General features: G+C 72.8%; 101 protein-coding genes, 5 tRNA genes, 1 pseudogene and 1 riboswitch (2 of these 108 only partly in view). Of the genes and pseudogenes, 54 read left to right on the top strand and 53 right to left on the bottom strand.

Annotated elements, in window-relative coordinates:
- On the top strand, positions 1–1266 hold the 3' portion of the coding sequence (locus AB4K12_RS14525; RefSeq protein ID WP_368434618.1) for an MFS transporter. It extends 6 nt beyond the left edge of the window; only the last 1266 of its 1272 coding nucleotides appear in the window; its start codon lies beyond the left edge, outside the window; the stop codon is at positions 1264–1266.
- Between the two features lie 34 nt (positions 1267–1300).
- Here the strand turns inward: AB4K12_RS14525 and AB4K12_RS14530 are convergent, their stop codons facing one another.
- Both AB4K12_RS14530 and AB4K12_RS14535 read right to left on the bottom strand, forming a co-directional pair.
- On the bottom strand, positions 1301–2020 hold the full coding sequence (locus tag AB4K12_RS14530) for a LuxR C-terminal-related transcriptional regulator (RefSeq protein ID WP_368434619.1): 720 nt from the start codon (positions 2018–2020) through the stop codon (positions 1301–1303).
- Between the two features lie 15 nt (positions 2021–2035).
- Positions 2036–2773, bottom strand: a complete 738-nt coding sequence (locus tag AB4K12_RS14535) for an L-threonylcarbamoyladenylate synthase (protein ID WP_368434620.1) — start codon at positions 2771–2773, stop codon at positions 2036–2038.
- A gap of 122 nt (positions 2774–2895) precedes the next feature.
- On the opposite strand from AB4K12_RS14535, the gene AB4K12_RS14540 reads away from it, so the two are divergent.
- Entirely contained in the window at positions 2896–3576 is a 681-nt protein-coding gene (locus AB4K12_RS14540; RefSeq protein WP_368434621.1) for an IclR family transcriptional regulator, read from the top strand.
- Positions 3577–3663: 87 nt separating this feature from the next.
- On the opposite strand, the gene AB4K12_RS14545 is transcribed toward AB4K12_RS14540, so the two are convergent.
- From AB4K12_RS14545 to AB4K12_RS14555, 3 genes are all read right to left on the bottom strand, one after another.
- Positions 3664–4824, bottom strand: coding sequence for a LeuA family protein (locus AB4K12_RS14545; protein ID WP_368434622.1), 1161 nt, complete (start codon positions 4822–4824; stop codon positions 3664–3666).
- Between the two features lie 265 nt (positions 4825–5089).
- The gene (locus tag AB4K12_RS14550) at positions 5090–6271 is read right to left on the bottom strand and encodes a pyridoxal phosphate-dependent aminotransferase (protein WP_368434623.1); all 1182 of its coding nucleotides are present in this window, start codon (positions 6269–6271) and stop codon (positions 5090–5092) included.
- Positions 6268–6858 (bottom strand): cysteine hydrolase family protein, encoded by a 591-nt coding sequence (locus AB4K12_RS14555; RefSeq protein WP_368434624.1) that lies wholly within the window; start codon positions 6856–6858, stop codon positions 6268–6270. Before AB4K12_RS14555 ends, AB4K12_RS14550 begins: the two co-directional genes overlap by 4 nt.
- Positions 6859–7253: 395 nt before the next feature.
- Between AB4K12_RS14555 and AB4K12_RS14560 the strand changes: the two genes are divergently transcribed.
- The 4 genes from AB4K12_RS14560 to AB4K12_RS14575 all read left to right on the top strand — a co-directional run bounded on the left by AB4K12_RS14560 (position 7254) and on the right by AB4K12_RS14575 (position 12495).
- Complete coding sequence (locus tag AB4K12_RS14560; protein WP_368434625.1) at positions 7254–9242, top strand: FAD/NAD(P)-binding protein; 1989 nt, start codon at positions 7254–7256, stop codon at positions 9240–9242.
- Between the two features lie 73 nt (positions 9243–9315).
- Entirely contained in the window at positions 9316–10716 is a 1401-nt protein-coding gene (gene leuC, locus AB4K12_RS14565) for a 3-isopropylmalate dehydratase large subunit (RefSeq protein WP_368434626.1), read from the top strand.
- Positions 10717–10727: 11 nt separating this feature from the next.
- Positions 10728–11342 (top strand): 3-isopropylmalate dehydratase small subunit, encoded by a 615-nt coding sequence (gene leuD, locus AB4K12_RS14570; protein ID WP_368434627.1) that lies wholly within the window; start codon positions 10728–10730, stop codon positions 11340–11342.
- Positions 11343–11520: 178 nt separating this feature from the next.
- Entirely contained in the window at positions 11521–12495 is a 975-nt protein-coding gene (locus AB4K12_RS14575; RefSeq protein ID WP_368434628.1) for a LysR family transcriptional regulator, read from the top strand.
- Between the two features lie 66 nt (positions 12496–12561).
- Here the strand turns inward: AB4K12_RS14575 and AB4K12_RS14580 are convergent, their stop codons facing one another.
- Together AB4K12_RS14580 and pdhA are read right to left on the bottom strand one after the other, a co-directional pair.
- Positions 12562–13542 (bottom strand): alpha-ketoacid dehydrogenase subunit beta, encoded by a 981-nt coding sequence (locus tag AB4K12_RS14580; RefSeq protein WP_086572713.1) that lies wholly within the window; start codon positions 13540–13542, stop codon positions 12562–12564.
- 1 nt (position 13543) lies between these two features.
- Positions 13544–14632, bottom strand: a complete 1089-nt coding sequence (gene pdhA / locus AB4K12_RS14585; RefSeq protein ID WP_368434629.1) for a pyruvate dehydrogenase (acetyl-transferring) E1 component subunit alpha — start codon at positions 14630–14632, stop codon at positions 13544–13546.
- A 699-nt stretch (positions 14633–15331) separates the two neighbouring features.
- On the opposite strand from pdhA, the gene AB4K12_RS14590 reads away from it, so the two are divergent.
- The 3 genes from AB4K12_RS14590 (at position 15332) to AB4K12_RS14600 (ending at position 21211) form a co-directional block, all read left to right on the top strand.
- Positions 15332–16714 (top strand): family 2B encapsulin nanocompartment shell protein, encoded by a 1383-nt coding sequence (locus tag AB4K12_RS14590; protein ID WP_368434630.1) that lies wholly within the window; start codon positions 15332–15334, stop codon positions 16712–16714.
- The gene (locus AB4K12_RS14595; RefSeq protein WP_368434631.1) at positions 16701–18050 is read left to right on the top strand and encodes a SufS family cysteine desulfurase; all 1350 of its coding nucleotides are present in this window, start codon (positions 16701–16703) and stop codon (positions 18048–18050) included. Before AB4K12_RS14590 ends, AB4K12_RS14595 begins: the two co-directional genes overlap by 14 nt.
- A gap of 161 nt (positions 18051–18211) precedes the next feature.
- Entirely contained in the window at positions 18212–21211 is a 3000-nt protein-coding gene (locus tag AB4K12_RS14600; protein WP_368434632.1) for a BTAD domain-containing putative transcriptional regulator, read from the top strand.
- 43 nt (positions 21212–21254) lie between these two features.
- On the opposite strand, the gene AB4K12_RS14605 is transcribed toward AB4K12_RS14600, so the two are convergent.
- Positions 21255–21629 (bottom strand): STAS domain-containing protein, encoded by a 375-nt coding sequence (locus AB4K12_RS14605; protein WP_362254995.1) that lies wholly within the window; start codon positions 21627–21629, stop codon positions 21255–21257.
- Positions 21630–22145: 516 nt separating this feature from the next.
- Between AB4K12_RS14605 and AB4K12_RS14610 the strand changes: the two genes are divergently transcribed.
- The 7 genes from AB4K12_RS14610 to AB4K12_RS14640 all read left to right on the top strand — a co-directional run bounded on the left by AB4K12_RS14610 (position 22146) and on the right by AB4K12_RS14640 (position 27876).
- Positions 22146–22310 (top strand): hypothetical protein, encoded by a 165-nt coding sequence (locus AB4K12_RS14610; RefSeq protein WP_368434633.1) that lies wholly within the window; start codon positions 22146–22148, stop codon positions 22308–22310.
- A gap of 57 nt (positions 22311–22367) precedes the next feature.
- Positions 22368–22661, top strand: a complete 294-nt coding sequence (locus AB4K12_RS14615; protein WP_368434634.1) for a Dabb family protein — start codon at positions 22368–22370, stop codon at positions 22659–22661.
- Between the two features lie 157 nt (positions 22662–22818).
- The gene (locus AB4K12_RS14620; protein WP_086567539.1) at positions 22819–23712 is read left to right on the top strand and encodes an RNA polymerase sigma factor SigF; all 894 of its coding nucleotides are present in this window, start codon (positions 22819–22821) and stop codon (positions 23710–23712) included.
- 190 nt (positions 23713–23902) lie between these two features.
- Positions 23903–24736 carry an RNA polymerase sigma factor SigF gene (locus AB4K12_RS14625; RefSeq protein WP_071964858.1) on the top strand — a complete coding sequence of 278 codons (834 nt, stop codon included), beginning with the start codon at positions 23903–23905 and terminating at the stop codon, positions 24734–24736.
- A gap of 65 nt (positions 24737–24801) precedes the next feature.
- Positions 24802–25578, top strand: coding sequence for a hypothetical protein (locus AB4K12_RS14630; RefSeq protein WP_368434635.1), 777 nt, complete (start codon positions 24802–24804; stop codon positions 25576–25578).
- Between the two features lie 170 nt (positions 25579–25748).
- Positions 25749–26198 (top strand): MarR family winged helix-turn-helix transcriptional regulator, encoded by a 450-nt coding sequence (locus AB4K12_RS14635; RefSeq protein ID WP_368434636.1) that lies wholly within the window; start codon positions 25749–25751, stop codon positions 26196–26198.
- 25 nt (positions 26199–26223) lie between these two features.
- The gene (locus AB4K12_RS14640; protein WP_368434637.1) at positions 26224–27876 is read left to right on the top strand and encodes an MDR family MFS transporter; all 1653 of its coding nucleotides are present in this window, start codon (positions 26224–26226) and stop codon (positions 27874–27876) included.
- A gap of 437 nt (positions 27877–28313) precedes the next feature.
- On the opposite strand, the gene AB4K12_RS14645 is transcribed toward AB4K12_RS14640, so the two are convergent.
- The 3 genes from AB4K12_RS14645 to AB4K12_RS14655 all read right to left on the bottom strand — a co-directional run bounded on the left by AB4K12_RS14645 (position 28314) and on the right by AB4K12_RS14655 (position 31780).
- The gene (locus AB4K12_RS14645; RefSeq protein WP_368434638.1) at positions 28314–29069 is read right to left on the bottom strand and encodes a TetR/AcrR family transcriptional regulator; all 756 of its coding nucleotides are present in this window, start codon (positions 29067–29069) and stop codon (positions 28314–28316) included.
- A 348-nt stretch (positions 29070–29417) separates the two neighbouring features.
- A complete protein-coding gene (locus tag AB4K12_RS14650) occupies positions 29418–30923 on the bottom strand; it encodes an MFS transporter (protein ID WP_368434639.1) in 1506 nt (501 codons plus the stop codon).
- Between the two features lie 83 nt (positions 30924–31006).
- Positions 31007–31780, bottom strand: coding sequence for a response regulator transcription factor (locus AB4K12_RS14655; protein ID WP_368434640.1), 774 nt, complete (start codon positions 31778–31780; stop codon positions 31007–31009).
- A gap of 174 nt (positions 31781–31954) precedes the next feature.
- Here AB4K12_RS14655 and AB4K12_RS14660 point away from each other — a divergent pair, with 174 nt between their 5' ends.
- The gene (locus AB4K12_RS14660) at positions 31955–32833 is read left to right on the top strand and encodes a TIGR03620 family F420-dependent LLM class oxidoreductase (protein WP_368434641.1); all 879 of its coding nucleotides are present in this window, start codon (positions 31955–31957) and stop codon (positions 32831–32833) included.
- A 46-nt stretch (positions 32834–32879) separates the two neighbouring features.
- On the opposite strand, the gene AB4K12_RS14665 is transcribed toward AB4K12_RS14660, so the two are convergent.
- The 4 genes from AB4K12_RS14665 to AB4K12_RS14680 all read right to left on the bottom strand — a co-directional run bounded on the left by AB4K12_RS14665 (position 32880) and on the right by AB4K12_RS14680 (position 34288).
- Positions 32880–33755, bottom strand: a complete 876-nt coding sequence (locus AB4K12_RS14665) for an amidohydrolase family protein (protein WP_368434642.1) — start codon at positions 33753–33755, stop codon at positions 32880–32882.
- 61 nt (positions 33756–33816) lie between these two features.
- A tRNA-Met gene (locus AB4K12_RS14670) sits at positions 33817–33890 on the bottom strand.
- 29 nt (positions 33891–33919) lie between these two features.
- Positions 33920–33992 (bottom strand) — tRNA-Arg (locus AB4K12_RS14675).
- Positions 33993–34197: 205 nt separating this feature from the next.
- Positions 34198–34288: transfer RNA gene (locus tag AB4K12_RS14680), tRNA-Ser, on the bottom strand.
- Between the two features lie 219 nt (positions 34289–34507).
- Between AB4K12_RS14680 and AB4K12_RS14685 the strand changes: the two genes are divergently transcribed.
- Both AB4K12_RS14685 and AB4K12_RS14690 read left to right on the top strand, forming a co-directional pair.
- Positions 34508–34981 (top strand): SSI family serine proteinase inhibitor, encoded by a 474-nt coding sequence (locus AB4K12_RS14685; protein ID WP_368434643.1) that lies wholly within the window; start codon positions 34508–34510, stop codon positions 34979–34981.
- Between the two features lie 213 nt (positions 34982–35194).
- Positions 35195–39598, top strand: a complete 4404-nt coding sequence (locus AB4K12_RS14690) for a PAS domain-containing protein (RefSeq protein ID WP_368434644.1) — start codon at positions 35195–35197, stop codon at positions 39596–39598.
- 153 nt (positions 39599–39751) lie between these two features.
- Here the strand turns inward: AB4K12_RS14690 and AB4K12_RS14695 are convergent, their stop codons facing one another.
- The gene (locus tag AB4K12_RS14695) at positions 39752–40348 is read right to left on the bottom strand and encodes a TetR family transcriptional regulator (RefSeq protein ID WP_368434645.1); all 597 of its coding nucleotides are present in this window, start codon (positions 40346–40348) and stop codon (positions 39752–39754) included.
- Between the two features lie 108 nt (positions 40349–40456).
- On the opposite strand from AB4K12_RS14695, the gene AB4K12_RS14700 reads away from it, so the two are divergent.
- The gene (locus tag AB4K12_RS14700; RefSeq protein ID WP_368434646.1) at positions 40457–41707 is read left to right on the top strand and encodes an MFS transporter; all 1251 of its coding nucleotides are present in this window, start codon (positions 40457–40459) and stop codon (positions 41705–41707) included.
- 58 nt (positions 41708–41765) lie between these two features.
- Here the strand turns inward: AB4K12_RS14700 and AB4K12_RS14705 are convergent, their stop codons facing one another.
- Positions 41766–42113, bottom strand: a complete 348-nt coding sequence (locus AB4K12_RS14705; protein ID WP_368434647.1) for a DoxX family protein — start codon at positions 42111–42113, stop codon at positions 41766–41768.
- A 159-nt stretch (positions 42114–42272) separates the two neighbouring features.
- The gene (locus AB4K12_RS14710) at positions 42273–42707 is read right to left on the bottom strand and encodes an ester cyclase (RefSeq protein ID WP_368434648.1); all 435 of its coding nucleotides are present in this window, start codon (positions 42705–42707) and stop codon (positions 42273–42275) included.
- Between the two features lie 89 nt (positions 42708–42796).
- Here AB4K12_RS14710 and AB4K12_RS14715 point away from each other — a divergent pair, with 89 nt between their 5' ends.
- A complete protein-coding gene (locus AB4K12_RS14715; RefSeq protein ID WP_368434649.1) occupies positions 42797–43423 on the top strand; it encodes a TetR/AcrR family transcriptional regulator C-terminal domain-containing protein in 627 nt (208 codons plus the stop codon).
- A gap of 31 nt (positions 43424–43454) precedes the next feature.
- Here AB4K12_RS14715 and AB4K12_RS14720 read toward each other — a convergent pair whose 3' ends face one another.
- Entirely contained in the window at positions 43455–44348 is an 894-nt protein-coding gene (locus tag AB4K12_RS14720; protein WP_368434650.1) for a sigma-70 family RNA polymerase sigma factor, read from the bottom strand.
- A gap of 98 nt (positions 44349–44446) precedes the next feature.
- Here AB4K12_RS14720 and AB4K12_RS14725 point away from each other — a divergent pair, with 98 nt between their 5' ends.
- Complete coding sequence (locus AB4K12_RS14725) at positions 44447–44908, top strand: carboxymuconolactone decarboxylase family protein (RefSeq protein WP_368434651.1); 462 nt, start codon at positions 44447–44449, stop codon at positions 44906–44908.
- A 27-nt stretch (positions 44909–44935) separates the two neighbouring features.
- On the opposite strand, the gene AB4K12_RS14730 is transcribed toward AB4K12_RS14725, so the two are convergent.
- The 5 genes from AB4K12_RS14730 to AB4K12_RS14750 form a co-directional block, all read right to left on the bottom strand.
- The gene (locus tag AB4K12_RS14730; RefSeq protein WP_368434652.1) at positions 44936–45667 is read right to left on the bottom strand and encodes an SDR family NAD(P)-dependent oxidoreductase; all 732 of its coding nucleotides are present in this window, start codon (positions 45665–45667) and stop codon (positions 44936–44938) included.
- A 184-nt stretch (positions 45668–45851) separates the two neighbouring features.
- The gene (locus tag AB4K12_RS14735) at positions 45852–46268 is read right to left on the bottom strand and encodes a lasso peptide biosynthesis B2 protein (RefSeq protein ID WP_368434653.1); all 417 of its coding nucleotides are present in this window, start codon (positions 46266–46268) and stop codon (positions 45852–45854) included.
- Entirely contained in the window at positions 46265–46525 is a 261-nt protein-coding gene (locus AB4K12_RS14740; protein ID WP_368434654.1) for a lasso peptide biosynthesis PqqD family chaperone, read from the bottom strand. The genes AB4K12_RS14735 and AB4K12_RS14740 overlap by 4 nt, the downstream gene beginning before the upstream one ends.
- Entirely contained in the window at positions 46522–48378 is a 1857-nt protein-coding gene (locus AB4K12_RS14745; protein WP_368434881.1) for an asparagine synthase-related protein, read from the bottom strand. Before AB4K12_RS14745 ends, AB4K12_RS14740 begins: the two co-directional genes overlap by 4 nt.
- 22 nt (positions 48379–48400) lie before the next feature.
- Complete coding sequence (locus AB4K12_RS14750) at positions 48401–48550, bottom strand: lasso RiPP family leader peptide-containing protein (protein ID WP_368434655.1); 150 nt, start codon at positions 48548–48550, stop codon at positions 48401–48403.
- A 262-nt stretch (positions 48551–48812) separates the two neighbouring features.
- On the opposite strand from AB4K12_RS14750, the gene AB4K12_RS14755 reads away from it, so the two are divergent.
- The gene (locus AB4K12_RS14755; protein ID WP_368434656.1) at positions 48813–50465 is read left to right on the top strand and encodes a long-chain fatty acid--CoA ligase; all 1653 of its coding nucleotides are present in this window, start codon (positions 48813–48815) and stop codon (positions 50463–50465) included.
- A gap of 60 nt (positions 50466–50525) precedes the next feature.
- Here the strand turns inward: AB4K12_RS14755 and AB4K12_RS14760 are convergent, their stop codons facing one another.
- The 6 genes from AB4K12_RS14760 to AB4K12_RS14785 form a co-directional block, all read right to left on the bottom strand.
- A complete protein-coding gene (locus AB4K12_RS14760) occupies positions 50526–51068 on the bottom strand; it encodes a SigE family RNA polymerase sigma factor (protein WP_368434657.1) in 543 nt (180 codons plus the stop codon).
- A gap of 116 nt (positions 51069–51184) precedes the next feature.
- The gene (locus AB4K12_RS14765) at positions 51185–52021 is read right to left on the bottom strand and encodes a glycoside hydrolase domain-containing protein (protein ID WP_242645456.1); all 837 of its coding nucleotides are present in this window, start codon (positions 52019–52021) and stop codon (positions 51185–51187) included.
- 54 nt (positions 52022–52075) lie between these two features.
- On the bottom strand, positions 52076–53233 hold the full coding sequence (locus AB4K12_RS14770; protein WP_368434658.1) for a lipid-transfer protein: 1158 nt from the start codon (positions 53231–53233) through the stop codon (positions 52076–52078).
- A complete protein-coding gene (locus AB4K12_RS14775; RefSeq protein ID WP_368434659.1) occupies positions 53230–53703 on the bottom strand; it encodes an acyl dehydratase in 474 nt (157 codons plus the stop codon). Before AB4K12_RS14775 ends, AB4K12_RS14770 begins: the two co-directional genes overlap by 4 nt.
- Entirely contained in the window at positions 53700–54611 is a 912-nt protein-coding gene (locus AB4K12_RS14780) for a bifunctional MaoC family dehydratase N-terminal/OB-fold nucleic acid binding domain-containing protein (protein WP_368434660.1), read from the bottom strand. The genes AB4K12_RS14775 and AB4K12_RS14780 overlap by 4 nt, the downstream gene beginning before the upstream one ends.
- A gap of 201 nt (positions 54612–54812) precedes the next feature.
- Entirely contained in the window at positions 54813–55124 is a 312-nt protein-coding gene (locus AB4K12_RS14785) for a hypothetical protein (protein WP_368434661.1), read from the bottom strand.
- 561 nt (positions 55125–55685) lie between these two features.
- Here AB4K12_RS14785 and AB4K12_RS14790 point away from each other — a divergent pair.
- A complete protein-coding gene (locus AB4K12_RS14790) occupies positions 55686–56345 on the top strand; it encodes a GGDEF domain-containing protein (RefSeq protein WP_368434662.1) in 660 nt (219 codons plus the stop codon).
- Positions 56346–56451: 106 nt separating this feature from the next.
- Here AB4K12_RS14790 and AB4K12_RS14795 read toward each other — a convergent pair whose 3' ends face one another.
- Positions 56452–56865, bottom strand: coding sequence for a peptidoglycan-binding protein (locus AB4K12_RS14795; protein WP_368434663.1), 414 nt, complete (start codon positions 56863–56865; stop codon positions 56452–56454).
- A gap of 302 nt (positions 56866–57167) precedes the next feature.
- Here AB4K12_RS14795 and AB4K12_RS14800 point away from each other — a divergent pair, with 302 nt between their 5' ends.
- The 3 genes from AB4K12_RS14800 to AB4K12_RS14810 all read left to right on the top strand — a co-directional run bounded on the left by AB4K12_RS14800 (position 57168) and on the right by AB4K12_RS14810 (position 59199).
- A complete protein-coding gene (locus AB4K12_RS14800; RefSeq protein WP_368434664.1) occupies positions 57168–58097 on the top strand; it encodes an SGNH/GDSL hydrolase family protein in 930 nt (309 codons plus the stop codon).
- A 281-nt stretch (positions 58098–58378) separates the two neighbouring features.
- Entirely contained in the window at positions 58379–58930 is a 552-nt protein-coding gene (locus AB4K12_RS14805; RefSeq protein WP_368434882.1) for an HNH endonuclease family protein, read from the top strand.
- Positions 58927–59199 (top strand): hypothetical protein, encoded by a 273-nt coding sequence (locus AB4K12_RS14810; RefSeq protein WP_368434665.1) that lies wholly within the window; start codon positions 58927–58929, stop codon positions 59197–59199. Before AB4K12_RS14805 ends, AB4K12_RS14810 begins: the two co-directional genes overlap by 4 nt.
- A 48-nt stretch (positions 59200–59247) precedes the next feature.
- Here AB4K12_RS14810 and AB4K12_RS14815 read toward each other — a convergent pair.
- Positions 59248–59321 (bottom strand) — tRNA-Lys (locus AB4K12_RS14815).
- 255 nt (positions 59322–59576) lie between these two features.
- On the opposite strand from AB4K12_RS14815, the gene AB4K12_RS14820 reads away from it, so the two are divergent.
- Positions 59577–60479, top strand: a complete 903-nt coding sequence (locus AB4K12_RS14820) for an FG-GAP repeat domain-containing protein (protein ID WP_368434666.1) — start codon at positions 59577–59579, stop codon at positions 60477–60479.
- Between the two features lie 64 nt (positions 60480–60543).
- Here the strand turns inward: AB4K12_RS14820 and AB4K12_RS14825 are convergent.
- The 3 genes from AB4K12_RS14825 to AB4K12_RS14835 form a co-directional block, all read right to left on the bottom strand.
- Positions 60544–60630: transfer RNA gene (locus AB4K12_RS14825), tRNA-Ser, on the bottom strand.
- A 186-nt stretch (positions 60631–60816) separates the two neighbouring features.
- Positions 60817–61041: a hypothetical protein gene (locus AB4K12_RS14830; RefSeq protein WP_207246793.1), complete on the bottom strand. Its 225-nt coding sequence runs from the start codon at positions 61039–61041 to the stop codon at positions 60817–60819.
- A gap of 164 nt (positions 61042–61205) precedes the next feature.
- A complete protein-coding gene (locus AB4K12_RS14835) occupies positions 61206–62822 on the bottom strand; it encodes a trypsin-like peptidase domain-containing protein (protein WP_368434667.1) in 1617 nt (538 codons plus the stop codon).
- A 195-nt stretch (positions 62823–63017) separates the two neighbouring features.
- Here AB4K12_RS14835 and AB4K12_RS14840 point away from each other — a divergent pair, with 195 nt between their 5' ends.
- The 3 genes and pseudogenes from AB4K12_RS14840 (at position 63018) to AB4K12_RS14850 (ending at position 65744) form a co-directional block, all read left to right on the top strand.
- Complete coding sequence (locus AB4K12_RS14840) at positions 63018–63863, top strand: glycerophosphodiester phosphodiesterase (protein ID WP_368434668.1); 846 nt, start codon at positions 63018–63020, stop codon at positions 63861–63863.
- Positions 63864–63963: 100 nt separating this feature from the next.
- A pseudogene (locus AB4K12_RS14845) lies at positions 63964–64566 on the top strand (ATP-binding protein).
- A gap of 206 nt (positions 64567–64772) precedes the next feature.
- Positions 64773–65744, top strand: a complete 972-nt coding sequence (locus tag AB4K12_RS14850; protein ID WP_368434669.1) for a DUF5926 family protein — start codon at positions 64773–64775, stop codon at positions 65742–65744.
- A 743-nt stretch (positions 65745–66487) separates the two neighbouring features.
- Here AB4K12_RS14850 and AB4K12_RS14855 read toward each other — a convergent pair.
- Both AB4K12_RS14855 and AB4K12_RS14860 read right to left on the bottom strand, forming a co-directional pair.
- Positions 66488–67087, bottom strand: coding sequence for a hypothetical protein (locus AB4K12_RS14855; protein WP_368434670.1), 600 nt, complete (start codon positions 67085–67087; stop codon positions 66488–66490).
- A gap of 426 nt (positions 67088–67513) precedes the next feature.
- A complete protein-coding gene (locus AB4K12_RS14860) occupies positions 67514–68251 on the bottom strand; it encodes a bifunctional DNA primase/polymerase (protein ID WP_086572194.1) in 738 nt (245 codons plus the stop codon).
- 620 nt (positions 68252–68871) lie between these two features.
- On the opposite strand from AB4K12_RS14860, the gene AB4K12_RS14865 reads away from it, so the two are divergent.
- From AB4K12_RS14865 to AB4K12_RS14875, 3 genes are all read left to right on the top strand, one after another.
- The gene (locus tag AB4K12_RS14865) at positions 68872–70497 is read left to right on the top strand and encodes a PP2C family protein-serine/threonine phosphatase (RefSeq protein ID WP_368434671.1); all 1626 of its coding nucleotides are present in this window, start codon (positions 68872–68874) and stop codon (positions 70495–70497) included.
- Between the two features lie 108 nt (positions 70498–70605).
- Positions 70606–72075, top strand: a complete 1470-nt coding sequence (locus AB4K12_RS14870) for an aminopeptidase P family protein (RefSeq protein WP_368434672.1) — start codon at positions 70606–70608, stop codon at positions 72073–72075.
- A gap of 139 nt (positions 72076–72214) precedes the next feature.
- On the top strand, positions 72215–72466 hold the full coding sequence (locus AB4K12_RS14875; protein ID WP_368434673.1) for an SCO4226 family nickel-binding protein: 252 nt from the start codon (positions 72215–72217) through the stop codon (positions 72464–72466).
- Positions 72467–72526: 60 nt separating this feature from the next.
- Here the strand turns inward: AB4K12_RS14875 and AB4K12_RS14880 are convergent, their stop codons facing one another.
- Positions 72527–73006: an ATP-binding protein gene (locus AB4K12_RS14880; RefSeq protein ID WP_368434674.1), complete on the bottom strand. Its 480-nt coding sequence runs from the start codon at positions 73004–73006 to the stop codon at positions 72527–72529.
- Positions 73007–73244: 238 nt separating this feature from the next.
- Here AB4K12_RS14880 and AB4K12_RS14885 point away from each other — a divergent pair, with 238 nt between their 5' ends.
- The 9 genes from AB4K12_RS14885 to AB4K12_RS14925 all read left to right on the top strand — a co-directional run bounded on the left by AB4K12_RS14885 (position 73245) and on the right by AB4K12_RS14925 (position 83112).
- Positions 73245–74030: a hypothetical protein gene (locus AB4K12_RS14885; protein ID WP_368434675.1), complete on the top strand. Its 786-nt coding sequence runs from the start codon at positions 73245–73247 to the stop codon at positions 74028–74030.
- 104 nt (positions 74031–74134) lie between these two features.
- Positions 74135–74875 carry a YcnI family protein gene (locus AB4K12_RS14890; protein WP_368434676.1) on the top strand — a complete coding sequence of 247 codons (741 nt, stop codon included), beginning with the start codon at positions 74135–74137 and terminating at the stop codon, positions 74873–74875.
- 138 nt (positions 74876–75013) lie between these two features.
- Positions 75014–75667: an SCO family protein gene (locus tag AB4K12_RS14895; protein WP_368434677.1), complete on the top strand. Its 654-nt coding sequence runs from the start codon at positions 75014–75016 to the stop codon at positions 75665–75667.
- Positions 75667–76143: a copper chaperone PCu(A)C gene (locus AB4K12_RS14900; RefSeq protein WP_368434678.1), complete on the top strand. Its 477-nt coding sequence runs from the start codon at positions 75667–75669 to the stop codon at positions 76141–76143. Before AB4K12_RS14895 ends, AB4K12_RS14900 begins: the two co-directional genes overlap by 1 nt.
- Before the next feature lie 7 nt (positions 76144–76150).
- The gene (locus AB4K12_RS14905) at positions 76151–78025 is read left to right on the top strand and encodes a copper resistance protein CopC (RefSeq protein WP_368434679.1); all 1875 of its coding nucleotides are present in this window, start codon (positions 76151–76153) and stop codon (positions 78023–78025) included.
- On the top strand, positions 78025–79323 hold the full coding sequence (efeB, locus tag AB4K12_RS14910; RefSeq protein WP_368434680.1) for an iron uptake transporter deferrochelatase/peroxidase subunit: 1299 nt from the start codon (positions 78025–78027) through the stop codon (positions 79321–79323). The genes AB4K12_RS14905 and efeB overlap by 1 nt, the downstream gene beginning before the upstream one ends.
- Before the next feature lie 81 nt (positions 79324–79404).
- Positions 79405–80355 (top strand): prephenate dehydratase, encoded by a 951-nt coding sequence (pheA, locus tag AB4K12_RS14915; RefSeq protein ID WP_368434681.1) that lies wholly within the window; start codon positions 79405–79407, stop codon positions 80353–80355.
- A gap of 670 nt (positions 80356–81025) precedes the next feature.
- Positions 81026–82303 carry a serine--tRNA ligase gene (gene serS, locus AB4K12_RS14920; protein ID WP_368434682.1) on the top strand — a complete coding sequence of 426 codons (1278 nt, stop codon included), beginning with the start codon at positions 81026–81028 and terminating at the stop codon, positions 82301–82303.
- Positions 82300–83112, top strand: coding sequence for an HAD family hydrolase (locus AB4K12_RS14925; RefSeq protein ID WP_368434683.1), 813 nt, complete (start codon positions 82300–82302; stop codon positions 83110–83112). Before serS ends, AB4K12_RS14925 begins: the two co-directional genes overlap by 4 nt.
- Here AB4K12_RS14925 and AB4K12_RS14930 read toward each other — a convergent pair.
- Positions 83054–83920 carry a rhomboid-like protein gene (locus AB4K12_RS14930; protein WP_368434684.1) on the bottom strand — a complete coding sequence of 289 codons (867 nt, stop codon included), beginning with the start codon at positions 83918–83920 and terminating at the stop codon, positions 83054–83056. The genes AB4K12_RS14925 and AB4K12_RS14930 overlap by 59 nt on opposite strands.
- A 78-nt stretch (positions 83921–83998) precedes the next feature.
- Here AB4K12_RS14930 and AB4K12_RS14935 point away from each other — a divergent pair, with 78 nt between their 5' ends.
- Both AB4K12_RS14935 and AB4K12_RS14940 read left to right on the top strand, forming a co-directional pair.
- Positions 83999–84736, top strand: a complete 738-nt coding sequence (locus AB4K12_RS14935) for a FadR/GntR family transcriptional regulator (protein WP_368434685.1) — start codon at positions 83999–84001, stop codon at positions 84734–84736.
- A 47-nt stretch (positions 84737–84783) separates the two neighbouring features.
- Positions 84784–86061 carry an MFS transporter gene (locus AB4K12_RS14940; RefSeq protein WP_368434686.1) on the top strand — a complete coding sequence of 426 codons (1278 nt, stop codon included), beginning with the start codon at positions 84784–84786 and terminating at the stop codon, positions 86059–86061.
- A gap of 87 nt (positions 86062–86148) precedes the next feature.
- Here AB4K12_RS14940 and AB4K12_RS14945 read toward each other — a convergent pair whose 3' ends face one another.
- Genes AB4K12_RS14945 through AB4K12_RS14960 form a run of 4 tightly spaced genes read right to left on the bottom strand, consistent with a single transcriptional unit; the run spans position 86149 to position 89784 of the window.
- Positions 86149–86868 (bottom strand): ABC transporter permease subunit, encoded by a 720-nt coding sequence (locus AB4K12_RS14945; RefSeq protein WP_362260066.1) that lies wholly within the window; start codon positions 86866–86868, stop codon positions 86149–86151.
- A gap of 18 nt (positions 86869–86886) precedes the next feature.
- Entirely contained in the window at positions 86887–87798 is a 912-nt protein-coding gene (locus AB4K12_RS14950) for an ABC transporter ATP-binding protein (protein WP_362260068.1), read from the bottom strand.
- Entirely contained in the window at positions 87795–88718 is a 924-nt protein-coding gene (locus tag AB4K12_RS14955) for an ABC transporter permease (protein ID WP_368434687.1), read from the bottom strand. Before AB4K12_RS14955 ends, AB4K12_RS14950 begins: the two co-directional genes overlap by 4 nt.
- On the bottom strand, positions 88708–89784 hold the full coding sequence (locus AB4K12_RS14960) for an ABC transporter ATP-binding protein (RefSeq protein ID WP_368434688.1): 1077 nt from the start codon (positions 89782–89784) through the stop codon (positions 88708–88710). The genes AB4K12_RS14955 and AB4K12_RS14960 overlap by 11 nt, the downstream gene beginning before the upstream one ends.
- A 222-nt stretch (positions 89785–90006) precedes the next feature.
- On the opposite strand from AB4K12_RS14960, the gene AB4K12_RS14965 reads away from it, so the two are divergent.
- The 4 genes from AB4K12_RS14965 to AB4K12_RS14980 are packed head-to-tail and all read left to right on the top strand — an operon-like array spanning position 90007 to position 94519.
- On the top strand, positions 90007–90852 hold the full coding sequence (locus AB4K12_RS14965; protein ID WP_368434689.1) for a M24 family metallopeptidase: 846 nt from the start codon (positions 90007–90009) through the stop codon (positions 90850–90852).
- Entirely contained in the window at positions 90849–92642 is a 1794-nt protein-coding gene (locus AB4K12_RS14970) for an SDR family oxidoreductase (RefSeq protein WP_368434690.1), read from the top strand. Before AB4K12_RS14965 ends, AB4K12_RS14970 begins: the two co-directional genes overlap by 4 nt.
- A gap of 12 nt (positions 92643–92654) precedes the next feature.
- The gene (locus tag AB4K12_RS14975) at positions 92655–93563 is read left to right on the top strand and encodes a metal-dependent hydrolase (RefSeq protein ID WP_368434691.1); all 909 of its coding nucleotides are present in this window, start codon (positions 92655–92657) and stop codon (positions 93561–93563) included.
- An 11-nt stretch (positions 93564–93574) separates the two neighbouring features.
- Positions 93575–94519 (top strand): MerR family transcriptional regulator, encoded by a 945-nt coding sequence (locus AB4K12_RS14980; RefSeq protein WP_368434692.1) that lies wholly within the window; start codon positions 93575–93577, stop codon positions 94517–94519.
- 26 nt (positions 94520–94545) lie between these two features.
- Here the strand turns inward: AB4K12_RS14980 and AB4K12_RS14985 are convergent, their stop codons facing one another.
- From AB4K12_RS14985 to AB4K12_RS14995, 3 genes are all read right to left on the bottom strand, one after another.
- On the bottom strand, positions 94546–95130 hold the full coding sequence (locus tag AB4K12_RS14985; RefSeq protein WP_368434693.1) for a hypothetical protein: 585 nt from the start codon (positions 95128–95130) through the stop codon (positions 94546–94548).
- A 140-nt stretch (positions 95131–95270) separates the two neighbouring features.
- Positions 95271–96173: a zinc metalloprotease HtpX gene (htpX, locus tag AB4K12_RS14990; RefSeq protein WP_368434694.1), complete on the bottom strand. Its 903-nt coding sequence runs from the start codon at positions 96171–96173 to the stop codon at positions 95271–95273.
- 91 nt (positions 96174–96264) lie between these two features.
- Positions 96265–97164, bottom strand: a complete 900-nt coding sequence (locus tag AB4K12_RS14995) for an LLM class flavin-dependent oxidoreductase (protein ID WP_368434695.1) — start codon at positions 97162–97164, stop codon at positions 96265–96267.
- A gap of 130 nt (positions 97165–97294) precedes the next feature.
- On the opposite strand from AB4K12_RS14995, the gene AB4K12_RS15000 reads away from it, so the two are divergent.
- The gene (locus AB4K12_RS15000) at positions 97295–98164 is read left to right on the top strand and encodes a Cof-type HAD-IIB family hydrolase (protein WP_368434696.1); all 870 of its coding nucleotides are present in this window, start codon (positions 97295–97297) and stop codon (positions 98162–98164) included.
- Between the two features lie 31 nt (positions 98165–98195).
- Here AB4K12_RS15000 and AB4K12_RS15005 read toward each other — a convergent pair whose 3' ends face one another.
- The 6 genes from AB4K12_RS15005 to hisC form a co-directional block, all read right to left on the bottom strand.
- The gene (locus AB4K12_RS15005; protein ID WP_368434697.1) at positions 98196–99023 is read right to left on the bottom strand and encodes a M23 family metallopeptidase; all 828 of its coding nucleotides are present in this window, start codon (positions 99021–99023) and stop codon (positions 98196–98198) included.
- 172 nt (positions 99024–99195) lie between these two features.
- Positions 99196–100845, bottom strand: coding sequence for a GAF domain-containing protein (locus AB4K12_RS15010; protein ID WP_368434698.1), 1650 nt, complete (start codon positions 100843–100845; stop codon positions 99196–99198).
- A gap of 10 nt (positions 100846–100855) precedes the next feature.
- Positions 100856–104392 (bottom strand): thiol reductant ABC exporter subunit CydD, encoded by a 3537-nt coding sequence (cydD, locus tag AB4K12_RS15015; RefSeq protein ID WP_368434699.1) that lies wholly within the window; start codon positions 104390–104392, stop codon positions 100856–100858.
- A gap of 36 nt (positions 104393–104428) precedes the next feature.
- The gene (gene cydB, locus AB4K12_RS15020) at positions 104429–105430 is read right to left on the bottom strand and encodes a cytochrome d ubiquinol oxidase subunit II (protein ID WP_368434700.1); all 1002 of its coding nucleotides are present in this window, start codon (positions 105428–105430) and stop codon (positions 104429–104431) included.
- A 24-nt stretch (positions 105431–105454) separates the two neighbouring features.
- A complete protein-coding gene (locus AB4K12_RS15025) occupies positions 105455–107023 on the bottom strand; it encodes a cytochrome ubiquinol oxidase subunit I (RefSeq protein ID WP_368434701.1) in 1569 nt (522 codons plus the stop codon).
- A gap of 236 nt (positions 107024–107259) precedes the next feature.
- Entirely contained in the window at positions 107260–108336 is a 1077-nt protein-coding gene (gene hisC, locus AB4K12_RS15030; protein ID WP_368434702.1) for a histidinol-phosphate transaminase, read from the bottom strand.
- A 331-nt stretch (positions 108337–108667) separates the two neighbouring features.
- Between hisC and AB4K12_RS15035 the strand changes: the two genes are divergently transcribed.
- From AB4K12_RS15035 to AB4K12_RS15045, 3 genes are all read left to right on the top strand, one after another.
- Positions 108668–109780 carry a LacI family DNA-binding transcriptional regulator gene (locus AB4K12_RS15035; protein ID WP_362260099.1) on the top strand — a complete coding sequence of 371 codons (1113 nt, stop codon included), beginning with the start codon at positions 108668–108670 and terminating at the stop codon, positions 109778–109780.
- Positions 109781–110107: 327 nt separating this feature from the next.
- On the top strand, positions 110108–111220 hold the full coding sequence (locus AB4K12_RS15040) for a metallophosphoesterase family protein (protein WP_368434883.1): 1113 nt from the start codon (positions 110108–110110) through the stop codon (positions 111218–111220).
- A gap of 180 nt (positions 111221–111400) precedes the next feature.
- Positions 111401–112285: a hypothetical protein gene (locus AB4K12_RS15045; RefSeq protein ID WP_368434703.1), complete on the top strand. Its 885-nt coding sequence runs from the start codon at positions 111401–111403 to the stop codon at positions 112283–112285.
- Between the two features lie 57 nt (positions 112286–112342).
- Here AB4K12_RS15045 and thiC read toward each other — a convergent pair whose 3' ends face one another.
- The gene (gene thiC / locus AB4K12_RS15050) at positions 112343–114115 is read right to left on the bottom strand and encodes a phosphomethylpyrimidine synthase ThiC (RefSeq protein ID WP_368434704.1); all 1773 of its coding nucleotides are present in this window, start codon (positions 114113–114115) and stop codon (positions 112343–112345) included.
- Positions 114111–114248, bottom strand: a riboswitch (TPP riboswitch). It overlaps the preceding gene by 5 nt.
- A 61-nt stretch (positions 114249–114309) precedes the next feature.
- On the opposite strand from thiC, the gene AB4K12_RS15055 reads away from it, so the two are divergent.
- Positions 114310–114372, top strand: the 5' end (the start) of a protein-coding gene (locus AB4K12_RS15055; RefSeq protein WP_368434705.1) for a YibE/F family protein. It continues 1245 nt past the right edge of the window; the window shows 63 of its 1308 coding nt (coding positions 1–63); its start codon is at positions 114310–114312; the stop codon falls past the right edge of the window.

The raw sequence follows: 114372 nt of genomic DNA on the forward strand, positions 1-114372 counted from the left end.
CTCTCCCCCACAGCCAACCCACCACAGACGGGCGGCAAGCCCGCCCGGCGGTACGGCCCCAACCACCGTTGGACCGTCCTCGGCATCGGCGTCGCCGCCCAGGCCAGCTTCTCCGCCACGTTCGCCGGCATCCCCGTCACCGGCACCACCATGCGGGGCGAATACCACCTGTCCAACGGGCAGCTCGGCATCGTCCTCGGCGGCATCCTGCTGGGCGTCGCGGTGTCCGAGATCCTGTGGGGCCTGCTGACGGACAAGTTCGGCGACCGCAAGGTCCTGCTGACCGGCCTGCTCTCCACCGGTGCCGTGCTCGCGCTGATGTCGCTGTTCACGGTGCCCTCCGGCGACTCGGTGCCGTCCGTGGCCCTGCTCGCCGCCGCCATGCTGCTCGTCGGCATCCTCGGCGGAAGCGTCAACGGCTCCTCCGGGCGCGCGGTGATGATCTGGTTCCGCGAGGGGGAGCGCGGATTCGCCATGAGCATCCGGCAGACCGCCATCCCGGCGGGCGGTGCCATCGGCGCCGCACTGCTGCCCTGGCTCGCCTCGAGCTACGGCTTCCGCCCGGTCTTCGGCGTGCTGGCGGCCTTCTGCTTCGTCACGGCGGGGGCCACCTGGCTCTGGCTGCACGAGCCGGACGACGCCCCGGCGGCGGCCAAGGCGGCCGCGGCGGCGGCGGACGACCGCTCGCCGCTGCGCCGGTGGGACTGCTGGCGGCTCGCCCTGGCGAGCGCGCTGCTCACCATGCCGCAGATCGCGGTGCTGTCCTTCGCGGGCATCTTCCTCCACGACGCCAAGGACGCCGGTCTGGTCGTCGGCAGCGTGACCATCCTCGCGGTCCAGATCGGCGGCGCCGCCATCCGCGTGTGGAGCGGCCGCTACACGGACCGTACGGGCAACCGGCGCGGCTACGTCCGGGCGGTCGGGGTGATCACGGGTGTGGCCATGGCCGCCGCGGCCGTCCTCACCCACGCGCCGACCGTGCTGGTCGCGATATCGCTCGCCATCGGCGGCATGCTGGCCAACGCCTGGCACGGCGTCGCCTACACCGAGATCGCCGCCATGGCCGGCGCCCAGCGGGCCGGCACCGCGCTCGGCCTGGAGAACACCACGGCCTTCGCCGGCGCCACGCTCACCCCGCTGCTCATCCCCCTCCTGCTGGGCTGGTCCTCCTGGACCGTGGTGTGGGCGGCCGTCGCCGCCGCGTCGCTGATCGCGGTGCCGCTGGCGCCCGGCAAGGCCAAGCCCAAGCCGGTCACCGCCGGCTGACCGTACGGGCGGACGCCATGTCTCCCGGTGCCCCTCAGCGCATGCTGCGCGCCTGCTGCATCATCAGCACCGCCTCCAGGCGGTTGCGGGCGCCCAGCTTGCTCAGCGAGTGGGAGACATGGCTCTTGACCGTGGCGGGCGACAGGGTGAGGGCGCCTGCGACCTCCGCGGTCGACAGCCCGTCCGCCAGCAGGTCGAGGACCTCGCGTTCGCGCTCGGTGAGCGCGCGCAGCAGCCGTTCGGGGCTGCGGGCCTCGCTCCGGTGCGCGGCGAGGACGGCCCGCGGCCCGTGGACCCGCGGCGAGGCCGTGAACAGGCCGAACAGCTGCGGCGACATCACCACGTGGCCGGACGCCACGGCGCGGGTGGCCGTGGCCAGGCGCCCGATCTCGGTGTCCTTCACCAGGCAGCCGGTGGCGCCTGCGGAGAACGCGGCGTCGACCCGGTACCGGCTCCAGCCGGTGCCGATGAGCAGGACCCGGATGCGGCGGGAGGCCAGCTGCCGGACGACCGGTACCGGATCGTCCTGCGGCCCCACCGAGAGGACGACCACGTCGGCCTGGGACAGCGGCCACTCCTCCAGCGGGCGGTGGCTGTCGACGCAGCAGATGTACTGCAGTTGAGCGGCGTCCCGGAGCACCGTGCCCAGGACGCGGCGCGATATGGGATCGGCATCGGCGAGTACGACGCTGGCTCTGGGCTCGCTCTGGTCCTCTCCGACCAGCCATTCGTCCTCAAAAGCGCGGATCTGCACCGCTTTTCCTCCCGCTCATCTCATCGTCACGGAGTCGTCGAGGTCGGGGAGACGGCGGCGCACCGCGTCGGCGAGGACGTCTCCCTCGCGGACGAGCACGGGTCGCCGGCCGGTCAGGTCGACGACGGTCCCGATGCCGGTCGTACGCTCCCGGCCGCTCCTCTCCCCCTTGATCACGATGTCGGCGCCCCTCCCCGGGGACATCATGACAGCGTCCGGACCGGCGGGCCCGAAGCCGCCGGTCGCCCTGTTTTCCCCGAAGCCTTCCCCGAGGTTTTCCACGGCGGTTTCCGAGGTGTTTTCCGCGGCGTCTTCCCCGGCCCCGACGTTTTCCACAAAAGCGCAGGCGAGCGGCAGTCCGCTGTAGATCGACAGCAGGTTGAGGGAACGACGATCGGGATGGCCGACCGTCACGGTCCCGTCGTCGGACGTCATCCAGGCGGGCAGTGTCCGGCGTGCCCGGGCGACGATTTCCAGCGGGCCCGGCCACACCTCGTCGAGGAGATCGTCGACACCCGGATGCGGCGGCGCGTACGCCCATCGCCGCCATTCCACGGGAGAGGAGACGACGAGGGCCAGCGGAAACGCGCCGGATCCCGGCGCGCTCACCCGGTGGGCGGCCTTCTCGTTGAACGGGTCGCAGAGGATCGCCCATCCGCTGCCCGCGGGAGCGGCGATCACGGCTCCTCGCCGCAGCCGGTCGGCGGCGGATATCAGGCCGGCGAGGTCATCGGACTCGACAAAGCGCGTCAACTTCTTCTCCTCCCACGACCGATCACTCGAAGAACAAATGATTTCACGAGCCACACATTACTATTACCGGCGTCGCTGATACTTTTTCAGCAGTCTTGCAGTCGGAGGGGAGTTGCAGACCGGTGGCCAACGTCGTACGCATATTGGCGGTCATGGACGCGGTGTCGCGGGGGGCCCGGTCGCCGAGCGACATCCGCAGGGTCACCGGAATTCCCCATTCCACGCTGCATCGCATCATGCGGGAACTGACGGAGCAAGACATTCTGCGGCGTGACGAGGACGGTGGAATCAGCATCGGGGCGCGCATCAGGGCATGGGCGGACGACACCGGGGCGAAGCCGGAGGCATCCACCGACTACGCCGTCCTGGAACGACTTCTCGGGCAATGCGGTGAGAGCGTCCAGCACTTCCGGAGAATGGGCGAGAGCTACGCCTGCGTCGCCTCGGTGGAACCCGCCGACGGACTGCGCGACACCGTCCCCGTCGGCAGCGCCTTCCCCCTGCGGGACGGACCCGCCGGGCGGATCCTCCTCGCCTATTCCACCGAACCCGCCGGCCTTTCCGAGCGGGAGCGCAGAAAGCTCTCCGTCATCCGCGACCAGGGATACGCCCTGGGATCACGCGAGGCGGAGAAGGACGTCCTGGGCATCGCCGTCCCCGTCCACGAGGGCCACACCCGGGTCAACTCCGCACTGTGCGTGAGCGGACCGGCCTGGCGCATCGGCCCGCGGGCCGAGGAGATCCGCTCCCACCTGGCGGCCGCCGCCCAGGACCTGCGCCGCACGCTGCGCGACGCCGCCTGACCCGCCCGCCGCCGGGGCGGGTCGTGGCCCGCCGCCTGCGGCGGGCCACGACCCTCGCTGTCCCTCGGAAGTCGCCGTCAGTCGTCCCTAGGCGGCCACCAGTCCCGCGCCGAGCTCGCGCGCGAGGCGCTCCTTGAGCACCTCCAGGTCCTCGCAGTCGCCGCCCTCGCGCTCGGCGATGTGGACGCGGTACAGCTCGTCCAGCTCGGTGTCCGAGACCTCGAGGCCGAGCTGGTCCAGCAGGTGACGCAGGACCGAGCGGCCGGAGTGCCGGCCGATCAGGATGGAGCGACGGCGCCCGAACCGGTCCGGCTCGACGTACTCGTAGGTCGCCGGGTTGCGGAGCATGCCCTGCTGGTGGATGCCGGCGGCGGTGCCGAACGCGTAGGCGCCGAAGATCGCCTTGTTGCGCGGCTCCTCGAGCTTGATCACACGGCGGAGCACGTTGTAGGCCTCGTACATCGCCGCGAGGTCGATGTCGGTGCGGAGGCCGTTGTAGTCCTCCTTGTAGGCCAGCAGCGCCGCGATCTCCTCGAGCGCGGTGTTGCCCGCGCGCTCGCCGATGCCGCCGAGGGTCGCCTGGACCTCGTCCGCGCCGGCCTCCAGGCCCGCGAGGGCGTTGGCGGTCGACAGGCCGAAGTCGTCGTGGCAGTGGGTGGCGATCCGCACCGGGGACGGGGCCCAGGAGCGGAACTTGCGGATCAGGCCGGCGTACTGCTCCGGGGTCATGGCGCCGGAGGTGTCGGCGACCACGAAGCAGGTGGCGCCGGCCTCGATGGCCTTCTCGGTCATCTCCTGCAGCAGGTCGTCCTCGCCGCGGCTGGAGTCCTCCAGGCCCACGGAGACGTGCTCGACGCCCAGGGAGCGGGCGAGGGCGACCGCCTCGGCCACCTCGTCGATGCCCTGCCGACGGGTGATGCGCCGCTTGTGCTTCAGGTGCATGTCGCTGGCGGTCGCCGCGACCTGGATCTGGTGGTTGGCGGTGCCGCCGGCCTCGATCGCGGTCTCGATGTCCTTGGGGACGGCCCGGCAGAAGGTGGTGAAGCGGGCCTTGGTCAGGTGCTGCGAGATGAGGCGGGTGGCCTCGAAGTCGCTCGGGGACGAGGCCGGGAAGCCGGTCTCGATGTAGTCCACGCCCAGGGCTTCGATGCGCAGTGCGAGGTCCAGCTTGTCCTCGGGGCCCATCGCGTTGGCAGGCGCCTGCTCTCCGTCACGGAGAGTGGTGTCGAAGAAAGAAATCCGACGCATAAGAGGTCGTTCTCCCATTTAATCCTCTGCTCGGGCTGCGGGAAAAAGGCAGCAGGCCGCCAGAGGCGCTGAACAGAAAGGTCTGGAATGAGCTCGACGGCACGGACAGAATTTCCGCCGGTCGAGTGCCTGCCGGAAACAATGAAAAGAAATTCCGGCCGCAACAATTGATTCCACGCTACAGCAGTTCAATTTGCCCGGGCAAGAGAATTGCCCCGGCAAAGGCCCGGCGGAAACCCGCCGCCGGACCCATTTCAGCGACGTGCTACGAGCGCTTCGCCAAGGCCCGGGCCATACGCCCGACGGCCTCCTCGATAACGTCCCGCGAGGTGGCGAAGGAAAGCCGGATGTGCCCCTCGCCGCCGGGTCCGAAGGCGGTTCCCGGCATCACCGCGACGCCCGCCTCGGTCAGCAGCCACTCGGCGAATTCCGCCGAGCTCGAGAAACCTGTGCCGCGAATGTCGGGGAAGACGTAGAAGCCGCCCCCGGGAATGTCGCAGGTGATTCCCGGCAGGGAGTTGAGGCCCTTGACGATCAGCGCCATGCGGGCGGCGTACTCGTCCGCCATCTCCGCGATGACACCCTGGTCCCCGGTCAGCGCGGCCAGCCCGCCGCGCTGCACGAACGAGCCCGCGCAGCCGACCGAGTGCTGCTGGACCTTGAGCACCTCCGAGATGACCGGGGCGGGGCCGGCGACATAGCCCAGCCGCCATCCGGTCATGGCGTATCCCTTGGAGAACCCGTTCACGGTCAGCGTCCGCTCGGCCATGCCCGGCAGGGCCGCGACGCTGATGTGCTCGGCACGGTTGTAACGGATCTTCTCGTAGATCTCGTCGGAGACGACGAAAAGGTCGTGGTCCCGTGCGAAGGAGGCGATGTCCTCGGCCTCTTCGGGGGTGAGGGTGTGGCCCGTCGGGTTGTTCGGCGAATTGACGAGAATCGCCTTCGAACGGTCCGTCACATACCGCTCGAGGAGTTCCCGCGTGATGCGGAAGCCGTTCTCGGACGACAGCTCGGCGGACACCGGGACGGCCCCGATGAGATGCGCCATGGACTTGTAGCTGACCCAGCTGGGCGTCGGGATGATGATCTCGTCGCCCGGGTCCAGCAGCGTCATGAGAGAAATGAATAGAGCGTGCTTGGCCGACGGCGTCACGATGATCTCGGTCGCCGGGTCGGCCACCACGCCGCTGTCCTCGCGCAGCTTGTGCGAGATCGCGGTCAGCAGCTCGGGCAGGCCGCGGCTGGGCGAGTAGTGGGTGAAGCCGTCGTGCAGCGCGTCCACGGCGCCCGCGACCACGTGCTCGGGCGAGTCGAAGTCGGGCTCGCCGCCGCCGAGGTCGAGGACCGAGACGCCCTTGGCGCGCAGTTCGTGGACCAGCTCGAGGACGGCGTAGGTGGCCGACTTCTCGATGCCGGAGAAGCGGGTCGCGACGTGGTTCCTCACCGGTCCGCCTTCAGGGCCTCGTCGACCGTGGTGATCTTCGCGCAGCGACCGATCACCTTGAGCGCGGCCTCGTGCATCTCCGGGCCGTCGGCGGCGGTGGCGTCCTCCAGGACCTCGACGGCGTAGTCGCGGTCGTGGGCGTCGCGCGCCGTGGCCAGGATGACCATGTCGGTGGAGACACCGGTCAGCAGGAGGGTGTCGATGCCCTGGTTGCGCAGCAGCAGGTCCAGGCCGGTGCCGTAGAACGGGCTGATCCGGTGCTTGGCGATGACCGGCTCGCCGGGAGCGGGCTTGACCGACTCGTGCACCTCGGTCGCCCAGGTGCCCAGCTGGATGCGCCCGTCCTCCTTGGCGATCTTGAAGATGGGCGAGCCCGCCGGCCACTCCGGGTAGCCCTCGGAGAACCCGACCACCACATAGATCACGGGGATGCCGGCGGCGCGAGCCCCCTCGATCGCCCTCGCGGCGTTCCCGAGCACCCCCCGCTCGGACACCTGCCGCTCGTAGCCGTCCGCCCCGTACTTGCCCTCCGGGTGCACGATCTCGTTGATCAAATCAAGAACCAGCAATGCCGGGCGCTGCCCCATTTTCCCTCCCAGTACGCAGCGGCTGGCCAGAGCCAGCCGGTGAGCGCGATTAGACCGAACAGATCGTTGGCACGTCAAACGATGAATATGGGAATAGGGCTCGAGAAGGCCCGGGGAGCGGCCGCGAACGCCGACCCAGCCACCACTTCAAGCTCCTGACCTGCATGTTTGCCTCCCAGGTCACTCTCAGGAGCCCATGAGGAGAGTTCATGCAAAGCATGAACGGCCCGGTATTGATCAGCGATGCAGATCGAGACTAGAGTGATCATCCGCAAGGTTATCGGTGAATTGAATTCGAGCTGAATAAATGTCGGCCGAACGACCCGAAACCCCTCGCCGGCATGAATCCCTCGTGCCGGGCCCCAGCGGCGATTGTTTTCGAGAGAGGTTGACACGTGAAGGACCGCGCTGACGGCAGTTCCTCCCGGCTCACCGAGCCGACCGAGGCCGGCTTGCTCGACCCCCGCCCCGGGGCGGCGGGTGCGCACCGGATCGCGGTGGTGGGCAGCGGCCCGCGCGGGCTGAGCGTGGTGGAGCGGCTGGCGGCCCGGCTGGCGGAGGAGCCGGCCCGGGGGCCGGTGGAGATCCTCCTGATCGACCCCGTACAGGTCGGCAGCGGCCGGGTGTGGCGCACGGACCAGCCCGAATGGTTCCTGATGAACACCGTGGCGGCCGAGGTCTCCTCCTTCTCCGGCACCCCCGACGGCGGCCCCGCCCGCCCCGGCGCCGGCCCCTCGCTCGCGCAGTGGTGGCAGGCGAACGAACCCGACACCTACGCGGGCCCCAACGGCTACGCCCCGCGCGCCATGCACGGCCGCTACATGCAGTTCGTCCTGGAGACCGTCGAGGCCGGCCTGCCCCCGCACGCGGCCCTGCACCGGGTGCACGGCGAGGTCACCGACCTCGAGCGCACGATGGACGGCTACCGCCTGTCGCTGGCCGACGGCTCGGCGCTGGACGCCGACCGCGTCGTCCTCACCACCGGCCACACCACGCCCGAGCTGTCCGGACAGCAGAAGACGCTCGCCGAGTTCGCGGCCGCCCACCCGGACGTGCGCTACGTCCGCGGCGACTCCGCCGCCGACATGCCGCTCGCGGAGATCCCCGCCGGCTCGTACGTCGGCGTGCTGGGCCTGGGCCTGTCCTTCTACGACGTCATGGCCGCGCTCACCCTGGGCCGCGGCGGCCGGTTCACCGAGGGCCCGGACGGCCGGCTCGCCTACGAGCCGAGCGGTGACGAGCCGGTGCTGGTGGCCGGCTCGCGCAGCGGCATGCCGCTGCCCGCCCGCGGCCGCAACCAGAAGCACCACGACTTCCGTTACAGCACCCTCCTGTTCACCGCCGACCGGGTCCGCGCCCAAAGCCCCGACGGCACCTGCGACTTCAACCGCGACGCGCTGCCCCTGCTGCTCGCCGAGGTCGAACTCGTCTACTTCCGCACGGAGATACGCCTGGCCTCCGGCGAGGAGCGGGCCGCCGCCTTCACCGCCGACGTGGTGGCCGCCGCCGAGCACGGCGTGCCGGACGTCCGGGCCATCGCGGCCCGCCACGACGTCGGCGGCCTGCCGCCGGTGGACCTGGAGTCGCTGGCCCGCCCCTTCACCGGCCGCGTCTACGACACCCCCGAGGCCTTCGCCGAGGACCTGGCCGAGGCGCTGCGCCACGACCTGGCCCACGCCGAGCGGGGCAACGTGGACTCGCCGCTGAAGGCGGCGCTGGACGTCCTGCGCGACACCCGGGGCATCATCCGCGGCCTGGTGGACTTCGCCGGCCTCACCCCGCGGTCGCACCGCACCGACTTCCTCGGCTGGTTCGTGCCGCGCAGCTCCTTCCTGGCCGCCGGTCCGCCCATGATCCGCCTGCGGCAGGTCGCCGCCCTCATCGACAGCGGCCACCTGCGCATCGTGGGCCCCCAGACCTGCTTCGAGGGCGACGGGGACAGCGGACGCTTCGCCATGTCCTCCCCGGCCGTGGCCGGCTCCCGTACGCTCGTCGACACCGTGATCGACGCCCGTATCCCCACCCCCGACGTGCACCGCGACCCCGCGCCGCTCACCCGGCGCCTGGTCGAGCGGGGCATCTGGACCTCCTACGTCAACGGCCGGGGCGACGAGGCCTTCGACACCGGCGGCGTCTTCGTCACGCGGGCGCCCTTCCACCCGGTGGGCCGGGACGGGCAGCCCGACGAGGGCCTGTACGTCCTGGGCATCCCGACCGAGCACACCCGCTGGTTCATGCAGGGCGGCAGCAGCCGGCCCGGGTTCTGGACCGACTTCGTCCAGGACGCCGACGCCATCGCCGCCGCCGCGCTGACCGTTCCCGAGCGCGAGCCGATCGCCGTGGGCACGGGCGCGGCCACCGGCCGGGCCGACGGCGACCAGTGACCCGACGGGCGGCCCGACGGCCGCCCGTCCCGTACCACCGACACCACGAACCGCAGGGAGCAGAGAGAGTCACATGGGCTCGACATTGGCGCAGAAGACCTGGGACGCACACGTCGTACGACACAACAGCGCCGGAGACGACCTCCTCTACATCGACCTGCAGCTGCTGCACGAGGTGAACACCCCGCAGGCGTTCGACCGTCTGCGGGCCGCCGGGCGCACGGTCCGCAGGCCCGACCTCACCGTCGGCACCGAGGACCACAACACCCCCACGATCGCCATCGACCGCATCATCAAGGACCCCTCCGGGCGCCGCCAGGCCGAACTGATGCGCTCCAACTGCGCCCAGTTCGGCATCCCGCTGCACCGCCTGGGCGACCCCGGTCAGGGCATCGTGCACGTCATCGCGCCCGAGCTGGGCCTGACCCGCCCCGGCATGACCATCGTCTGCTGCGACTCGCACACCACGACCCTCGGCGCCTTCGGGGCACTCGCCTTCGGCATCGGCGCCAGCCAGGTCGAGCACGCGCTCGCCACCCAGACGCTGTCGATGCGCCGCATGAAGGACCTCGCGGTCAACGTCACCGGCGAACTGCCCGCCGGCGTCACCGCCAAGGACATCATCCTCGCCCTCATCGCGAAGATCGGCACCGCGGGCGGCCAGGGCCACGTCATCGAGTACCGGGGCGACGCCATCACGGCCCTGTCGATGGAAGCCCGGATGACCCTGTGCAACATGTCCGTCGAGGCGGGCTCCCGGGCAGGCCTGATCGCCCCCGACGAGAAGACGTTCGCCTACCTCAAGTCCCGCCCCGGCATGCCCCAGGGCGCCGACTGGGACGCCGAGGTGGCCTACTGGAAGACCCTGCGCACGGACGCGGACGCGGTGTTCGACAAGGAGGTCCACCTCGACGCCGCCACCCTGAGCCCGTACGTCTCCTGGGGCACCAACCCCGGCCAGAGCATCCCGCTCGACGGCCATGTGCCCGCGCACACCGACTTCGAGGGCGAGGAGGAGCGCACGGCCGCCGAACGGGCCCTGGAGTACATGGACCTCAAGCCCGGCACCGCCATGCGCGACATCTCCATCGACACCGTCTTCCTCGGCTCCTGCACCAACAGCCGCATCGAGGACCTGCGGGCGGCCGCCGACGTGCTCAAGGGCAGGCGCGTCGCGGACGGCCTCCACATGATGATCGTCCCCGGCTCGGCGCAGGTCCGCCGGCAGGCCGTGGAGGAGGGCCTCGACCGGATCTTCGCCGAGGCGGGCGCCGACTTCCGGGCCGGTGCGGGCTGCTCGATGTGCGCGGCCCTCAACGAGGACCGGCTGCGCCCGGGCGAGCGCGCGGCGTCCACCAACAACCGCAACTTCGAGGGACGGCAGGGCAAGGGCTCGCGGACGCACATCGTCTCGCCTCCGGTCGCCGCCGCCACCGCCGTGGCCGGCCGCCTCGCCGCCCCCGCCGATCTGTGAGGTCCACGTTCATGGAGAAGTTCACCGTCCACACCGGCACGGCGGCGCCCCTGCGGCGCAGCAACGTCGACACGGACCAGATCATCCCGGTGCGTTTCTGCGCCAGCACCACCCGCGACGGCCACGCGGACGCGCTCTTCGCCGACTGGCGCGGCGACGACCCGTCGTTCGTCCTCAACCTGCCCCAGTACGCCGGGTCGACGGTGCTGATCGCGGGCAACGACTTCGGCACCGGCTCGTCCCGCGAGTACGCGGTGTGGGCCCTGCAGGACTACGGGTTCAAGGTCGTCATCGCCCCCCGGTACGGGGACATCTTCCGCGGCAACTCTCTGATGAACGGGCTGCTGACGGTTCAGCTCCCGCTCGCCACGGTCGAGGAGCTGTGGGAGGCCGTGGAGGCCGAACCGCGGACGGAGGTGATCGTCGACCTCGAGCGGCTGGAGGTCCGCTGCGCGGGCCGCGTCCATCCGTTCACGCTGGACGAGGACGCCCGCGACCGGATGCTCGCCGGCCTGGACGCCATCGCCGCGACCCTGCTGCACGAGGAGGCCATCGCGGCCTACGAGCGCGGCCGCCGGCCGGCGCTGCCCACCACCCTCGCCGACGCCGTGGCGCCGCCGCGCTGAATGGGAAACGGCACCGGCCGCAAAAAATTACACAGTAAAGCCGCTATTTCCCCTCTCGGCTTCAGCCCCGCTTAAGCGCCGCGCAAGCAGGTTATTTTCGGGTTACATGAGTCTCGCTCACGGTTACTCGAGGCGCTATCCTGTACGAGCCGAGCTGAACTTGAGGGGGGTTGGCTCCGTGCGCCGCGTCATCTGGCGTGCGGAGCCATATCGTTTTATGAAGCTTTCGCAATGCGCCGCCTTTGCCGCGATTATTGACACGGGCAGCTTCACCGCTGCGGCCCGAGCACTTGACATCAGCCAGTCCGCCGTGAGTCATGCCATATCGAGCCTGGAAAAAGAGCTCGGTGTCGGCCTCATGAAGCGCGACCGCACCGGAATCGAACTCACCGAGACGGGACGTCGCGTATTGGCCCACACGCGCGCCGTGCTCATGCACTCGGAACAGATGCGGCACGCCGCCAACAGCGCGCCGGAGGACCTGCGGGGCCGGATCAGGATCGGCACGAGCCAGAGTTTCGCGTGCCGGTTGCTGCCCGCCCTGATGACCGCTCTGCGCACCCGTCACCCACAGCTGGAAATCGAGTTGCGGGACGGCCCGGATATGCAGATCGCCGATTGGCTGCGCGGTTATGCCATCGACGTGGGCATCGTGACGCTGCCCAAGAAGGACCTCTCCACCATTCCGCTGCTGCAGGACCGGATGTACGCCGTCCTGCCCGTCACGCACCGTTTGGCACAGAGTGCCGGTGCCGGGCTGCGCGTTCAGCAGCTCTCCACCGAACCGCTTCTGCTGCCGGTGGGCGGAATGGAGGCGATGGTCCGGGCGATGTTCCGCACGGTCGGCCTCGAACCGCACATCGCCTATCGGGTGCAGGACCTGAACGCCCTGCTCGCCATGGTCGCGGGAGGACACGGCATCACGGTGCTGCCCTCCCTGGCGATGCCCGTCATGCCGGCCGGCCTGCGCGTCGTGCCGCTGACGCCGGCGGTCTCCCGCAAGCTGGCCATCGCGATGAGCCCCCGGGCCAAGAACTCGCGGGCGGTGGCCGCGTTCATCTCCGTCGCCCAGACCCTCGCCAACCGCGAGGACTGGACCCAGCCGCCCAGCAGGACGGTCCGCCCGGCGAACCCGCTGGCCATCCGCTCGTAGGCGCCGGCCGTACGGGCCCGCCGCGACCGTCCGGTCGCGGCGGGCCCGTACGCCGTCGCGCGGGAATCAGTACGCGAGCACCTGGTCCACGCTGTCGAGCACCCGGTCCAGGCCCGGAAGGTAGTCGTCCTCCAGCCTCGACGGCGGGTACGGGGCGTGGAAGCCGCCGACCCGCAGGACCGGCGCCTCCAGGTGGTAGAAGCACTGCTCCTGGACGCGGGCGGCGATCTCGGCGCCGGGCCCGACGAAGACCGGGGCCTCGTGGACGACCACCAGCCGCCCGGTCTTCTCCACCGACGCCCGCACCGTGCCGAAGTCGAGCGGGGAGAGCGACCTGAGGTCCACCACCTCCAGCGACGTGCCGTCCTCGGCCGCCGCCGCGGCCGCCTCCAGGCCCACCCTGACCGTGGGGCCGTAGGTGACGAGCGTCGCGTCGGTGCCGGGCCGGACGACGCGGGCCTTGTGCAGGGGCGCGGGCGCGACCGAGGTGTCGACGGGCGCCTTGTCCCAGTAGCGGCGCTTCGGCTCGAAGAAGATCACCGGATCGTCGCTCTGGATGGCCTGCCGCAGCATCCAGTAGCCGTCCTCGGCGGTGGCCGGGGACACCACCTTGAGACCCGCGGTGTGCATGAAGTACGCCTCGGGCGACTCGCTGTGGTGCTCGATCGCGCCGATCCCGCCGCCGTACGGGATCCGCACGACGACCGGCAGCCGGACCTTGCCCAGGGAGCGGGCGTGCATCTTCGCCAGCTGGGTGACGATCTGGTTGAACGCGGGGAAGACGAACCCGTCGAACTGGATCTCCACCACCGGCCGGTAGCCGCGCAGCGCGAGCCCGATCGCCGTCCCGACGATGCCGGACTCGGCCAGCGGCGAGTCGGAGACCCGGGTCTCGCCGAAGTCCTTCTGCAGGCCGTCGGTGACGCGGAAGACGCCACCCAGCCGGCCCACGTCCTCGCCGGAAATCCGCACCTTCGGGTCGTCCTCCAGCGCCCTGCGCAGGGAGGCGTTGAGGGCGCCTGCGAGCGTCATCTCCTGGGACACCACGTCAGTTGCCCTCCTCGAACGAGGCCTGGTAGTCAGCGAATCGTTTCTGCTCTTCCTCGACGAGCTCGTGGCCGTCGGCGTAGACGTGCCGGAACATCGCCGCGCTGTCGGGGTCGGGCATGGCCCGCACCCCCTCGCGGATCCGGCGCGCGAGCCGTTCGCCCTCCTCCGCCACCTCGGCGTAGAAGGCGTCGTCGGCGTAGCCCTCCTGCGTCAGGTGCCGCTCGAGCCGCAGGATCGGGTCCTTGGCCTCCCACTCCCGCCGCTCGGCGTCCTCGCGGTAGCGCGTGGGGTCGTCGGAGGTGGCGTGGGCGCCCATGCGGTAGGTCAGCGCCTCGATGAGCATCGGCCCCTGCCCCGAGCGGGCCCGCTCCAGGGCGTCCCGGGTCACGGCCAGACAGGCCAGCACGTCGTTGCCGTCGACGCGCACGCCGGGGAAGCCCCAGCCGGCGGCCCGGCGGTGGATGGGCACCCTGGTCTGGCGCTCGGTGGGCGTGGAGATGGCCCACTGGTTGTTCTGGCAGAAGAAGACGACCGGGGCGTTGTGCACGGACGCGAAGGTGAAGGCCTCCGCCACATCGCCCTGGCTGGAGGCGCCGTCGCCGAAGTACGACAGGACGGCGGTGTCGGCGCCGTCGGCGAGCACGCCCATGGCGTATCCGGCCGCGTGGAGCAGCGGCGGGCCGATGACGATGGTGTAGAGGTGGAAGTTGTTCTCGTTGGGGTCCCAGCCGCCGTGGTTGACACCACGGAACATGCCGAGCAGCTTGAGGGGGTCCACGCCCCGGGTCCAGGCGACGCCGTGCTCGCGATAGCAGGGGAAGACGTAGTCGTCGGGCCGCGTCGCGCGGCCCGAACCGATCTGCGCGGCCTCCTGGCCCAGCAGCGAGGCCCACAGGCCCAGCTCACCCTGGCGCTGCAGCGTCACCGCCTCGGCATCGAAGCGGCGCGTCAGCACCATGTCCCGGTAGAGCCCGCGCAGGGCGTCCGGTCCGATGTCGAGGGAATAGCGCGGATGATCGATCCGCCGGCCCTCCGGGCTCAGCAGCTGGACGAGCTCCGGCTCGTCCACGAGGTCTTTCGCACCCAATTCTGCTCCTCCATATGTCCTGCCGTCGGGATCCGCCGTCGGCAGGGCCCCTGCCGCGAGGCAGGGGAGGCGGCTTCACCCGGAGCCGGCGAGTCCGCACGGTCTGCGCGCCACACACCGGTCCCGGGCGTATCAAGGCTCAGGCGAGAGGCGTGGCGCGATGCGCCCCACCCGCACCGTCGGACACTAGCGGAAGAGATCCTGAAACCGCCCCTTTGTTCGGCAGTCCTAGTAAATTCACGGGCCGCCAGGTGGCGTCGATCCCCCGCCCATACGGCGGAACAGAACATTCCAGGGATTGGATTCGGCCAGCCGAGAGGCCGAATTCCGACAGCGCTACCGCACCGGGACAACGATCACCGCATTACTGACCGTCGATTTTCGGACGCGTCTTACCGGGAGCGGCGCATTCCGGGCGGATGACGGGGATCGAATCCGGTCGAGTCCTGGTGCGGACCAAACCTCCGCCGCGGGCTCCGGGCCGTACGACCGACAGGCGCCGGCCGCTCGACGCACATGTCACGGGCACGCGCGACCGGCCGCCGGAGCCCCGCACCGGGCCGGTCGCTCAAGATGTCGATCATTTCAGGACGCGCGCCCCGGGCCGGAGGCCTTGTGACGGACGACGACCCGACCGGACGATCGGTCCTCGATCGCCCGCGTGGCACCTCCACGCGGGCCCGACCGAGGAGGACACCCGTGAACGATCGCCTCAGTCTCGCGCCCGACGCCGCACGGCAGTTGGCCACGACCACCAAGACCACCCCGCAGATGCGCGGCATCACGCCCCGCTACCTGCTGCGCGCCCTGCCTTGGGTCGACGTCGAGGGCGGCGTGTACCGCGTCAACCGGAGGCGGACGTTCATCCTCGGCGACGACCGGATCAGCTGCTACGGCGAGGCCGGCACCCACCGCGTCGTACCGGAGGACCTGCGCGAGCTGCCCTTCCTCCGGGGCGCGGAGGAGGGCCGGTTGGCGGAACTCGCCGGGGCCTTCACCGAGGCGTCCTTCGAGCCGGGCCAGGTCCTCGCCGACGAGGGCACCGCCTGCGACAAGCTGTGGGTGATCGTCACCGGCCGCGCGGAGAAGCGCGTGACCGGACGCTACGGCGAGGACGCGCTGCTCGAGGTCATCGGCGACGGGCAGTTCTTCGACCTCGACTCCTGGACCCGATGTCAGCCCTTGCCGTTCCGCGTCAAGGCGCTCACCTCCGGCGTCGCCCTGACCATCGAGCTCGACGCGCTGAACGCCGTGGCGGACCGGGACGCGGGCCTGCGCGCCGCGCTCGACGCCCACATCGCCGGCGAGGGGCCCGTGCCCGGTGCCGAGGTGCCCGTGGACCTCGCGGGAGGCCACGTCGGCGAGCCCGAACTCCCGGGCACGTACGTGGAGTACGAGGACACGCCCCGCGAGTACCACATGACCCTCGCCCAGACCGTCCTGCGCGTCCACACCCGGGTCTCCGACCTCTACAACGCGCCCATGGACCAGACGAAGATCCAGGCGGGCCTGACCGTCCAGGCGCTGCGCGAGCGCCAGGAGGCGCTGGTCCTCAACCACCCCGAATTCGGCCTCCTCCACAACATCGCCCCCGGCCAGCGCGTGCAGACCCGCACGGGCGCGCCGACCCCCGACGACATGGACGAGCTGCTGTCGCGGGTGTGGAAGCAGCCCGGCTACTTCGTCGCGCACCCCAAGGCCATCGCCGCGTTCGGCCGCGAGTGCACCCGCCGGGGCGTCCCGCCGGTCATCGACACCCGCTTCGGCAGCCCGCTGCTGACCTGGCGCGGGGTGCCGCTGCTGCCCTCGGACAAGATGCCGTTCACCGGCTCCGGCGGCACCGGGACGACCCAGGTGCTGCTGATGCGCACCGGCGAGGCCGAGCAGGGCGTCATCGGGCTGCGCCCGGCCGGGGTGCCGGACGAGGTCGAGCCGGGCCTGTCCATGCGCGACATGGGCACCGACAAGAAGGCCATCACCTCGTACCTGCTCACGGCGTACTTCAACGCGGCCGTGCTGGTGGAGGACGCCGCCGCCGTCCTGCAGAACGTCGAGGTGTCCAAGTTCCATGACTATTCCTGACGTTCGGGCGTACGACGCCCTCGCGGCGACGAACCCCCTCCCACCGGGCGCCCTGCCGCCGAACACCCTGCCACCGGCCCCGGCCGCGCCGGCGTCCACCCCGCCCCGGAGCGCCGGCGGCTTCGACCCCGAGACCGCCCGCCGCGACGTCCCCGTCCTGCACCGCACGGTCAACGGCCGGCCGCTGGTCTGGCTGGACAACGGCGCCACGACGCAGAAGCCGCGCCAGGTCATCGAGGCGCTGGGCACCTACTACAGCGCCGCCAACTCCAACATCCACCGCGGCGCCCACACCATGGCCCGCGAGGCCACGGAGACCTACGAGGCGGGGCGGGCCGCGGTCGCCCGCTTCCTGGGCGCCGAGTCGCCCGACACCATCGTCTTCACCCGCGGCACCACAGAGGCGATCAACCTCGTCGCCCAGACATGGGGGCGGACGAACATCGGCCCCGGCGACGAGATCCTGGTCCCCCGGCTGGAGCACCACTCCAACATCGTCCCCTGGCAGCAGCTCGCCAAGGAGAAACGGGCGCGCCTGGTGCCCGTACCGCTCCTCGCGGACGGCAGCGTCGACCAGGCCGCCTTCGCCGACCTGCTCTCCTTCCGCACCCAGCTTGTCGCCGTCAGCCAGGCGTCGAACGTGCTGGGCACCGTCCCGCCGGTGAAGGAGATGGCGGCGCTCGCCCACCGCTACGGCGCCAAGGTGCTGGTCGACGGCGCCCAGGCGGTCGCGCACTTCCCCGTGGACGTGCGGGACCTGGGCGCCGACTTCTACGTGTTCTCCGGGCACAAGCTGTTCGGCCCCACGGGCATCGGCGCGCTCTACGGCCGGCCAGAGCTGCTGGAGGCCATGCCGCCCTGGCAGGGCGGCGGCAACATGATCGACCAGGTGGATTTCACGGGCAGTACGTACGCGCCCGTTCCGCACCGCTTCGAGGCCGGGACCGGGCACATCTCCGGCGTCGCCGGGCTGCTGGCGGCGATCGACTGGCTGACGGGCTTCGACCGCGAGGCCGTGGCCGCGTACGAGCACGAGCTGCTGGCCTACGCCGAGCGGGCCCTCGCCGAGGTGCCGGGGCTGGAGATCCTGGGCTCCGCCCCCGGCAAGATCGCGGTGCTGACCTTCACCCTCGCGGGCCTGGACCCGGCGGACATCGCCCGCCTGCTGGACCGGGACGGCATCGCCGTGCGGGCCGGGCACCACTGCGCCCAGCCCTCGTTGCGCCACTACGGCCTGGAGACCGCGGCGCGGGCGTCGCTCGCGCTCTACAACACCCCCCAGGACGTGGACCGGCTGGCGGCGTCGTTGCTGCGGATGCGCGAGGACATCGCCTGACCGGGTGAAACGGGTCCGGGTCGCGCTTCCGGCGCGGCCCGGACTCGCGCTAGTACTGTGCTCTTCAGACAATTCCTATGAGCTCCGGTCAGCCTCTATCAATTTCTGGTGAATCGGTACAGCTTTCGAATGGTCACAGCGCAGCGAGGAGCGAACGGCCCGTGTCCGGCGACGAGGAGACCCAGCGCCCGCGGTTCCATGTGCTCGGCCCCGTACGGGCGGACATGGACGGCCGGCCCCTGCCGCTGGGCTCCCCCGAGCAACGGGCGGTCCTCGCCATCCTGCTGCTGCGCGGCGGCCGGCCCCTCACCACGAACGAGCTCGTCGAAGCGCTGTGGGGCGGCAGACCGCCCGCGCGCGCCGTGGACACCCTGAACGCCTACCTCGCACGGCTGCGCGCCGCCCTCGAGCCGGAGCACACGCCCGGGTCGCACGCCCACCTGCTGGTCTCGGAGGGCGACAGCCATGCCGTACGGGTGCACCCCGACGCGGTCGACGCCGCCGTGTTCGACCGCCACCGGGAGACGGCCGAGGCCGCGCGGGCCGCCGGCGACCTCGCCGGGGCGTACGAACACCTGGGCGCGGCCCTCGCCCTGTGGGAGGGAACCCCACTCTCCGCGCTGCCCGGCCCGTACGCCGAGCGCGAGCGGGCCCGCCTCGCCGACCTGCGCGTGGCGGCCCAGGAGGACCTGTTCGCGTGCGCCCTCGCGCTGGGGCGCGACGCCGGCGCCGTCGCCGCCCTGCGTCAGCTGGCCGCCGAGCACCCGTTGCGCGAACGCACCCGCGCCCTGCTCATGCACGCCCTGCACCGCGCCGGGCGACAGGCCGAGGCGCTGGCGGTGTTCACCGACGCCCGGCGCACCCTCGAGCGGGAACGGGGCCGCGGCCCCGGCCCCGAACTCACCCGGATGCACGAACAGGTCCTCGCCCGCGACCCCGCCCTCACCACCCCCGCCGGACCGCTCCCGGCCGCCGCCCCCGACGCCGCCGCCGGGCCCGACCCGCTGCCCTGGAACGACGCCACGGACGCCGCCGGCGCCGCCCCGGACCCCGCCGGGCGCGAGGAGCTCGCCGCCCGCGTCCGGGACGCGCTCGCCACCCCCGCCGGGCGGCCCGCGCCCGTCGTCGTCCTCACCGGCCCCGCCGGCGCCGGCACCACGGACCTCGCCCTGCACGCCGCCCACGCCCTGCACACCCGCCACCCCGACGGCCTGATCACCCTCGACCTGCGCGGCAACGGCCCCGACCCGCTGGACACCGACGCCGCCCTCGACCGGCTCCTGCACGCCCTCGGCGTCACCGACGGAGCCCTGCCGGAGGGCACCGCCCGGCGGACCGCGCTCTACCGCTCACTGCTCGCCGAACGCCGCGCGCTCCTGCTGCTCGACGACGCCGCCGGCACCGGCCAGGTCCTGCCGCTGCTGCCCGGCGCGCCCGGCTGCGCGGTCCTGGTCACCGGCCGCGCACCGGACCTCGAGGTACCCGGAGCCCAGCACCTCGAGGTGAGCGTGCCGGAGGAGAAGGAGGCGCTGGCGATGCTCGCCGCGCTCGCGGGCGACACCGCGGCGGGCCCCGCCGAGGCCGGCCGAGCCGTGGTGACCGCCTGCGGAACGCTCCCCCTCGCCCTGCGCGTCGCCGCCGCCCGCCTCACCACCCGCCCCTTCCTCACCCCCGCCGACCTCGCCGCCCGGCTGCGCGACGAGCGCCACCGCCTCGAGGAGCTCCACACCGGCGACACCCACCCGGGCGACCTCGCCACCGAGGCTGCCTTCCGCGTCGCCTACGACGCCCTCGAGCCCGAACCCGCCCACGCCTTCCGGCTCCTGGCCCTCGCCGACGTGCCCTCCTTCGACGCCGCCTCGGCCGCCGCCGTCCTGGAACTCCCCCGGGCCGCCGACGCCGAGCCGCTCCTCGCGGCCCTGACCGCCGCCGGACTGCTGACCTCGCCCGGCCCCGGCCGCCACCGCCACCCCGCCCTCCTCCGGGGGTTCGCCCGGCGGCAGAGCGAGCGCACCGACAGCCCGCCCGTGCGCGACGCCGCGCTGCTGCGGCTGCTCGACCACCACCTCGCCACCGCCGTCACCGCCCTGCTCCGCGTACGCCCCGACAGCCCCGTACCCCGCCACCTGCGCCACCGCCTCGCCACCACCGGCCACCACCTGCCCGACGCCCCCGCCGCCCGCGCCTGGCTGCACGACGCCCACCCGCACCTGCTCGCCCTCACCGGCCAGGTGCTGGACCTCGACATCCCCGACGCGCTGCGCCCGGCCGCCGACCTGCTGACCGTCTGGGACCGGCTGACGACGGGCACCGCCCGGCAGCGGGACCTCGAGGCGCCCGCCCGCCGGGCGCTGGAACGGGCCCGGCAGTGGGAGGACGACGCGAGCGCCGCCCGCGCGCTGCGCGTGCTCGCCGCGCCCCGCTTCGGCCCCGACACCTACGAGCGGGCCGAGCGCGACCTGCGGGCGTGCCTGCGGCTGGCCGAGAAGGCCGGCGACCCGCTCGCGCTCACCCTGGCCTCCGGCGAACTCGGCGTGGTCCTGCTGTCCCTGGGCCGGCCCGGCGACGCCCTGCCCCTGCTCGTCCAGGCCGAGGACCACCTGCGCGCCGAGGGGGCGACGACCTCGGCCCTCGAGGCCCGGGCCCACGCGGGGCGGGCGTACATCGGGCTGGGCCGGGCGGAGGAGGCGCTGGCCGCCGTCAACGAGGCGACCGAGGCGGCCCGGGAGGAGGAGCACGCGGTGGTCCTGCCCGCCGTCCTGCACCTGGCGGGCCGTACGCTCCTGGCCGCCGACCGCGCGGCGACGGCCACCGACCGGCTGCGCGAGGCCCTGGGCCTGGAGACCGATCCCCGCCGGACGGCGCTGCTGTGGGCGCATCTGGCGCACTGCCGGCTGGACCAGCGCCAGCACCGCGAGGCCGTCACGGCCGCCGACCGGGCACTGGAGGCCGAGGCCGGGCTCGGCGACGCCTACTGCCGGGGCCTGGCCCTGGCCGCCCGCGGCCGGGCGCTGCCGGCCCTGGGCGAGCCGAGGATCGCGCTGGGCTGCCTGCGGGAGGCGTACGACGTGCTGGAGCGGCGCGGCGCCGCGGAGGCGGCGGACGTCCGGGCGCTGCTGGACGAGGAGTTCCCCGACTGGCGCGTCACGGGCGGCGCCTGACACGGGGCGGCCCCGCCGGCACCGTACGACCGTGCACGGAACGTCAGGCCGGGACGCTGCCCACCGCCGACGGCGGGAAGGCGTCCAGCCAGGTGAACGCCGGCTCGACCCCGGATATCCGGATCACCTTCGACACCATCGCCCCGCCCCGTACGACCCGCAGCCTCGCGCCGCACCGGACGGTCCGCCCGCGCGCCCGCAGCAGCAGCCGCACCCCGCTGGCGTCGAGAAACGTCACTCCGCGCAGGTCGATGACGAGGTCCCCGCGGCACCGCCCCGCCAGCGTCTCGAGGCGGGGCCCCAATGTCTGTTCCGCCAAGATGTCGATCTCGCCGAGCAGTTCGACGACGACCGCTCCCCCGGCCACGCGTTCCCGCATGGTGAAGGCGAGCTCGTACACGCCCATGGCGAACCTCACCGCCCTCCCTCATCGGGCATATCGTGTGCCTTTCTGGTGCCCCGGCGGAGGTCCGATATCACCTCCGACACGCACCCGTGATGACAGGAAAGCCCCGGCTCCGGACCTGTGCGCGAAACGGTCCGGAGCCGGGGCTTCCGGCACACGCGGGACGGGGAAGGCGGCATCGGGGGGGCCGGCCGCCTCCCCCGGCGAGGACACGGCCTCCAAGTACGGGCCGCGGTCGGGGGGAAGCGCGCGGCCCGGACCCCGCAGTGAGGTTCCGTGTCCCTGCCCGCCGGATTCCTGCCAGACCCGCGGGCACCCCCATCCTCCGCCCGGCCGGCACCCGGAAAGACCGGCGAAGGGCCTTCTTCACAGGGCCGAAGGTCCTTAAAGACGGCGTGAGGGGCGTGAAGAGCCCCACACCGTCCGTCCAGGCGACGCGCCCATGCGTTTCGGCCATACGTCCGTTCGTACGCCTGCACGGATAGACTCTCGCGACCGCACAGGGGACAGCAGGGGAGGCAGCGCGTCATGGCGCAGACGAAGAAGGTCGCGCTCTGGGGACTCGGCATCTTCGTGGCCTACACGATCATTCACTCCCCCGCCCGTGCGGCCGAGCTGGTGCAGATAGGGTTCGAAGGGATCTCGGACGCCGCCAACAACATCGGCGAGTTCATGACCCAGCTGATCAGCTGAGGACCCGGCCCGCCGGGCACCCGCGGCGCGTCAGCGCGACAAGCGAAGAGGCAGCCTGTGATCCGCCACCTCGTCCTGTTCAAGCTCAACGAGGGCGTCGAGCGCGACGACCCGCGCGTCGCCGCGGGCGTGCGCGCGTTCGAGGAACTCGGTGGGCAGATCCCGGAGCTGCGCTCCTGGGAGTGCGGCTGGAACATCTCCGACCGCCCCATCGCCTACGACTACGCCATCAACTCCGCCGTCGAGGACACCGACGCGCTCCAGCGCTACCTCGACCACCCCGCCCACCAGGCGGGCGTCGGCCAGTGGCGCGAATTCGCCACGTGGGTCATCGCGGACTACCCGTTCTGACACCCCCGCACGGCCCGCAGGAGCACCCCTCACCGCCTTGGTGAGGGGTCCTTTTTCACGTCAACACGGCATTATGCGGTGCTTGCACACAGTGCACATGTCTTGTGATGCTATGACCGCTTTTGCCGGATGAGTTGACCGAAAAGGGGTGGTGACCGTGCCGGCCCGTACAGCGCCCGAAGCCCCCCTCCGGAGCGACAACCCCACCGACGAACCGCACCGGACCGACGACGCCGAGGAGCCCGGCGACGGCGACCTCGCCGGGGCCGCCGCGCGCAGCCGCGAGAGCCGCGGCGCGGACGCCCGGGCCCTGACGCAGGTGCTCTTCAAGGAGTTCGCCGCGCTCGAGCCCGGCACGCCCGAGCACGCCCGCGTGCGCGCCGCCCTGATCGAAGCCAACCTCCCCCTCGTGCGGTACGCCGCGGCGCGTTTTCGCAGCCGCAACGAGCCGATGGAGGACGTGGTCCAGGTCGGCACCATCGGACTCATCAACGCCATCGACCGCTTCGACCCCGACCGCGGGGTGCAGTTCCCCACCTTCGCCATGCCGACGGTCGTCGGGGAGATCAAGCGGTACTTCCGCGACAACGTCCGCACCGTGCACGTCCCGCGCCGCCTCCACGAGCTGTGGGTGCAGGTCAACGGCGCCACCGAGGACCTCACCGTGCTGCACGGCCGGTCCCCGACCACCGCCGAGATCGCCGACCGCCTCAAGATCGCCGAGGAAGAGGTGCTGGCCTGCATCGAGGCCGGCCGCTCGTACCACGCGACCTCCCTCGAGGCCGCCCAGGAGGGCGACGGCCTGCCCGGACTGCTCGACCGGCTCGGCTACGAGGACCCCGCGCTCGCGGGCGTCGAGCACCGCGATCTCGTGCGCCACCTGCTCGTACAGCTGCCGGAGCGGGAACAGCGCATCCTGCTGCTGCGCTACTACAGCAATCTGACGCAGTCGCAGATCAGCGCCGAGCTGGGGGTGTCGCAGATGCATGTGTCCCGGCTACTCTCACGAAGCTTCGCCCGGCTGCGCTCCGCAAATCGAATCGAGGCGTAACCCTCCCGGGTGACCCTCCCCCCGGTGCCATGGGGAAGATAAGTCGACTTGACGCTACAGCGTGTTGCCGACATGTGACATTCTGCAGGAACTGCGTTTGCCACAGCGCAGCCTCCGGTATTCAGGTGGAGGCTGAACCCCCTCACCCGAGAGGGTTGCTGTGACCCGTCCGCGACCTCAAGGGGGTGGCATGTCCGTAGACCTGGGCAGCGCGAAGGTGCTCGCCAACGACGCACCGCACGCCGTGCTCGACGACTGCGAAGCCATCGACACCCGCACCCTCTCCCGCTCCCTGTTCCTGCGGCTGGCCACGCTCGAGCGGGACAGCGCCGAACGCACGTACGTCCGCGACACCCTCATCGAGCTCAACCTCCCCCTCGTGCGCTACGCCGCGGCCCGCTTCCGCAGCCGCAACGAACCCATGGAGGACATCGTCCAGGTCGGCACCATCGGCCTGATCAAGGCGATCGACCGGTTCGACTGCGAACGGGGCGTGGAATTCCCGACCTTCGCGATGCCCACCGTCGTCGGCGAGATCAAACGCTTCTTCCGCGACACCAGCTGGTCCGTGCGCGTGCCGCGCCGGCTGCAGGAGCTGCGCCTGGCCCTCACCAAGGCCAGCGACGAGCTCGCCCAGAAGCTCGACCGCTCCCCCACCGTCCCGGAACTCGCCCTGTGCCTGGGCGTGTCCGAGGAGGACGTGGTCGACGGCCTCGCCGTCGGCAACGCCTACACCGCCAGCTCCCTGGACTCGCCCTCCCCCGAGGACGACGGCGGCGAGGGCTCGCTCGCCGACCGCCTCGGCTACGAGGACACCGCCCTGGAAGGCGTGGAGTACCGCGAGTCGCTCAAGCCGCTGCTGGCCAAGCTGCCGCCGCGCGAACGGCAGATCATCATGCTGCGCTTCTTCGCCAACATGACGCAGTCGCAGATCGGCGAGGAGGTCGGCATCTCGCAGATGCACGTCTCCCGGCTGCTCACGCGCACGCTGGCGCAGCTGCGCGAGGGACTCATCGCGGACTGAGCGGGCGCGGAGCACATCGGCCCGGAAGCATGTACAGCTGACATACCGTCAGCGACACTGGGCCGATGCGACGGAAGACGCTCGCCCGCGCCACGGCGCTCTGCGCGCTCGCTCTGAGCGCGTCGCTCACGGGCTGCGGCGGCGGCGAACGCGACGGATACGTCGCCACGGGGGCCGCCGGACGCGGCGCGCACGGCCCGGGCCCGGTGCCGCCGAAAGGCGGCGTGGAGCTCGTCCCCCTCCAGGGCGCGACGCCGACGCCCCCACCCGCGCGAAGCCCGGCCTCCTCTCCCACGCCGGCGAACGGCACGAACGGTACGAGCGCCACGCACAGCCCCCGCCCGGCCCCCGCCACGAGCGAGGCCCCGGCCACCCCGAGCGGCAGCGGCGGCATCCCACCCACGCGCCCGCCGCGCCCCTCGCCCCCTGCCGCGCGACCGCCGGCCCCGGGCCACGCCACACCGCCCTCCCCGCCGTCACACCCCTCGCGCCCCACGCCGCCCTCCCCGTCCTCGCGACCCACGCCCGCGCCCGGGCCCGCCGTGCTCGGCGTGAGCGAGCCGCGTCGCGAGCCCGCCGAGGACCGCTGGTGCGAGCGGGTCACCCTCACCTTCACCAACACCGGCGGCAGCCCCGTGACCGGCGGCACCGTCACCCTGGGCACCCATATCGTCGACCTCTTCGGCATCGACTGGTGGACGGTCTCCTCCGCCCACGCCCTCCCGGCGCCGATCCGCCCCGGCGAGTCCGTGGAGGGGACCTGGACGGTGTGCGCCGACGCCTGGCGCGTACCGCCGGGGCTGCGCGTGGAGACTCGCGACGTGGCCGTCGACTGGGTCTGACCGGGCCCGACCGTGTCTGACTGGGGCCCTGACCTGCTGCTTTACGGCCAGGCAAGCAACCTTTGAGCCTTCCTTTACCCGATTTGCGCATTATTCGTTTGCCTTCAGCAACCAATCAATCCTATGGTTGCCTCAAGCAACCTAACTCCGGAATCGAGGAGCCGAAGCCGGTGGCGGCACAGGAACAGTACGAAGAGCTGGCCAAGCAACTCAGCGCCATCGGCGCGGTCAAGCGCGGCCTGGGCCGCGCCCTGCCGCACGACTGCCCACCCGCCACGGCCGCGCTCCTCGCCCTGCTCAAGCAGCACGGCGACATGCGCATGAGCCGGCTCGGCGAGCTGATGGGCATCGACGCCTCGGTCACCAGCCGGCACGTCGCCCACGCCGCCGACCGCGGCTGGATCGACCGGCAGCCCGACCCGCTGGACAAGCGGTCGCGGCAGCTGAGCCTGACCCCCAGCGGCACCGAGAAGCTGCGCGAAGTGGGCGGGCGCTACACCGACGCCCTCGCCACCTGCCTGCGGGACTGGTCCGACGACGACATCGGCCAGCTCATCGACCTGATGAAGCGACTCCGCGAGAGCTTCGGCGAATGCCGGATCCCCCGTACATCTGCCTGAAAACCCGAGCAAGAAAAGGAAGTCCATGGCCAAGTCCACACCAGCAGGTGTGCGGGACGCCGCCGACGCCGACGCGAAGGCGCCCGCCGGCGCGCCCATGACGCACCGTCAGATAATGGAGGCGCTCTCCGGACTGCTGCTGGGCATGTTCGTGGCGATCCTGTCCTCGACGATCGTCTCCAACGCCCTGCCCGAGATCATCCACGACCTCCACGGCAGCCAGTCCTCCTACACCTGGGTCGTCACCGCCTCGCTGCTCGCGATGACCGCCTCCACCCCGCTGTGGGGCAAGCTCTCCGACCTCTTCAGCAAGAAGCTGCTGGTCCAGCTGGCCCTCGTGATCTACGTTGCCGGCTCCGTCGTCGCCGGCCTGTCGCAGAACACCGGCATGCTGATCGCCTGCCGCGTCGTGCAGGGCATCGGCGTCGGCGGCCTCTCCGCCCTCGCCCAGATCGTCATGGCCGCCATGATCTCCCCGCGTGAGCGCGGCCGTTACAGCGGCTACCTCGGCGCGACCTTCGCCGTCGCCACCGTCGGCGGCCCCCTCCTCGGCGGCGTCATCACCGACACCGACTGGCTCGGCTGGCGCTGGTGCTTCTACGTCGGCGTGCCGTTCGCGATCATCGCGCTCATCGTGCTGCAGAAGACCCTCAAGCTCCCGGTCGTCAAGCGCAAGGTCAAGGTCGACTGGCTGGGCGCGTTCTTCATCACCGCCGCCGTCACCCTGCTGCTGATCTGGGTCACCCGGGCCGGCAAGGGCAAGGACTACGACTGGCTCTCCTGGCAGACCGCCGTCATGGTCAGCGGCTCCGTCCTCCTCGGCGCGCTCTTCATCCTCACCGAGGCCAAGGCCGCCGAACCGATCATCCCGCTGCGGCTGTTCCGCAACAAGACCATCGCCCTCTCCTCGCTCGCCAGCCTCTTCGTCGGCGTCGCGATGTTCGCGGGCACCGTCTTCTTCTCCCAGTACTTCCAGCTCGCCCGCGGCGAGTCGCCGACCATGTCCGGCGTCCTCACCATCCCGATGATCGCCGGCCTGTTCGTCTCCTCCACCGTCTCCGGCCAGATCATCACCAAGACCGGCCGCTGGAAGGCCTGGCTGCTCAGCGGCGGCGTGCTGCTCACCGCCGGCCTCGGGCTCCTCGGCACCATGCGCTACGACACCGCGTACTGGCACCTGGCCCTCTTCATGGCCCTCACCGGCCTCGGCATCGGCATGATGATGCAGAACCTCGTGCTCGCCGCGCAGAACCAGGTCGAGCCCAAGGACCTCGGCGCCGCCAGCTCCGTCGTCACCTTCTTCCGCTCCCTCGGCGGTGCGGTCGGCGTCTCCGCGCTCGGCGCGGTCCTCGCCACGCGAGTCCCCGACTACGTCAAGGACGGCATCACCGCCCTCGGGCCGAAGGCCGCGGCCGCCATGGGCCACGGCGGTACGGGCGGAGGCGGCATCCCCGACCTCGACGCGATGCCCGCGCCCATCCGGACCGTCGTGGAGAGCGCTTACGGGCACGCCGTCGGCGACGTCTTCCTCTACGCGGCGCCGTGCGCGCTGATCGCGTTCATCGTGACCCTCTTCATCAAGGAGGTCGCGCTGAAGTCCAACGCGGACGGGGGGCCGAAGGCCGCCACGTCCACCGAGGCGCCCTCGGGCACCGAGCCGGCCCGGCAGGCCGGCTGACCCACCGAACCCCGGCCGACGGGGGGCGCGCCACGAGCGGAACGCGCCCTGCGGCGGCCGGTGGCCCCGGACCTGAACGGCATGAACGGTCCGTGGGCCTTGGCCCCGGCAGTGGTCCGCACGTCATATGAGGCAGGGGACGGCCTCGGTGCGGAGCGGTGCCGGGGCCGTTGTCTTGTGCCGTTGTCTTGTGCGGGTGGGTTGGGGGGCGGGGCCGGGGTGGGATGGGCCGGGCCCTTACGGGACTGGATTATTTACGGCCCGGAGCCGTTCCCCGGAGATGGTTGGCCCGTACGTGGGCCGCAAATAACCCTGACGTCCCTCTCAGGGCCCGGCCCACCCCACCCCGGCCCCTCCGGTCGGATCCCGTCCGCGGGTGGTCCCTCAACAGCGCAGCCCCACGCGCCTTCGGCGCGTGGGGCTGCGGCTGGGGGACTTCAGCGGGCCTGCATGGCCTCCATGCCGGCGATCATCATGTCCAGGGCGTAGGTGAAGTCCTGGTCCCGGATCGTGGCGATGGACTCGGTGCCGCGTGCCTCCACCAGTTCGGCCGCTTCCTTGTACTGCTTCGAGAACTCGGGCCGCTCGGCGATCACGCCCATGACCTGCTTGAGGTAGTCCTCCTCGCTCACCCCGGCCGCGCGGCAACGCTCCCGGTAGAGCACTTCGATCGTCGCGAAGCCGTAGACGAACTGGAAGACGGCGTTGAGCGCGCCCGTCACCCCGCGATCGTCCAGCCCCATGCGCCGCATCACCGCCAGCGCGGCTTCGGAGAAGGCCATCGAGTGAGGGCCGATGTTGAGGTACTGGCCCACCAGCTGGGCGACCCAGGGGTGGGCGACGAGCATCTTGCGGTATTCGGTCGCCAGCTCACGCACCTGATCGCGCCAGTCGGCACTCTCGTCGGACACGTCGGGGACGCTCATGCCTGCGGACGCCTGGTCCATCGCCAGCTCGAGGAGGTCGTCCTTGTTGTCGACGTACCAGTACACCGACATGGCCGTCACCCCGAGCTCCGCCGCCAGCCGGCGCATCGAGAACTTCGCCAGCCCGTCGGTATCGAGCATCCGGACGGTGGTGGCGACGATCCGATCCCGGTCGAGCCCCCCGACCTCCGCCCCCTTGCGCTTCGGAGCCTTCCCCTGCCCCTCACCGGCCAGCCACACGCTGGTGGTCCGCAGGCTGCTTGCCATGGATTTCTCACTTTCCGACGCCTGTGGATGTGGCGGATGTAGCGGTGCGGTGTATGCGATCGAAAGAGATGCTAGACGGGGCCGGCCGCCCCAGCGCCCGGCCGATGATCCGGCCAGAGGCCCATTTCCCCTCCCTCCCCCGGACGGGGCCGCAGACGGAATCCGGCCGGAGGGGCCGGGGTGGGATGGGCCGGGCCCTGAGAGGGACGTCAGGGTTATTTGCGGCCCACGTACGGGCCAACCATCACGTCAGAGGGCTCCGGGCCGTAAATAATCCAGTCCCGTAAGGGCCCGGCCCATCCCACCCCGGCCCCACCCCCGACGAACCCCGCCCCACGACAACCCCCGTCAGCGATCCCGCCGCTCCGCCCTCCACAGCAGCACCGCCGCCACCACACCGCCGGCCATGACGGCCCCGGCCCCCACCAGCTGACTGGCCTGCACCCCGGAAGCGAACGCCTCCGAGATCGACGACCGCTCCTCCTCCGACCCCGCCCGCGCCAGCGCCTCCGGCAGGGATCCGGCCCCCGCCGCCACGGCCGGCAGCAGTGCCGCGAAGCGGGAGTTGAGCACGGCGCCCAGTACGGCCACGCCGAGACCGTTGCCGCATTCCTGCAGCGTGCCGTTGACGCCGGCGCCGACGCCCGCCTTCTCCGGCGGTATCGCGGACATGACGGCGGTGGCCATGGCGGGCATGGACAGGGCGATGCCGATGCCCATGAGGACCAGGCCGAGCAGCATTCCGTTGTAGCCGTGGGCGCCGAGCACGGCGATCGCGGCGAGGCCGGCCGCCAGCAGTCCCATGCCGCCGGCGATGGCGACGGGCGTACCGATCTTCGGCAGCAGGCGGGCGCCCACGCCGGTGAAGTTGAGGACGACGATGACGAGCGCCAGCGGGGTCATGCGCAGGCCGGTCTCGAGCGGGTCGTAGTGGAGCACGAGCTGCAGGTGCTGGCCGAGCAGGAAGAAGGAGCCGCCCATGCCGAAGGCGACGAGGATGCCGCCGGAGACGGCGCCGACGAACCGGCTGTTGCGGAAGAAGTGCATGTCCAGCATGGGGTACGGGCAGCGCCGCTCCCACAGGGCGAAGAGGGCCAGCGTGACCACGCCCACGGCGGCGGAACCCAGCACCCGACCGGAGGTCCACCCGTGGCCGGGGCCGGAGATGATCGCGAAGACGACGCCGGTCATGCCGATCGTGGACAGGAGCGCGCCGAGCAGGTCGGGGCGGTCGCCGGTGGGGTTCTTGGACTCGGGCACCCACTTGAGCACGGCCAGCAGGCCGAGGACCGCGACCGGCAGGTTGATGAGGAAGATCGAGCCCCACCAGTAGTGGTTGAGCAGGGCGCCGCCGATGAGGGGTCCGGCCGCGAAGCCGAGTGCGCTGACCGCGCCCCACAGACCGATGGCCTTGGTGCGCTCCTCGTCGTCGAAGACCTGGACGACGACGGCCAGCGTGGTGGTCATCAGCAGGGCGCCGCCGACGCCCATGCCCGCTCGGGCGGCGATGAGCTGGCCGGCGGTCTGGGAGAGCGCCGCGGCCAGCGAGCCGATGCCGAAGAGGGCGAGGCCGGTGGCGAGGAGCTTCTTGCGTCCGTAGCGGTCGGCGGCGCTGCCGGCGGTGAGCAGGAGGCCGGCCTGCACCAGCGAATACGCGTTGATCATCCACTGGATGTCGGCGGTCGCGGCGCCCAGGTCCTCGGTGAGGGAGGGGATCGCGACGGTCAGGACGGTGTTGTCCAGCAGGACGGTGAGCTGGGCCAGGCAGATGACCGCGAGGACCAGCCACCGGGTGGGAAGCCGGTGGTCGTCGCCTGCAGTGGCGGGTGGTGAGTCGGTGGTCGTCGCAGCCATGGGAGCCCCCCTTGTACGGTGTACGTCTGATGCGTTGTACACCGTACAAGACTCCCTCTACGCCGTACAAGTAAATTTCGGCGTCACTCTCCTCCGGCCGGTTTGATGAGGTATCCGGCCCCGCGCCGGGTGTGGATCATCGGCGGGCGGCCGGCGTCGATCTTCCGGCGGAGGTAGGAGATGTAGAGCTCGACGATGTTGGCCCGGCCGCCGAAGTCGTAGGACCAGACCCGGTCGAGGATGAGCGGCTTGCTGAGCACCCGGCGCGGATTGCGCATGAGGAAGCGCAGGAGCTCGAACTCGGTGGCGGTCAGGTGGATCTCCCTGCCTCCCCGGGAGGCCTCGCGGCTGTCCTCGTCCAGGACGAGGTCGCCGACGGTCAGGACGGCCCCGCCGCGCGGCGCCGCCGTCCGCGACCTGCGCAGCAGACCGCGCAGCCGGGCGACGACCTCGTCGGCTCCGAACGGCTTGACGACGCAGTCGTCGCCCCCGGCGGTGAGCCCGGCGGCGGCACGGACCTCCCCGGGGCCCCCGCCGGAACTCCCCCCGGCGAGGAAGAGCACCGGCACACCCGGCAGTTCCCCCCGCAGCCGCCCGAGCGCGGCCGCGCCGTCCGCGCCGTCCGGGCCGGGCGTCCGCGCGCCCACGACAGCGGCGTCCAGGACGACGGCGTCCGGCCGGAAGTCACGGGCGATACGGATCGCTTCGGCGCCGTCGGCGGCCGTACGCACCTGCCAGCCCTCGGAGCACAGGGCGTGGGAGAGCCGTTCGGCCGGCACGGCTTCGTCGTCGACGACCAGGACGCGGACGGCGGCCGTGTCGTCGTGCGGCAGCGCGGCAGGAACGTGCGGCAGCACGGCAGGAACGTGCGGCGACTGGGGACGACGCCCGTGGGCCGGCCGGGTACGCCCGTGAGGCGTGGCGGTGGTCATGCCGCGATAGTGGGCGGGAAGGCTGAGAGCGCTCTTTCGGCATCCTGTGAAACGCCTGAGAATCGGAATAACCGGAAGCGACCTCCGATTGGAGTGACCATGGATCTCTCTTCCGACCTCGGCACGATCGGTATCTGGAGCGCAGGCCTCCACTCGGACGACCCCCACCTGCGGGGCGAAATCGGCGAGGCGGCCGCCGAATTGGAGGAGCTCGGCTTCTCGGCCCTGTGGATCGGTGGCAGCCCCGGCCTCGCCGCGGCCGCGCACGTCCTCGAGGCGACGCGGCGCGTCGCCGTGGGCACCAGCATCCTGAGCATCTGGGACCACGAGGCGGCCGACGTCGCCGCGGGGTACGCCGCCCTCGCGCCCTCGGCGCGCGAGCGCCTCGTCCTCGGACTCGGCGTCAGCCACACCGCGCTCACCCCGCGCTACGCCCGCCCGTACTCCGCCATGCGCGACTACCTGACGGCTCTGGACGACGCGCCCGTGCCCGTGCCCGCCGAGCAGCGCGTACTGGCCGCCCTCGGCCCCAAGATGGCCGGCCTCGCCCGGGACCGCGCGGCCGGGGCGATCCCCTACCTGGTCACCACGGACCACACCGCGCGCACCCGGGAGCTGGTGGGCGACGACGCCTTCCTCGCCCCCGAGGTGAACGTCGTCCTCGACACCGACCTCGGCCGCGCCCGCGACACCGCCCGCAGCTTCCTCGCCCTCTACCTCGCCCTGCCGAACTACACCAACAACCTTCTGCGTCTCGGCTTCGCCGAGGACGACTTCAAGGACAACGGCAGCGACCGCCTGGTCGACGCGCTCTTCGCCCTCGGCGACGAGCAGCGCATCCGGGACCGGATGGACGAGTACGTGGCCGCGGGCGCCGATCACCTGGCGGTGCAGGTGGTCGTCCCGCAGGGGAAGGAGCGGATCCGCTCCCTGGCGCGGCCGCAGTGGCGCGAGCTGGCGCAGATCCTGCCGCTCTGACGGGCGGCGGAGTCAGGGTCCGGGCCGGCTCACCGCCCGGGCCGGATCACAGCCCGAACAGCCGCGCGGCGTTGTCGTGGCACACGCCGCGCAGCCATGCCTCGTCCTGCCCCAGCCGCGTCAGGGACTCGAGCGCGTGCGCGTAGCCGTACGGGATGTTCGGGAAGTCGCTGCCGAAGAGGATGCGGTCCCCCAGCGCCGCCAGGCGCCCCCGTTCCGCCGGCGGGAACGGCGCGATCCGCTCGGAGAAGTCCGTGAACGCCATCGTCGTGTCGAGGTGCACGCCGGGATGACGCTCGGCCAGGTCCAGGAAGTCGGTGTACTCCGGCATTCCCATGTGGGCGATCACCAGCCGCAGCCGCGGGTGCCGGGCCAGTACGCGGGCCACCGGAGCGGGCCCGGTGTGCTTTCCGGGCACGGGGCCGGAGCCGCAGTGGATGACGACGGGCGTCCCGGCGTCCTCGAGCGTGCCCCACACGTCGTCCAGCAGCGCGTCCTCGGGGTCGTACGCGCCCACCTGCACATGCGACTTGAAGATCCGCGCCCCGGCGTCCAGCGCCCGGCGCACGTAGCCCGCGGCCTCCGGCTCGGGGAAGAAGGTCGCGGTGTGCAGGCAGTCGGGCGTACGGGAGGCGAAGTCCGCCGCCCAGCCGTTGAGCCAGGCGGCCATCCCGGGCTTGTGGGGGTAGATCATCGAGGTGAAGGCCCGCACGCCGAAGCCACGCAGTATGCCGAGCCGCTCGAGCTCCGCGTGCCGGTAGGTGATCGGCCAGGGCCGGCCGATCAGGGGCCCGGCGGCGTCGAAGTACGCCCAGACCTTGTCGAGCACCCGCTCGGGCATGAAGTGCGTATGGACGTCGATCAGGCCCGGCAGGCCCAGAGCCCTCCGGAAGGCCAGGATCCCGTCGTCGCTCACCCGCATGCCTCCCGCGCCGGAAACGCCACAGGCCCGGTACCTTGTGGTACCGGGCCTGTGGTTCTAGTAGCGGGGACAGGATTTGAACCTGCGACCTCTGGGTTATGAGCCCAGCGAGCTACCGAGCTGCTCCACCCCGCGACGGTCGGAAGTCCGAGGACTTCCGGCTGTGCGCTCGGCAGGATTCGAACCTGCAACCTCTTGATCCGTAGTCAAGTGCTCTATCCGTTAAGCTACGAGCGCTCGGCTTTCCGGCGTTTTTCCTTGCCGGTCGGCGTTGCGTGGACAACATTACATGACCTGCGCCGCGAGACGAAATCCATTCGCCACACCCTCCCTGACCTGCGAAAACGACCAAGAGAAGATCGTTCACGGCGCTCCGGGGACGCCCTCGCGAGGGCGGGAACGCAAAAGCCCCGGTCGTATCGCTACGACCGGGGCCCGGCTGCGGAGGCGGAGGGATTTGAACCCTCGATGGGATTTAAGTCCCAAACCGCATTAGCAGTGCGGCGCCATAGACCGGACTAGGCGACGCCTCCAGCACACCCGCGCGAGCGCGAGTGTTGCGTGCAGATGATGACACAGCCTTGCGGCTTCTCACCAATCGCAGCCTACGGTACCGGCCCTCGGGTGCCTCGGGCAAAGGCGTTCGCGGCGCGCAACGCGGGGCGCTCCGGAGCGTTAGTTCGGAAGAAGGGCTCCGCCGGCGCTTCCGGCGCTCCCTCCGCCCCGTACCGCCGCACCCCAGGAGCTTTCGCATGTCACTCCGCAGCCTCGCCCTCGCAGCAGCGCTGGCCCCGGCGCTCCTCGCCGTGCCCGCCGCCTCGGCCGCCCCGCTCCCGCTCGGCGGTGCGGAGGCGCTGGAGACCGGCGGCGACCACCTCACGATCACCGTCTCGGGCAGCGGCGGCCACGACCGTACGTACGAGCTGTACTGCCACCCGGCCGGCGGCACCCATCCGCACCCCCAGCAGGCCTGCGACCAGCTCGACACCCAGACCAAATGGGGCAAGGACCTCTTCGCGCCCGTGCCGGAGGACGCGAACTGCACCCAGATCTACGGCGGCGACGAGCAGGCCCATGTCAGGGGAACGTGGGCCGGGCGCCCCGTGAACGCCGACTTCAACAAGAGGAACGGCTGCGAGATGGCCCGGTGGGACCGTTTCTCCACTGTGTTCGCACAGTCGAAGGGCTCGCCGAAGAAAACGTCCGCGGAGAGTGGTCGGAGCTGACCGTCAGGTCGCCACGAAGGTGGACACGAGGGGCATGTCCGGCCTGCCCGAGACGCCCTGGAGAGGCCCGGCGGAGGGTGTCGCCACACCCGTCATCCGCAGTAGCGCCCGTATCGGCAGCCCGTAGACTTCCCCTCAATGACACGCCGAGGGGCGGTGCAAACCCGCCCCAAGCGGTCGGCAAAGTGCAGTAACCAGGGAGGAAGCGTCGTCGTGAGCAGCAGGCCATCCCGAGGCGCTGCTCGCCTCGCAGCCATACTCGACGCCCTGCCCGACGCGCTGTTGCTCGTCAACTGCAACGGCACGGTCGTCAACGCCAACCACATCGCGCTCGAGACGTTCGAGGTGCCCGGCACCGGGCTCGTCGGGCGCGGTCTGCTCGATCTGCTGCCGGAGTTCGACTCGCGGCGCATCCCCGGTGGGCTGCGGCTGCGGGACAACCCGGACGGCGGGCGCACCCGGCCCACCCGGATGATCGCCCGGCGCACGGACGGCACCCAGTTCCCCGTCGAGGTCACCAGCGCCAACCTCGACGGCCGCACCCCCTACGCCGAGCCGAGCGCCTCCTACGACGACGAGCTGCTGATGCTCGTGGTCCGCGACCTGACCGGCACGCTCGACACCGAGGCCGAACTGGCCCGTTCGCAGCGCCAGACCGAGATGATCCTGCGCGCGGCGGCCGAGGGCGTCGTCGGCGTCGACACCGCCGGCAAGGTCGTCCTCGTCAACCCCTCCGCCGCGCAGATCCTCGGCTACCGCGCGAGCGACCTCGGCGGCCGTGAACTGCACGCCCTCATCCATCACTCCCGCGGGGACGGCACACCCTTCCCGTACGAGGAGTCGCCGATCGCCGACACCCTGCGCTCCGGCCGCAAGCACCGGGTCCGCGGCCAGGTGCTGTGGGCCAAGGACGGCCGCGCGGTGCCGGTCGACCTGACCACCGCGCCCGTGCGCGACGGCGATCAGCTCGTCGGCGCGGTGATGACGTTCACCGACCGCCGCCCCTACGACGCCCTGGCCGCGCGCCACGCGCAGCTGGTGGCCATGCTGGACGAGTCGCTGCGCGGGCCACTGGACCAACTGCGCGCCGAGCTGGGCACCCTGGCCGACGACCCGGCCGGGCAGCTGTGGCCCGAGGCCAACCAGATCCTTCACCACTTGGCCGCCGGTTATGCCCGGATGACCACTCTTGTCGACAATGTGCTGGCCTATCAGCGTCTGGACGCGGGCGAGGACAAGCTCGCGCGGGAGAAGGTCGCGCTCGACGAGGTCGTGGCGGCCGGCGTCGAGGGCGCCGTCGAGCTGATCGGACCCGGGCGCGCCCAGTTCGCCGTGCACGCCCCGGCGATCGAGGCCGACGTGGACCCCGAGCGGTTCGCCCAGGCGCTCGCGCACCTGATCGCGGACGTGGCCGGGGTCGACTCCACGGGTTCCACTTCGGCCTCCGCTTCCGCCGCCGCGGCCGGTTCGGGCTCCGGTTCCGTCTCCGGCGACTCGACGATCGTGGTCGCGGCCGCGCAGCGCGGCGAGGTCGTACGCATCGAGGTGCGCGGCCCCTTCCCGGGCGGCGACCCCGTGCACGGCCCCCTGGTGCGCGGCATCGTCCGCCGGCACGGCGGCGTGCTGCAGACCCACGACCTGCCGGGCGCGTCGGGCGGCAAGGCGTACGTGCTCGAGGTCCCGGTCTCGGCGGACGCGGGCCCCGTCCCCCCGTCCGCCGAGCGGCGCGGGCCGGACACCGAGAACCTGACCACCGTCATGCCGATGCCCACCCAGCGGGGCCGCGGCACCAGCCCCGTCGACCCGGCGCCCGAGCCCGCCCGCCCCCAGGGCGGCGGCCGCCGCGCCCGCCGTCCCGAGGCGCCGGGCGGCGCGGAGGCGGGTGTCGGTGGCGGTGCGGGCGCTGGCGCTGGCGCTGGTGGCAGTGCCGGTGCCGGTACGGAGGGCGCGGCCACGACGGCCGGCACGCCTTCGGGCCCGCACGCGGGAACGAACGGTGCAGGTATCCCGTCCGGCCCGCACGCGGGGACCAACGGCATGGGTATGCCGTCCGGCACGCACGCGGGAACGAACGGCGTGGGCATGCCGACGGGCCCGCACGCGGGGACCAACGGCGTAGGTATCCCGTCGGACGCGCACGCGCCGGGGACGAACAGCACGGGCACGCCGACGGGCCCGCACCCGGGGACCAACGGAACGGGCATCCCGTCCGGCACGCACGCGGGGACCAACGGCGTGGGCATGCCCGCCGCTGCCGCCGGTACCGACGCCTCCCCGGGCGCGGCCCCGGTCGCGGCACCGCAGCCCACCGGGCGCCGACGGGGGCCGGCCCGCCCCGAGGAGGAGCCCACCGACGACGCGCGGGGCGGCCGTACGGGGACCGGCCTGGTGCCGCCGCAGGCCACCGGGACCGCGCCCACCGGCCGTCGGGCCCGCCGCGAGGCCGCGTCGACCGCCGCGCCCGAGGGCGCCGAGGCGCAGCGCACCGCGTTCGCGCTGCCCCCGGCCGACGCCGACCGGGCCGCCGGCACGCCCGCCGACTCCGGCCGTCCGACGGGTCGCCGCGCGCGCCGCGCGCTGGCCGAGGCGGAGCACCCGCACCAGATCCCCGGCCAGGCGACCGACGAACCGTCCATGCCGCGTACCCCGTTCGCCATGCCCTCCGCGGACAGCGACCGCAAGGCGTCGCCGGACGGCCCCGCCGAGGCTCAGCCCGCCGTTCCGGTTGCGGTTCCGCCGCAGGGCGCGGGCACGGGTTCGCCCGCGGACACGGCCAAGGGCACCGGTGCGGAGGCGGCCGACGGATACGGCCCGGACGGCACCCCGGTGACACCGGGCGCCCCCGGCGCCCCGTCCCCCGCGACTCCCGGCCTCACGGCCCCGGTTCCGGGTGCCGCCGGCCCGTACGGCCCGCAGGGCCCCGGGCGGGAGAGCACCTCCCCGGCCACGACCGCCCCGGAGCAGAACGGCCCGGGCACCCCCGGTCCGTACAGCCGGCACGCCCCCCGCCCAGAGAGCAGCGGCCCGGCCGCGGCCGCCGTTCCCGGCGCGCTTGCGGGCCAGGCCGGCCCCGGCACGACCAGTCGTCAGAGCCCGGACGTCGGCCCCGCCGCGACGCCCGCCCCCGGCGGACCCGCCGGTCAGGGCGGCTCGGACGCCCCCACCGGTCCCGCCGCCGCAGGCGGCCAGGGCGGCCCGGGTGCGCCGGCTCCGTTCGCCCTGCACGGCCCCCGGCCGGAGGGCGGCCCCGCCGGTCAGGCGCCCGGTGCGCGACCCGCCGGGGACGGTTCGCCGAGCGGCGGCGCGCCCACGGGCCAGGGCCGGGCCGACGCGACCGCAAGCGCCACGCCCGCGCACGGCACGCCGGTCCCGCGCACGGAGCCGGCGGGCGACAACGCGTCGAACGCCGCCGGCGGCGGCCAGGGCGCACCCGAGACCGAGAGCGCCCAGGCGCAGGCCGCCGACGTGCCCACCGGGCGCCGCCGGGCGCGCCGCGCGCTCGCCGAGGAACCCGGCGCGGCCGCACCGGCGGCGGGAGCGGCCGAGGGGCCGCGCCCGATCAGCGTGCGCGCGCTGGGGCAGCGGCCCGGGGCGAGCGACACCCCGCCCGGCGGGACGCCGACCTCCGGTTCCGGTCGGCGCCGGAAGCTGGCCAACCCCGCCGAGGGGGAGCGCGAGGCCCAGGCGCAGGCTCAAGCGGCGGCGGCAGCCGGCCCCGCGCGCCCGCAACCCCACTCGCATCCGCACCCGCAGCCGTCGCTCGGGGCGCCCGAGGTCCGTGCGTTCGCCATAGGAGCACCGGACGAGGGCGCGGAGGGGCCGGAGCCGCTCGACGGGCCGAACAGCGCGGTCGAGGTCGTGGAGGCCGTGCGTCCGCCGATGGACGACGAGTTGCCGCCCGAGCCGCTCGACAATCCGCGCCGGCTGCTCGTGTGGCCCGCGCCGGACGAGTCCACGGAGAAGGCGCTGACCGAACGCGGCTACCGCCCGGTGATCGTGCAGTCGCGCGAGGAGGTGGACGAGCAGATCTCCGCGTACCCGGCGGCGCTGTTCGTCGACCCGCTGACCGGTCCGATCACACGGGCCGCGCTGCGGTCGCTGCGCGAGGCGGCGGGCGCGGCCGAGGTGCCGGTCCTGCTGGCGGCGGGGCTGGGGCACGCCACGCGGGAGGCGGCGTACGGCGCCGACCCGGCGCTGCTGCTGAAGGCGCTGGCGCCGCGCGACAGCGAGATGCACCCGCCGCGCGTGCTGCTGGTCGAGGAGCACGAGCCGATCGCGAACGCCCTGACCGCGACCCTGGAGCGGCACGGCATGCACGTGGTGTGCGGGGCGACGGACTCCGAGGCGGTGACGCTCGCCGCGCAGACCAGCCCGAACCTGGTGGTCATGGACCTGATGCAGGTGCGCCGCCGCCGCGCGGGCATCGTCGACTGGCTGCGCGGCAACGGCGCGCTGAGCCGTACGCCGCTGGTCGTCTACACCTCCGCCGACATCGACCCGTCCCAGCTCCCGCGCCTGGCGTCGGGCGAGACGGTGCTGTTCCTGGCGGAGCGTTCGACGAGCGCGGAGGTGCAGGGCCGGATCGTGGACCTGCTGGCGAAGATCGGCACGAACTGATCGGTACGAACTGATCGGTACGAACTGATCGGTACGAACTGATCGGTACGAACCGATTCGGTACGGGCTGACCTGAACGGCGACCGGCCGGTTCCGGCCCCGCCGGCCCGGCTGACGCCGGGTCGGCTCCCGTCGGTCAGGTACTCCGGCCGGTCAGGACTCCGGCCGGTCGAGGCCGGTGATGCGGCGGGCGGCGGTGCGTACCGAGGCGCGCAGGCGTGCGCGGTCCTCGTCCGTCTCGCCGACGAGGATGCGCTGCATGTGCGGCTGGACGGTCGGCCAGGAGGCGAGGGCGGTCAGCATGAACAGCAGGTCGCCGGCCGGGATGGTGGAGTCGATGATCCCCTTCTCCTGGGCCTCGGCGAACGCGGCGGCCTTGCCGGCGTAGTGGCGCCGGCGCTCCGCCTCGTGCGGGAAGCCTCCGGTGCCGTACTCCAGGCCCTCCCAGAAGACCAGCCGGATCAGCTCGGGGTTGGCAGCGTGGTAGTCCATGATGCGATCGATCCAGCCGTCGACGTCCTCGGCGTCGACGGGGTGGGCGGCGGCGAGTTCGACGAGGCGGCGCTCGAGGACCTGGGAGAAGAGTTCCGCCTTGTTGCCGAAGTAGGCGTAGATCAACTGCTTGTTGGCGCAGGCCTCGCGTGCGATGCGGTCGATGCGCGCGCCGGCGATGCCGTACGCGGCGAACTCGGCCGTCGCCGCCTCGAAGATGCGTGCCTTGGTGGCCTCGGGGTCCCTGACTGCTGCCATGCCGCACAGAGTAACCAACCATTTGGTTGACAAGCCTCGCGGCATTCTGGGACCTTGCAACCAACCAGTTGGTTGCAAGACCGTTCCACGCAGGGGGCCTCCACCGTCATGACCACCCACAGCCATCCGGACCAGTCCGCGCGGCCTTCCGTACGCCCCTCCGTACGCCCCGAGGCGGCGCCCCCCGGTCCCCGGCCGGGCCTCCTGCTCGGCGTCATCGCCCTGTGCACGGGCGTCACCGCCGCCAACATCTACCTCGCCACCCCGCTCCTCGGCCTGATCGCCCAGGACCTCGGCGCCTCGACGTCCGCCGCCGGCTGGATCGCCTCCATATCCCAGCTCGGCTACGCGATAGGCCTGTTGTTCTTCGCCCCGCTCGGCGACACCGCCGACCGCCGCCGCCTCGTCGCCGTCCTCTGCGGCGTCGCCGGCGTGGCCCTGGTCGCCGGCGCCCTCGCCCCCGGGCTCCCCGCCCTGGCCGCCGCCGTGCTCGTCGCCTGCGCCGCGACGGTCGTACCGCAGCTGCTCGTCCCCCTCGTGGCCGAACGCGCGCCCGCCGACCGGCGGGGGCGGCACGTGGCCGCAGTGGTGGCGGGCCTCTTCACGGGCATCGTCGCGGCCCGCGTGCTCGGCGGACTCGCCGGCCAGGCCTACGGCTGGCGCGCGGTGTTCACCGGCGCGGCCGTGCTGACCGTGGCCGTCGGCCTGCTGACCGCGCTCGTCCTGCCGGCCGAGACCCGCCCGCGCGGCAAGGGCGTCAACCCCTTCAAAATCATCGCCGGCCTGCCCGGCCTGCTCGCCTCGTCGGCCCCGCTCCGCGCCGCCTGCCTGCGCCAGGGCGGCATCTTCGGCGCCTGGAGCGCCCTGTGGACCACGCTCACCCTGCTGCTGACCGGCACGAGCGGCGCCTACCATCTCTCCCCCGGCACGGCCGGCCTCTTCGGCCTCTTCGGTCTCGTCTCCACCGCCGTCGCCCCCGTCTCCGGCAGCCTCATCGACCGCTTCGGCGCCCAGCGCGTCGTCAACTCCGGCTTCGCCCTGACGGCCGCGTCCCTGCCCTTCTTCTGGCTCGGCGCCCACCACCTGTGGGCCCTGTGCGTGGCCGCCGTCCTCATCCACGCGGGCCTCATGGCGGGCCAGGTCGCCAACCAGACCCGCGCCCTGGCCGCCACCCCCAAGCCGGCCGTCGCCAACACCGCGTACGTCGTCTGCGGCTTCATCGGCGGCGCCACCGCCTCGGCCGTGGCGGGCCCGGCCTTCGACCACTGGGGCTGGACCGGTGTCTGCGCCATCGCCGTCCTGTGGCTCACGGTGGGCTGGGCCGGCGGCCTGGCCGCGGCGGGGCGCCGGTCCGCATAGGGGGCGCGGGGTCGGCGAACTCTCCGGCGGCGTATGGGAGTCCGGCGGCGTACGGGACTCAGGCGCTGAAGCCCAGCGCCAGGGAGCCGATCACCGGCGCCGCGTACACCAGAGGGAACGGGATGTGCGCGTACGACCGCGCCCGGATCACGGTGACCACGGCCCCGGCGAAGTACAGCACCAGGCCGATCCCTGCCATGACCCCGATGACCGGCACGAACAGGCCGACCAGCAGCCCCAGCGCCCCCGCCGCCTTGGCCGCCCCGAGCGACGTCCACCACGACCGGGGGACGCCGTAGTCGGCCAGCGACTGCACGACCCACGTGGCGCCGGAGAGGACCGCGTAACCGGAGTAGCCCGCCATGGCGGCGGCCAGGATGGTGACGACGATGTAGGCGGTGGACATCAGAGATGCTCCTCATCAAGCGGATGCCGGGAGGAGCTTGCGCGCCCCGCTCCGGCCGTGTCGTGTGCGGTTGGTCCGTCGCTCTATCGACCCGGCGCGGCGCGAGGATGTGACAGGACGGCCGAAAGTTTTTTCGGCTTCCGGTGCGAGCTCAGCGGCTCATGACGCCGTCGGCCAGTCCCAGCCCAGCTGCAGGAACAGGCCCAGCCGGTCGGACACGCCACGGATCTCGCTGATCCGGCCGGCCTCCTGGGACACGGTGAAGACGAAGACGGCCTCGTTCTCGAAGCGACGACCGGTCGGCACCGGCATACGGGGGTGGGCGCCGGAGCTGACGCCGGTCTGGGTGATGCGGGCGACGACCTTGTCGCCCTCGGCGATCAGTTCGTCCACGCGGGCGCGGTAGGGGTGCAGCGCCGTGAGCTGCTGCTCGATGGCCGCGAAGGCGGCGCCCGGCTCGTCGGGCTCACCGTGAATGATCTTGTTGTGGTCGATGACGTCGTGGGCGAGGTAGTCGCCCAGGTCGGCCGTGCGGCCCTCATTGAGGGCGGCGAAGAAGCCGTTGACCAGCTGCTTGTTGCGATCGGCGGTCACGTCCGACCCCTTTCTTACGCTGTAAGAGTTCGTTGGGGAGTACTCTGTCCTTACGGTGTAAGAAAGTCAAGAAGCGCGGGGAGAAGTCGATGAACGCCACCGCCAAGCGGGCCGGGCTCACCCGGGAGAAGGTGCTGCGGGCGGCCCTGGAACTGGTCGACCGCGACGGCATCGAGAAGCTGTCCATGCGCAGGCTCGGCGCGGAACTAGGCGTCGAGGCCATGACGCTGTATCACTACGTGCCCCACAAGGCCGCCCTGCTGGACGGCCTCGTCGAGCAGGTGGTCTCGGCCGTCCGGCCGTCCTTCGACGGCCCGGCGGCCGAATGGCCCGCCCGCCTACGGGAGTTCGCCGTGGCGTTCCGGGACGAGCTGCTGCGTCACCCGGGGGTGATTCCGCTGGTCGCCACGCGCCCCGCGCGCTCGGCCACCGCGTTGCGGGCGGTGGAGGACGCCGCCGCCGCGCTGGGGGAGGCCGGGATCGCCCCGGTCCAGGCGCTGCGGATCGTCAACGCGGTCTCCACGCTGGTTATCGGCCACTGCCTGGCCGAGGCCGCCACCACGCCCGGTCACCCCGAGCAGCCGGGCGACGACCTCGACCTCACCGCGTTTCCCACCCTGGCCGAGGCCGTCGCGGGCGGCCTCGGCACCCCCGCCGATCACCAGGCCCGCTTCGACCTCGCCCTGGACGCCCTGCTGACCGGACTCCAGGCCTGAGAGCCGGAGTTCCTCAGAAGCCCTGGGGCCCTCAGACCCCCAGGACGCTCAGGTCCAGACGTGCCAGGCGCTCGGGGTCGGTCAGGATGTCGAGGGCGGTGACGCGGTCGCCCTGGATGGTGAACGCCATGACGGACATCGGGCGGCCCTCCGCGAACGCGACGATGCCCGGGGTGCCGTTGATCAGCGCCGGACGGCCGGCCTCGGCGAACCGTGCGAACGTGATCGCCTGGGACGCGACCTCGGCCGCCCCTCGGCGCAGCGCGCTGGGGAGCAGGGTGCCGCCGTCGGAGCGGGCCACGACGTCCGGGTCGAGGACGGCGACCAGGGCGTCGAAGTCGCCGCCGCGCGCGGCGGTCAGGAAGGCGTCGACGACCCGGCGGCGCCGGGTCAGGTCGCTGTCCGGGGCGGGTGCCGCGCCCTGGACCCGGCGGCGGGCCCGGCTGGCGAGCTGCCGGGTGGAGGCGGTGGTGCGGCCGAGGACGGTGGCGATGTCGTCGAACGGCACGGCGAACATGTCGTGCAGGACGAAGGCGAGCCGCTCGGCGGGGGAGAGGGTCTGCAGGACGACCATGAGGGCGATGCCGACCGAGTCGGCCAGGAGGATCTCCTGCTCGGGGTCGATCCGGTCCGGGCCGCTGATGAGCGGGTCGGGGAGGCGGATCCGCCCGTCCTGGTCGTGGAGGGGCTCCTCACCGCGCGTGGAGCGGGAGCGCAGCATGTCCAGGCAGACACGGCCGACGACCGTGGTCAGCCAACCGCCCAGGTTCTCCACCGCGTCCGTGTCGGAGCGGCTGAGCCTGAACCATGCCTCCTGCACGGCGTCCTCGGCCTCACTGAGCGAGCCGAGCATCCGATAGGCGACCGCCCGCAGATGGGGTCGGTGCTCCTCGAACCGCTGCGCCAGAAAATCGTTTTCGCTCACCTGTCACACCCTCGCGTCCAGATCCGTCAGTGGAGTGTCGGCCCCACCGAGCGGGCGGCGCGGACGGCGCCGCCGTTCAACGGACGGAGATTATGATCATGAAGGCTCGCATGAAGAACCCCGCGATGATTCTGCCCGACGCCATGCAGGGCATCCAGAACCTCTACGCGGCCATGCACCAGGGCGGCGCGCCCCAGGAGATCCTGGAGCTGGTCTACCTGCGCGTCAGCCAGATCAACGGCTGCAGCGCCTGTGTGTACGCGGGCGTGGCCAGCGCCAAGAAGGCCGGTGAGAGCGACGAGCGGCTCCACGCGGTGGCGGCCTGGCGCGAGGCCCCCTTCTTCACCGACGCCGAGCGGGCGGCCCTGGCACTGACCGAGGCCGCCACCCGGCTCGCCGACCGCTCCGGCAAGGCGGTGCCGGACGACATCTGGGCCGAGGCCGCCGGCCACTTCGACGAGCAGCAGCTGGCCGCCATCATCCTGATGATCGCCACGACCAACTTCTTCAACCGTCTCAACACCACCATCGAGGAGCCGGCCGGCGCGAAGTGGAGCTGAAGGATCCGGTGCGCCGCGCCCCGGGTGCTACGCCGCGTGGCCGCCGTCCACGGCGATCTCGGCGCCGGTGACATAGCGGGCTTCGTCGCTCACGAGGTGGGCGACCGTCGAGGCGATCTCGTCGGGCGTGCCGAACCGGCCGAGGGCGGTCATCGCGCTCTGGCCGGCCGCGTACGGGCCGTCGGCCGGGTTCATGTCGGTGTCGACCGGGCCCGGGTGGACGATGTTCGCGGTGATCCCGCGCTCGCCCAGCTCCCGCGCGAGCGCCTTGGTCATCCCGACGAGAGCGGCCTTGCTCATGGCGTAGAGCGTGCCGCCGGGGCCGGGCACCCGCTGGGTCATGCAGGAGCCGATGGTGACGATCCGTCCGCCGCGCGTCATGAGCGGGGCCGCCGCCTGCGCGGCCAGGTAGGCGCCGCGTACGTTGACGGCGAGCACCCGGTCGACGTCGGCCGGCGCGATCTGCTCGAGCGGGCCGAGCACGCCGACGCCCGCGTTGTTGACCAGTACGTCCAGCCGACCGAGGGCTTCGGCCGTGCGCCGCACCGCGTCGGCCGGGGCGGTCGCGTCCCCGGCGTCGGCGCGGATCGCCAGGCCGCGCCGGCCCTCCGCCTCTATCTTGCGGACCACGGCCTCGGCCGCCGTCCCGTCGGACACGTAGGTGATCGCCACGTCCGCGCCGGCCGCCGCCAGCCGCAGCGCTATCGCCGCACCCATGCCCCGGCTGCCGCCGGTCACCAGAGCCACCTTGCCGTCCATGCGTCCTCCTCGCCTTACCGGATCACCCGGATACCTCGGATACCTCGGATCACCCGGATCCCACGGATTCCCGAGTTCCCGAATCCCCGGAACTTCGTTGCGTGTTCAATAAAACTCCGGAGGGCGGGCGCCCCGCTGGCGGGAATCGGACCTCGCGTTCGGCCCAGCCGGGGGGAAGAGGGGCCTAGCGCTCCTCCAACGGCCCCACCGTGAGCGTCGGCGTGTAGTACCCCGGCGGCTCGGCCTCTCCCACCGGCCGGCCCTCCGCCTCCACCCATGCGTGGGCGCGGAACGGGGACGTACGGATGCCCGTGCACCACGTCGGCCACGCGCCCCCCATACGACACAACAGCACCACCGCCAGAGACCGTTGGAGGCACGCGCGCCCCGCGCAGCGCGTGCTGACGTACACCACGGCGTCACGGGCGGCACCGGCCTGAGCGGTCGTGGCCGGGGCGGCGCCCCGGCGGAGGGCGTACAGCACGGCGCGGATGCGGCACGGCGGCATCAGGGCCAGCAACCGGGCCGCGGCCACGGCCAGATGGGCGCCCGCGCGGGTGCGGGCGGGCAGGGGCTCCCAGAGAGCGAGCGGCGTGGTCATCGCTCCGCCAGCCGGGTCCTGTGCAGAGTGTCGACCAGCGACGCCACGTCCGCCTCCGCCCGCGCCACGGGGATGCCGTAGCGCTCGCGCAGTGCCTGCGCCGCGCCTTGCGGGCCGCCGCCGTCCAGCAGCACCCGCAGGATCAGGGCTCCCGTGGGATTGAGTTGGTAGTACCGGCCGCGGCGTTGGTCGAAGAGGACCGTGGCGTGCTCGGTCTCGGTCGCCGTCACATGGCGGCGCAGCGCGAACGCGGTCAAGGGGTCGCTCCTTCGCGCTGCCGGCCGGTGGCCAGGGTGCGCAGCCAGGCCTCGCAGGCGAGCGTCGGCTCCAGGGCGAGCAGCGGAGCGACCGTGGCGGGCGTGGTGCGCAGGGCGGCGCGGACGGCGGCGTCGTCGACCAGGCCCATCCGGCCCAGCTCCGAGCCGTCGAACAGCTCGAGCAGCGCCCTGCGGTGGCGGCGCATGCCGTCCATGACGTCCTCGCCGTAGTGGCCTCCGGGTGTCCGGCCCAGGATGTCGTCCGGGACGAGGTCCCGTACGGCCGCCGCGAGGAGCGGCTTGCCGCGGCCGGGCGGCGCGGCGCGCTCGCAGGGGCGTACGGCCAGGGCGGCCTCGATCACGCGGTCGTCCAGGAAGGGGGCGGCCAGGTCGACGCCGTGGGCGGCCATCAGCCGTGTGGCGTAGCCGGCGGCGGCGCCGGCGCGGCGGAGGGCGTCGAGGGCGCTGTGGGCGCCGCGGTCGGGGGCGAGCGGTTCGTACGAGGCGTCGGTGATCATCTCGTGGACGGCGTCGACGGCGTCGGGCGTGGCCCAGCGCGGCATCCGCAGCTCCGCCGTCCATCCCAGCTGGGGGTGGCAGGGGCGCGGCGGGGGCGCGGTCAGGCGCAGCGCGCTGTGGGTGAGCCAGGCCGGGAAGCCCCGGGAGTCGGCGACGGCCCGCCAGGTGGCTCCCAGCGGCCAGCGGGTCAGGGCTCTTCGGCCCCGGAAGCGGCGGAGGGCGGCCAGGGGGTGGGAGCGGGCGAGGGTGTGGAGGTAGGGGGCGGGGGGCGCGAACAGCTCCTCCCCGCCGTGGGCGCCCAGATGCAGCCGCGCGCCCCGGGAGGCGACCTCGCGCGCGGTGTGCTCGACGCGGGCGCCCGCCCGGACCCGGTGCGGGGGCTCGGCGGGCAGGACGCCCGCGCCCTGGTCCAGCCCGGCGTAGAGGGCGGGGGCGTGGGCGTACTCGAGCACCACGTGCTCCGCACGGGGCAGGCGGGCGGCGATCCGGCGCGTCCACGGGGCGTCGTCGCCGCCGGGGTCGAGGCGGGCGGTGCGCACCGTGATCAGGCGGTGGTCGCCGGAGGCGGCGAGGTGGGCCAGGACGGCGGACTCCATGCTGCCGGGCAGGGCGACGCCGATCGCGGCCGCGTCGCTCCCGTCGCCGCGGAGGGCGCGCAGGCGCGTACGCACCGCTTCGGTGAGGGCGTCGCGCACCGCCGGCGCGCCTTCGTCGAGGCCGAGCTCCGGCGGGGGCGGGGTCCACCAGCGGACCGTGCGCGCCGTGCCGTCGGGCTCGATCGTCAGATAGCTGCCGGGCGGCACGGCCTCCACTCCGCACCACGGTGTGCGCTCGCTGAGCGGGTGGGGCACGAAGGGGGTCAACAGGCGCAGGCCCACGAGGCGTTCGTCGATGGACGGGCCCGTCGTGCCGGCGAGGGCGTCGGGCCGGTCGGCGGCGACGCTCACGCCGGCGATCCGTGCGCGGTAGACCGAGCGGACGCCCGCCACGCCGCCCTGCACCCGGACTCGGCCGCCGACGGACGCCATCAGATGCGCGCTGCCGCCAAGGCGCCGGGCGAGGTCGTCGAGGCCGGCGACGCCGCCCGTCAACCGGGCGGCGCAGGCGGCGAGTTCGGCGGTGGCGAGCGGGCAGAAGCCGGCCACCACGACGCGCGTGCGCCCGGCCGTGGCGACCTTGACCGCGTCGGCGGGCCAGCGGCCCATCAGCCATGGCCGGCCCGAGGCGTGGTTGATCACCCGGGGGCCGGGGGCCGGCACGGCGGCCGCGGCGGCGCTGCCCGCCGCGCTGTCGGGCAGCGCGACGAACGACACGTCGGCGGAGACGGAGGTCATGGCGGACACCGGGCCACCACCCTCAGTCGTCCATGCCGAGGAGCGCCTCGGGGCCGGCGTCGCCGCCACCGAGCGTCAGCTCGGCGAACGTGCCGACTTCGATCAGCTCGGGGGGTTCGTAGTCGCTGACGTCCTGGGCGGTGGCGTCGGCGCCGTCGGCTCGCTGTTCCATGGCAATCACTCTACGTAATCGACTGATTACGCGACAACACGAGCCGGGGGCGTGCGGGGTCTCGGCGCGCACTACGGCAAACGTCGCACGCCCCCCGGCGCACACGCCCCGCCACCGAACCCCGCCGCCCGAACGCGACAGCACCCGAACGCGAAAGTGTGGCGGACTCGTTTCGTCCGGGTAGTGACTTACCAGCGGATACCCCAGCACAATCGCCGGGAACTACCCTCGCGTCCACGCGCGCAGATTGGGAGGCCCCCCGGTGCAGAGCACGATGCAGGACGTCCCGCTGACCGTCACACGGATCCTGGCCCACGGGGCCAAGGTCCACGGCAGCGCGCAGGTCACCACCTGGACGGGCGAAGGCGAGCCGCAGCGCCGCACGTTCGCCGCCGTCGGCGGCCGTGCCACGCAGCTGGCGCACGCCCTGCGCGCGCTCGGCGTCGCCGAAGGGGAGCCCGTCGGCACGCTCATGTGGAACAACGGCGACCACCTCGAGGCCTACCTCGCCGTGCCGTCCATGGGCGCCGTGCTCCACACCCTCAACCTCCGGCTGCCTCCCGAGCAGCTCGCCTACATCGTGCGGCACGCCGCCGACCGCGTCGTCATCGTCAGCGGCTCCCTGCTGCCGCTGCTCGCGCCGCTGCTGCCGCATCTGGACTGCGTCGAGCACGTGATCGTCTCCGGCGCCGGCGACACCTCCGTCCTCGACGGCCTCCACCCCCGGGTGCACGGGTACGAGCAGCTGATCGCCGAGCACCCCGCCGACCACTACCCCTGGCCCGCGCTCGACGAGCGCCAGGCCGCCGCCCTCTGCTACACCTCCGGCACCACCGGCGACCCCAAGGGCGTGGTCTACAGCCACCGTTCGATCTATCTGCACGCGATGGAGGTCTGCAACCCGGCCTCCTTCGGCCTGACCCCGGCCGAGACCTGTCTGCCGGTCGTGCCGATGTTCCACGTCAACGCCTGGGGCCTGCCGCACGCCGCGTTCATGGCGGGCACGTCGCTGCTGATGCCCGACCGCTTCCTGCAGCCCGCCCCGCTGGCCGAGATGATCGAGTCGGAGCGTCCGACGGTGACGGCCGGCGTGCCCACCATCTGGCAGGGCCTGCTGGCCGAACTCGACGCCAAGCCGCGCGACATGACCTCGCTGCGGACCGTCGTCAGCGGCGGCTCGGCCTGCCCGCCCGCACTGATGAAGGCGTTCGAGGAGCGGCACGGCCTGAACGTCGTCCAGGCCTGGGGCATGACCGAGACCTCGCCCCTGGGCTCCGTGGCCTACCCGCCGGCCGGGCTGGGCCCCGACGAGGCGTGGCCGTACCGCGTCTCCCAGGGCCGCATGCCCTGCTCCGTGGAGGCCCGCCTGATCGGCCCCGGCGGCGAGGTCCTGCCCTGGGACGGGACGTCGGCCGGCGAGCTGGAGGTCCGCGGCCCCTGGATCGCCGGCGCGTACCACGGCGGGGCGGGCAGCGAGCCGGAGCGCCCGGAGGACAAGTTCAGCCCCGACGGCTGGCTGCGCACGGGCGACGTCGGCACGATCACCTCCGACGGCTTCCTGACGCTCACCGACCGCGCCAAGGACGTCATCAAGTCCGGCGGCGAGTGGATCTCCTCGGTCGAGCTGGAGAACCACCTCATGGCCCATCCGGAGGTCGCCGAGGCCGCCGTGGTGGCCGTCCCCGACGACAAGTGGGGCGAGCGCCCGCTGGCGGCCGTCGTGCTCCGCGACGGCTCGTCCGTCGACTACGAGTCCCTGCGCGCCTTCCTCGGCGAGCGCGTCGCCCGCTGGCAGCTCCCCGAGCGCTGGGCGCTGATCCCGGCGGTGCCCAAGACGTCGGTCGGCAAGTTCGACAAGAAGGTCCTGCGCAGGCAGTACGCCGACGGCGAGCTCGTCGTCACCACCCTGGGCTGAGCCGCCCGGCGGCGGGGCCGGGGCGGGACGCCCCGGCCCTCGTTCCCGCGGTGCTCCCGGCTACGCCGCCGCCGCGAGGTCCGGGTCCTCGCGGAGCTTGCCGAGGGCGCGGGAGACGGCGCTCTTGACCGTGCCGACGGAGACGCCGAGGAGCTCGGCGGTCTGGACCTCGGTGAAGTCCTCGTAATACCTGAGGACGACCATGGCCCGCTGACGGGCGGGGAGCCTGTGGACCGCGCGCCACATCGCGTCGCGCAGCGCCTGCGCCTCGGCGGGGTCCGTGGAGGGGGAGTGCTCGCGCTCGGGGAGCTCCTCGCAGGGGTACTCGTCGACGCGGCGCTTGCGCCACTGGGAGGTGCGGGTGTTGACCAGGGCGCGGCGGACGTAGCCGTCCAGGGCGCGGTGGTCCTCGATCCGGTCCCAGGCCAGGTAGGTCTTGGTGAGGGCCGTCTGCAGCAGATCCTCGGCGTCGCACGGGTTCGAGGTCAGGGAGCGGGCGGTGCGCTGCAGCGCCTGGCCGCGGACCCGTACGTACGTGGAGAACGACGGGTACACGGCGGCGGTGGATGCGCTGGTGCACACAGACGTCGTGGTTGCTGTCATGCCTCCACGCTAGGAGCGCGCGCCCTCCCGGCGGATCGGCCGGAGGTGCCGAAGAACCGTCCGCCTCAGGTCGTACCCCGGGGGTTCGCCCCACCTCCCGCAGGGGGAGGGCGAGGTCAGTCCCGGATGACCGCCACCGGGGCGTCGACGAGGTTGCGGTCGATGGTGAGCTTGCGGCCACCGTGCGTCTCGGTCACGTTACCCGCGTACTGGTGGATGCGGCGGTGCGCCCAGGACCCGGCGGAGAGCACCCGCTCGCGGGCGGTGGAGGCGGGCACCCGCCAGCGGGCGAACCACAGGATCTCCGGCAGGTCCCCCTCGCCGGCCCGCCGGGCGACCTCCATGTGGCGCACGCCGGAGGCGGCGCTGCTGTAGAAGCCGGGGATGTAGCCGTGGCTCTTGACCGTGGAGCTCCAGGCCTGGACGAAGGTCAGGGTGATGTCGGCGCACTCCTCGTCGCGGTAGTCGTACGCCTCCATGTCGTAGTAGAGCGGGCTGCCGGCGGCGATGCCCAGGTCGGCGGCGGTGCGTACGGCCTCGTGGCCCTCGTCCGTGCCCTGCCCCCAGGGGTCGTCGCCGATGGGGAAGCCGTCCTTGGAGGAGGCGCCGACGCACGGCGACTGGGAGCCGACGAAGACCGGGAGCACCCGCCATCCCAGGTCGCGGGCGCCGGTCAGCCAGCGGTGGCTGAGGTAGCGCTGGCGGGGGCAGGCGCGGGCACGGCCCCCGTAGTAGACGCCCACGGCTCCGTAGGTCGCGGCCGCCCCCCAGGCGCTGAGCGTGGTCAGCGGCGGGGCCTGACAGGTGTCGAAGCCCCGGCCCCGGTAGACGCTGGGCCCGGCGGCCTCGGCCGGCACGGGTGCGGCGGGGGCGGGCAGCGCGAGGACGACCACCTGGGCCAGCGCCGCCATAAGAGCGACGAGATATCCGATGATCTTCTTCCGTGGGTCCATACGGAGGAGTCAAGGTGCCGGAACACCACCGCTATGCGATGACACGCCCTGGTTTCATCCGTCTGCGCCGAGAATGAGCCCCGAGGTGGGAACGCCCGTACCGGCGGTGACGAGCACGCGCGCGGTGCCCGGCACCTGGTTCACGGAGGCGCCGCGCAGCTGCCGGACGGCCTCGGCGATGCCGTTCATGCCGTGCAGATACGCCTCCCCCAGCTGCCCGCCGTGGGTGTTGAGCGGCAGCGCGCCGGAGGCGACGAACGCCCCGCCCTCGCCGGGGGCGCAGAAGCCGAACTCCTCCAGCTGCATGAGCACGTACGGCGTGAAGTGGTCGTAGAGGATGCCCACGTCGATGTCGGACGGGCGCAGGCCGCTGTCCGCCCACAGCCGCCGGGCGACGACGGCGGTCTCGGGCAGGCCGGTCAGCCCGTCGCGGTAGAAGCCGGTCATCTGCTCCTGGGCGCGGCCCGCCCCCTGCGCGGCGGCGGTGATCACGGCGGGCGGGTGGCGCAGCGTACGGGCGCGCTCGGTGCTGGTGACCACGAGGGCCTGGCCGCCGTCGGTCTCCTGGCAGCAGTCGAGCAGCCGCAGCGGCTCGGCGATCCAGCGGGAGGCGGCGTGGTCGGCGAGGGTGATGGGGCGGCGGTGGAAGTACGCGGCCGGGTTGGCGGCGGCGTGGCGGCGGGCGGTGACGGCGACGTGGCCGAAGACCTCGGGCTCCAGGCCGTACGCGTGGAGGTAGCGGCGTGCGGCCATGGCCACCCAGGAGGCGGGGGTGAGCAGGCCGAACGGCATGACCCAGCCGAGCGCGACCCCCTCCGCGGTGGGTTCGCGCCGCACCGCCCCGGCGCCGAAGCGGCGGCCGGAGCGCTCGTTGAAGGCGCGGTAGCAGACGACGACCTCGGCGACGCCGGCCGCGACGGCGAGAGCCGCCTGCTGGACGGTGGCGCAGGCGGCGCCGCCGCCGTAGTGGACGCGGGAGAAGAACGACAGCTCGCCGATGCCGGCGGCCTGGGCGACGGTGATCTCGGGGCTGGTGTCCATGGTGAAGGTGACCATGCCGTCGACGTCGCCGGGCCCGAGTCCGGCGTCGGCGAGGGCCGCGCGTACGGCCTCGGCGGCCAGGGCGAGTTCGCTGCGGCCGGAATCCTTGGTGAAGGCGGTCGCGCCGATGCCGACGACGGCCGCCCTGCCGCCGAGGGTGCCGCCGCTCATGGCGCCTCCCTGAGGGGCGGTTGTGTGGTGGGGAGCGCGACGACGACCGTTCCCGTGACGTGGCGGCCGAGGCTGTTGGTGCCCACGACGGCGACTTCGGCGAGGAGGCGGAGGGCGTGTTCGGCGTGGCGGGAGGCGCCTTCGGCGTGGCGTTCGTCCGCACATATGGAGTTAATGGTTCCGGTCAAAAGCAGGGTGTCTCCCGGGTAGTTGGGCACGCCCAGCCGGATGGCCACCTTGCGCAGGACGGCGCCCGGGCCGAGGCGGTCGGTGATGTAGCGGCCGACGAGGCCGTTGGTGGTGAGGATGTTCATGAAGATGTCCGGGGCGCCCTTGGCCCGTGCGGCCTCGGCGTCGTGGTGCACGTCCTGGTAGTCACGCGACGCGATGGCCCCCGCGACGATCAAGGTGCGGGTGACGGGCACCGTGAGGGACGGGAGCACGTCGCCGGGCGACGGGGCGGGCGTCACGCGGCCCCCTCGTCGGCGGGCCGAAAGAGCGGCAGCACCAGGTCGTCGTCCACCCGCACAAACTCCAGCACCACCGGCATCCCCACCCTCACCCGCTCCGGTTCCACCCCGACGATGTTGCTGATCATCCGTACGCCCTCGGCGAGTTCGATCAGCCCGACCACGTACGGGGGGTCGAAGGCCGGGAAGGGCGGGTGGTGCATGACGACATACGAGAAGACCGTCCCGGCGCCCGAGGCCGGTACCGCCGTCCAGTCGGGTGATCCGCAGTCGCCGCACCCCGGCAACCAGGGGAAACGCGGCCTTCCGCAGGCGTCGCAGCGCTGGATGAGCAGCTCGCGCGCGGCGACGCCGTCCCAGAAGCCGGCGTTGTCGCGGTTGATCACGGGGCGCGGGCGGGCGGGGCGGTCCCCGGCCCGCCCGGCGGGCGCGTACTTCAGGAAGCGGAAGAGATGCGTTCCCGCGAGCTCGCCATTCGCCCGGATCTCCGTGCGCGTGGTGACGAAGTGGCCCGTGCCCAGCCGGGTGGTCTTGCGGGGCGAGACCGACGCGATGACCGAGTCGAAGGTGATCACGTCCCCGGGGCGCAGCGGCCGCAGATACTCCTGCTCGCAGTCGGTGGCGACGATGGCGGTGCAGCCGGCCGCCTCGAGCAGGGCCATCAGCTCGCGGTACGGACCGGGGCGGACCTGGGCGCCGCCCGGGCCGCCCAGGCCGGCCAGCGTCCAGGCCTGGAGCATGGTGGGCGGGGCGACGGGGTCGGGGCCGGAGTAGGCGGGGTCGGTGTCGCCCATGGCCTCGCACCAGTGCCTGATCATCGGGGAGTTGACGGGGTCCGGGCCCCGGCCCGATACGGCGACGGGGCAGCCCTCGTACGTCTTCAGGAGGTCGCGGAGATCGTCCCTCACTCTTCTGACTGTCCGTCAGATGCTGTCGCATGTCAACGGTGCGGACGGCGTGCGGGTGGGGATCGACGGCGTGCGGGGAGGACACGAACGCCGAGCGGCGGCGCCTGAGGCGCCGCCGCTCGGTCCGTACGGACCCGGTCCACATCTCACCACGTCACCTGCGGGCCGCCCCGGAGGCGGGGCGCCGCACAGGGCCCCGGCTCACCAGATCTGAGTGAAGGTGATCCGGATGTTGTCCTGCCGGATCGCCGTATGGCCCGAGCCGTTGACGCTGGCCGTATTCGCCTGATTCGTAGCGTTCCTGCCTGTGGCCTGTTGCAGCGTGGTGGTGCTGTTTCCGTGGTTCTTACCCGTGATGCCGCTGCCGACGATGCCTGCGGCGGCCGCGTTGGAGCCCCGGTTGGCCAGCTGGCCGCCGTCGTCGGCCGTGGCCACGCCGGAGAAGAGCAGGGCCGCCATCGGAAGAGCCACGAGGGCGGCGAAAACGCGGGCGGCGGTGCGGGTGCTTGCCATGTCGATTCCTCCAGGAAGAACTACCGGTTTCTGCCAGGAGGTTGGCCGACCGCCCCAGCGCTTCTTTCGACGTCGCGCCTCCAGACTTGCCCACCGAATCTCCACCGAACCCCCAGCCCATCCCCATTCCCTCGCAAGCATGACGTCACGGACTTAAACCACTACCTCATAGAAACCGCCGCGTATCGACCGTAACGGCGCCCTCTCAACGCCCTCCGGCCTCCTACGCCCCACAAGGCGAATCGTTTCGGCGGATCTGTGCACCCGCGGCGGCGGCCCGGCACTTCCCGGCGCCGGCACGGCTCCCGCCCGCCGGAAACGGGGGACGTCCTTGCTTGACGGCCCGATCCACCGCCCGGTCCCGCCGGCCCGTCACCGGCGGGTCCCGCGACGGCGCGATCGGGCCGCCGGTCCGCCTGGGCCGCTACGGGCGCGCCTGCCGGCGACCTCCGGCGGCCGAGCCCCTCAGAGCCCCCAAGCCACTGACGACCCTCGGCCCGCCGAACGCCACCCAGCACCCAACTGCCCCTGCAATCAACGAAAATCACAGGAAGGTACCCGATGAACCTCATACTCCAGGCCCTCCCCGTCGCCGCCCCCACCATCGGCTGGGCCGCGCACGCCCTCTTCCTGAGCCGCCGGCTGCGCACCGCCCGTACCGACCGGCTGACGGGCCTGATGCGGCGCGAGGAGTTCACCTCCCGCGCGCTGCGGGCCATGCGGCACCCGCACACGGCCGTTCTGCTGCTGGACCTCAACGGCTTCAAGCAGATCAACGACACGCACGGGCACGAGGCGGGCGACCAGGTCATCGCGGCCGTCGGCCGGCGGCTGGGGGCCTGGAGCCGGGAGTACGGCGGGTTCGCGGCACGGCTGGGCGGCGACGAGTTCACCGCCCTCGTACGCCTCGCCCCGGACGCCGACGCGGACGCGGAGATGACCCGGCTGTCGTCCCGGCTGTCACAGCCCCTCGACACGGGCCGAGTGACCCTGGCGCCCCGGGCCTCGATCGGGCTGTGTCGCACGAGTTACCGTCCGGGCGCCGGGCTCTCGGACCTGCTGCGCGGCGCGGACGAGGCCATGTACGCGGCGAAGCGGTGCGGCGACCACTGGCGGCCCGCCGGAGCCGCCGGTGCGCACCGCACCGCTCATGGCCGCCGCGCCGGCCGGCCGGGTCCTCATCTGACCCTGCTCACGCCGGTGCGGCGGAAGGCGTCGTAAGCGGCCGGCCCGGCCGTCGGGTTCCGGCCCCCAGCCGGACCCCGCGGCCGGACCCCCACGGTCCGGTCACCGGACCGTGGACGACGCCCGGTCGTCGCCGCGCCCGTCAGTCGAGCCGGGTGTGGACGTACATCGCCCCGAGCCGCCAGTCGCTGGGCACCTTGGCGTTGCAGTACCCGCCGGTGCCGCCGTAGTACTGGTCACCGAGGTAGAGCAGGTAGTCGCCCGTCTCGGGGCCGACGACGCCGTCCTTCTTCAGGCCCAGCCGGTCCTGGAACCACACGACCTGCGCCTTGGTCCTCGGGCCCCACTTCCCGTCCTCGTCGACCGTGGCGCGGCCGGCCTTGCGGGCGACGTCGTTGGCCAGGTGCTGCACGCACCAGACGCCCGAGCCGCTGGTGGTGTCGGTGCCGATGTAGCCGATGCCCTCGGCGGCGCTGGCCGAGCCCATGGTCGCCCCGGCGGCCATGGCGACCGTGCCGAGGACGACGCCGGCCCTCGCCGCGTACTTCTTGAACACGTGCGTGTCTCCCCGTTGAAAGTTGAACGTTGATCTTCGACAGGGAGATTAGGTGCTGATGCGACCATGTCAGGCCGTTCACCCGTTCCCGGAATGCCCCTGATGCGCGTTCGAGGCGGTTCGGTGAAGTCCGTGACAGAAGCGGAACGTTCCGGCACCACGTCAAGCCCGCACGGCCGGACACTCGAGTCCGATATCCGGTCATGTGAATCCGACATCACGGGCATCGCATTGACCCCCCGGGCCGGCGGGCCCGAGTCTGACGCCCGCATCCACGGAACCTTCCTCACGAGGAGCGAGAAATGGTCCGTAGCGGACGGAACAGAATCCGGTTCACCGTCGCCGCGCTCGCCACAACGGCCGCCCTGGCGACAGGAACCGCCCTCACACCGGCCACGGCCGCCGACCAGACGCAGCCGCAGCCACAGCCCCAGCCGCTGGAGCGCGTCCAGCGCTACGTCGCTCTCGGCGACTCCTACGCCTCTGGCCCCGCCATCCCCCGACAGACCGACCGCACCTGCCTGCGCTCCGACGCCAACTACCCCTCCCTCATCCGCGGGCAATTGGGGATCACCGACTTCCAGGACGTCTCCTGCGGGGGCGCGAAGACCGACGACATGCGGCGGCAGCAGCGCGACACGCGCAAGCCCCCGCAGCTCGACGCCGTACGCGGCGACACCCGCCTCGTCACGATCAGCGTCGGCGCGAACGACATCGACCTCACCGGCGTCCTGGGGCGCTGCACCCACTCCTCCGGTCCCATCCCCGACGGCAACCCCTGCCAGCGGCACTTCTCGCAGCGCGGCACCGACGAGCTCGACAAGCGGATCGACGACACCGCCCCCAAGGTCGCCGCCCTCCTGAAGGCCGTCCACAAGAAGGCCCCGCACGCGCGCGTGGCCGTCGTCGGCTACCCGGCGCTCATCGGGGACGACGCGCGAGGCTGCCGCGAGTCCCTGCGGATCGCCGACGGCGACGTGCCCTACCTGCGCGGCACGCTCCGCCGCCTGAACGCCATGCTGCGCCGGGAGGCCTCCGCCCAGGGCGACCTCTACGTCAACACCAACGCCACGACCGCCGGCCACTCGGCCTGCCGGCCTTTCGCGGACCGCTGGATCGAGGGGATCCGGTCCTTCCCCCGGCCCTCGGCCGCCTTCCACCCCAACGCCAAGGGCGAGAAGGCCATGGCCGGGGCCGTGGTCGACGCGCTGATCTTCGGGCCCAAGCGCTGACGCGACGACGAGGCGTTTCCCGTTCCACGCCGCGGCCTCCGGCCCTACGGGGAACGCCTCGTCGCCAATACGGTCAATCACGGCATATACGGCACGCCGCCTGCAGGTGAAGATCCCCGCCCGACCACCCGGACCTCGGTATCCGTGGGCACGTGATCAGACGTAACCGGTGGCATCGCGCCACCATCGCCACCACAGCGGCCCTGTGCCTGTGGAGCACCGCCGCAGCCCCCGCCGTCCCCGTCGGGAACCCCGCCGCACGGACCACCGTCCGCCGGGACCTGCCGGAGCCACCCTCGGCGTCCATCGCCCGCGAGGAGCTGGCGGAGCTGGTCGTCGAGGCGCCACACTCGATGGATGGCTACAGCCGCGCGAAGTTCCCGCACTGGATCAAGCAGATGGGCACCTGCGACACCCGCGAGGTCGTCCTCTCGCGCGACGGCGGGGACGTGAGGACCGACAGCGAGTGCCGGGCCGTGTCCGGCACATGGACCAGCGCCTACGACGGCAAGGTCCTCGGCGCCGCAAGCCAGGTGGACATCGACCACATGGTCCCCCTGGCCAACGCCTGGCGTTCGGGCGCCGACGGCTGGGACACCGACAAGCGCAAGGCGTTCGCCAACGACCTGACGAACCCCCAGCTGATCGCCGTGTCCGCGGCCTCCAACCGCAGCAAGGGCGACCAGAGCCCGGACCAGTGGCGGCCCCCGCTCGCCTCGTACTGGTGCACGTACGCCCGCGCCTGGACCCATGTGAAGCACCTCTACCGACTCCGCGTCACCCAGCCCGAACAGGCCACCCTCGTCACCATGCTGGACACCTGCGACCGATGACCGCCGAACGCTACGTGGACGAGGTCACGGCCGGCCCGGGCGGCGCCATGACCGACGACGTCGGCGTCATCACCGGCGACCTCACCATCGCCACCTCCGCCGCCCCCGGCGAGCCCCGGGCCCGCATCGACATCCAGTACACGGGCGCCGAGGAGTGGTACGTCCTGACCGGCAGCCCGGCCCCGATCCCGCCGGGGGGCCTGGCGGCCCTGCACACCGAGGTCATGAACCGCGTGCGTGCGGGCGGGGCGGCAGAAGCGCCGCATTGAGCAACGCGAAGAGGGTGTCCCTTGTGCGGGGACACCCTCTTCGTTCTGTGCGCCGCCAGGGACTCGAACCCCGGACCCGCTGATTAAGAGTCAGCTGCTCTAACCAACTGAGCTAGCGGCGCGTGAAGAAATATTACACGAACGTGTCAGTGGTCCCGCCCCGAGCATCGCCGACGCCGAGCGCGCCGGAAGCCGGTCGCGGGGTCCGCACGGCGCACCGGAAATCCCTCCGCCCCACCGCCCGCACGGAATTGCTCATTCCGGACCCCTGTCGCAAATCCACTGGGACACACGTGCAAAGATCCGGACAATGGTGCGGACGCCCCCGGTACATGGGGGCGCCCCAACGTGATTCAGCACAACTCATGGAGTCATACGTGACCCAGTCCTCCCGACGAGGGCGCACCCTGTCGCGTCTCGTCACGTCGGCGATAGCCGTCACCCTGGTCGGCGCCGCCGCCGGTACGGCCGTCGCCGACGCTCCCGCGGCCTCCGGCGCGAAGAAGAGCATCGCCCGGAGCGCCGCCGCGGCCGGGCAGAACAAGCCGACCCCCGCCGCGCCGTTCTACTTCCTGTCCGGGATCCTGCCGTCAGGTCAGATGTACGCCTACATGCCCAACGGGAAGGGCGGCTTCGACGAGCGCTCGGGCGCCTACATGTGGCAGCACTTCAAGTTCGGTGTTCCGATCGACCTCAAGCTGACCGGTTACCAGGACGGCGCGTACCACGTCATGGACGACGGCACGCTGAACCTGTGGCTCGACGGGAAGCTCACGAAGGTGGCCACCGGCTGGGGCGGGTACGACGCCGTCTTCTCGCCCGGCACCCTGGGCGGCTCCGCCCACCCCGACCTGCTGGCCCGCGACAAGCAGGGCGTCCTGTGGCGCTACCGGACCAGGACGGACGGCTCGCTGGAGCCGCGCGCCGAAGTCGGCCCCGGCTGGAACCAGTACACCCAGATCACGGGCCTCGGCGACCTGAGCGGCGACGGGAAGTCGGACATCGTCGCTCGTGACAAGCAGGGCGTCCTCTGGCTGTACAAGGGCACGGGCGACCTGCGGAAGCCGTTCGCCCCCAAGGTCAAGGTCGGCCCCGCCTGGAACCAGTTCAACAAGCTGGTGGCCACGGGTGACGTGGACGGCGACGGTCACAGCGACCTGCTCGCCCGCAACCCCAAGGGCGACCTGTACCTGTACAAGGGCACGGGCAAGGCGGCCTCGCCGTTCCAGCCCAAGGCCAAGATCGGCAGCGGCTTCGACCAGTACCGCGACCTCTTCTGACAGAGCGCGAAAGGGGCGCCCCGGCTCGGGGCGCCCCTTTTGACCTGCGGCAACGCAGGAGCGGCGGAGGCTGAGGGATTTGAACCCTCGGTGACATCGCTGCCACGACGGTTTTCAAGACCGTTCCCTTAGGCCGCTCGGGCAAGCCTCCCCACGTCGTCCACGTGGGATGACGCGGGGACCAGCGTACCCGGTGCCGGGATCGTGGTCGGCTGGCGGCCAGGGCTAATGGCCCTCGGCCGGGCCGGGTTGGGTGCTCGGGCCGGCGGGCGGGCGGCCGTGCTCTCGGAGAGGGGACGCGGCGTCAGGGGAGGCTCAGGGGCGGTTCAGGGCCGGCTCAGGGGAGATTCTGGACGACGCGTTCGGCCGCCTCGCTCTCGGCGGCCGCCGGGGAGAGTTCGCTGAGGGTGTCGAGGTCGGTGTCCTCGGCCAGCTCGGCCTCCCACGCGGCGGCGAGCTTCTCCTGCTCTCCCGGCGGCAGCTGCCGGATCTTCTCCCGGGCGGCCGGGCTCGCGGCGTTCAGGAACCGGTTCACGGTGTCGTCGGTGTCGTCGGTCGGCATGGGCGGGGCCTTCGCTCGTCGTCGGGGTCCGGGCCGCCCCGTCCGGGGGGCCACCCGTACGTCTTCCAGCCCCGCCCGCCGGACGATCGCCCGGCGGGCCGACGTCACCTGAAAGACGCACGCCGGCCGCCCGCACCCGGCGCCGCCCCGAAGAACCCGGAGGGTCAGCTGTTGTCGCCCCGGCGCTCGCCGAGGACGATCTGCGCCGTGGTGGTCTTGCCGTCGCGGGTGTAGGTGACCGTGACCTTGTCGCCGGGGCGGTGGGTCCAGATCTCGCTGATCAGGGTCGGACCGCTGTCGATCTTGGTGTCGTCCAGCTTGGTGATCACATCGCCGGCCTTGAGGCCGGCCTTGTCCGCCGGGCCGCCCGGGGTGACGGCCTCCGAGCCGCTGCCGTCGATCTTGGCGCCCTGACCGGTGTCCTTCATGTTCACCGTCGCCTGGATGACCGGGTAGACGGGCGTGCGGTACTTGATCAGCTGCTCGGCGACGTTCTTCGCCTGGTTGACCGGGATCGCGAAGCCGAGGCCGATGCTGCCGGCCTGGCCCTGGCCGCCGCCGAAGCCACCACCACCGCCGCCCGCGGACTGGATGGCGGAGTTGATGCCGATGACCGCGCCCTGGGCGTTGAGCAGGGGGCCGCCGGAGTTGCCGGGGTTGATCGAGGCGTCCGTCTGCAGGGCGCTCATGTACGAGGCCTTGCCGTTGCCGCCGTCGCTGGAGGCCACCGGCCGCTTCTTGGCGCTGACGATGCCGGTGGTGACGGTGCCGGACAGGCCGAACGGCGCGCCGATGGCGACGGTCGCGTCGCCGACGGCCGTACGGTCGGAGTCGCCGAGCGGGAGCGGCCGGAGCTTCGCGCCGGAAGGATCCTTCAGCTTGATGACCGCGACGTCGTAGCCCTGCGCGCGGCCGACCACCTCGGCGTCGTACTGCTTGCCGTCCGAGAAGGTCACCGCGAGCTTGCCACTGTCGGCGGCCGAGGCGACGACGTGGTTGTTGGTGAGGATGTGGCCCTGCTTGTCGTAGACGAAGCCGGTGCCCGTGCCGCCCTCGCCGTTGCTGCTCTGCGCCTCGATGGTCACGACGCTCGGCAGCGCCTTGCTCGCGATGTCCGCGACCGAGCCGGGGCTGCGGCTCTCGGTCTTCGGGTCGCCGGAGGAGGAGAGCGTGGTCGAGCTCTCGCCGACCCCCTTGTCCGCCGCCCAGTACCCGACGCCGCCGCCGACGCCGCCGGCGATCAGGGCCGCCGCGACGACGGCCGCGACGAGCCCGCCGGAACGCTTGCGCTTCGGCGGTACGGGCGCACCCCAGGGCGCGGGCGTGCCGCCGTAGGGCGGGGGCGCGTCGGCGCCGCCGTACCAGCCGCCGGGCGCGGCGGCCGGGGCGCCCGCCGGGGCACCCGGTGCGCCGGCGGCCGCGAACGCGGCGGAGTCCTGGGGGGCGGGCGGGGCCGCGGGGAACTGCCCGGTGGGCGCCGCCTGGGCGTACGGGTCGACGGCTGGCGGCGGCACCGCCTGGCCGCCGGTGCCGTCCGTGCCGGCAGTGCCGTTCGTGCTCTCCGTACCGCCCGTGGCCGCGGTCGCCTCGTCGGGCCGCGGCGGCGTCATGGCCTCGGGGGCCGCCGACGCGGGCGGGGTGAGGGGAGGCTCGGCCGGAACGGCCGGAAGCTGCGCCGTCCGATCGGTGGCGGGCGCCTGTGGCATGACGCCCTCGGACGGAGCCGCCTTGTCCAGCCCGGCGTCAGCCGGACGGGCGGCGCCCTCGTTCTCGGTGCTCACAGTCGTCGTCTCCTCAATCAGGTGCACGTCAGGTCGGTCGCGATTTCCGGCCACGCTCGCATATGTCTGCGACCAGCTTTTCCCATGGCGCGTCAGACCACCGTAAGCGCAGCCTGTGACCTCGGCGGCCCGCCCTTACTACGGGACAAATTGGACCGCATGCGGGATTGTGCCAGCCGGTGGCACCATAACGCGGTGACCTACGCGTACCCGGCCGGGAACGACCGCCCCGAGCGCCGTCCCCTCGACGTCGTCGCCCACCGCGGAGCCTCGGACGACGCCCCCGAGCACACGCTGGCGGCCTACCGCAAGGCGATCGAGGACGGTGCGGACGCGCTGGAGTGCGATGTACGGCTGACCGCCGACGGGCACCTGGTCTGCGTGCACGACCGCCGGGTCAACCGCACCTCCAACGGCCGCGGCGCCGTCTCCGCCCTCGAGCTCGCCGACCTCGCGGCGCTCGACTTCGGATCCTGGAAGGCGCCGACCGGCGAGCGCGAGGCGCCCGACCGCGACCCCGAGCGCGACAACCGCGAGCACACCTCGGTCCTCACCCTCGAGCGCCTCCTCGAGCTCGTCGCCGACTCGGGGCGGCGCGTGGAGCTCGCCATCGAGACCAAACACCCCACCCGTTGGGCCGGCCAGGTCGAGGAGCGGCTGCTGGCCCTGCTCGGCCGCTTCGGCCTCGCCGACCCGCCCCGGGACGACCCCTCGCCCGTACGGGTGATGAGCTTCTCGGCCCGGTCCCTGCACCGGGTCCGGGCGGCGGCACCCGCCCTGCCCACCGTCTATCTGATGCAGTTCCTCTCCCTCCGCTACCGCGACGGCCGGCTGCCGGCGGGCGTCGACATCGCCGGGCCGAGCATCCGGATCGTGCGCAACCACCCCGACTACGTGGCCCGGCTGCACCGCGCGGGCAACCGCGTGCACGTCTGGACGGTCAACGAACCCGAGGACGTCGAGCTGTGCGCCCGCCTCGGCGTGGACGCGGTCATCACCAACCGGCCGAAAGCCGTCCTGACGCAGCTCGGCCGCCGCTGACGCGGCTCGGCGCCGCTGACGATCGCGGCGCCACGGGTTCCGGGCGGCGCCCATTACATGGAGTGCACCGGCGCGTTCGGTACGTATTCGACCCGCGCGAGTGCCCCACCCGGTGAAGGTTGGCCGGTTTCCGGTCCAGTCCATTGGGGCATCCATCCCCTGACGTGGGGCAAAGGAGGTCTCGGGGGTGGCGTTGGTGGTGGCACAGGAGGTGCCCACGTCGTCGATCATGGCCGTACCCCATGGTCCCGCCGGTGTGGGCGAGGCGAGACACCGGATGCGCGAGGAACTGCGCGCCGGTGGGGTACCGGACACGGTCATCGACGACGCGGTACTGATCCTTTCGGAGCTGCTCAGCAACGCGTACCGGCACGGGCGCCCGCTGGGCCGGGAGAACGGCGACAGAGGCATGGGAACGGACGGCGCCTTCCGCGCCGCCTGGCGGGTCGACGCCCGCGGCAGGCTCACCGTCGAGGTCACCGACGGCGGCGGTCCGACCCGGCCCTTTCCGGCCACTCCGTCCGTCACCGCGCGCGGTGGCCGAGGCCTGAACATCATCAACGCGCTCTCCCAGGACTGGGGCGTACGGGACGCCTGCGGCGAGGTGACCGTATGGGCGGCGCTCTCCGCGCGCGCCGGTTTCGCTACGCGCGTCGACGTGGACCCGCTCCTCCTCTACTCCGACCTCGACGAACCGGCCTAGCCGAGGCCTGGCCGCCCGGCGCCGACTCCGCGCCTCCTTCCACCCCCTCTTCCTCCCCTTCTTCTGCCCCCTCTTCCCGACCCGGTCCGCCCCGCTCGCGCGCGTGCCCCGTCGCACCGCACGCCGGGCGCTAGGCTCGCGCCCGTCAACGAAGTGATGCCGCCAGGCACACGAGCCGGACGCACCGATCGGGAGACACGCACACCATGGCCAAGAAGCGCCGCCCCCAGACCCAGGCTGCCGCCAAGCCGCAGGCCGGCGACGCGCCGATCCCCGTCGTCGGCGCCCGCGAGCCCTGCCCCTGTGGCTCGGGCCGGCGTTACAAGGCCTGTCACGGCCGTGAGGCCTCGCACGCCGTGGCCGAGCTGGTGCGACGCCCCTTCGAGGGGCTGCCCGGCGAGGCCGACTGGGTCGCCCTGCGCGAGCTGGTGCCCGCCGCGACCGTGGAGCTGAAGCTCAAGGGCGGCCTGCCCGAGGGCGTGCCCTCCGTGACGCTCGCGACCGTCCTGCCGATGGCGTGGCCCGCGCTGCGCCGCGACAACGGCTCGGTGCTGCTGGGGCTGCAGAACGACACCCCCACCGGCGACCTCAGCCGCGACCTCGCCGACACGCTGCGGCGCGCCCTGGCCGCCGAGCCCGGCACGCCGGTCGCCGCCGAGCGCCACGGCGCCGAGGGCCCGCGCCTGCAGGACCTGCTGGACTCCGAAGGGCCGTTCGAGCCGGTCGTGCACACGGGCTTCGAGTTCTGGGTGGAGAACGCCGAGAACGCCACCGGCGAGGTGGCGGCCTCCCTGGAGCGCGCCAACGCCGCCGCGATCCCGACCGTCCGGCTGTCCGGTCTGGACGCCGCGTACTGGTGCGAGACGCCGGAGAAGAACCACCTGCGCTGGGTCATGACCCACCCCGAGGAGACGCTGCTGGACGCCCTCGCGCGGCTGCACGCCGCGGGCGGCACCTCGCTGGGCGAAGGCACCCGCCTGGTGGGGTCGTTCCGCGCGCACGGGCTGACCGTGCCGGTATGGGACCTGCCGAGCGGCATGAGCGCGGCGGACATCGAGAAGCCTGCCCACGCGTTCGCCGAACGGCTGGCCGGGGCACTGGCGGACGAGTCCCCGCTGACCGCCGACGAGCGGCGCGCCCGCGCGGGCCTTACGAGTCGTCAGGTCACGCTGAACTGACGGCGATAGCGCCCGCGAGGTTGGGCGAGACCCGGCCACGTGGGCGCCGATCGTGGGCGCCCCGGACGCCCAATCGATTCCGTCGTGCCGTGTCACGCGGGCGGAGGTTTGGATTCCGGTGATGGCGGCGGGTAAACGACGAGTCAAAGTGCGTGACTCCTGTCACAACTCCCGCTGCCAGACCGGAAATCGGCGTCCGGAAATCCACGATCGAATTTGCGAACCGCCGATCTCTTGTTACGGTTCTAAAAGCCCGGTCGCTGGTGCATCCCCCGTCGCCAGCGACCGGGCGTTTCCATGCCCGGACCGGTACGGCCCCGCGGAGGACGCCCGCCGGCCGAGGCCCTGGGACATCGCCGGGCCACCGGGCGCCGTCGGCCCCGCACCGGCCGCGGAGCGGCCCCACGACGGACTCCGGGCGCACATCCGAGCGACACCGGACCGGCACCAGGACGAACACCCGACCGACGCAGGGCCGTCCTCCGTGAGCCCTCGAGAGCCGCCCACGCCCCGCTGCCCGCGTGCACGCCCCTCCCACAACTCCCTGCGCCCGCCGCCGAACGGACCGCCCCCGGGCGGGCCCAGGGTCGGCGCCAGGGCACCTCACCTGCGACGATGCCGCCCCGCCGGCCCGTACTCCCCCTCCCCGCAGGGCGCGCGGACCGCTCGCCGGACCGCGCACGGTGTCCCCTCGGGGTGCACTCCGCCGGGACGCTCCGCCGGAGTGCGCGGTGGGCGTGCGATCAATCCTCTTCGGGTTCCGGCGAGTTGCTGCCGGAGCGGAGGAGGAGCTTCCCGTCCGTCGAAGCGATCTCCGCGACCGCTGCATACGAGCCATGTCCGCGCACCGTCGGTTCGTGGGGCGTCTCGCACATGTCCGGATCATCGGTTGCGGCCATGCCGCAATTCACCTGCACGGTCCGCCCGGCCGGGCCCATGAGGGTCAGGACGCCGGTCAGGGGGGTGCCCGTGGCGTTGCGGTAGTAGGTCCGGGCCCAGGTGTCGTTCGCCTGTTCAAGGACGCAGGTCTGGGCCTCCACGCCTTCGGGGGCGGTGAGTTCGGGGCCGCAGCGGGCGATGCCCCGGTCGCCGTCGTCCGGTCCGGCGCCGATCAGGCCGTCGGAGGAGAGCCGGCTCCCCAGGACGTCGTCGGTGGCCGCCTTCTCGCCGGAGCCGCCGTACGGGGCGTACGCGCCGGAGGGGCCCGCGGCGCCGGAGCCGCCGCGTCCGGTGCCGTCGGCCGGGGACCTGCCCGGTTCCGCGCGCCGCCCGGCCGGACCGGCCGAGGCGACCGCCAGCGGCAGCACGACGGCCAGAACCACCGTGCTCGCGAGAGCGATCATGCGGAAGTTCACCGCACGCCGCCGCCGGACCGAGCCGGACACACTGGAGGCACTGGACGCACGCACCATCGGACCCACCTGCACTTCGCCTGCGATGCGCCACGGAAGCGCGCACGCCGCCGAAGGGGACGGCGGCGCGCTCGCGCGGCGGGAACGGATTGATCGCGAGGACGTATTCGTGCGTTCGCGATCGGAACGCACGCACGCATGCCCCGCCGGGCCGTCGGCGGTCCTGTGACAGGCGCCCGATACGGCCTTGCTCCGAACATACGGGCACGACCGCGCTCTCAGCGCCCTCGCACGCCCGTTTCCTGCGGTTCTCGGAGCGGCTTGCACCCGTAAGAGTGAGAGCGCGGGCGTCTCCCGTCCGTACGCGCCCTCACGTCCGCCTGCCGGAGCCGGCCGCTCCGTTCACCGCGCCGGCGGTCAGTACGCCAGCTTGCTGCCGTCGCCACCAGGCGTGCCCGTGTTCGCGCTCTGCTCCACCAGGACGTCGACGACCGTCGCCACATCGGGCAGCCAGGGCCGTGCGAGGCCGTCAACACGCCGTCCGGAGCCCGGCCTTCCGCCGCGCCCGGCCACGGCCCCGGCCGGCCTGGGCGCGCGCTCCCAGCGGACCCGGCCGGCGCCCGTGGGGGACGGCGGCAGGACGGCGTAGCCGCCCTCGCCGTGGAAGCGCAGCGAGCTCGGCACCCAGTCCTGACGGTGCAACAGCTCGCCGAGGACCTCGAGGGAGTACGGGGCCACCAGCAGGGACCAGCGGGTGGGGGTGGCCACCACCGGGCCCAGCCGCACGCCCGCGCGGTCGAAGGCCGCCAGCGCGCGGGCGCCGGCGACGGCGGGCAGGCTCACCGCGCAGGGCGCGCGGCCGCCGGTGGCCAGCACGACGGGGGCCTCGGGCCGGTTGGTCCACCACCAGCGCACCATCCGCGCGTCGGTGGTGGCGGCCAGCAGGCCGGGGTCGAAGGGGTGGGCGCCCGGCACCACGCACTCCGGATCAGGGCAGCCGCACTCGCGCACGCGGCCGATGCCGGGCCGCAGGCCCACACCGGGGAGTACGGGCCACTGCCACTCCGTGGCGTAGGTCAGGGCCGCGGTGAGCACCGCGGACCGTCCGGCCCGCCGGAGGGAGAGCCTGCGTCGCCTTCCGAGGATCTCGCGCATGAGCGCTCGTTCCTTTCCGTGAACGCCGAAGGTGGGTCCTTGCCTGGGGGCAAGGGCCGTATCGCACAACTGAACACGCTGACATGAACCGCGAGCACCGCAGGGGTTGCGGAAGCCGCGGGCACCGCCTGGACTGCATGGAACGCGTAGCCCCTGGAAGCGCGAGGGCTACATGGCACTACGGGCACTGCTCGGCGCGGTACTCAACGCGCCGTGGCCCCTCGGGCCGGCACACCACGTGGATCACGAGTCACTGCGTAGACACACGCAGCGCATCACGCCGCGGGCCGAGCGTGAAACCTGGCGGGGGGTGGCGCGCGCATGGCGCTTCGTGCTGAACCGGTGCGCCCCTCGCCTGCGGCATGGGTTGCCCCACGCCGCTCGGGGATGGGCGTGGCCGTCGACCGATAGGACGCTCAGGTCCGCCGCCGGGTTGCGGGGCGGCCCCAACTGCCCCTGCCCTTCTCCGAGTACGTACCCACCGTGCCGGGTGTGACGCGTTGTTGGAGCGAGGCCAGTCGATCGCAAATCGAGAGTCAGGGCACTATTTTCCGGCCAAACTTTACGGCTTCCTCCAGAGGTACGGAACCCCATCAGACACCACCAATCCCACTGGTCCAATGCTGGACATTCCCTTGCCCGGGCGTGTACATGTGGAGCACCGCTCGCAAGCGACACGACAGGGGGTTTGCGATGCAGTCACGCAGAACGCCCAGGCCAAGCAGCTGGTCGAGAGCGCTCGGCGGGCTGCCCCGGCCCGACCGGCGCCCCGGCCCCCGGGGCGGCCCCGCACGGTGCGTCCGGAGCGGACGGCCATGAACGCGCCCCACCTGCCGAAAGTGGCCGGAATCGATCCCTCGGTGCCCGCTCCCGCCCACACTTCCGCCCCTGCGGTTCCTCCTCCCCCTTCCGCCCCCGCCTCCTGTGCCACCGCCGACCCCCCGGTGCAGGACCGCCTCGCGGGCTGGGTCTCCGACCTGACCACGCTCCAGGAGCTGACCGAGCGCCTGACCCGGACCTCGGAGCTGGAAGGCGCCCTGCGCGAACTCCTGCGTGCCGGGGCCTCGCTCATGGGCGCCGGACGCGGCCTGGTCACCCTCCACCCCGACCACCACGGCGGGCACCCGCTGACCGTGGGCCTGGGCCTGGGCCACGCCGACATCGGCCACATCGAGACCATCCCGCACGACCCCGCCTCCTCCCCCGGCCCGTACGTCCGCCTCCTCGACGACCTTCCGCCCGTGGGCGACCGCTCCGGCAGGGCCCACCCCGACATCCCGGGCGAGGACGACCTCGACCCCCGCCACCGCGAGGTCGCCGCCCGCCTCGGCTACGCCGCCAGCTACGCCCTCCCCCTGGAGCCGGCGGCCGCCCCCACCGGCGAGACCCCCTCCGCCGGCCGCGTCGGCGCGGCCGTATGGCTCTACGACGAACCCGCCGAGCCCACCGAACGCCAGCGCCATCTGGCCGGCCTCTACTGCGGCTACGCGGCCGAGCACCTGGTCCGGCTCCTGGAGCTGACCCGCGCCCGCCGCACCCTGGGCGCCCTGCGCGAGGAGCTGCTGCCCGGCCGGCTGCCCCGGGTGCCCGGCATCCGGCTGGCCGTCCGGCACCGCACCGGGCCGCAGGGCGGCGGCGACTGGTACGACGCGCTGTCCCTGCCGGAGGGGGCGCTGGGCCTCGCGATCGGCGGGATCAGCGGCTCCGGGCCCGGGGCGACGGCCGCCACGGCACGGCTGAGGGCCTCCCTGCGCGCGTACGCCGTCATAGAGGGTGAGGATCCGGTCGCCGTCCTGTCCGACCTCGAACTGCTGCTCAGGCTGACCGAGCCGACCCGCACCGCGACCGCGCTCTTCGCGTACTGCGAGCCGGGCACCCGCAAGGTCGTCGTCGCCGGCGCCGGGCACTGCTCGCCGCTGATCATCGGCGCGGACCGCGCCGAGTACGTGGAGACCTCGCTCTCGGCGCCGCTGGGCATGCTCGCCTGCTGGGAGGCGCCCAGCGTGGAAATCGAACCGGCACCCGGAGAAACGCTCCTCTTCTACAGCGACGGTCTGCTCAACCGCACCGGCGACGCCATGGACCGGTCCTTCGCCCGGCTGCACTCGGCGGCGGCGAGCGTGCCGAGGTCCGCGCGGAGGGATCCGGAGGCGATCGCGGACCACGTGCTGCGCACGGTCCTGCCGGACGGGCCCGCCGGGCCGGGCGACGAGGACGTCGTCCTGCTGGTGGCGCACTTCGACTGAGCGCGACCCCTGTCGCGCCCGGTCTTCGATCGCCATCGGTCATGGCCTTCTCCGCCGCATTCCTCCGCACATACGATGGAAAGCGGCCCCGTTCGAGGAGGAAAGCCAGTGACCGAGCAGCAGCCCGCGCCCGAGAACCCCGAAGGCGACGAGCCGATCAAGCAGCGGAAGAACGGCCTCTACCCCGCCGTCTCCGACGAGCTCGCCGAGAACATGAAGTCCGGATGGGCCGACACCGAGCTGCGTGATCTCCAGCCGATACCCCAGGCCGCCGAGACCGCGCGCCGCCGCGCCGAGCTGTCCGCCCGTTTCCCCGGCGAGCGCCTGGTGATCCCGGCGGGCAACCTCAGGACCCGCTCGAACGACACCGAGTACGCCTTCCGCGCCTCGACCGAGTACGTCTACCTCACCGGCGACCAGACCCAGGACGGCGTCCTGGTGCTCGAGCCCACGGGCCCGGAGGGCCACACGGAGACGCTCTACCTCCTGCCCCGCTCCAACCGTGAGAACGGCGAGTTCTGGCTCGACGGCCAGGGCGAGCTGTGGGTCGGCCGCCGCCACAGCCTGACGGAGGCCGAGCTCCTGCTGGGTCTGCCCGCCGAGGACGTCCGCGAGCTGGCCGACGCCCTGCGCGAGGCCACCGGCCCCGTCCGCAACGTCCGCGGCCACGACGCGGGCATCGAGTCGGCCCTGGTCGACAAGGTCACCGCCGAGCGCGACGAGGAGCTGCGGGTCTTCATCAGCGAGCAGCGCCTGGTGAAGGACGCGTTTGAGATCGGCGAGCTGCAGAAGGCCGTCGACTCCACCGTCCGCGGCTTCGAGGACGTCGTGAAGGTCCTCGACAAGGCCGAGGCGACCAGCGAGCGCTACATCGAAGGAACGTTCTTCCTGCGCGCCCGCGTCGAGGGCAACGACATCGGCTACGGCTCCATCTGCGCCGCCGGCCCGCACGCCACCACCCTGCACTGGGTGCGCAACGACGGCCCGGTCCGCTCCGGCGAGCTGCTCCTGCTGGACGCCGGCGTGGAGACCCACACCCTCTACACCGCCGACGTCACCCGCACGCTGCCGATCAACGGCACGTACACCGAGCTGCAGCGCAAGATCTACGACGCGGTGTACGAGGCCCAGGAGGCCGGCATCGCGGCGGTCGTGCCGGGCGCGAAGTACCGCGACTTCCACGACGCCGCCCAGCGCGTCCTGGCCGAGAAGCTGGTCGAGTGGGGCCTGGTCGAGGGCCCGGTCGAGCGCGTCCTGGAGCTGGGCCTGCAGCGCCGCTGGACCCTGCACGGCACCGGCCACATGCTCGGCCTGGACGTCCATGACTGCGCGGTCGCCCGCACCGAGACCTACGTCGACGGCGTCCTGGAGCCCGGCATGGTGCTGACCGTGGAGCCCGGCCTGTACTTCCAGGCCGACGACACCACCGTGCCCGAGGAGTACCGCGGCATCGGCGTCCGCATCGAGGACGACATCCTCGTCACCGAGGACGGCAACCGGAACCTCTCCGCCGGTCTGCCGCGCACGTCGGCCGACGTCGAGGCCTGGATGGCGGCCCTCAAGGGCGCCCAGGGCTGAGCCCCACCGCCTCCACGCGACCCCGTGGCCCGCACCGGCGGGCCACGGGGTCGCGTGCGTCGCGGGCCGGGCGGCGGGCGGGCGCCGACGGGCGGATGATGGGCGTAGAGGACATTCGCACCGAGGGAGGTGCCCGGTCATGACCCTGTTCATGGACGTCCATCACGGCATGCAGGGCGTCAGTCAGAAGCAGCTCGTGGAGGCGCACCGGGCGGACCTGGCCATCGAACGAGAGGAAGGCGTCCACTTCCAGCGGGCCTGGGCGGATCCTTCGTCGGGCACCGTCTACTGCCTGTCCGAAGGCCCCTCCAAGGAGGCCGTCCAGCGCGTCCACACGCGGGCGGGTCACCCGGCCGACGAGGTCCATCCGCTGACCCTGTCGGTCTCCTGACCGGCGGGCCGACCGGTCCCGTGACCGGCGGGCCGCGGCGCGCGGAGCACCGGCGGCGGGTCAGGACGCCTTCAGCAGGGCCGCCGCCGGGGGCGCTCCGTCGCGCCACTTGAGGATCTTGTCGAAGCTCACCACCGCGCCCTGCCGGCCCGGGCGGTTGCGGACGCGTACGTGGTCGGTGAGGGAGGCGATCAGAAAGAGACCCCGGCCGTGTTCGTCGTGAACCGAGGCCGGGGTCCTTTCGCGCGTCGGGCGGGCCGGCCTACGGCCCGGTCGCGAGCGTCCGGAGAATCCGGGCCCGGAATCGGTGACCTCGATGCGACAGGTGTCGCCGTCGATGAGGGCGGTGACGCGATAGCCGGTCGAGGCGTCACCGCCGTGCTCGACGGCGTTGGCGCACGCTTCGCTGAGGGCGACCGCGAGGTCGTAGGACGTCTCCGGGTCGACCCCGGCCGTCTCCATGGCACCGATCAGGAGCCGCCTGGCGAGCGGAACGCTCGCGGCCTCGCGCCGCAAGTGGAGTGACCACCAAATGCTCATGCTCAGCCTCCTGGCTGCGGCTCGACATACCGATACGTATAGCCGGGTGAGGCATGCGGTAAGCCTGCCGGGACTGTGAGACCGCTCATTCGGCCGACGCGCCGTGTGGGTGAGGGCGTGTATGGGGACCGGGCCGAGCGGCCCCGGTGATCCGGGTGACGGACCGGGCCGGGCGGCCCCCGGTGATCAAGCCCCTGCCGTAGGGATCCGGTCGGCCCGATGGGATGATGGCGCCGCCATGCCTCACCCCGTCGCGCGCGCCGGCGCCGATCTGCGACTGATCCGGGCCGCGGTGTTCACCGCGGTCTGTGTTCTGCTGTCCGCGGGCGGGCACGTGCTGGCGTCCTGCGCGAGCGTTCCCCTGTGGACGCTGGGCGCGGGCTTCGCGCTCGTCCTCGCGGCGGTCGTACCACTGGCCGGCCGGGAGCGCTCGCTGCCGGGCATCGCGGCCTTCCTGGCCGTGGGGCAGCTCGCCCTCCACACGCTCTTCGGGCTCGGGCAGCGCGGCGCCGGAACGTCCGGCCGGGCCGTCCCCTCCGAGGGTCACCTCGTCCACTTCGCCGGGCAGCTGATCTGCGATCAGCGCCCGATGTCGGCCGCCCAGGCCCGACAGGTCATCACCGACGCCGGACTGGACCCGTCCGTCCACCCGATGGGTCCGGCCGCGCCGGCGCCCGCCGCGGGCGGCGCCTCGGCCGCGTTCCCGCACGCCCTGCTGCCGTCGCTGCCGATGGTGCTCGGCCACCTGCTCGCCGCCCTGGCCGTCGGCTGGCTGCTGCGCCGCGGCGAGGCCGCGCTGTGGCGGCTGGTGCGGCTGTCGGCGCGCTCCGCGCGCGACGTCGTGGACGCCGCGCTCGTCCGGGCGCTGGGCGCCGTCCTGGTGCTCGTCGGCCTGCGGGCGCCCGCGTCGCCCGCCGTGCCGGCGCGCCGCACGCGCGCGGACGACGAATCCCCGCTCAGGGCGCCTGAACTACGGCATTCCGTGATCAGGCGGGGACCGCCGCGCTGCGTTCTCGCGGCCTGACGACGCGACGCACCACTGCCCGACAGGGGCGGGAGGGCGGTCGCGGCGCCGCCGCACGCGCGCCACCCCCACCCTCATCCCTTCCTGCCGTGGAGTGTTGTCCCATGAACGCATCGCGTGTCCGTACCGCCCGTACCTCCCTCGTCGCCGCCCTCGCCGCCGGTGGCGTGCTGCTGCTCGCCGGCCCCGCCTCCGCGCACGTCAGCGTGCAGCCCGGCACCGCCGAGAAGGGCGGCTACAGCACCATCAACATCAAGGTGCCCAACGAGAAGGACGACGCCTCGACGGTGAAGCTCGAGCTCAACCTCGACCCCAAGCACCCGCTGGCCTCCGTGATGCCGCAGGCGGTGCCGGGCTGGGAGGTCAAGGTCGAGAAGACCAAGCTCGACAAGCCGCTGCAGATGCACGGCAAGACGATCGAGGAGGCCGTCAGCAAGGTCACCTGGACCGGCGGCAAGATCGAGCCCGGCCAGTTCCAGCAGTTCCCGGTGTCGGTCGGACAGCTGCCCACCGACGCCGACGAGCTGGTCTTCAAGGCCCTGCAGACGTACTCCGACGACGACGTCGTCCGCTGGATCGACCCGTCCACGCCCGGCGGCCACGAGGCCGAGCACCCGGCCCCGGTCCTCAAGCTCGTCGACAAGGCCGCGAAGCCCGGCGAGAAGAACGCCGCCGACGACAAGGGCCCCAAGGCCGAGGCGGCGTCCGCCACCACCGAGAAGGCCGCCGGCTCCGAGGGCGGCTCCGACACCACCGCCCGCGTCCTGGGCGTCGCCGGCATCGTCGTGGGCGTGGCCGGCGTCGTCTTCGGCGTGCTCGCCGGCCGCCGCCGCGCCTCCGCCTGACCTTCCGCCGACGCCGGCGGCACTCCGCCGCCGGCGTCACGGCTTCCGGTCCACCGCACGGCCACGTCCGGTCCGGCGAGCGCGTACGAACGCGCCCGCCGGGGCGGGCGGCACCGACCATCTCTGGAGAAGCACTCCATGCGCACCACGTTCGCGGGCGCGGCGATCGCCATAGCCGCCGTGCTCACCCTGACCGCCTGTGGCGGCTCCGGCGATGCGGGCGACAAGCCCGCGGCCGACGTCTCCGTCGAGCCCACCAAGGCCGGCGCGATCGTCCTCGACGCGCCCAAGGCCAAGCCCGACCTGGTCCTGACCGACACGTCGGAGAAGAAGTTCGAGCTGATCAAGGAGACCAAGGGCCACCCGGTCCTGCTCTACTTCGGCTACACCTACTGCCCCGACGTCTGCTCGACGGTCGTCTCCGACATCGCCGCCGCCGAGAAGAAGCTCTCCAAGGCCGACCAGGAGAAGCTGCGGGTCGTCTTCGTCACCACCGACCCGGAGCGCGACACCCCCAAGCGGATGCGCGAGTGGCTGGACGCGCAGGGCGGGCAGGACATCGTCGGCCTGACCGGCGACTTCGCCACCATCCAGGCGGCGGCCAAGCCGCTGGGCATCCTCGTCGAGCCGCCCAAGAAGGAGAAGGACGGCTCCGTGACCGTCAGCCACGGCGCCGAGGTCGTCGGCTTCTCGCCGAAGGACGACGGCGGGCACTGGATCTACACCGCCTCCACCACGTCCGAGCAGTACGCCAAGGATCTCCCGAAGATCGTCAAGGGGGAGAACCCGTGATGCGCAAGTCCACCGCCGCCACCGCCGCCACCCTGCCGCTGCTGCTCGCCGGCGGCCTGCTGCTGGTCACCGGCTGCCAGTCGGAGAAGAACGCCCTGGCCGGCGACAAGCCCGAACTGTCCGTCAGCGGCGCCTACCTGCCGGAGCCCGCGATGGCCGACATGGCCGCCGCGTACTTCACCGTCGTCAACGACGGCGGCAAGGCCGACCGGCTCACCAAGGTCACCAGCACGCTCTCCCCCGACGTCACCCTGCACACCACCGAGGGCGCGCGGATGAAGCACGCGGAGACGCTGGAGGTGCCCGCCAAGGGCAGGCTGTCGCTCGCGCGCGGCGGCACCCACCTGATGCTGGGCAAGCTCGGCCACAAGCCGAAGACGGGCGAGAAGGTCGAGTTCACCCTGCACTTCGCCGCCTCGGCGCCCATCCGGATCCAGGTGCCGGTCGAGAGCACCACCTTCCGCCCGAAGGACTGAGGTCACGATGAGGACCCCGCCCGCCGCGCGGCGCACGGTGTCGTTCCTCGGCACCCTCCTCGCCGCGCTGCTGTGGACGTGGACGGCCGGCGCGGGCACCGCGTCGGCGCACGCCGCGCTCACCGCCACCGACCCCGCCAACGGCTCGGTGGTGGCGAGCGCGCCCCGGCAGGTCCGGCTCACCTTCTCCGAGGGCGTGCTGCTCGGCGCCGACTCCGTGCGGGTCCTCGACCCGCGCGGCGAACGCGTCGACCAGGGCGCGCCGGAGCACGTGGGCGGCAGGTCGGAGACGGCCGCCGTCGCGCTGCGCGCGGGGATCGCCGACGGCACGTACACCGTGGCGTGGCAGGCGGTCTCGGCCGACAGCCACCCGGTGGCCGGGGCCTTCACCTTCTCGGTGGGGGCGCCGTCGGAGACGACGGTCGCGGCGGCGTCGGCCGCCGGCGGCGTCGACCCGGCCGTCGACGCCTTCTACAACATCGGCCGCTTCGCCGCGTACGGAGGCTTCGTCCTGCTCGTCGGCGGCGCCGTCTTCGCCGGCGTGTGCCGCTCGTCGCGGGCCGTGCAGCGGGTCGCGGTGGGCGGCTGGGTCGCCCTGTTCGTCTCGACGACCGCGCTGTTGCTGCTGCGGGGCGCGTACGCCGGCGGCAAGGGCCTGGGGTCGGTGGCGGACCTGTCGCTGCTGGGCGACGCGCTGTCCACCAAGCCCGGGGCGGCGCTGCTGTCCCGGCTGCTGCTGCTGAGCGCGGCGGCGGTGTTCCTGGCGGTGCTGTTCGGCACCCACAGCCGCGAGGACGGCGCCCGCGCTCCGGAGCGCGGGCGCGGCACGGCCTGGGGGCTGGGCGCCGGTGGCGCGGTCGTGGCGGCCGGGCTGGCGGCGACCTGGGCGATGGCCGAGCACGCCTCCGCCGGCATCCAGCCGTGGCTGGCGATGCCGGTGGACGTCGCCCATCTGCTGGCCGCGGCGGTCTGGCTGGGCGGGCTCGCGGCGCTACTGGCCGCCCTGTGGTCGGGCGATACGGTCCGCCGGGCGGCGGTGCGGCGCTTCTCGCGGATGGCGTTCGCTTCGGTGGGCGTGCTGGCGGCCACCGGGCTCTACCAGACCTGGCGGCAGGCCGGCTTCTCGTGGAGCTCGCTGACCGGAACGGAGTACGGGCGGTGGCTGCTGCTGAAGACGGCGCTGGTCGCCCTCCTGCTGGCCGCCGCCTTCCTCTCGCGGCGGTGGACCGGCCGGCTCGCGGACGTCGCGGCGCCGAGGGCGGCCGCGAAGAAGACCGCCGGGGTTCCGGCCGGCCGGGCCGGCGCGGGCGATCCCGTACGCGCCGCCCAGCTCGCACGGCAGCGCGCGGCGTTGGCGAAGGCCGAGGGGCGGCGCCGGCGCGACGCCGACGCGCCCCGCAGCGGCCTGCGGCGCTCGGTCCTCGCCGAGGCGGCCGTCGCCGTGGCCGTACTGGCCGTCACCACCCTGCTCACCGGCACCCAGCCCGGCCGCGCCGAGGCGGAGCAGAAGCGGTCCGGGGCGTCCGCCGCGCGGGCCGCCGGACCGGCCGAGGTGAGCATCGCCTACGACACCGGCGGGACGAACGGGCGGGGCACCGCCCGCGTCACCGTCGACCCGGCCCGTACGGGGGCCAACACCGTCGATGTCACTCTCCTGGACGCCTCGGGCCGCCCCGTGGACGTACCTGAGCTGACACTGTCCATGACCGCGACTGAAAAACGCATCGGTCCGCTGCGGGCCGATCTGAAGCGTCAGTCCGCCGGTCATTGGCAGGCCACCGACTTCCGACTGCCCATGGCCGACAGCTGGCAGCTGTCCCTGACCGTACGGACCTCGGACATCGACCAGGTCACCGAGATCGAGAACGTGAAGATCAATTGATGGCTGACAAGACTGACACCACGTCCGAACCGAAGCCCGGCGACGCCTCCAGGAACACACCGCCCGGCCCGACCCATGTCTCCCGCAGACGGCTGCTGGGCACCGCCGGCGCGGCCGGCGCCGCCGCGCTCGTCGCCGGCGGGGCGGCCGGCGCGGCCGGCGCCGAGGCCGTGCGCGAGGGCCCCGACCCGCTGTCCTCCGTCGGCTCGGCCGCCGTGCCCTTCCACGGCCCCCACCAGTCCGGCATCCTCCAGCCCGCGCAGGCGCACGCCCACCTGGCCGCCTTCGACCTCGTGCCCACGGCGGACCGCAAGGCCGCGGCGGCCCTGATGCGCCGCTGGTCGGACGCGACGGCGGACATGATGGACGGCCGCACGCCCCAGGGCGACGAACTGGGCGTCGCCCTGGACGCGGGGCCCTCCTCCCTGACGATCACCTTCGGCTTCGGCCGTACCTTCTTCGACCGGACCGGCCTGGCGGCCAAGCGCCCCGACGCGCTCGAGCCGCTGCCCGCCTTCACCGCCGACGCCCTCGACCCCAAGCGCAGCGAGGGCGACCTGTGGGTGCAGATCGGCGCCGACGACACGCTGGTCGCCTTCCACGCGCTGCGGATGCTGCAGAAGCTGGCGGCGGGCACCGCCCGGATGCGCTGGCAGATGAACGGCTTCAACCGCACGCCGGGCGCCACCGAGCAGCCGATGACCGGCCGCAATCTGATGGGCCAGATCGACGGTACGAACAACCCCAAGCAGTCCGACGCGAACTTCAACACCCGGATCTTCGTGCCGGACGACCGCAACGGCGCCGACGGGTGGATGGCGGGCGGCTCGTACGCCGTCGTGCGGCGCATCCGGATGCTGCTCGACACCTGGGACAACCTCTCCCTGGACCAGCAGGAGAAGGTCATCGGCCGCCGGAAGTCCGACGGCGCGCCGCTGTCCGGGGGCGCGGAGACCACCCGCGCGGACCTCAACAAGGTGGGCTCCGACGGAGCCCTGGCCATCGCGGGCGACGCGCACATCCGGGTGGCGTCGCCGGCGACCAACCGGGGAGCGGCGATGCTGCGCCGCGCCTTCAACTACCACGACGGGTTCCGCGACGACGGCGCACCGGACGCGGGCCTGCTGTTCGTGGCCTGGCAGGCGGACCCGCTGAAGGGCTTCACGCCGGTGCAGCGGAAGCTGGACCGGGGGGACGGCCTCTCGCGCTTCCTCCGGCACGAGTCCAGCGGTCTGTTCGCGGTGCCCGGCGGGTGCGAGCGAGGCGAATACGTGGGGCAGCGGTTGCTGGAGGGATGAACCCCTTCGGGGGAAACGGCCTCACGCCACCCACCGGTATCGTGACTGCTCCAGCAGATGATCGGTTCGGAGGGACAGCGCGTGAGGTCGGCAACCCGCTACACCTACCTCGGCCCCGAGGGCACCTTCACCGAGGCGGCCCTGCGCACCCTGCCCGAGGCGGCCACCCGCGAGCTCGTTCCCATGGTGTCGGTGCCCGCCGCGCTGGACGCGGTCCGCGCGGGCGAGGCCGCCGCCGCGCTCGTGCCGATCGAGAACTCCGTCGAGGGCGGCGTCACCGCGACCCTGGACGAACTCGCCACCGGCGAGCCGCTGATGATCTACCGCGAGGTGCTGCTGCCGATCGCCTTCGCCCTGCTGGTGCGGCCGGGCACGCGCCTGGAGGACGTCAAGACCGTGACCGGGCACCCGGTCGCCCAGCCGCAGGTGCGCAACTGGCTGGCGGAGCACCTGCCGGACGCGGCGTGGGAGTCCTCGGCGTCGAACGCGGACGGCGCGCGCCTGGTGCGCGAGGGCCGCTACGACGCCGCGTTCGCGGGGGAGTTCGCGGCGGCCACGTACGGGCTCGAGCCGCTGGTGACGGACATCCACGACGCGCAGAACGCGCAGACCCGCTTCGTCCTGGCCGGTCGTCCGGCGCGGCCGGCGGCACGCACGGGCGCGGACCGCACGTCGCTGGTGGTGTGGCTGGGGGACGATCACCCCGGTGCGCTGCTGGAGTTGCTGCAGGAGTTCGCGGCGCGCGGGGTCAACCTGATGCGCATCGAGTCGCGGCCGACGGGCGAGGGGATGGGCCGTTACTGCTTCTCGGTCGACTGTGAGGGCCACATCACCGACCGCCGGGTGGGCGAGGCCCTGATGGGGCTCAAACGGACCTGCCCGAAGGTGCGCTTCCTGGGCTCGTACCCGCGTGCGGGTGTTGACCCGGACGACCGGTCGGGTGCCCTGGGGACGGTCCGGCCCGGGACGTCGGACCGCGACTTCGTGGCGGCGGCGGACTGGCTGGCGCACTGCCAGGACGGCCGGGCCTGACGCCACGGGCGGGCCCTGGGGCCCGTACGGCGCTCTGGGGCCCGTACGGCGCGCTGGGAGGCGGCCTCGGGGCAGGCCGCCTGTGAATTACCCACAGAGTTATCCACAGGCGGCTCTCGACCTGGGGATAAGTCGACACGTCCCGACGTGGCCGCGAGGGGCGAAACGGTCAACGTCGACAAATCTCTCTAGCTATCCATCCGACCATCCACAGGCCCCCGCCGCTTACCCACCGGCGCCCTGTCCATCGAAAAGCCTCGAACAACCCGTTAGAGGGAGTGAATACCACCCTAAAGAGCGGCCGCGCGAGGTTTGCCCCAAGAAACTCTGACGAATGACAGAGCGGGGCGGAATGCTGCATTCCGAAATCCACAGAGGGGAGGCGCACCCTGTGGACAAAGAAGCGGAAGGCATCGTTCCTGTGGACAACGACTATTCCGGGCCGCGGCGTCGGCCGTTCGCCAACTGCCGGGCGCTCCAAGGCGGCTCGCCCCGTCCGCGCGGCGCCACGGGGCGATGAATACCGGCCACCCGTAGGCCTTTTCCGGAATTTCCACGATCACCCTCGCCCTTTGTTCAAGGGATTTTTCTCGTCCACAAAACCGGACAGAACGCCACGAAGGGGAATATCATCTCGAACAATCGCAGCTCACGACGGTAGCCTGGGGGGGTGATTGACCTTCGCCTGCTTCGTGAGGACCCCGACCGTGTGCGCGCGTCCCAGCGTGCCCGTGGAGAGGACGTCGACGTCGTCGACGCCCTGCTCTCCGCCGACGAGCGGCGCAGGTCCTCCAGCGTCCGCTTCGACGAACTCCGTTCCGAGCAGAAGTCGCTCGGCAAACTCATCCCCAAGGCCACCGGCGACGAGAAGGCCGAGCTGCTCAAGCGGGCCGGCGAGCTCTCCGCCGCCGTCAAGGCCGCCGACGCCGAGCAGAACGAGGCCGCCGAAGAGGCGCAGCGCCTGCTCCTGCAGATCGGCAACATCGTCCACCCGGACGTGCCGCGCGGCGGCGAGGACGACTTCGTCGTCCTCGAGACCGTCGGCACCCCGCGCGACTTCGCAGCCGAGGGTTTCGAGCCCAAGGACCACCTCGAGCTCGGCCAGACGCTCGGCGCCATCGACGTCGAGCGCGGCGCCAAGGTCTCCGGCTCGCGCTTCTACTACCTGACGGGTGTCGGCGCGCTGCTGGAGCTCGCCCTCGTCAACGCCGCCATCGCCCAGGCCACCGCCGCCGGCTTCACCCCGATGCTCACCCCGGCGCTGGTCAAGCCGCGCGCCATGGAGGGCACCGGCTTCCTCGGCCAGGCGTCGCAGGACGTCTACTACCTGGACAAGGACGACTACTACCTGGTCGGCACGTCCGAGGTCCCGCTCGCCGCGTACCACATGGACGAGATCCTCGACGCGGACCAGCTGCCGCTGCGGTACGCCGGCTTCTCGCCGTGCTTCCGCCGCGAGGCCGGTACGTACGGCAAGGACACCCGGGGCATCTTCCGCGTCCACCAGTTCGACAAGGTCGAGATGTTCTCGTACATCGCGCCGGAGGACGCCGAAGCGGAGCACGCGCGCCTGCTCGAGTGGGAGAAGCAGTGGCTGACCAGCCTCGAGCTGCCCTTCCAGGTCATCGACACGGCCACCGGTGACCTCGGCTCGTCCGCCTCGCGCAAGTTCGACTGCGAGGCGTGGATCCCCACCCAGGGCAAGTACCGCGAGCTGACCTCCACGTCCAACTGCAACGAGTTCCAGGCCCGCCGCCTGTCCGTCCGGATGCGCGACGGCAAGAACGTCAAGCCGCTGGCGACCCTCAACGGCACGCTGTGCGCCGTCCCGCGCACGATCGTGGCGCTGCTGGAGAACCACCAGCAGGCCGACGGCTCCGTGCGCGTGCCCGAGGTGCTGCGCCCCTACCTCGGCGGCCGCGAGTTCCTGGAGCCCGTCGCCAAGTGACGCCGCAGCCCCCGCCGCCGTACCGCCTGATCGCCACCGACCTCGACGGCACGCTGCTGCGCGCCGACGAGACCGTCTCGGAGCGCACCCGTGCCGCGCTCGGTCTGGCGACGGCGGCGGGCGCCGCGCACATCGTCGTCACCGGGCGGGCCGTCGCCTGGACCCGGCACATCCTCGAGGCCCTGGACTACCGGGGCCTGGCGGTCTGCGGGCAGGGCGCGCAGGTCTACCACGCCGGTGAGCACCGGCTGCTGACCTCGGTGACGCTGGACCGGCAACTCGCCGCCCTGGCCGTCGCCAAGATCGAGGCCGAGGTCGGTCCCCTGTACCTCGCCGCCAGCCGCGACGGCATGGACGGCGACGTCCTGGTCGGCCCCGGCTACCGCGTCCAGGAGGGGCCGCTCCCGGCCGTTCCGATCACGGACGCGTCCGAGCTGTGGTCGGCTCCGCTGAACAAGCTCTACCTCCAGCACCCCGACCTCGGCGACGACGCCCTGGCGGAGGCCGCGCGCACGGTGGCCGGAGGCCTGGTGGGCGTGACGCTGGCGGGCGCCGGGATCGTCGAGCTGCTGCCGCTGGGTCTGAGCAAGGCCACGGGCCTCTCGCTGGCGGCCCGCCGGCTGGGCGTCAAGGCCGCGGACACCATCGCGTTCGGCGACATGCCCAACGACGTCCCGATGTTCGGCTGGGCGGCGCACGGCGTGGCCATGGCCAACGCCCACCCCGAGCTGTTGGCGGTGGCCGACGAGGTCACCGCTTCGCACGAGGACGACGGAATCGCCGTGGTTCTCGAGCGTCTGTTCGGGTAAGGGCGGCTTCCGGGCCGAGGGCGTCCGCCGTGGCGGGGACATCCGCCGTGGCGGGGACATCCGCCGTGGCGGGGACGCCCGACGGGCCGAGGGCGTTCGCCGTGCCCAGGGCCTCCGCATCACCGGGAGCCCGGGTCCGTCGGCGCGCCGCGAGGCCCAGGTCCCACCGCCACGTCGGCCGGCCGCGCGTCAGCGGCCACAGCGCCAGCCCCAGGGCGAGCGCGATCGCGTGGCCGGCGTCGGTGAACGTACCGCCGGTCGTCAGCGGTACGGCGAAGAACAGCACGGCTCCCGTCAGGTAGAGCCAGCGCCACGGGCGGGGCATCCGGTAGGCGAGGACGCCCACGGCCCCGGCGAGCCCGTAGGAGACGCCTATGTCGACGACGTGCTTCATCGAACGCGGCGCCGAATGGCTCTCTATGGCCAGCAGCAGGATCTGCTGGCTGACGAGCGTGGCCGCGATGTGCGCGACGGCGACCGCGCACAGCCAGCGCAGCGTGCCGATCCAGCGTTCGACGTTGGCGTGGAAGACCTCGAAGAGCACGGCGTAGAAGAGGAACGAGGACGGGTCCGCCATCCAGAAGCCGCTGATGAGCAGCGACTGCAGCGGGTGCTTGTCGAGCTCGTGGATGTTGCTGCTGGTGCGGTGGAGGAGGAAGGTCTCCAGTCCCTCGCTGGCCGAGGCGATGACGAGGCTGGTGATGCCGATGATCAGCAGATAGATGTGAGTGCCGGGAGAGGAACGCACCCAGGCGCGGACCGAGGACCACAGCGACCACAGCCGGTCCGGCAGCCCTTCGAGGTTCACCCTTAGACGGTAGCCCGGGGAACGCGGACGCGCAGTTGTAGGATGACTGGGCAACCGGATGAGAGAAGGGTTTCGGCCATGGCACTCCGTGCGGCGGGACGGCAGTCCCTGGTGGACACGGTCGTCGAACAACTGCGCGCGCAGGTGGGCGCCGGCGAATGGCCGGTCGGGGAGCGCATCCCCACCGAGCACGCCCTCGCCGAACAGCTGCAGGTCGGCCGCAATACGGTCCGTGAGGCCGTCCGCGTGCTCGTGCACGCCGGAATGCTGCGCTCCAAGCAGGGCGAGGGCACCTTCGTGGTCTCCACCGCCGACCCCTCCGAGATCATGCGCGGCCTGCGCCGCGCCCGGGTCCGCGACGTCCTCGAGCTGCGCATCGCCCTGGAGGCGGAGGGCGCCCGGCTCGCCGCGCTCCGGCACGAGCCCGCCGACCTCGACCGGATGCGGGCGGCCCTGGACGCCCAGGCGGCCTTCGAGGACGCCGAGGGCCAGCCCGACTCCACAAGCCTCGAGCTCTACGCCGACCACGACGTCGCCTTCCACCGGGCCGTCGTGGAAGCCGCCCACAACCCCGCGCTGACCGCCACCTACGCCTGGTTCAGCGACGCCGTGCGCGAGGCCCTGCTCGCCGGGCTCGGCGACCGGGAGATGCCGCCCACCGTCCACGGCGACCACCACGCCGTCATGGACGCCATCGCCTCCGGAGACCCGGAAGCCGCCGCCCACGCAGCCCGGACGCTGCTGGAGCGCCCCAAGCAGGCCGTCGAGTCGCTGCTCACCGAGAGCAGCGTCGAGTCTCTGCTCGCCGAGAGCTGACCCGGCCCGCTCCACACCCCCGCACCACCCCTTTGGAGAGCACCCGCATGCCCGAATCGAGGCCGCCCGCACCAGTGATCGACACGACGGCCGCACCGAAGACCCCCGCGTCCGTCCCCGCGCCCGCCGCCGCCCCGCGCGTCGCGCGCGCCCACCCGGCCCTGGTGATGCTCGGCATCGTCCTCGCCTCGCTCAACATGCGGGCCGCCCTCGCCGGGGTCTCGCCGCTCATGGGCGAGATCGGCGGCCACTTCCACCTGGCCGCCGCCACGAGCAGCCTGGTGACCACCATCCCGCTGATCTTCATGGGCCTGGGCTCGATCGTCGCCCCCCGGCTGGCCCGGCGCTGGGGCACCGAGGCCGTGCTGTGCGGCGCCCTTCTCCTGCTGGCCGGCGGCATCCTGCTGCGCGTCGCCCCTCCCGTCGTCGCCCTCTTCGTCGGCTGCGCGCTCGTCGGCACCGCGATAGCCCTGCTCAACGTCCTGATGCCCGGCCTGGTCAAGCGGGACTTCCCGGACCGGGCGGCGAGCATGACGGCGCTGTACTCCACCACGCTCATCCTCGGCGCCACCGGCGCGGCCGCCTCGTCCGTACCGCTGGAGGACGCCCTCGGCGGCTGGCGGGGCTCCCTCGCCTCCTGGGCGCTGCTCGCGGCCGTCGCGGCGCTCGTCTGGCTCCCCCAGGCACTCCTCGCCCGCCGCGGTGCCACCCCCGGCGCGGCCGCCCCGACGGCACGCCGCGGCACGGGGGCGCCCGTGGCGCTCACCCGCTCGCCCCTGGCCTGGCAGGTGACGCTGATGATGGGCACGCAGTCGCTCATCGCCTATGTGTGCATCGCCTGGATGCCGACGGTCTTCACCGACCACGGCATGAGCAGGAGCGAGGCCGGCATGGTCTACGCGTTCTACACGCTGGTGCAGATGGCCGGTTCGTTCTTCGTTCCCCTGATCGCCGGGCGTACGCGCGACCAGCGGCCGCTCGCCGTGGCCGTCGTCGCCCTCATGGCGGCGGGCGTCACGGGCCTGCTGATCGCGCCCGTGGCGGGCGCGTGGGTGTGGGCGACGCTGATGGGCGTGGCCCAGGGCGGCCTGCTCGGCCTCGCCCTGACGCTGATGGTGCTGCGCACGCGCGACGCCCACACGGCCTCCCGGCTGTCGGGCATGGCGCAGACGTGGGGCTATCTGCTGGCCTCCGTCGGGCCGTTCGCCATCGGTGCGGTGCACCAGGCGACCGGCGACTGGACGCTGCCCGTCGCCCTGCTGCTCGTCGCCTGCGCGGCGCTGCTGTTCCTGGGGCTGGGCGCGGGGCGCGACCGCAAGATCTGACGCCGACGGCAAGATCTGACGCCGACGCCCGTACGGCCGCCGCCATCATGCGCGGCGGCCGTACGGGCGTCCCGGCGGGTCCCGCGCCTACTCCTCCCCCGCGAGCGTCAGCGAGCGGAGCCTGCGGGCGGCGAAGGCCGTCGCGGCCACCGTCACCACCACCAGCAGCGTCAGCCCCAGCGTCAGGCCGACCTCGGCGTCGACGGCACCCTCGCCGGCGATCCGCTGGGCCAGGGACAGCGCCCACTGCTGCACGCTCAGCGTCCGGGCGCCGGGGATGACGCTGCCGAACAGCGACTCCCACACCAGGGCGTAGACGAGGCTCGCGACGACCGCGTGCCGGGTGACCGTGCCCAGCAGCAGGAAGATCGCGCTGTAGGCGACGGAGGCGACGGCGGCCGCGACGGCGTAGGCCACCGCGATCTGCTGGCTGTTGCCGTTGAGCACGAAGCCCGCGATCAGCGTGGGGAGCGCCGAGAAGGCGACGGAGACCCCTGCCGCGACGGTGAGCTTGGTCAGGATGATGCTGGTCCGCTTGACGGGTTTGGCCAGGAGGTAGACGACGGACCCGTCGTCGATCTCCGGGCCGATCGCGCCCGTGCCGGCGACGACGCCGATCAGCGGCACCATCGTGGCGAGCGCGAAGCCGCCCAGGACGCCGGCCGCCGTCCGGTCGTCGGCCTCCGTCAGCAGCCGCACGGCGGCCGAGATGACGAGCAGCAGGGCGGGGAGCGCGAAGAGGATCAGCGCGCGGCGGCGGCCGAGGAGACCGCGGTAGGTGAGCCGGGCGACAGTGGGGTGGTACATGGGCTGTTACCGCTCCCTTCAGGCCGTGACGAGGTAGGAGAAGACCGATTCCAGGGACTCGTCGGAGGGCGAGACCGTCAGGAGCCGGATGCCGTGGGCGCGGGCGACGCGCGGCAGGAGTTCGGTGAAGCGGCCGAAGTCGGCGGCCTCGACGCGCAGGACGCCTTCCCGCACGTCCACTTCGATGCCCGAGGTCGACGGGTCGGCGATGAGCGCCGCGGCCAGGGCGCGGTCGTCGCCGGACCGTACGACGTAGCGGTGCGGCCGGTCCGTCATCAGGCGGCGGATCTTGCGGAAGTCGCCCGAGGCGGCGTGCCGTCCGGCGACGACGACCTCGATGTGGGCGGCCAGTTGCTCGACCTCCTCCAGGATGTGGGAGGAGAACAGCACGGTGCGGCCCTCGGCGCCCATGGTCCGCAGGAGCTCCATCAGCTGCATGCGCTGGCGCGGGTCCATGCCGTTGAACGGCTCGTCCAGCAGCAGCACGGACGGCTCGTGGACGAGGGCCGAGGCCATCTTCACGCGCTGGCGCATGCCCTTGCTGTACGTGTCGATCCGGCGGTCCTGCGCGTACTCCATCTCGACCGTGGCCAGCGCCCGCTGGGCCTCGCGGTCGCCCAGGCCGTGCAGCTCGGCGTTGGCCCGGACGAACTCCTTGCCGGTGAGGAAGTCGTACATCGCCTCCCGCTCGGGGACGATGCCGATGTGGCGGTAGATCTGTTCGTTGCGCCATATCGTCTCGCCGTCGAGGGTGACCGTTCCGGCGGAGGGGGCGAGGAAACCACCCATCATGTTGATGAGGGTGGACTTGCCGGCGCCGTTGGGGCCGAGGAGGCCGGTGACGCCGGGGCCGACGGTCATGGACACGTCGTTGACGGCGACCACGTTGCCGAACCAGCGCGAGACGTTGTCGATGCGGATGGTGCTCACAGGCCCGCCTTTCGGTAGCGACGCATCAGCAGGCCGTACGAGCCGGCGATCAGGGCGAGGACGACGAGGAGGTAGACCGTTCCCGTGCCGGTCCCGGGGCCGTAGCCGTCGGGGAAGGCGGAGTGGGCGGAGAGGAACGCCGTCTGCACGCCGTCGATCAGGGTGATCGGCGAGAAGAGCCCCAGCCACTCGACGGCCCGGGTGTTGTCACCGGCGAGCGCGATGTTCTGCAGGGTGCTGACCGCGCCGTAGGGGATGGTCAGCACGGCGATGACGGCAGCGACGCCGAAGCCGCGGCGCGGGGTGAGGGCCGCGACCACCAGGCCGATGCCCGCGTAGAGGAGCGAGAGCAGGGCCACGGAGAGCAGCCCGTAGGCGAAGCCCTTCGTCTGGACGGCGAAGTCCATCTTGGCGAGCAGGGCCCCGGCGTAGAGGATCAGCAGCGGCGTCGCGGTGAGCACGAACAGCGCCGAGGCCATCGCCGCGAACTTCGCCACCACGTAGTCGACGCGTTCGATGGGGCGGGAGAAGTACAGCGGCACGGTCCGGAACCGCAGGTCCCGGGAGACCGACTGCGGAGCCTGGGCGGCGAGGTACAGGCCGATGACGAGCTGGAGCCAGATGGCGTAACGGGTGTAATCCATGGGCAGCTTGGTGAGCTTCGTGCTCACCGCGACCGCCACGACGATCGCGGCCGGCAGGCACATCACGCCGAAGAGGATCATCGGCATCACCTTGGACTTCGCCGAGCGGCCCAGTCCGTAGGCGCCGCGCAGGCTCTGGGTGTAGAGCGAGCGGCGGGCGTAGCCGCGGCCCAGGCGGAGGCCGTCGTACTTCCGGTAGCCGATGTTGTGGATGACGTCCGGGGCGGCGCCCCGCTGCCGGCCGGACGGGGCCGGGGTCCTGGTCTCAGGCGGCATCGACGGTGCCTCCGTTCTGCTGCTGCTCGCTGTGGGTGCCGCTGTCGGTGCCGGACGTCTTGCGCCGGTCGGCGCCCCGGGCCGGGGCGGCGGCCGCGGGGTGCCCGCCGTCCGCCGGGTGCTCGCCGTCGTCGTCGCGGAAGACCTCGGCGATGCGGTGGCGGCGCTGCTCCATGCGGACCAGGCCGAGGCCGAGGTCGGCGACGGCGTCGCGGACGATGTCGTACGTGCTCTCGTCGGCGATGTCGACGAGCAGGACCCGGCCGGAGGCGGGCGAGCCGTCGGCGGCCCGGCCGGCGGGCCGGGTCTCCAGGCCGGCCCCGGCCAGGGCCGCGAGCAGCGCGGACGTGCCGTCGGGGCAGGCGTCGGTGTCGGTGACCTCCACGGCGAGCGAGCCCGTCGCCTGGGTGAACTCCTCGGTGGAGGAGGAGCGCAGCAGCCTGCCGCCGTCGATGACCACGACGTGGTCGCAGGTGCGCTCGAGCTCGCCCAGCAGGTGCGAGGTGACCAGGACCGAGATGCCGAAGTCGGTGTGGACGCGCCGGATCAGGGCGAGCATCTCGTCCCGGCCGACGGGGTCGAGGCCGTTGGTGGGCTCGTCGAGCAGCACCAGGTGGGGGTCGTGGACGAGCGCCTGCGCCAGCTTGACCCGCTGCTTCATGCCCGTGGAGTAGCCGCCCATGGGGCGGTAGCGCTCCTCGTACAGGCCGACGTGGCGCAGGGTGTCCGCCGTGCGCTCGCGGGCGGCGGCGGGCGGCAGGCCGGACATGCGCGCCATGTGGACGACGAACTCGGTGGCCGACACGTCGGGCGGGAGGCAGTCGTGCTCGGGCATGTAGCCGACGCGTTCACGGATCTCGGCGCCCTGGGTGGCGACGTCGAGACCGAGGACGCGGGCGCTGCCCTCCGTGGCCGGGGACAGGCCGAGCAGGATCTTGATCAGCGTGGACTTGCCGGCTCCGTTGGCACCCACCAGACCGGTGACACCCGGGGTGATGTCGACGGAGAGCCGGTCGAGAGCGGTCACCCGGGGGTACCGCTTGCTGAGGCTTTCGGTAGCGATCACAGTCACACCTTCGACGGTAGTGGCGCGGACCACAGCGGGCGTCAGACCAGACGGCTGGATCCGCGTAGTCCTCGGGTCTGACATGGGCGGGGAGGCGGGACCGAAGGGACGAGGGAAGTTGTCCACAGGCCTGTGCGGGGCCTTGACGCAGCCTCCGGACATTGTCACAGTCACCAGTGTCAACTTGCGGGCATGGCTGGGTCCTTGGTCGGAGGGGTGGGCATGGCGACTGCCGTGACGGACGCTACGGAGCTGGACGGCTTCCGGGAGGTGCAGCACCTGGCGTACGCGTGCGCGGAGGCGGTCGCCGCGCGTCTCGCACCGGGGGTGACCGAGCGCGAGGCGGCCCGGATGCAGCGCGAATGGCTGCGCGAGCGCGGGGTGCGGGACTGGTTCCATCTGCCGTTCGCGTGGTTCGGCGACCGCACGGCCTTCACGGGCTTCCGGGTGCCCACGCAGTTCTTCCCCACCGGGCGGCGGCTGGAGCCGGGGATGCCGTTCATCCTCGATCTCGCCCCGGTCCACCGGGGTTTCACCGCCGACGTCGGCTACGCGGGCTGCCTGGGCCCGGACCCGCTGCACGACCGGCTCATGACGGACCTGGCGGCCCATCGCGCGCTGATCCTGCGCGAGGTGCGCGAGCGCCGTCCGCTGCGCGAGATCTACGAGAGCGTGGACCGCCTCATGACGCGCCAGGGCTACGCCAACCGCCACCGGGCCTATCCCTTCGGGGTGATCGCCCACAAGGTGGACCGGATCAGGGAACGCCGCTGGTCGCCGAGCCTGTTCGGGTTCGGCACGCGGTCGCTCGGAGGGCTCGCCTCGGACGCGGTCCGCGGCCACCGTGAGGGCTGGTCGCCGCTGTGGAGCCCGTACCGCTTCTCCGACCATCCGCCGCGGGCCGGCCTGTGGGCCGTCGAGCCCCATCTGGGCTTCCGGGGGACGGGCGTGAAGTTCGAGGAGCTCCTGGTGGTCACGGACTCCCGGGATCCCGAGGAGAGCGCTTTCTGGCTGGACGACGATCTGCCGCACGTGCGGCGCTGGCAGGAGGAGGGGGCACTCGCGTGAGGGACGACACGGGAATCGAGGGGGCGCGCGAGCGCCGCGTCCGTACGGGCGGCATCGAGCTGAGCGTGGTGGAGCTCGGTGACGCCGGCCGGCCGACGGTCGTGCTGCTGCACGGCTATCCGGACAGCAAGGAGATCTGGACCGACGTCGCCCTGCGGCTGCGGGACCGCTTCCACGTCGTGTTCTACGACGTCCGGGGGCACGGCCGCTCCACGGCGCCCGTCCCGCTGCGGGGCGGGTTCACGCTCGAGAAGCTGACGGACGACTTCCTGGCGGTCGTGGACGCGGTCAGCCCCGCCGAGCCGGTGCACCTGGTGGGGCACGACTGGGGATCGGTGCAGGGCTGGGAGTTCGTGACCGTCCCGCGCACGGAGGGACGCGTGGCCTCCTTCACCTCCCTCTCGGGCCCCTCGCTCGACCACTTCGGGCACTGGATCAAGGAGCGGGCCGCCCGCCCCACCCCGCGCCGCCTGGCGCACGTGCTCGGCCAGGGCGCCCGGTCCTGGTACGTGTACGCCCTGCACACCCCGGGCCTGCCGGAGGCGGCCTGGCGCGGACCGCTCGGCCGCCGGTGGCCCGCGATGCTCGAGCGGATGGAGAAGCTGCCCCCGGCCGCCTCCCGCGGCTACCCCACCGCCTCCCTGCCGCAGGACGCCGCCCACGGCGCCTGGCTCTACCGCGACAACGTCCGCGCCAGGCTGCGCCGGCCGCGCCCGGACGCCTTCGCCCACGTCCCCGTCCAGCTGATCACCCCCACCGGCGACGCCTATCTCTCCGAGCGGCTCTACGACGACCTCGAGCGGTGGGCGCCCCGCCTGGTGCGGCGCACGATCACCGCCGGGCACTGGGTGCCGCGCACCCGCCCCGACCAGGTCTCCGCCTGGCTCGCCGAGTTCGTCACGGCCCAGGAGGCCGCCCGGCAGGAGGGCGCGCCGGCCCGGACGCCGGCGGGCGGCGGGCCGTACGCCCAGCGGTTCGGCGGACGGCTGGTGCTGGTCACGGGCGCGGCCGGCGGGATCGGGCGGGCCACGGCGTTCGCGTTCGCGGAGGCCGGGGCGCGGATCGTCGCCGTCGACCGGGACGCCGAGGGCGCCGCCCGCACGGCGGAGCTCGCCCGCCTGACCGGTGCGCCGGAGGCCTGGGCCGAGACCTGCGACGTCTCGGACGAAGGGGCCATGGAGAAGCTGGCCGCCAAGGTCGCCGCCGAGTACGGCGTGGTGGACGTGCTGGTCAACAACGCCGGCATCGGCCTGGGCGGCACGTTCATGGAGACGTCCGCCGAGGACTGGCGCAGAGTCCTCGACGTCAATCTGTGGGGCGTCATCCACGGCTGCCGGGCCTTCGGCCGGCAGATGGCCGAGCGCGGCCAGGGCGGCCACATCGTCAACACCGCCTCGGCCGCCGCCTTCCAGCCCTCCAAGACCCTCCCCGCCTACAGCACGTCCAAGGCGGCCGTGCTGATGCTGAGCGAGTGCCTGCGCGCCGAGCTGGCCGGCCAGGGCATCGGTGTGACCGCGATCTGCCCCGGCATCGTCGACACCGGCATCGTCGCCGCCACCCGCTTCGCGGGCCTCACCGAGGAGGAGCAGCGGCTCCGCCGGGAGAAGGTCGGCCGGGCCTACACCCGGCGCGGCTATCCCCCGGAGAAGGTCGCCCAGGCCGTCCTGCGGGCCGTGCTCCGCGACCGGGCCGTGGTGCCCGTGGCCCCCGAGGCCCACGCCCTGCGCATCGTCTCCCGCTTCGCGCCCCGGCTGGGGCGCGCGATCGCCCGGATCGACCCCCCGCTGTAGAGGAGATCCCTGATGAGCGTCACCCATCCCTACCGCATAGCGCCACGTCGCGTGTCGTTCGACTGGCGGGACACGCCGCTGCACTGGATACCCGGCGAACCCACCGCCACCCACGTCATCAACGTCCTCCACCTGCTGCTGCCGGCCGGGGAGCGCTGGTTCGTCAAGGTCTTCAAGGAGGCCCTCCCGCTGGTGCGCGACGAGGAGCTGCTGAAGGACGTCAAGGGCTTCATGGGCCAGGAGTCCACCCACAGCACCCAGCACTCCTACGTGCTGTCCCACTTCGCCGCACAGGGCCTGGACACCGGCCCGTACCTCCGCCGGGTGGACTTCCTCTTCGACGTACTCCTCGGCGAGAGACCGCCGTTCGGCCTCCCGGTGAGCGAGCGCGAGTGGCTGCGCTGGCGGCTGTCGGTGGTCGCCGCGGTCGAGCAGTTCACGGCGGTGCTGGGCGACTGGGTGCTCGCGACGGACGACCTGGACCGCGCCGGGCCCGACCCGGTCATGCTGGACCTGCTGCGCTGGCACGGCGCCGAGGAGGTCGAACACCGCGCCGTGGCCTTCGACATGTACGAGCACTGCGGCGGCGAGGACCCCGGCCGCTACGCCCGCCGCCTGCTGGGCATGGCGGTCGCCGCCCCGTGGCTGGCGTACCTGTGGGCCACGGGAGCCGCCTATCTCATACGCAACGACCCGAAGCTGGCGGGCCGGCTGCGCTACGGACTGCGCGCGCACAACCGCGCCGTCGCCAAGGGGCTGCTGCCCACCTGGCGGGAGCTCGGCTCGGCCGTCCCCCGGTATGTGCGCCGGTCGTACCATCCCTCGCAGGAGGGGTCGCTGCGGAGAGCCGTCGACTATCTGGCGACCTCACCCGCGGCACGGGCCGCGGCGGGCGCGATAGGCCGCGCGGCCATCTCGTAAGGAGCCACCACATGACCGACGCCGAGTACCGCACCAAGCACCGGGCCGAGTACCGGATCGAGGACCTGGCGCACCGCAGCGGCGCCACGGTCCGCACGATCCGCGCCTACCAGGACCGCGGGCTGCTGCCCAAGCCCGAACGGCGCGGCCGGGCGAACGTCTACCGCGACACCCACCTGGCCCGGCTGCGCCAGATCGCCGGCCTCCTGGACCGTGGCTACACCCTGGCCAGCATCAAGGACCTGCTGGAGGCCTGGGACGCGGGGCGCGGACTCGGCGGGGTGCTGGGGCTGGTGGCGGAGGTCGACGGGCCCTGGACGGACGAGGAGCCGGGCCGGATCAGCCGCGCGGAGCTCGGCGAGAGGTTCGGCGGCGGGCCGGACGACGACGCCGTCGAGGAGGCGGTGGAGCTCGGCGTGCTGGTGCGGGTGCCGTCCTCGCCCGACGAGTTCCTCGTGCCCAGCCCCCAGGAGCTGGCCGTCGCCGCCGAGCTGCACGCGGCCGGGGTGCCGCTGCTCGCCATATCCGGTCACCTGCGCGAACTGCGCGTCCAGGTCGAGCACATCGCCACCCGCTTCCTGGACTTCACCACCGAGCACGTCTTCCATCCGTACCTGAACCACCCGCCCACCGACGAGGAGGCGGCCGAGGCCGCCTCCCTCGTCCGCCGGCTGCGCCCCCTCGCCCAGCAGACGGTCGACGCCGAACTGGCCCGCGCGATGCGTACGTTGGCCACCCGCTACCTCCGCGACCACCTGGGCGCGGTGGCGGCGGAGGATCCGTCGGAGGCCGGGCGGCCGGCCCCGGCGGCGAAGGAGGACGTCGCCCTGCCCGCCGGCACGGTACGGGCCGTACGGGCGCTGGTCGGGCCGGAGAACGCCACCGCGTTCATCACCGCCGCCGCCGAGCGCGAGGTACGGGCCCGGGCCATGGACGGGCTCGTCCGCCGCCGCTGAGGGCGGCGGCCACCTGGGAGCCCGTCTCACAGCCCCGGCGCGCCCCACACGGGGAACCAGCGGCTCAGGTCGCGCTCGATCGGCAGCTCGCCCTCCAGCAGCGCCCTCACCTGGAGCTCCAGGGTGTTGTCCCGCCGGTCCGCGCCGCCCGGAAGGGGCGCGAAGGGGTAGAAGGTGCCGCGCTTGTAGAGGTAGACGAGCGCGAGCGGGCGTTCGGCGGCGTCGCGGAAGCCCACCAGCGAACAGAGCAGCTGGGGCCCGAAACCCCCTTCCTCCAGCAGGGTGTTCACCGCGTGCAGGTCGTTGACCAGCGCGGCCGTGTCGTCGGCGGACTGCCGGGCGAGCAGCCAGGTGTAGCCGTAGGAGTCCCGGCCGAACTCCACCGGCACCCCGCCCCGCCCGGTGTCGGCGTCCAGCAGCGCCCGTACGTCCTCGCGGATCCGCTCGAACGCCCCGCCCTCCACGCTGGCGAAGCACACCGAGCCCGCCCCGGTGGGGGCGAAGCCCGCACCCGCCCGCAGCGTGACGGCGGCGGACGGCAGGGCGAAGAGCCGGTCGAGGTCGGGGCGGACCGGCTTGCGGCGGCCGAGGACGACGTCCAGGAAACCCACGGTCGGTCCCTTCTTCCGGCTTCCTTCCAGCTTCCCTCCGGTCTTTCCTTCAGGCTTCCTTCCGGTCTTTCCTTCAGGCTTCCTTCCGGTCTTTCCTTCCGGCTTCCCTCCGACGTCCCTCCGGCTTTCGTCCCGGTGCCTCAGGCGAGGCCGAGGCGGGCCGAGATCCTGCCCAGCTGGTCGAGGCGCTGCTCGAGGGTGGGGTGCGAGGACAGCAGCCGGTACAGGCCCTCCCCGGAGAGGGCGGGCGCGAAGTAGAAGGCGTTGAACGGCTCGGCCTGACGCAGGTCGCGGGTGGGGATCCGGGCCATCTCACCGCTGATCTTGGTGAGTGCGGAGGCCAGGGCCGAGGGGCGGCCCGTCAGCAGGGCGGCCCCCCGGTCGGCGGACATCTCGCGGTAGCGGGAGAGCATCCGGGTGAGCAGGAAGCTGATGGCGTAGACCAGGGCGCTGACCAGGGGGATCAGCACCACCAGCACGGCGGTGTTGCTGTCGCGGTCGCCCACGCGGCGCAGGCCGCCCCACAGTCCGGCGCGCGTCATGACGCCGGCCAGGACGCCCAGGAAGGACGCGACGGTCATGACCGCGACGTCGCGGTGGGCGACGTGGGAGAGCTCGTGGGCGAGCACGCCCTCGAGCTCCTCCGGTTCCAGCCTGCGCAGCAGCCCGGTCGTCGCGCACACCACGGCATTGCGCCGGTTGCGCCCGGTGGCGAAGGCGTTGGGCACGTCACTGTCGGCGACCGCCACCCTGGGCTTGGGCATGTCCGCGAGCGCGCACAGCCGGTCGACGGCCCCGTGCAGTTCGGGCGCCTGCTCGGGGGTGACCTCGCGGGCGCCCATGGCGAAGGCCGCGATCCGGTCGCCGAACCAGAACTGGGCGACGAACATCCCGCCCGCCACGAGCAGGATCAGCGGCCAGGCCCCGCGCAGCAGCGCCACCAGCACGCCCACGAAGACCACGTAGAGCAGCCCGATGAGGAACATCGTGCCGGCCATGCGGGTGGTCAGCCCCCGGTCGGGGGCGAATCGGGTGCTCTGCACGGCGCACCTCCAGGGCCCGCGGGCGGCGGCCCGCGGAGAAGCGTTCCTCTCCCGATTCTCCCTCGCCGGCCGGCACCGGGGCCGTCGACGGTCAGGACAGCTGCGCGAGCGCCTCCGTGGCGATCTTCTCGAAGACGGCGACGTCCGAGGCGAACATCGAGTCCGCGATCGGCCAGTGCACCACGATCTCGTCGATGCCCGCCTCCGCGTGGGCGCCCGCGAAGTCGACGAAGGCGTCGAAGGACTCCAGCGGCCGGTCCGGGGTGAAGCCCGTGAGCATCACCTTGTGCAGATCCGCGGTGTCCCGGCCCGTCTCGGCGCAGAACGTGCCCACGCGCTGGACCTGCCCGCGCACGGCCTCCAGGGACTGCTCCGGGGTGCCCGCCTCGTAGAGCTTCGGGTCGCCCGTGGTCACCCAGGCCTGTCCGTGGCGGGCGGCCAGCCGCATGCCGCGCAGGCCGGTGGCGGCGACCGCGAAGGGCAGCCGGGGGCGCTGCACGCAGCCGGGGATGTTGCGCACCTCGTGTGCCGAGTAGTGCTCGCCCTCGTACGAGACGACGTCCTCGGTGAGCAGGCGGTCCAGCAGCGGGACGAACTCGGCGAAGCGGTCGGCGCGCTGCCGCGGCGTCCACGGGTCCTGCCCGTCCTTGAGCAGGGCCGTGGCGTCGAAGCCGGATCCGCCGGCGCCGATGCCCACGGTGACGCGGCCGCCGGAGATGTCGTCCAGGGAGATGAGCTCCTTGGCGAGCGTGACGGGGTGGCGGAAGTTCGGGGAGGTCACCAGCGTGCCCAGGCGCATCCGGGAGGTGACGCCGGCGGCCGCCGTCAGGGTCGGTATCGCGCCGAACCACGGGCCGTCCCGGAAGGTGCGCCAGGACAGGTGGTCGTAGGTGTACGCCGTGTGGAAGCCCAGTTCCTCGGCGCGCTGCCAGGACTCTCGGCCGCCCTCGGACCAGCGGCGGTCGGGAAGGATCACGGTGCTCAGTCGCATGCCCCCGAGCCTAGGTGGTGGGTCCGGTGGGAGCGGCACCCGGCGGTCCCACGGGCGCCGTCCGGCTCAAGAGCGCGCATGAGTCGCACGCTTGTGCACCGGTCTCCCGCCGGTGGACGAGAATGGGGCCGTGACTTCCGCTACCGAGCCCGAGACCCCGGCGACCCGCCGGCCGGCCGCCACTCCCCGGCTGATCGCCACCGACCTCGACGGCACCCTGCTGCGGGACGACCAGACGGTCTCCGACCGTACGGTCGCGGCCCTCGCGGCCGCCGAGGAGGCCGGCATCGAGGTCTTCTTCGTCACCGGCCGCCCGGCCCGCTGGATGGACGTGGTCAGGGACCACGTCCACGGCCACGGCCTGGCGATCTGCGCCAACGGCGCCGTCGTGGCCGACCTGCACGACGGGGGCCGGTTCATCGAGGTCCGCCCGCTGGAGGAGGCCGCCGCCCTCGCCATCGTGCGGGCGCTGCGCGCCGCCGCTCCCGGCTCCTCCTTCGCCATCGAGCGGACCTCGGGCATCCACTACGAGCCCGAGTACCCGCCCTTCCGGTCCGAGCCGGGCGCGCCGATCGCCTCCGCCGAGGAGCTGCTGGACGGCGCCGACGGCCCCGGGGCGCCCATCATCAAGCTGCTCGCCTTCCACCCCGACATCGCCCCGGACGCCTTCCTGGAGCGGGCCCGCACGGCGGCCGGCGAGCACGGCTCGTTCACCCGCTCCAGCCCGACCGCGCTGCTGGAGATCAGCGGCCCGGGCGTCAGCAAGGCCAGCACCCTCGCCCTGTGGTGCGAGCGGCGCGGCATCGCGTCCGAGGAGGTCGTGGCGTTCGGCGACATGCCCAACGACCTGGAGATGCTCGCCTGGGCGGGCACCTCGTACGCCATGGCCAACGCCCACCCCGAGGTGCTGGCCGCGACCACGTACCGCACCGCGGCCAACACCGAGGACGGCGTGGCGCTGGTCATCGAGCAGATCCTGCACGGCCTGCCCCGCCCGTAGCCGCCCCGGTGCCACCCGCCACCGGCCGCCGCTAGAGGTCGACCCCCCGTGCGCGGAGCCAGCCCACGGGGTCGACGGCCGAGCCGAACTCCGCCGTCCGCCGGATCTCCAGGTGCAGGTGCGGGCCGGTGGAGTTCCCGGTGGTCCCCGACAGGCCGATCCACTCGCCGGCGCGCACCCGCCGCCCCTGCGGCACGATGGGCGCCGACAGGTGGGCGTACTGCGAGTACCAGCCGCTGTCGTGCCGGAGGACCATGCTGATGCCGAAGGGGCCGCCGCACCCGATCGAGGCAACGGTGCCGGCCCCGACCGCCCTGACGGGCGTGCCGATGGGGACGGCGAAGTCCTGTCCGGTGTGCCCGTTGCTCCAGCGCCCGCCCGTGCTCCCGAAGCGGGCGGTGAGCTCGTACGACAGCAGCGGCCGCGTCCAGCCGCCGGAGGAGACCGCCGGCGGGCCGATGGAGCCCTGGTCACCCTCGGTCTCGCCCTGCAGGCCGTCGAGGTCGACGGGCGTGCAGTGGCCGCTGCGGATGGACGCCTCCGCCATGCCGTGCAGGTCGCCGCGCGCCTTGGCCAGCCGCCCCTCGAGGCCGGCCTTCTCGCCGCGCGTCCGGCCGACGTCGGCGTCGACGGCCCCGTAGGGGTCGGCGGGGCTCTCCTCCCCGGCCGCCGGGCGGCGGCTCCGGGCGTCCGCCGCGATCAGTATCCGCGCCAGCCGCTCCCGCCGGTCGGTCTCGCCCGCCCGTGGGGCCGGCAGCCCGACGGGGCCGGCGGCCGCGACCGGCGCGAGGCCGCCGCCGAAGGGCCCGGCGGGGGCGGGCAGGAGGACGGCCGCCATCCACAGGGCGCCCAGGGCCATACCGGAACGATAGGAAGATCGCATGTTCGCGATCCTGACCCGGGCGCCACCCGAGCGCGCCCACACAGGACCGTTCGGCGGAATATTTACGGCTGGACGGCATACCGGAGCCCCACGGGCGGCCCCGGAGCTCCACCGGGGCCGGGTCCGGAGCCAGGCCCGGGGCCGGGCCTCACAAGGGCGCTTCCCACACCACCTTCGTGCCGCCCCCGTCCTCGCCCAGACCAGGCCCGTAGGAGCTCGACCCGCCCAGCGACTCGGCCCGCTTGGCGAGGTTGCGCAGCCCGCTGCGCCGGCCGCCCTCGGGGATGCCGACGCCGTCGTCTGCGACCGTCAGCCGCACCGCCTCCCGACCGTCCGGCAGCGTGACCGTCGCGTCGACCACGACCTCGATCCGGGACGCGCGGGCGTGCCGGAAGGCGTTGGAGAGCGCCTCGCGCAGCGCGGCGATGAGGTTCTTGCCCGTCCGCTCGCCGACCTTCGCGTCGACCGGTCCGACGAACGTCGCGGAGGGCTGGAAGCCGAGCGGCACGGCCGCCGTGCCCAGCTCGCGCAGGACGCGCGTGCGCAGCCCGGCGGGGGCCTCCGTGGGCTCCTGCTGGAGGGCGAAGATCGCCGTCCGGATCTCCTGGATGGTCACGTCCAGCTCGTCGACGGCCTGCCCGACCTTCGTGCTGACCTCCGGTACGACCGCGCGGCGCTGGGCGCTCTCGAGCAGCAGCCCGGTGGCGAACAGCCGCTGGATGACGAGGTCGTGCAGGTCCCGTGCGATGCGGTCGCGGTCCTCGAAGACGGCCAGCCGCTCCCGGTCGCGCTGCGCCTCGGCCAGGACGAGGGCCAGCGCGGCCTGGGCGGCGAACTGCGCCGCCAGGGTGCGCTCGGTGGCGGTGTACTTCCGGGCGCCGCGCGCGCGGGGCGTGGCGAGGGTGCCCAGCACGCGGTCGCCGCTCTTGAGCGGCAGGAGCATGCTCGGGCCGAAGCGGGGCGCCACCTCGGTGATCATGCGGGGGTCGGTGGCCGAGTCGTCGATGAAGACCGGCTCGCCCGCGAGCAGCAGGGAGGCGACCGGGCTGTGCGGCGGTATCACCGTCCCCAGGAGCCCGGTGGGGTCGTCGGCGGAGACGGCCACCATCTCCAGGCCGCCCTCGCCGTCCGGCAGCAGCACGATGCCGGCGGCGGAGTCGGCGAGCCGCCGGGCCTGCTCGGCCACGACGGACAGCGCGTCCTCGGCGTCGCTGCCCGACAGCAGCGCGGTGGTGACGGCCACGGAGCCGTCGATCCAGCGCATGCGCTGGCGGCTCTCGTCGTGCACGCGCGCGTTGCCGATGGCGATGCCCGCCTCCGTCGCCAGGATCTTCACCATGTGCAGGTCCGCGACGCTGAACTCGCCGCCCCCGCGCTTCTCGGTGAGATAGAGGTTGCCGAAGATCTCGCCCCCGACCCGGATCGGTACGCCCAGCGCGTGCTGGCCGTCGGGGAAGGCGGCGATGTCGGCGATGTCCTCGTACTGGTCCGCCGCGACCCCGTATGTGATGAAGTCCGACAGCCCGTGGCCGGAGGGGTCGATGACCCCGATGGCGGCGTACCGGGCGTCGGCGAGCTCGGCGGCGGTCTCGGCGATCCGGTCGAGGGTGCTGTGCAGCTCCGGCCCGGTGCCGACCGAGCGCATGGCCTCCAACAGCTGCGGCACCCGCCCGGTCAGCTCGGTGGACAGGCCCTGGAGGCTGCGGGTGGCCTCCGTGGCGGCGTCCAGCGAGTCCTGGGCGCCTCCCGGCGCCCCGGGGGTGTCCCGCGGGGCTGAGGGCTGATCCGTCGGTGCCATGGACACGAGCCTAATAAGTGCCATTTGCCAGGGAAAGCGCCTTACGGCTGGTGTCCTCGGCGGAGTGCGCGTCGTCGGCGGCCTCCCGCTCCAGCATCCGCCGGAACGGCCCGTTCTCCCGCGCCAGCTCCGCGTACGCCCCCCGCTGCACCACGCGGCCCGCGTCCAGCACGATCACCTCGTCGACCGCCTCGAGCCCGGCCAGCCGGTGGGTGATCAGTACGGCCGTACGACCCTCGGTCGCCGCCAGCAGGTCGGCGGTCAGCGCGTCGGCCGTGGCGAGGTCGAGATGCTCGGCGGGCTCGTCCAGCACCAGCACGGGGAAGTCCGCCAGCAGCGCCCGGGCCAGCGCCAGCCGCTGCCGCTGGCCGCCGGACAGCCGGGCCCCGTGCTCGCCGACCATGGTGTCCAGCCCCTCGGGCAGCCCGTCGACCCAGTCCAGCAGCCGGGCCGCCGACAGCGCCCGCCGCAGGTCGGCGTCGCCCGCGCCGGGGCGCGCGAGGCGCAGGTTCTCACGCAGGGAGCTGTCGAAGATGTGCGCGTCCTGCGCGCACAACCCCACCAGACGCCGCACCCCGTCGCCGTCCATCCGCGCCGCGGGCCGCCCGCCCAGGGTGTACGAGCCCTCCTCGGCGTCCAGGAAGCGCAGCAGCACCTGGGCGAGCGTCGTCTTGCCCGCCCCCGACCGGCCCACCACGGCCACCCGGCGCCCCGCCGTCAGGTCCAGGGCGAACCCTTCCAGGGCCGGCGCCGCCTGCCCCGGATGGCGTGCCGTCAGCCCCTCCACCCGCAGTGGGAACGGCGACGCGGGCGCGGGCTCCGAGCCGTCCCGTACGGGCACGGGCGCGTCCAGCACCTCGTGCACCCGCTCCGCCGAGCGCCGCACCAGATGGCGGCTGCGCACCGCGAGCGGCAGCCCGGCCACCGCCTCGAACGCCGCCAGCGGCACAAGCACGACCACCGCCAGCCACACCCCACTCAGCCGCCCGTCGTGCACCGCCCGTACGCCCACCCACGCCGCAGCGGCCACCGTCAGCCCGCAGACCAGCGCCGACAGGCCGGAGCCGAGGGCGGTGGCGGCGGAGCCCCTGCGGGCGATCCGGGTGAGCTCGCCGTCCACCCGCCGCAGCCGGTCCCACCGGGCGGGCAGCGCACCGGCGACGGTCAGTTCGGCCGTACCGGTCAGCAATTCGACCGTGTGCGAGGAGAGTTCGCCCCGGATGCCCGCCAACTTCCGCTCCGCGCGCCGGGCGACCGCTCCCGACAGGGCCGCCACCACCGGCCCGGCGACCAGCAGCCCGGCGGCGAGCACCGCGCCCGCCTCCGGCAGCAGCCACGCGGTGAAGCCCACGGAGGCCGTGCCGACGACCACGGCCGAGCCGACGGGCAGCGCCCAGCGCAGGAAGTAGTCCTGCAGCGCGTCCACGTCCCCGACCAGCCGCGAGAGCAGATCGCCGCGCATGGCACCCCGCAGCCCGGCGGGGGCGAGCCGCTCGAGGCGCCGGTAGACGGACACCCGCAGCCCGGCCAGCACCCGCAGCGCGGCGTCGTGCGAGACCAGCCGCTCGGCGTAGCGGAAGACCGAACGCCCGATGCCGAAGGCCCGCGTCGCGGTGACGGCGACCATCAGGTAGAGCACGGGAGGCTGCTGCGAGGCCCGCGAGATGAGCCACCCGGAGGTCGCCATGAGCGCGACGGCGCTACCGAGGGCCAGGGAGCCCAGCAGCAGGGCGAGGGCGAACCGCCCCCGCAGGGGGCGCCCGGCGGCCCGTACGCGCGCGAGGGCGCCCGCGCCGGGCCGGGAAGCGGGCGCGGCGGCCTCGGCGCGGTCCGCGGCCTCGGGCACCACCGGCGCCCCGTGCGCCGCCGGGCCGTCGGCCGTCCGGGCGGGCGATCCCCCCGCCGCGAAGGGCCGGCCCCCCAGGCGCACCGCCCGGTCGGCCACGGCGAGCAGCGCCGGCCGGTGCACCACCAGGATCACCGTGCGGCCCTCGGCCAGCCGCCGTACGGCCGCCACCACGGCGGCCTCGGTCTCCCCGTCCAGCGACGCCGTCGGCTCGTCGAGCAGCAGCACCGGCCGGTCGGCCAGGAAGGCCCTGGCCAGCGCCAGGCGCTGGCGCTGGCCGGCGGAGAGCCCCGCCCCGTCCTCGCCGAGCCGGGTGTCAGTGCCGTCCGGCAGCATGGAGACGAACTCGAGCGCGCCGGCCGCCCACAGTGCGTCCCGCACCTGTGCGTCCGTCGCGTCCGGCCGGGCCAGCCGGACGTTCTCGGCGACGGTCCCGGCGAAGAGGTGGGGTCGTTGCGGAACCCAGGCCACCTGGTTCCGCCAGCTGTCGGGGGAGAGCGATGCCAGGTCCGTACCGCCCAGGAACACGCGCCCGCTCGCGGGCCGTTCGAAGCCCAGCAGCACGTTCAGCAGCGTGGACTTGCCCGCTCCGCTGGCGCCCGTCACCGCCACCGTCTCCCCGGCCCCCACCTCGAACGAGGTTTCGGCCAGGGAGGGTTCGGTGCGGCCCGTGTGCCGCACCACGAGCCGGTCGATCGTCAGCGCCGCGCCGCGCGCGTCCGGCGCCGGCAGCGTGCCCGCCGGCGCGGGCGCGGTCTCCAGCACCGCGAACACCTCGTCCGCGGCGGCCAGTCCCTCGGCCGCCGCGTGGTACTGCGCGCCGACCTGACGGAGCGGCAGATACGCCTCGGGGGCCAGGACGAGCACCATCAGGCCGGTGGCCAGGTCGAGTTCGCCGTGCACGAGCCGCATGCCGATGCCGACGGCGACGAGCGCCACCGACACCGTCGAGAGCAGTTCCAGTGCGAAGGAGGACAGGAAGGCCAGCCGCAGCGTCCGCAGCGTCGCCCGCCGGTAGTCGGCGGTGATCGCGCGGATCGACTCGGCCTGCGCCTTGGCGCGGCCGAAGACCTTGAGCGTGGGCAGCCCGGCGACGACGTCGAGGAAGTGCCCGGACAGCCGGGACAGCAGCCGCCACTGCCGGTCCATCCGGCTCTGGGTGGCCCAGCCGATGAGGGCCATGAACAGGGGGATGAGGGGAAGCGTGAGGACGATGACGAGCGCCGAGAGCCAGTCGGCGGTGACGATGCGGGCCAGGACGGCCACGGGCACCACGGCCGCGAGACCGAGCTGGGGCAGATAGCGGGCGAAGTAGTCGTCCAGCGCGTCGATTCCGCGGGTGGCGAGCGCGGTGAGCTCGCCGGTGCTCCGGCCGGCCCGGCCCGGGCCGAGCCGGCTCGCGTGCTCCAGCAGCCGGGTCCGCAGCGCGGACTTGACCGCCGCGCTCGCCCGGTGCGCGGCCAGCTCGGTCAGCCAGGACACCGCCGCCCGGCCCAGGGCGACGGCGGCCAGCAGCGCCAGCGGAACGGCCAGGTCACCGGCCGTGCGCCCGTCCTGGAAGGAGCCGGTCACCACCTCGGCGATCAGCATCGCCTGGGCGATGACCAGCCCGGCCCCCGCGAGGCCCAGGACGACGGAGGCGGCGAGGAAGAAGCGGGTCGCGGAAGCGTGCTTCAGCAGCCGGGGGTCGATGGGCCTCATGGCGCGAACCTCTCGGTCTCGGTGCGCTGTTCGGTCTCAGTGCGCTGCCGGGATGTGCCGGGTGCTGATCCGCTTGCGGAACACCCAGTAGGTCCAGGCCTGGTAGCCCACGATCAGCGGGGTCGCGAAGCCCGCGACCCACGTCATGATCTTCAGCGTGTAGGGGCTGGAGGCGGACCCGGCGGCGGTCAGGCTCCAGGCCGGGTCGGTGGAGGAGGGCAGCACGTCGGGGAAGAGGGCGAGGAACACCGTGGCGAAGACCGCCACGACCGTCACTCCCGACAGGGCGAACGCCCAGCCCTCCCGGCCCGCCCGGTTGAGGGCCAGGGCCGCGAGCAGCGCCACCACGGCGACGACCGTCGCCGGCAGGCTGCGGCCGTTGCCGTACGCCGCCTGGGTCCAGGCCAGGAAGGCCACGGCGAGCGCCAGCGCCGCCAGGCCGTACCACCGCGCCTGGGCCCTGGCCCGGTGCCGGATGTCCCCGTCGGTCTTCAGCGCCGCGAAGACCGCGCCGTGGAAGGTGAACAGCACCAGCGTGAACAGGCCGCCGAGCAGGGCGTACGGGCCCAGCAGGTCGAGCACGTCACCGGAGAAGTTCTTGTCCGGCCCGATCGGCACGCCGCGCACGATGTCGGCGAAGGCCACGCCCCACAGGAAGGCGGGCAGCAGCGAGCACCAGAAGATCGCGTGCTCCCAGTTGCGCTGCCAGCGCTCCCCGGGCCGCTTGTGCCGGTACTCGAAGGCCACGCCGCGCACGATCAGGCAGACCAGGACGGCCAGCAGCGGCAGGTAGAAGCCGCTGAAGAGGGTCGCGTACCAGTCGGGGAAGGCCGCGAAGGTGGCACCGGCCGCGGTGATCAGCCAGACCTCGTTGCCGTCCCAGACCGGGCCGATCGTGTTGATCAGGACCCGGCGTTCGGTGCGGTCCCGGGCCAGCAGCCGGGTCAGGACGCCGATGCCGAAGTCGAAGCCCTCGAGGAAGAAGTAGCCGGTCCACAGGACGGCGATCATCAGGAACCAGAAGTCGTGGAGGTGCATGGTGGTCTCTCCTTCCGACGCGCGTCAGTACGCGAAGGTCATCGGCTTGTCGGCGTCCTCGGGCTGTCCACCGGAGGGCATGCGCAGCCGGGGGTCCTTCGCCGGGGGCTTCTCGTCGGTGTCCGGACCGGCCGTGCCGTACTTCACCAGCAGCCTGACCTCGACCACCGCGAGCACCGCGTACAGCGCGGTGAAGACGATCATGGAGGTGAGGACCTCGCCCTGGCTCACGCCGGGCGAGACCGCGTTGCCGGTCTTCATCAGCCCGTAGACGGCCCAGGGCTGGCGGCCCATCTCGGTGAAGATCCAGCCGAAGGAGTTGGCGATCAGCGGGAAGCCCATGGTGAGGATGCCGATGCGCCAGGACCACTTGGTGAAGAAGGGGCTCATCTCGCGCGTCTTCGTCAGCATCAACCGCGGGATCTCGCCCTCGGCGGTGCGGTACTCGGGCGCCAGCCAGAACTTCTTGCGCGTGGTCCACAGGCCGATGAGCGCGGCGACGAAGGAGGTCATCCCGAAGCCGATCATGAGGCGGAAGCCCCAGAAGGTCATGAAGATGCTGGGGATGTAGTCCTCGGGGTCACCGCCGTAGAGCGCCGCCTCCTTGGCGGCGATGTCGTTGATGCCGGGGACGGCGTCGGAGAAGTTGTTGTGGGCGAGGAAGGAGAGCAGGCCGGGGATCTCTATCTCGACGCTGTTGTGGCCCTTGCCGACGTCGCCGACCGCGAAGACCGAGAACGGCGCCGGCGACTGGGTCTCCCACAGCGCCTCGGCGGCCGCCATCTTCATCGGCTGCTGCTCGAACATCACCTTGCCCAGCTCGTCGCCGCTGACCGCCGTGCCCAGACCGGCGATCACCGCCACCACCAGGCCGACCCGCAGCGAGGTCAGCATCGCCGGAAGCTGCCTGCGCTGCTTCTCGCCGAGCTCCTCGCCCTTGATCCGGCGGCGCTTGGCGCGCCACAGGTGGAAGGAGGAGACGCCCACGACGAACGCGGCGCCGGTGAGGAAGGCCGCGGTGAGGGTGTGGAAGACGACGACCAGGGTGGTGTTCTGCGTGAGCACGGCCCAGATGTCGGTGAGCTGCGCCTTGCCGGTCGCCTTGTCGACGGTGTAGCCGACGGGGTGCTGCATCCAGGAGTTGGCGGCCAGGATGAAGTAGGAGGAGAGGATCGTGCCGACGGCCACGATCCATATGCACGCGCAGTGGATCTTCTTGGGCAGCTTGTCCCAGCCGAAGATCCACAGGCCGATGAAGGTCGACTCGAAGAAGAAGGCGAGCAGCGCCTCCATCGCGAGCGGGGCGCCGAAGACGTCACCGACGAAGCGCGAGTAGTCGGACCAGTTCATGCCGAACTGGAACTCCTGCACGATGCCCGTGACCACGCCCATCGCGATGTTGATCAGGAAGAGCTTCCCCCAGAACTTCGTGGCGTGGAAGTACTTCTCCTTGCCGGTGCGGACCCAGGCCGTCTCCAGGCCGGCCGTGATCGCGGCGAGGCTGATCGTGAGCGGGACGAAGAGGAAGTGGTAGACGGTCGTGATGCCGAACTGCCAGCGGGCCAGCGTTTCCGGAGCCAAAGCCAGATTCACTCGGTCTCTCCTTGCCTCTGGCGCCCCCGCCGACGCGTGCCGCCGACGCTTTGCCCCCGTATGACACAGATAAAGAAGGACATAAAGGCGCGCTTGTGAACGCGTTCACATTCACAAGCATTATTGCGCACCGGCTTTTCGGCCAAGAAAGCGGGGTACCCCCTTCGGCCCTGGCGCGAAGGGGTACCCCGTCTGCTGATGGTCCGTACGGCCCCGGGGGCGTACGGACGCCGCGGCTACAGCTCCTTGCGGAACTCCTCCGCCGCGCGCAGGAACAGGTCGTTCCCCTCCACCTCGCCGATGGTCACGCGCACGCCCTCCGGGAACGGCCGGACGACCACGCCCGCGCGCTCGCACGCGGCCGCGAAGTCCTGCGACCGCTCCCCCAGCGGCAGCCACACGAAGTTGGCCTGCGACTCCGGCAGCGTCCAGCCCTGCCCGGCCAGCGCCGCGACCACCCGCGTCCGCTCCGCCACCAGCGCGTCCACCCGCTCGCGCAGCGCGTCCTCGCTGCGCAGCGAGGCGACCGCCGCGTCCTGGGCCACCTGGCTCACGCCGAACGGCACCGCCGTCTTGCGCAGCGCCGCCGCGACCGGCTCGTGCGCGACGGCGAAGCCGATCCGCAGCCCGGCCAGGCCGTACGCCTTGGAGAAGGTCCGCAGGACGCAGACGTTCGGGCGGGTGCGGTAGAGGTCGATGCCGTCCGGGACGTTCTCGTCGCGGATGAACTCCAGGTACGCCTCGTCGAGGACCACCAGGATGTCGGCGGGCACCCGGTCCAGGAAGGACTCCAGCTCGGCCCGGCGCACGACCGTACCGGTGGGGTTGTTGGGGTTGCAGACGAAGATCAGCCGGGTCCGCTCGGTGATCGCGGCGAGCATCGCCTCCAGGTCGTGGACGTCCCCCTCGGTCAGCGGGACCGGGACCGGAGTGGCCCCCGAGACCTGGGTGATGATCGGGTACGCCTCGAACGACCGCCAGGCGTAGATCACCTCGTCGCCCGGCCCCGCCGTCGCCTGCACCAGCTGCTGCGCCACGCCGACCGAACCGGTGCCCGTGGCCAGGTGCGACAGCGGGACGTCGAAGCGCTCCGCCAGCTCGGCCATCAGGCCCGCGCACGCCATGTCGGGGTAGCGGTTGAAGGAAGCGGCCGCGGTGAGAGCGCTCTCGAGCACGCCGGGCAGCGGCGGATAGGGGTTCTCGTTGGAGGACAGCTTGTACGCGACCGGTCCGCCGGGCGCCGCAGGCCGGCCCGGCTTGTAGGTCGGCACGCTGTCCAGGGCCGCGCGCAGCTTCGGGGTCTTCTCGGTCACCGCTGGTCCTCCTCCACTGAAGCCAATACTGCACACCTTATGAGGATTGACCCGGGCGGCGTCCAGAGCTGAGGGAGCGCTCCTCTTTTCGGCGCGCGCCGTGGCGGACGCCGTGGCGCGCATCCCCCGTGAAGGTGAGTTGAGACCTCTTCGAGACCTGGACCGGTGCCGAGACGCGGATCCACCAGAGGGCGACAGCCCACCGTGGACGGGCTCAACCACCTGCATTTCCATGATCATTGAAGGAAATCGGTAGAGCAGAAACGTGCCTGTCAACAGTCAAACTCGGTGCCCTGCCAAAGGACCACCCGAGCCCTACTATCGGCTCGCCATGACAGCAGCAGGGAAGCATCAGGTGAGCCGGGCGGATCCGTCCCGCAGGGGCAGCCGGCAGGGGCGGGCGGGCATCCGTGATGTGGCCGCCGCCGCCGGGGTTTCGATCACGACCGTCTCCGACGCGCTCAACGGCAAGGGCCGGCTACCGGACGCGACCCGCCGCCATGTCCGCGAGGTCGCCGACCGGCTGGGCTATCGCCCGTCCGCCGCGGCCCGCACCCTCCGTACGGGAAAGTCGGGCCTCATCGGCCTCACCGTCACCACATACGGGGATGAACCTTTCACCTTCACCGAGTTCGCCTATTTCGCGGAGATGGCGAGAGCGGCCACGTCCGCCGCGCTGGCGCGCGGCTACGCCCTGGTCATCCTCCCCGCCACCTCCCGGCACGACGTGTGGTCGAACGTCGCTCTCGACGGCACCGTGGTCATCGACCCCTCCGACCACGACCCCGTCGTCTCCGACCTGGTCCGCCAGGGCATCCCCGTGGTCTCCGACGGCCGCCCCGCGGGCACCCTGCCCGTGACGGCCTGGGTCGACAACGACCACGAGGCCGCCGTGCTGGGCATCCTCGACCACCTCGCGGACGCCGGGGCCCGCCGGATCGGCCTGCTCACCGGCACCACCACGGACACCTACACGCGCCTGTCCACCACCGCCTACCTGCGATGGTGCGAGCGCGTCGGCCAGGACCCGGTCTACGAGGAGTACCCCGCCCACGACCCCTGCGCCGGCGCCGTGGCCGCCGACCGCCTGCTGGCCCGCCCCGACCGTCCCGACGCGGTGTACGGGCTGTTCGACCCCAACGGCACCGATCTGCTCGCCGCCGCCCGCCGCTACGGGCTGCGCGTGCCCGACGACCTGCTGCTCGTCTGCTGCAGCGAGTCCACCGTCTACGCCACGACCGAGCCGCCCATCACCACGCTCTCGCTCAAGCCCCGGCGCATCGGCACCGCGGTCGTCCAGCTCCTGATCGACGCCATCGAGGGCCTGGACACCGGCCGGCCGGTGGAACAGGTCATACCCACCGAACTGATCGTGCGGACCTCGTCCCAGCGACGCCCGCCGCGCACCACCGTCAGCGCGCCGCGCGGACCCGCCGCGACCTGACGCACGTCCCCCGGAAACCTCCCGGCGACCCGCCGCGGGGCCCGGCGAACGTCCCACGGCCCGACCCGCGTCAACCGGAAGTGAACCCGCATCCGGCGCACGGGCAAGCCGGCCGAGACCCGGGGGAGCCGCCCCGGCACGCTGCTGACCGGCGCGAACGGCTCATTTAACGGCTCATTTGGGGAGAAATGACCGGCGATCCCGGTCTCCTGCCCCGATTCACGGCCCCTGGTGCGTCACAAGCCGCGACGGTCATTCCTATGATGGGCGCACGACACCACGGACCGCCATCGACCAGGCAAGGTCCACAAGGTGCACGGCGGCGCGATGGTGGAGGGGTCGATGACTCAGGGGGCCGGGCAGGCGGCACGGACCACGGCGGCGATGGCGCCCTTCCCCGGGTACGCCGCGCCCGGTCCTGTTCCGGGCTACGCGCACACCGCCCCGCCCGCGCCGGAGTATCCGGAGTACCCCCCGGGCTACACCCCGACCGCCCGCGACCTGCCGGTGATCGGCCCGGGCGTGCCGCGGGACGTGCCCACCGTGGAACTGACCCCCATCGCCCCGCCCCAGCCGCAGCAGCAGCCCCAGCAGCACCAGGGCGCGCCCGTCGGCCGCGGCCCGCTGTACGTGGTCGGCGATGTGCACGGCTACCTGGACGAGCTCTACGAGGCGCTCGCCGCCCAGGGGCTCATCGACGCCCACGGCCACTGGGCCGCGGGCAACGCCCGGCTGTGGTTCCTCGGTGACTTCACCGACCGGGGCCCGGACGGCGTCGGCGTGATCGACCTGGTCATGCGGCTGTCCGCCGAGGCAGCCGCCGCCGGCGGCTACTGCAAGGCCCTCATGGGCAACCACGAGCTGCTGCTCATCGGCGCCAAGCGGTTCTCCGACACCCCCGTGAACTCCGGCGCCGGCACCGCCTCCTTCCAGGCCGCCTGGCTGCTCAACGGCGGCCAGCGCACCGACATGGAGCGCCTGGAGGACCACCACCTGCAGTGGATGTCCCGCCTCGACGCGATCGCCGAGGAGGACGGGCACCTGCTGGTGCACTCCGACACCACCGCCTACCTCGACTACGGCGACTCCATCGAGGCCGTCAACGACGCCGTCACCGAGGCGCTGCAGCGCAACGACCCCGACGAGTGCTGGGACCTGTTCCGCAAGTTCACCAAGCGGTTCGCCTTCCGCGACGAGGACGCGGGCCCCGTGGCCGTGCGGGAGCTGCTGCAGACCTACGGCGGCAGCCGCATCGTCCACGGCCACAGCCCCATCCCCTATCTGCTGGGCGAGGTCGGCACCGAGGACGCCGACGGCGAGGACGGCACTCCGCTGGTCGAGGGACCCCATCTGTACGCCGACGGGCTCGCCCTCGCCATGGACGGCGGGGTCACGATGGCCGGAAAACTGCTGGTAGTGCAACTTCCGCTGGCGGGCTGAGGGTTCAGCGGGCCGGTGCACGGGCAAGTGTGGAGTTCCACCGCCTCGGGGTAATTCGGGAAACCCGCTGTCACCCCGCGCCGGTGCGGCTCTACCATCGGCTTATCCGTAGCAGGCTCTCCTCCGTTTCCGCCCACTGCCCGGTACAAGCCGGCACCAGGCCCTACGGAGCATCGGGGGATGCACATGAACAGCGTTCCGCACCTGCTGGCCGAGGACCGCCCGGAATTCGAGCGGGTTCTCGACCAGGCGCTGCGTACCGCGAACCATGACCCGGAACTCGCCGCCGCGATAGGACAGCGGCTCAATACCGAACAGCTGCGCGCCATGGCGATGAGCGCCATGACCGCCATCTCCGCCTGTGCGATGGCGGAATACGAAAGCCTCCTCGCCGCCCGCGAGGACGTGCGCACCCGTTCGTCGGCCGCCCAGCCGCAGCCGGCCGGTGCCGGAATAGGCCACCCCGGCGAGAGCGGTCACGGCGCTCCGCTCGCCCCCGCCGCCGCGTCCGACGTCCCCGAGGGCCAGGGCGCGGGCGCCGGCGCCGTCCTCGCCGTGCTGGCCCCGGTCCTCGCCGGGATCGCCGCGTTCCTTTTTCTTCTCATCGGTTATGTCATGCGAACGGTCGGGGAGGGCGAGTCCGTCGCCCGCCCCATGATCTCGATCGGCTGGTGGTTCGGCGCCTTCACGGTCGCCGGAGTGCTCGTCGCGATGTCCGGGATGCTGCGCACCGCCCTGCGCAACGGCCGGCGTGAGGACGAGGCCCCACCGCGCGACCACCTCGCCGAGGAGGTCACGCGGGCCCATGAGGCCTGGCGGCAGGCGCTGCTCGAGCGGGGCGTACGGCCCTTCCTCCGGGAGGCGTTGGCCAAGGCCCCTCCGGCACCGCGTCGTCCCCGTAACCCCAGGAAACCCACCGGCCCCAGCCGGACGTCCCACCTCGGCTACTCCCGCCCCGGCTTCTCCAGCCCCGACAGCGGTCCCTCCACCCCCACCCGCACCGGCCGCCCCGGCCCGGACCGCCCCGGTCCGGACGCGGGAGGGCCGGACCACCGGGCCGACTAGGCCCGGCGGTCCGGCCGGTGACCGCGCGACCGGCCGCTCGGCGGCCGGTCGCCCGGCCTACTCCGCGATCGGCAGGTAGACGCGGTTGCCCGAGGCCGCGAACTCCTTGGACTTCTGCTCCATCCCGGCCGCGGCCTCGGCGTCGACCGCGAGGTCGCCGCCGTGCTCGCGGCGGATGTCCTGCGAGATCTTCATCGAGCAGAACTTGGGCCCGCACATCGAGCAGAAGTGCGCCGTCTTCGCGGGCTCCGCCGGCAGCGTCTCGTCGTGGAAGGCGCGGGCGGTGTCCGGGTCGAGGGCCAGGTTGAACTGGTCCTCCCAGCGGAACTCGAAGCGCGCGTCGGACAGCGCGTCGTCCCACTCCTGGGCGCCCGGGTGACCCTTGGCCAGGTCCGCCGCATGGGCCGCGATCTTGTACGTGATGACGCCGGTCTTCACGTCGTCGCGGTCCGGCAGGCCGAGGTGCTCCTTGGGCGTGACGTAGCAGAGCATCGCCGTGCCCCACCAGGCGATCATCGCGGCGCCGATGCCGGACGTGATGTGGTCGTAGGCGGGCGCGACGTCCGTGGTGAGCGGGCCGAGCGTGTAGAACGGCGCCTCCTCGCAGATCTCCTGCTGGAGGTCGATGTTCTCCTTGATCTTGTGCATCGGGACATGGCCCGGGCCCTCGATCATCGTCTGCACGTTGTGCCGCTTGGCGATGGTGTTGAGCTCGCCGAGCGTCTTGAGCTCGGCGAACTGCGCCGCGTCGTTGGCGTCCGCGATCGAGCCGGGGCGCAGCCCGTCGCCGAGCGAGTACGTCACGTCGTAGGCGGCGAGGATCTCGCAGAGCTCCTCGAAGTGGGTGTAGAGGAAGTTCTCCTTGTGGTGCGCCAGGCACCAGGCGGCCATGATCGAGCCGCCGCGCGAGACGATGCCGGTCTTGCGGCGCGCGGTCAGCGGCACGTAGGGCAGCAGCACGCCCGCGTGCACGGTCATGTAGTCCACGCCCTGCTCGGCCTGCTCGATGACCGTGTCCTTGTAGATCTCCCAGGTCAGGTCCTCGGCCTTGCCGTCGACCTTCTCCAGGGCCTGGTAGAGGGGCACGGTGCCGATGGGGACGGGTGAGTTGCGCAGCACCCACTCGCGGGTGGTGTGGATGTTGCGGCCGGTGGAGAGGTCCATGACCGTGTCGGCTCCCCAGCGGGTGGCCCAGGTCATCTTCTCCACCTCCTCCTCGATGGAGGAGGTGACGGCGGAGTTGCCGATGTTGGCGTTCACCTTCACCAGGAACCGCTTGCCGATGATCATCGGCTCGATCTCCGGGTGGTTCACGTTCGCCGGGAGCACGGCACGACCGGCCGCGATCTCCTCCCGGACGATCTCGGCGGAGACGTTCTCGCGCAGGGCGACGTACTCCATCTCCGCGGTGATCTCACCGCGCCGGGCGTACGCCAGCTGGGTCACCGCGGCGCCGTCCCGGCCCCGGCGGGGCAGGCGCGGGCGGCCGGGGAAGACCGCGTCGAGGTTCTTCAGGCCCCCGCGCGGTGAGGTGTGCTTGATGCCGTCGTCCTCCGGGCGCATGGGGCGCCCGGCGTACTCCTCCGTGTCGCCACGGCCGATGATCCAGTTCTCCCGCAGCGGCGTCAGGCCGCGGCGGACGTCCGTCTCGATCGCCGGGTCGGTGTACGGGCCGGAGGTGTCGTACAGCTGTACGTCCTGCCCGTTGGTGAGGTGCACCCGTCGCACCGGAACCCGCAGGTCCGGCCGCGAACCCGTCACATAGTCCTTGTGCCAGCCGATCTTCGCGTCGGACTCGGCGGCAGACATGCGTGCATCCTGCGAGGTCATGAGACCAGTAACTCCCTACGCCGGCATTACCCGGTAACAGGTTCGGCGGTCGGCGCAGCGGCTTCCGTACATTTCTTCGTACGGACGTCAGCGCCCTCTCAGCCCGGTGCTCCGAGCTCCCGCGATTGCAAAGGTGCCACCACGCTAGCGCCTCTCCGGCGGGGAGGACCAGTGGGGCTTGCGATGATGCCCCGGTGACCAGCACCAGCCATCCCCCCCAACGTCACTCGCACGGCCATGCGCACAGCCACTCGCAC

The sequence above is a fragment of the Streptomyces sp. C36 genome, assembly GCF_040932295.1.
Lineage (GTDB): Bacteria > Actinomycetota > Actinomycetes > Streptomycetales > Streptomycetaceae > Streptomyces > Streptomyces triculaminicus.

Coding starts and splice junctions, on each gene's coding strand:
- AB4K12_RS15010 (WP_368434698.1), bottom strand. CDS start 100,845: ATGGCACCGACGGATCAGCCCTCAGCCCCGCGGGACACCCCCGGGGCG.
- AB4K12_RS14630 (WP_368434635.1), top strand. CDS start 24,802: ATGCGACGGAAGACGCTCGCCCGCGCCACGGCGCTCTGCGCGCTCGCT.
- AB4K12_RS14760 (WP_368434657.1), bottom strand. CDS start 51,068: ATGACAGCAACCACGACGTCTGTGTGCACCAGCGCATCCACCGCCGCC.
- AB4K12_RS14935 (WP_368434685.1), top strand. CDS start 83,999: ATGGCACTCCGTGCGGCGGGACGGCAGTCCCTGGTGGACACGGTCGTC.
- AB4K12_RS14800 (WP_368434664.1), top strand. CDS start 57,168: ATGGTCCGTAGCGGACGGAACAGAATCCGGTTCACCGTCGCCGCGCTC.
- AB4K12_RS14610 (WP_368434633.1), top strand. CDS start 22,146: ATGGCGCAGACGAAGAAGGTCGCGCTCTGGGGACTCGGCATCTTCGTG.
- AB4K12_RS15040 (WP_368434883.1), top strand. CDS start 110,108: ATGGTGGAGGGGTCGATGACTCAGGGGGCCGGGCAGGCGGCACGGACC.
- AB4K12_RS14865 (WP_368434671.1), top strand. CDS start 68,872: ATGCTGGACATTCCCTTGCCCGGGCGTGTACATGTGGAGCACCGCTCG.
- AB4K12_RS14665 (WP_368434642.1), bottom strand. CDS start 33,755: ATGCGGGTGAGCGACGACGGGATCCTGGCCTTCCGGAGGGCTCTGGGC.
- AB4K12_RS14830 (WP_207246793.1), bottom strand. CDS start 61,041: ATGCCGACCGACGACACCGACGACACCGTGAACCGGTTCCTGAACGCC.
- AB4K12_RS14905 (WP_368434679.1), top strand. CDS start 76,151: ATGAGGACCCCGCCCGCCGCGCGGCGCACGGTGTCGTTCCTCGGCACC.
- AB4K12_RS14855 (WP_368434670.1), bottom strand. CDS start 67,087: ATGATCGCTCTCGCGAGCACGGTGGTTCTGGCCGTCGTGCTGCCGCTG.
- AB4K12_RS14705 (WP_368434647.1), bottom strand. CDS start 42,113: ATGTCCACCGCCTACATCGTCGTCACCATCCTGGCCGCCGCCATGGCG.
- AB4K12_RS14700 (WP_368434646.1), top strand. CDS start 40,457: ATGACCACCCACAGCCATCCGGACCAGTCCGCGCGGCCTTCCGTACGC.
- AB4K12_RS14640 (WP_368434637.1), top strand. CDS start 26,224: ATGGCCAAGTCCACACCAGCAGGTGTGCGGGACGCCGCCGACGCCGAC.
- AB4K12_RS14745 (WP_368434881.1), bottom strand. CDS start 48,378: ATGACCTCCGTCTCCGCCGACGTGTCGTTCGTCGCGCTGCCCGACAGC.
- AB4K12_RS14965 (WP_368434689.1), top strand. CDS start 90,007: ATGGCGACTGCCGTGACGGACGCTACGGAGCTGGACGGCTTCCGGGAG.
- AB4K12_RS14765 (WP_242645456.1), bottom strand. CDS start 52,021: ATGGACCCACGGAAGAAGATCATCGGATATCTCGTCGCTCTTATGGCG.
- efeB (WP_368434680.1), top strand. CDS start 78,025: ATGGCTGACAAGACTGACACCACGTCCGAACCGAAGCCCGGCGACGCC.
- AB4K12_RS14725 (WP_368434651.1), top strand. CDS start 44,447: ATGAAGGCTCGCATGAAGAACCCCGCGATGATTCTGCCCGACGCCATG.
- AB4K12_RS15035 (WP_362260099.1), top strand. CDS start 108,668: ATGACAGCAGCAGGGAAGCATCAGGTGAGCCGGGCGGATCCGTCCCGC.
- AB4K12_RS14545 (WP_368434622.1), bottom strand. CDS start 4,824: ATGCGTCGGATTTCTTTCTTCGACACCACTCTCCGTGACGGAGAGCAG.
- AB4K12_RS14785 (WP_368434661.1), bottom strand. CDS start 55,124: ATGGCAAGCACCCGCACCGCCGCCCGCGTTTTCGCCGCCCTCGTGGCT.
- leuD (WP_368434627.1), top strand. CDS start 10,728: ATGGAGAAGTTCACCGTCCACACCGGCACGGCGGCGCCCCTGCGGCGC.
- AB4K12_RS14895 (WP_368434677.1), top strand. CDS start 75,014: ATGCGCACCACGTTCGCGGGCGCGGCGATCGCCATAGCCGCCGTGCTC.
- thiC (WP_368434704.1), bottom strand. CDS start 114,115: ATGACCTCGCAGGATGCACGCATGTCTGCCGCCGAGTCCGACGCGAAG.
- AB4K12_RS14645 (WP_368434638.1), bottom strand. CDS start 29,069: ATGGCAAGCAGCCTGCGGACCACCAGCGTGTGGCTGGCCGGTGAGGGG.
- AB4K12_RS14685 (WP_368434643.1), top strand. CDS start 34,508: ATGTCACTCCGCAGCCTCGCCCTCGCAGCAGCGCTGGCCCCGGCGCTC.
- AB4K12_RS14650 (WP_368434639.1), bottom strand. CDS start 30,923: ATGGCTGCGACGACCACCGACTCACCACCCGCCACTGCAGGCGACGAC.
- AB4K12_RS14625 (WP_071964858.1), top strand. CDS start 23,903: ATGTCCGTAGACCTGGGCAGCGCGAAGGTGCTCGCCAACGACGCACCG.
- AB4K12_RS14790 (WP_368434662.1), top strand. CDS start 55,686: ATGAACCTCATACTCCAGGCCCTCCCCGTCGCCGCCCCCACCATCGGC.
- AB4K12_RS14850 (WP_368434669.1), top strand. CDS start 64,773: ATGGCCAAGAAGCGCCGCCCCCAGACCCAGGCTGCCGCCAAGCCGCAG.
- AB4K12_RS14900 (WP_368434678.1), top strand. CDS start 75,667: ATGCGCAAGTCCACCGCCGCCACCGCCGCCACCCTGCCGCTGCTGCTC.
- AB4K12_RS15005 (WP_368434697.1), bottom strand. CDS start 99,023: ATGGCCCTGGGCGCCCTGTGGATGGCGGCCGTCCTCCTGCCCGCCCCC.
- cydB (WP_368434700.1), bottom strand. CDS start 105,430: ATGCACCTCCACGACTTCTGGTTCCTGATGATCGCCGTCCTGTGGACC.
- AB4K12_RS14810 (WP_368434665.1), top strand. CDS start 58,927: ATGACCGCCGAACGCTACGTGGACGAGGTCACGGCCGGCCCGGGCGGC.
- AB4K12_RS14735 (WP_368434653.1), bottom strand. CDS start 46,268: ATGACCACGCCGCTCGCTCTCTGGGAGCCCCTGCCCGCCCGCACCCGC.
- AB4K12_RS14730 (WP_368434652.1), bottom strand. CDS start 45,667: ATGGACGGCAAGGTGGCTCTGGTGACCGGCGGCAGCCGGGGCATGGGT.
- AB4K12_RS14975 (WP_368434691.1), top strand. CDS start 92,655: ATGAGCGTCACCCATCCCTACCGCATAGCGCCACGTCGCGTGTCGTTC.
- AB4K12_RS14875 (WP_368434673.1), top strand. CDS start 72,215: ATGACCCTGTTCATGGACGTCCATCACGGCATGCAGGGCGTCAGTCAG.
- leuC (WP_368434626.1), top strand. CDS start 9,316: ATGGGCTCGACATTGGCGCAGAAGACCTGGGACGCACACGTCGTACGA.
- AB4K12_RS14880 (WP_368434674.1), bottom strand. CDS start 73,006: ATGAGCATTTGGTGGTCACTCCACTTGCGGCGCGAGGCCGCGAGCGTT.
- AB4K12_RS14885 (WP_368434675.1), top strand. CDS start 73,245: ATGCCTCACCCCGTCGCGCGCGCCGGCGCCGATCTGCGACTGATCCGG.
- AB4K12_RS14770 (WP_368434658.1), bottom strand. CDS start 53,233: ATGAGCGGCGGCACCCTCGGCGGCAGGGCGGCCGTCGTCGGCATCGGC.
- AB4K12_RS14860 (WP_086572194.1), bottom strand. CDS start 68,251: ATGCGCGAGATCCTCGGAAGGCGACGCAGGCTCTCCCTCCGGCGGGCC.
- AB4K12_RS14940 (WP_368434686.1), top strand. CDS start 84,784: ATGCCCGAATCGAGGCCGCCCGCACCAGTGATCGACACGACGGCCGCA.
- AB4K12_RS14750 (WP_368434655.1), bottom strand. CDS start 48,550: ATGGAACAGCGAGCCGACGGCGCCGACGCCACCGCCCAGGACGTCAGC.
- AB4K12_RS14715 (WP_368434649.1), top strand. CDS start 42,797: ATGAACGCCACCGCCAAGCGGGCCGGGCTCACCCGGGAGAAGGTGCTG.
- AB4K12_RS14660 (WP_368434641.1), top strand. CDS start 31,955: ATGGATCTCTCTTCCGACCTCGGCACGATCGGTATCTGGAGCGCAGGC.
- AB4K12_RS14980 (WP_368434692.1), top strand. CDS start 93,575: ATGACCGACGCCGAGTACCGCACCAAGCACCGGGCCGAGTACCGGATC.
- AB4K12_RS14595 (WP_368434631.1), top strand. CDS start 16,701: ATGACTATTCCTGACGTTCGGGCGTACGACGCCCTCGCGGCGACGAAC.
- AB4K12_RS14955 (WP_368434687.1), bottom strand. CDS start 88,718: ATGCCGCCTGAGACCAGGACCCCGGCCCCGTCCGGCCGGCAGCGGGGC.
- cydD (WP_368434699.1), bottom strand. CDS start 104,392: ATGAGGCCCATCGACCCCCGGCTGCTGAAGCACGCTTCCGCGACCCGC.
- AB4K12_RS14945 (WP_362260066.1), bottom strand. CDS start 86,868: ATGTACCACCCCACTGTCGCCCGGCTCACCTACCGCGGTCTCCTCGGC.
- AB4K12_RS14890 (WP_368434676.1), top strand. CDS start 74,135: ATGAACGCATCGCGTGTCCGTACCGCCCGTACCTCCCTCGTCGCCGCC.
- AB4K12_RS14995 (WP_368434695.1), bottom strand. CDS start 97,164: ATGCGACTGAGCACCGTGATCCTTCCCGACCGCCGCTGGTCCGAGGGC.
- AB4K12_RS14555 (WP_368434624.1), bottom strand. CDS start 6,858: ATGGGGCAGCGCCCGGCATTGCTGGTTCTTGATTTGATCAACGAGATC.
- AB4K12_RS14695 (WP_368434645.1), bottom strand. CDS start 40,348: ATGGCAGCAGTCAGGGACCCCGAGGCCACCAAGGCACGCATCTTCGAG.
- AB4K12_RS15045 (WP_368434703.1), top strand. CDS start 111,401: ATGCACATGAACAGCGTTCCGCACCTGCTGGCCGAGGACCGCCCGGAA.